Genomic DNA, 113883 nt, shown 5'->3' with positions numbered 1-113883 from the left:
CCCTCATCACCAACTTCCACCTGCCCCGCAGTACGCCCCTTGTGCTCGTGAGCGCGTTCGCGGGGCGGGAGCGGGTGTTGGAAGCCTACCGGGTGGCTCTGGGGGAGGGTTACCGGTTCGGGAGCTTCGGGGACGCCATGCTCCTCCTGTAGTCAATCCAGCCGGGCACGCACCCACCCGCGGGTCAGGGGATCCCACTCGTCCAGGGGCCGGCCCATAAAGTCCCTCTGCTCGATCTTGTACCCCGCGGCCTCCAGCCGCTTTTTTGCCTCCCTCCAGTACCGGTAGTCCAGCTGGAAGCGGTTTTGCCGCAGCGGGTTCGGGTAGGCCCCAAGACCTCCCAGGAGCTTGCGGAGGTTTTGCTCCTCGGTGGGATCCGCCTCGATCTCGATGGCCTGGTTGATGGTGCCAAAGGCCCGAAGCGCGGGGTTCTGCGGGGGCAGGAGGGGAGAGGCACTCGGGTTCTGGCTCGCCACGAACACCTCGACCGTGGGCGTCGGGGTTGGCTGTGCCCGCGGGGCCCGGGCGGTCTCTGTCCGGGCTTTGGTCGCGGTCGCGCGTTCCTCCCGGCCCGGCTCCACCTGAGGTCTGGGAGCCGTCTGGCCCTCCGCGGCGGCCTTCTTGGCCGCCCACCGGGCCTTCGCCTCCTCGATGAGCTGCCGGCGGCGGGCCGCGGCCTCGTCGTCCTGGGGTGGCGTACGGGGCCTGCGTTCCTCCTCTGCCATGGGACCCTCCTTGGTTGCGCTCCCCGCCCGTCATTATACGCGGTATACTCCTGCGCGGCGTGCACCTTCTCCGGGCTCAACCGTTCCGGTTTGAGATCCTCGCGCAGGACGGCGCGGCGCGGGCCGGGGTTCTGTATACTCCTCATGGCCCCATCCGTACACCCTGTTTTGCGCCCGTGGCCACGAACGCCGCGGTGCGGGGCATGACCGTATGGGATCTTTGCTCCCTCGGGGCGGACCTGTTGCTCGCGAACACCTTCCACCTGTACCTCCGGCCCGGACCGGAGCTCATCGCACAGGCGGGGGGTCTTCATGCCTTCATGGGTTGGGGCGGCCCCATCCTCACGGACAGCGGCGGATTCCAGGTGTTGAGCCTGGCGCACCTGCGGCGGGTGACGGACCGGGGGGTGGTGTTCCGCTCCCCGATTGACGGAAGCCTGCATGAGCTCACCCCCGAGCGGGTGGTGGAGATCCAGGAAGTTCTGGGCTCCGACATCATCACGCCCCTGGACGTGTGCAGTGGATATCCCGTGGACGAGGGAGAGGCGAGGGAAGCGCTGCACCGCACCATGCACTGGCTGGAGCGCTCGCTGGCTGCCAGACGCCGCACGGATCAGGCCCTCTTCGGCATCCTCCAGGGTGCTTTCAGTCCCTCCCTGCGGGCCCAGGCCGCCGCTCACGCGGTGCGCCTCGATCTGCCGGGATACGCCATCGGCGGGCTCTCCGTGGGCGAGCCTCTCTCCGTGACGTACGAGATCCTGGAGTGCACCATCCGGCACCTGCCCCCGGAGCGTCCCCGCTACCTCATGGGGGTAGGTTCTCCGCCGGGCATCGTGGAGGCCATCGCGCGGGGTGTGGATCTCTTCGACTGCGTACTCCCCACCCGGGTGGGCCGCACGGGGGTGGTGTTCACCCGGAAGGGCCGGGTGAACCTCCGCAACAGCCCTTTCTGCACGGATCTCAGGCCCTTGGATCCGGAGTGTACCTGCCGGGTGTGTGCGCGGCACACCCGCGCCTACGTGCGCCACCTCTTCAAGTCGGGCGAGCTGCTGGGCCCCATCCTGGCCACCTACCACAACGTAGCCTTCCTCCTACGGTGGGTGGAGGAGGCCCGGAGGGCCATCCTGGAAGGGACCTTCTCCGCGTGGCGGGAGCGGGTCCTGGCCCAATACGCAACCCGGTGGTAGGAGGGTGGTACCATGGTGGAGGAAGGTCGGGCACAAGGGAGGGAGTATGTTTCTGCAGGCCCCGCAGGGCCAGCCGAATGTCCTCTATACCCTGATCCTCTGGGCGCTGCTCCTGGTGGTCTTCTACCTCCTCCTCATCCGGCCCCAACAGCAGCAGCAGAGGCGCCGGCGGGAGATGTTGGCCAAGCTCAAGAAAGGGGACCGCGTGGTCACGGTGGGGGGATTGCACGGGACCATCGTGGATGTCCACGGGGACGAGATCACCCTGGAGCTTGCACCCAACGTGCGGGTCCGGGCGGATCGCTCCGCGGTGGGAGCCGTACGCGGCCGTAGATCGGAGGCCCAGGACAAGGAGCGGGAGCGGGCGGGAGAACGCAGGGGGTGAGGGATGGGGCTGGCGATCCGAGCCCAGAAGCCGGAGAATCCCTTCGAGGCCGTCTGTCGATGGATTGACCGGGCCGCCCACCTGTTGGGCTATGATGAGTCCACCACCAAGCCCATCAAGCATCCACGCCGGTGCGTCATCGTCTCCCTCCCTGTGGAGATGGACGACGGGCGGGTGGAGGTGTTTGTGGGCTACCGGGTGCAGTACGACACCGCCCGAGGTCCCTGCAAGGGCGGGTTGCGCTACCACCCCAACGTCACCCTGGAGGAGATGATGGCCCTCGCGGCCCTCATGTCCCTGAAGTGCGCGGTGGTGGATGTGCCCTTCGGAGGTGGAAAGGGCGGGGTGGCGTGCGATCCCACCCGCTTGAGCCACCGGGAGCTGGAGCGCCTTACCCGCCGGTACACCGCGGAGATCTTCGACATCATCGGGCCAGACAAGGACATCCCGGCTCCGGACGTGGGCACCAATCCCCAGGTCATGGCCTGGGTGATGGACACCATCTGCATGAAGCGGGGCTACCTGGAGCCTGGCACCGTGACCGGAAAACCCATCCCCCTGGGGGGCTCCCGGGGGCGCGAGGAGGCCGCGGGCCGTGGGGTCCTGGTGGTGGCACGGGAGGCCTGTGCCCACCGCGGCCTGCGGCTGGAGGGAGCCCGGGTGGTGGTCCAGGGATTCGGGAATGTGGGCTACCACGCGGCTCGGCTCCTGCACGAGGAGGCGGGTGCCCGGGTGGTGGCGGTGAGCGACGTGCGGGGCGGGATCTATCATCCGGAAGGGTTGGTCCCGCGGCAGGTGAAGGAATATGCCCGCAACACGGGCAGCGTGGTGGGTTACCCAGGAGCCCGCACCGTCTCCAACCGGGAGCTGTTGGAGCTCCCCTGCGACCTTTTGATCCCGGCCGCCATTGAGCACCAGATCACCGCGGAGAACGCAGAGCGCATCCGGGCCTCCGTGATCGTGGAGGGGGCGAACGAGCCCACCACCCCGGAGGCGGACGAGATCCTGCGGCGCCGAGGGGTCTTGATCGTCCCGGATCTGCTGGCAAACGGTGGTGGGGTGGTGGTGAGCTACTTTGAGTGGGTACAGGATCGGTACGGATACTTCTGGCCGGAGGAGGAGGTCCGGGCCCGGCTGGAGCTGTTCATGATGCGCGCCTTCCAGGCTGTGCTCACCACCGCGGAGCGGTTCGGGGTAGATCTGCGGACCGCGGCGTACTGTCTTGGGGTGGAGCGCATCGTGGAGGCCCGCCGGCTGCGCGGGCTGTATGCGTGAACCCGTGGAGCGTCCCCGGGACCAGCAGGCCCCTGTGGCTTTCCCCTCCCGGGTCACCCTGGAAGCGGTGAAGGCGGACCCGGAGGTGGAGGCGTACGTGGGCAAGGCCAACGAAGCCCTGGGGGTCCTGGGATACACGGAGCATGGCTTCCGGCACGCGAACCTCACCGCCCGCATAGCCTACAACATCCTCAAGCGGCTGGGGCATCCGGAGCGGGATGCGGAGCTGGCCGCCATCGCAGGTTACCTCCACGACATCGGGAACCTCGTGAGCCGCCAGAACCACGAGCAGGTCGGGGCGATGCTGGCAGACCGCATCCTCGCCCGGTTGGGGATGGGACCGGAGGAGCGGGCGGTGGTGATGAGCGCCATCGGTAACCACGAGGAGTCCCACGGGCAGCCCGTGAGCAATGTGGGGGCCGCGGTGATCCTGGCGGACAAGTCCGATGTGCACCGCACCCGGGTGCGTAATCCGGATCCCACCACCTTCGACATCCACGACCGGGTGAACTACGCGGTGGAGCACTCCTTTTTGCGGGTGGACGAAAAGAACCGGGAGATCACCCTGGAGCTCGTCATCAACACGGAGGCGGCCCCGGTGATGGAGTACTTCGAGATCTTCCTCTCCCGCATGATCCTCTGCCGCCGGGCCGCGGAGTTCCTGGGCTGCCAGTTTAAGCTCCAGATCAACGGAGTCAAACTGCTCTAGCGTTTGACGGTCCGATCTCTCCGGGCTATGCTCGCACCTGGAGCCATGGATCTCCTCGCGGTGGGACTCAGCCACCACACGGCCCCCGTGGAGGTGCGGGAGCGGGTGGTGTGCCTGCCCACAAAGCTCGCCTCCGCGGTCGCCCTCCTGCGCCAGCGGAAGGGCATCCAGGAGGCTGCCCTGCTCTCCACCTGCAACCGTACGGAGGCCTACGTGGTCGCGGTGGAAGGGGGAGCGGGCCCGGAGTCCGTGCTGGCCTTCTGGTCCGCCTACCACGGAGTCCCCCAGGAGGTCTTCGCACCCTACGTATACGTCTACCGCGGGGTGGAAGCAGCCCGTCACCTCTTCCGGGTGGCGGGAGGGTTGGATTCCATGATCGTGGGGGAAGCACAGATCCTCGGCCAGGTGCGGGAAGCCTTCCATCAGGCCCAGGAGGGAGGCGGGATCGGCCCCGTGCTGAGCCGACTCTTCCGGCAGGCCATCGCCGCGGGCCGGAGGGTGCGGCGGGAGACGGGGATCGGCCGGGGTGCGGTGTCCGTGCCCGGCGCCGCGCTCGCGGTGGCCCGGGAGGTGTGCGGGGAGCTCCGGGGGCGGCAGGTGCTCGTCCTGGGAAGCGGGGAGATGGCGCGCCTTTTGGTGCGCAACCTGGTGGAGGCGGGGTGCACCGCGGTGGTGGTCTGCAGCCGCACCCTGGAGCACGCGGAGGCCCTGGCCGCAGCCTTCGGGGCACGAACCGTGCGGTTCGATGAGCTGGGTTCTGCCCTCCAGCGAGCCGACATCCTCGTGACCTCCACGGGCGCCCCGCACGTGGTGGTCGAGGCGTCCCTGGTGGCGGAGGTGATGCAAAAGCGCACCACGTCCCTGTTGATCCTGGACATCGCGGTCCCACGGGACGTGGATCCCGCGGTGCGCCTCCTCCCCGGCGTGCACCTCGTGGACATCGACGACCTGCAGGCCGCGGGGCAGCGGGTGCTCCAGGAGCGGAGAGGGGACGTGGAGCGGGCGGAGGCCATCCTGGCGGAGGAGACGGGGAAGTTCGAGGCTTGGTACCGTTCCCTGGACGTGGTGCCCCTCATCCGGGCCCTCCGCCACCGGGCGGAGGCCGTTTTGGAGGAGGAGTGGGCCCGGCTCCGCCCCCAGCTGGCGCACCTTCCGGTAGGGCATCAGGAGGCGGTGCGTCAGGCGCTCCGGACTGCCATCAACCGGCTGCTGCACCGCTCCATCGTGCGCCTGAAGGCGATGGCTACGGAGCGGGATCCCGCACTGGTGGATGCAGCCCGGGCCCTGCTGGATCTGGAGGACGTGGCGAGCTCTTGAGCACCGTCCGCGTGGGAACCCGGGGAAGCGCGCTCAGCCGTCGGCAGACGGAGGCGGTCCTAGCTGTCCTGCGCCGCCTGCACCCTGGAATCCGGTTCGAGGTAGTGGTGATCCAGACGCACGGCGACCGGTGGGCGGGACCCCTCTCTCCGGCATCGCGCCCAGGGCTGTTCGTGGCAGAGCTGGAGCGGGCGCTGCAGGAGGGCTCCATCGATCTCGCGGTGCACAGCCTCAAGGATCTCCCCACCACCCCTACCCCGGGCCTTGCCCTCGCCGCCATTCCGCCCCGGGAGGATCCCCGGGATGCGCTTGTGGCCAACGCTCCTTCCCTCGCACACCTTCCCTATGGGGCCCGGGTGGGCACCAGCAGCCCCCGGCGGGCGGCGCAACTCCGGGCCTACCGGAAGGACCTGGAGGTGGTGCCGCTCCGTGGCAACGTGGATACCCGGATCCGGAAGGTGCGCTCAGGCGTGGTGGACGCGGCCATCCTGGCCGCCGCGGGATTGGTCCGGGGCGGGTGGGAGCAGGAGATCACGGAGCGCCTGGATCCGGAGGTGATGCTCCCAGCCCCGGGCCAGGGAGCCCTTGCCCTCCAGGTGCGGGAGGAGGACATAAGGATGCGATCGCTCGTGGAAGTCCTCGACGATCCCCTGACCCGCGCGGCGGTGAGCGCGGAGCGGGCCTTCCTCCGGGGATTGGGAGGTGGATGCGTCGTCCCGGCCGCGGCGCTGGCCACCTGCGACGCGGGCGCGAGCACCCTACGGCTCAGGGGCCTTGTGGCGGCCCCCGATGGGAGCCGTGTGGTGCGCGTGGAGCGCGCGGGGCCCATGGTGTGCGCGGAGGAAATCGGGCGGCAGGCCGCGGAGGCCGTGTGCGGGCTCGTGCCCACCCTCGCGTCCTAGTCACGCGTCCCGCGCTCCAGGGCTCAGAGCTGGCGGAGCACCTGGGGAGGCTGGGGGTGGAGGTGGTGCACGTCCCCCTCCTTCGAATCCTCCCTCCCGTCTCCTACGCTCCCCTGGACCAGGCCCTGCGACGGCTCGAGAGCTACGCCTGGGTGGTGTTCACGAGCCAGAACGGAGTACGGGCCGTAGAGCGCCGGCTTCGCGACCTGGGGATTCCTGTAGAGGCCCTACGGGGCGTGCACACCGCCGCCATCGGCCCTGCCACCGCCCGCCTGCTGGCACGGCTGGGTGTCCCTCCCGTGCTCCAGCCCTCCGAGTACCGGGCGGAGGGTCTGGTGGAAGCGTTTGCCGCCTACGAACTGCGGGGCGTGCGGATCCTGATCCCCCGGGCGGAGGGGGCCCGGGACGTGCTGCCCCAAGGACTGCGGGAACGGGGCGCAGAGGTGGCGGTGGTGGCCGCCTACCGGGTGGAGACGGCCTGGGAGGAGGCTCCCCGGCTGCGGAGGGCGATCCAGGAAGGGGTGGATGCGGTGACGCTCACGAGCCCCTCCGCGGCCAGAGCCCTGGTATCCTTGCTGGAAGGACGTCTTCCGGAGGAAACCCGGGTGGTGTGCATCGGCCCCGTGACGGCACAGGCGGCGAGGGAGCTGGGGATCCGGGTGGACGGGGTGGCGGAGGTGTACACTTCCGAGGGGATGGTACAGATCCTGCAATCGCTCCTTGAGGGGGGGCGGTAGGATGGGATTCCCGGTCCACCGGGGAAGGCGGTTGCGCCGCACGGAGGCCCTGCGGCAGCTGGTGGCCGAGCACGCCCTGCGGGCTGAGCAGCTGGTGGCCCCCCTCTTCGTCAAGGAGAATCTCCCGTACCCCGCGGAGATTTCCTCCCTTCCGGGCCACTACCAGCACACCGTACCGAGCCTCGTGCGGGAGGTGGCAGAACTGCTGGAAGCAGGGGTTCGGGCGGTAATCCTCTTCGGGATTCCCGCCCGAAAGGATCCCACGGGGAGCGAGGCCTACCACCCGGAGGGGATCGTCCAGCGAGCCCTGCGGAAGCTGCGGGCGGAGTTCGGGGACCAGGTAGTCCTCATCGCGGACCTGTGCCTATGCGAGTACACAGACCACGGCCACTGCGGGGTCCTGGCCGGACCGGAGGGGCCCGTGGACAATGAGGCCACCCTGGAGGTTTACGGCCGCATCGCGGTGGCGCAGGCGGAGGCGGGCGCGGACCTCGTAGCACCCTCCGGCATGATGGACGGACAGGTCCAGGCGATCCGCCGCAGCCTGGACCAAGCGGGCTTCCAGGACGTGGGAATCCTGGCGTACGCGGCGAAGTACGCCAGCTGCTTCTATGGTCCGTTCCGGGAGGCCGCGGAGAGCGCCCCGCGGTTCGGGGACCGGAGAAGCTACCAGATGGATCCCCCTAACGTACGGGAAGCCCTGCGGGAGGTAGCCCGGGACGTCGAGGAGGGTGCGGACGTGGTGATGGTCAAGCCCGCGCTCCCCTACCTCGACGTGATCCGGGCGGTGAAGGAGCACTTCGGGCTTCCCACCGCAGCCTATCAGGTGAGCGGGGAGTACGCCGTGATCTGGGCGGCGGCCCAGAGGGAATGGGTGGATCTGGAGCTGGCCATGTGGGAGACCCTGCTCGCCATCCGGCGAGCGGGGGCGGACGTGATCCTCACGTACTTCGCGAAGGAGGCCGCCCGAAAGCTGCGGGCATGAGGCAGGGTGGTTCCCAGCAGCTCTACGCACGTGCCCAGGCCCTCATGCCGGGGGGTGTGAACAGCCCGGTACGGGCCTTTCGGGCGGTGGGGGGAACTCCGTCCTTCCTCGTGCGGGGAGCGGGAGCCTACGTGGAGGACGTGGACGGGAACCGGTACGTGGACTACGTGGGGAGCTGGGGAGCCCTCATCTGCGGACATGCGGATCCGGAGGTGGTGCGGGCCGCGGTGGAGGCCGTGGAGGGCGGGAGTTCCTTCGGCGCCTGTACCCCGTATGAGGTGGCCTTCGCGGAAGTATTGTGCGAGGCCGTTCCCTCCCTGGAGATGGTGCGGTTGGTCAGTAGCGGTACGGAGGCGGTGATGAGCGCCTTGCGGGTTGCCCGGGCCGCCACGGGTCGCGACCGCATCGTGAAGTTCGACGGCGGTTACCACGGGCACGCGGATGCGCTCCTCGTGCGGGCCGGAAGCGGGGTGGTCACCCTGGAGCTCCCGGACAGTCCCGGCGTTCCCGCGGCCGCGGTTCAGCACACCCTCTCCCTCCCGTACAACGACGAAAAGGCCGTGGAGGAGGCCTTTGCGCGGTTCGGGCCGGAGATCGCCGCGGTGGTGGTGGAACCCGTGGCGGGCAACATGGGCGTGGTACCCGCGGACCGCGCGTTCCTGGAGGTCCTGCGGGACCTCACCGCAGCATACGGGGCCCTGCTGGTCTTCGACGAGGTCATCACGGGATTCCGGGTGGGGTGGGGGGGAGCCCAGGCGGTTCTCGGCATCCGGCCGGACCTCACCTGTCTAGGAAAGGTGATCGGCGGGGGGTTTCCGCTCGCGGCCTACGGGGGGCGTCGGGATGCGATGTCGCTTGTGGCCCCCGCGGGCCCCGTGTACCAGGCGGGCACGCTTTCCGGTAACCCCGTGGCGGTGCGGGCGGGGCTGGCGACCCTGGAGCGGCTGCGGCAGCCCGGCACTTACGGACGGTTGGAAGAGGTGAGCGCGCAGCTGGAGCGAGGGCTCCTGGACGCGGCCCGGATCGCGGGCGTACCCGTGCAGCTGAACCGGGTGGGGAGCATGCTGACCCTGTTCTTCTCGGAACAGCCCGTGCGGGACTACGAGAGCGCCCGGAGGGCGGACGTGGTCCGATACGCGCAGTTCTTCTGGGGGATGCTGCGCCGGGGGGTCTATCTGCCCCCCAGCCAGTTCGAGGCCATGTTCGTCTCCCTGGCCCACGGGCCGGAGGAGATTGAGCGCACGGTCCAGGCAGCCTACGAGGCCCTGCGGGAGCTGCGATGAGGGTCCTCATCGTCATGCCCTTGTACAATGAGGAGCAGACCCTGGAGGGGGTACTGCGGGCGGTGCGGGAGTATGCGCCCGCCGCGGACATCCTGGTGGTGGACGACGGAAGCACGGATGGCTCCCCGGGGATCCTGGCCCGGTTCCCGGAGGTGCGGGTGATCCGCCATGCGGAAAACCGCGGATACGGGGCCTCCCTCATCACAGGGTTCCACTACGCCCTGGAGCACGGCTGCGACGTGGTGGTGACCATGGACTGCGACGAGCAGCATGAGCCCTATCTTATTCCGGATCTGGTGAGCGCCCTGGAGGGGGTGGACATCGTCTCCGGGAGCCGCTACCTTCCCGGCTCCTCCCGGGGTCAGGATCCGCCGCCGGATCGGCGGCGCATCAACCGGGAGATCACAGAGGAGGTGAACCGGCTCACGGGGCTTGGGATTACGGATGCCTTCTGCGGGTTTAAGGCGTACCGGGCGGAGGCCATCCGGAAACTGGAACTGGACGAGCCCTCCTACGGGATGCCCCTGCAGATCTGGGTGCAGGCCGCGGCGTTGGGGCTGCGGGTCCGGGAGATCCCCATCGGCCGGATCTACAGGAATCCCGCGCGCCGGTTTTTGGGGGGGCTCGAGGACCCGGAGGTGCGGCTGCGGTACTACCGGGAGGTGCTGCACCGCGCCGTGCAGCGGTGGCTGCACCGGGTAGAATCCGCGGTCTGCGCGGGAGAGGAGCGCAGGAGATGAACCGCCGGGCCCTGGTGCTGAGCCCGCACCCGGACGACGCGGAGATCGGGATGGGGGGAACCGTGGCCCTCCTGGTTCGCCAGGGGTGGACGGTGGTGGTCTGCGACCTCACCAACGGTGAGCCCACGCCCCGGGGCACGCCTGAGCGGCGGCTCCGGGAGGCGGCGGTGGCCGCGGACATCCTAGGAGTACGCCGCATCCTTCTGGATCTCCCCAACCGGTTCCTCCTGGACACCGTGGAGGCCCGCAAACAGGTGGCGGCGGTGATCCGGGAGGTGCGGCCGGAATTGCTGTTCGTACCGTACTGGGAGGATGCGCATCCAGACCACGTCCAGGCGGCGCAGCTCGGGGAGGCCGCCCGGTTCTACGCCAAACTCACCAAGTCCGACATTCCCGGAGAGCCCTATTACCCGCGCCGGGTGATCCACTACTTCTCCACCCACTACCGGATGGTGCGGCGCCCCTCGTTCCTCGTGGACGTGACGGAGACCTTCGAGCGTAAGCTGGAGAGCGTGGCCGCCTACCGCAGCCAGTTCGAGGACGAACGGGGAACCCTCTGGATCCTGGATCCCCTCCGTACCTCTGCCGCCTACTTCGGCGCCCTGGTGGGGGTGGCGTATGCGGAGCCCTTCGTGATGCGGGAGGAGGTGGGCCTACGAACCCTGGATGCCCTGCTGTGAGGATGGACCGTCCGCAGGCGGAGATTCCCACACCCGGCATTCCCCGGGGCTCTGGGGAGGTGGTGTGTATTCCCCCCCTTCCCTGCTGGCAGGCGGTGGCGGAGGAGAACGCGGCGAATCTGAACCGCAGCTCCGCCCTCCTCGACGGGGAACCCCTGGGCGCATTCCGTCGGGCGGTCCGGGAGGAGGTCCTCATGGCCGCAGCCCATTTCGGCCGCCGGTGGGGCCTTCGTCCGGGGGGGGAGTTGGGACCGCTCGTGGTCACCGGCCACCAGCCCGTCTTCTATCACCCGGGGATCTGGGTGAAGAACCTAGTGCTGGACCTGTGCCCGGGAGTTCGAACCCTGAACCTCATCGTAGACAGCGACGCGGTGGAAGTGCTGGATGTGGCGGTGCCCCGACGGAACGGGGAGCTGCGAACCGTGCACCGCGTCCTCGTGCGGTGTCCATCCGATGTCCCCTTCGAGGCGACACCGCCGCCCACCCAGGGGCAGTGGCGGAAGTGGATCGAGGCGATTGGGGAGGATCTCGCGACCCTGGACCGTCCGGAGCTCCTCAGGGGTCTGGAGCGGTTGAGCGCGCTCGGCGAGCGGGAACGGGAGGCGTGCGAGAACCTGGGGGAGTTCGTGGCACGCCTCCGGCGTGCCTTCGAGCCGGCTCCCGCATACCCGGAGCTCCCCGTCTCGTGGCTGTGCCGGACCCGGGGGTTCCTGCGGTTCGTTCGATGGATGGCGGATTCCTGCGAATCCTTCTGGGCCGCGTACAACGAGGCCCTGGAGGCCCACCGCAGGGCCGAGGGGATCCGGTCTTCGGCCCAGCCGTTCCCCAACCTGCGGCGGCAGTCGGGCTGCTACGAGCTCCCCCTGTGGACCGTGCGGGCGGGAAGGCGACGGCCGGTGTTCGCACGCCGGACCAGGGGAGGGGTGGTCCTCTCCACGGAAGAGGAGCTCGTACGGATCAGCCCCCACACGCCCCCCGAGGCCCTCGCGGAGGAAGCCTTCCGACCGCGGGGCATGGCCCTCACCCTGTTCGTGCGGGTGTGCGTGGCGGACCTCTTCGTCCACGGGGTCGGGGGTGCCCTCTACGACCGTGCCACGGACCAGCTGATCCGTAACCTGTTTGCCCTGGACCCTCCCTCCTTTGCCGTGGTCACCGCCACCTTCCACCTGCCGCTGCCAAGCCCGGAGGATCCGGGCTCGCAGCGAGCCCGCCTCCAACAGCGGCTGTATGAACTCCTGCACAATCCCGACCGGTTCCTGGAACCCCAGGACCCCCACCTCCAGTGCCTGGTGGAGGAGAAATGGGGGATTATCCGACGACTGCAGGAAGGTTCCCTGACCCGCCGGGAGCGCCGCGCGCTTACCCACCGGATCCGGGCCATCAATCAGGAGCTCAGCGCTCCGCTCGCGGAGGAGATCCAACGGGTTCGGGAGGCCCTGGCTCGGTTGGAGCCGCAGGAGACCGCGTACGCGGCGGCCACCTATCGCGGGTACCCCTTTTTCCTCTTCGACGGGGAAGCGCTGCGGCGGGTCCTCCAGGACCGGCTGATTTCCCCCTCCTAGACCCGTGTCTCCCGTTCTCCGCGCGGAAGGGATCCGTAAAGTCCTGGGAGCGCACCTGGTGCTGCGGGGGGTGGACCTGAAGGTGCATCCCGGGGAGGCGGTGGCCATCGTAGGGCCCAACGGCTCGGGCAAGACCACGCTGCTGCGCATCCTCGCCACCCTCCTGCGGCCGGACGCGGGGCGCTTGCGGCTGTTCGACATGGACCCGCGGCGTGCGCCCCAGGCCGTTCGGGCCCGATTAGGGGTGGTCGGGCACGAGAGCTTCCTGTACGGGGGCCTCACCGTGGAGGAGAACCTGCGCCTGTTCGCCACCCTCTCCGGAGCGGCCCCCCAGCGGGTGGAGGAGCTCCTGCACACAAGCGGCCTCTGGCCGAGGCGACGGGAGCTCGTGCGGCACCTCTCCCGGGGCTGGCAGCAGCGTGCAGGCCTCGTCCGGGCCCTCCTGCCCCGCCCCGCGCTTCTCCTCCTGGACGAACCCTTCACGGGCCTGGACGCGGAGGGGACGTACTGGCTACACCGCGTGCTGCTCGACCACCTCGCTGGTGGGGGGGCCGTGGTCCTCACCACCCACCGTCCCCAGGAGACGGCGGGCCTCTGCCATCGGATCCTGCGCCTGCAGGAAGGGCGCCTGGTGCCGGAGACGGAATCCGCCCGTCCCCCGGCCACCGCACCTCCCCCGGGCCACGGCCGCATGCCCGGATTCTGGACCGCCTACCGGGCGCTGGTGGCGAAGGACCTCCGGATCGAGCTCCGGGCTCGGGAGATCCTCCTCTCCATGGCGACGATGGCCCTCGTGGCCATGGTGCTCTTCAGCGTGGCCGTGGGGCTGGATCCCCAGGTGGTGGCCTCCGCGGGGCCGGGGATCCTGTGGACCACCTTCACCTTCACCGCCCTCTTGGGGATGGGGCGGGCGTACGAGCTGGAGCAGGAGCAGCGGGCGGGGTGGGCGGTGCTGGTCAGCCCCGTGGATCGGGCCGCCATTCTCAGTGCCAAGGCTACCAGCACCCTCCTGTGGCTGCTCCTGGTGGAGCTCCTGAGCCTTGGCGGGTTTGCCGTGCTGCTGAACGTGGACCTGGGCTCCCGTGTGGGATCCCTGGGGGTGGTCCTCCTGCTGGGCAGTGTGGGTCTGGGACTCCCGGGAACCCTGCTCAGCGCGGTGGCCGCGCACACCCGGCTGCGACAGATGATGCTCCCACTCCTGCTCGTGCCCCTGGCCTTTCCCCTCCTCATCGGAAGCGTGGGGGCGACCGCAAAAGTCCTGCAGGGATCGCCCTTGGGTGAAGCCGGGCCCGAATTGCGGGTGATGGGCGCCTTTGCTATCATCCTGGGGGCCGCGAGCCTGCTGCTTTTCGAAGCCGTGGTGGAGGACGGGCCTTGAGGCGTCTGGAGGCGGGGGCGCTGGTGGGGGCGGTGTCCCTCGCGTGGTACGGAAGTTTTCTCTACGCTCCCACCGAACGGATCATGGGCCAGGTGCAGCGGATCTTCTACGTGCATCTCGGCCTGTGGGGGGCGGCCGTGCTGGCCTTCCTCGTGACCTTCCTGAGCGGGATCCAGTATCTTCGGGTGCGTACAGCCTGGTGGGATGAACTCGCGGGAGCATCCGCGGAGGTGGGGGTGCTGTTCAACGGGCTTGTGATCCTCACGGGGGCCATATGGGCGAAGCCCACCTGGGGTGTGTGGTGGACGTGGGAGCCCCAGCTCACCAGCACCCTCCTGACGCAGCTGGTGTATTTCGCTTATCTCGTGCTCCGCGCGGTCTCCGAAGGAGACCGGGTCCGCCGCTTCGCGGCGGTGGTGGGCATCCTGGCTTTTTTGAACCTGCCGCTTGTGTTCCTGAGCGTGCGCCTGCTGCGTGGCGTGCACCCCGTGGTGCTCGGAGCGGATCCCGCAGGCCGGCCCACGGGGCTAGAGCCCGCCATGGTCCACGCCCTGGGGATCACGTTCGTCGCCCTGGTTCTCCTGTACTCCGCCCTGGTGCGCCTGCGCCTTCGCATCGGAGTCCTGGAAGGAGCTGTCCGCACGCTGCGCATGGAGTTGCAGGAATAGCATGGTCTACCTGTTCTGGGCGTACTGGCTTGTGTGGGTGGGCCTGGTGATGTACCTCGTGTGGCTGCACCACCGGGCGAGGCGCCTGGAGCAGGAGATTACCCGGCTGGAGGTGGAGCTACGGAAGGAGAAGCGGATCGAGCCGTATAGGGCAGCGGAGGATCGCCCATGAGGAGGCGAGCTCTCCTGCTTGTGGGACTCATCCTCGGGTGCCTAGGGGGGCTCGTCTACAGCGGGGTGCGGAGTGCGGCGGTCTACTACATCACCGTCTCGGAGCTGCGGGCCCGCGGGAAGGACGCGTACGGGATCCCGGTGCGGGTGGCGGGGAACGTGGTCCCCGGGAGTATCCGTCGGGAGGATTCTCAGGTGTTTTTCGTGCTCTCGGAGGGCAACGCGCAGCTCCCCGTGACCTACCGCGGAGCGGTGACGGATCTGTTCAGGGACGGAGCGCCCGTGGTGGTGGAGGGGACGTGGAGCCCAGAGGGCGTATTCCGGGCACGGGTCCTGCTCACCAAGTGTCCCACGAAGTACGAGGGAGGGGAGGACGCGCCTTGACGGATCCCCAGAAAGGTTGGACAATGCCGGTGGCCTTGAGGGCGGGGCCGCGCCGGTCCTGCCCTTTTGCGTCTTCCCGGAAGGAGACCGCGGGCAAGAGCGGGAATCTGAGACGATGAACCGACCGGTCGCTGTGCGCGTCCTCCTCCTCGGTCTCGCCACGGTGCTGCTCGTGGGCTGCCAGCCGTTCGTGCGGATGGCAGGGCCCCGGGGACCCGCGTACGAACCCCTTCCCCGCTATGTGGTCCGGATGGGCTTCATGCCCCGCAAGCCCAACGCGGACGCGGGGAAGCGGGTCTACGATGCCCGATGCGCGGTCTGCCACGGGCCCCAGGGCCGGGGAGACGGGCCCATGGCGAGGACCCTCACCGCACCCGAGAAGAACCTCTACACCGACTTCCTGAGCTTTTTCCGGATCCGTCCCCGGGCAGAGCCTCTGCCCTCCCGGCCCGCCAATTTCCATAACCTCGACCAGATGCGGCTGAATACCCCCTTCTCCATGTTCGAGACCGTGGCCCGGGGCCGCCCGCACACCGCCATGCCTGGGTTCCAGCACCCCGCGTACGGGGCCGTGGACGGCGGGACCCCGAGGCTATCGGATCAGGAGATCTGGAACGTGGTGTTCTGGGGGTGGAGCCGGACCACCACCCGGCAGCAGCTGCAGCTGGGCCGGCGTATCTACCAACAGCGGTGCGCGGAGTGCCACGGGGTCCTGGGGGATGGGAAAGGCCCCCGGGCGGAGGAGTTCCGGGGACTGGTATGGACCTGGGCGCGGGGCGTAGGGCCCGGGATCTTCACGGATCGGGAGTGGATGGCCTACCGGAAACCCACGGAGCTCTACCAGCGCATCGCGGAGGGCGTGGAACGCCGGGGATTGCGCCTCATGCCCGCGTTCCGGGACGAGCTCCGCCCACATGAGATCTGGGCCGTGGTAGATTACCTGTGGACCTTCGTGTACGACCTGCCCGCGGATCTCCGGTGAGGAGGAGTGGGGAGCATGGCGGAGGAGCAGAAGGCAAAGGATGTCAACCGGCGGACCTTCCTGCAGGTGGTGGCCTCCATTCCCGCCCTCGGAGCCCTCGCGGCCTTCGCGGCACCGCTCCTGCGCTACCTCAAGCCAAATCTGGATCCTGGTCTCGGCGTGCCGCAGGGGAGGTTTCCGCCGGATCTGATCGAAGGGGACCTGCCGAGGGGGGAACCGCTCCCGATTGCCCGGGTGGAGGAGCTCTCAGAACCCTGGTCCAGCAAGTTCTTCGTGTTCACCCAGAAATACCCCCAGTACACCCCGGAGCAGGCGCGGGCCTTCACGGTACCGGGTGTGGCCATCAAGCTCCCGTGGAAGGTGCGCTTCCCAGGCTACCGGGAGGGGAAGGAACCCACGGACATCGTGGTCTTCTCCCGCATCTGTCCGCACCTGGGTTGCATCTTCAACTACGTGCCGGACTGGCGGGAGATCACGGCGGGGTACGGTGGCTACATGCCTCCTCCGGAGCGCCGGCACGGGCTGCTGGGCTGCCCGTGCCATCTCTCCATCTACGACCCCGCGGACCGGGACCTCCCGGGGCGGGTGCTCTCCGGACCCGCGCCGCGGCCTCCCCGCTACTTCGTCTATGAGGTCCGCAACGAGGTGATCGTGGTGACCGCGGTGGAGCCGGGAGGGATCGCCTAGCCATGTGGGAGCGCCTGCGGGAGTGGTTCAGCGAGCGCAAGCAGAAGCTGGATCTCTTCGACGAGACCAACGTGGAGCGCTACGACAATCCCCTCTACCTGCTGGGCCAGATCGTGTACTTCTCCTGGATCGTGGTGATCGCAAGCGGCGTCCTCCTCATGATCTGGTATGAGCCCACCACCCACGGCGCCTACAACTCCATTCTCCGCATCCAGCACGAGATCCCCTTGGGCTGGCTCATCCGCGGAATGCACAAGTACGGCGCGGACATGCTCATCATCGCCATCACCCTCCGCATCTACCGCATGTACTTCCTGGGGGAGTACAAGCGGCCCAATGAGCTCAGCTGGATGATCCTGTTCGGCTCCCTGGTACTGGCCATGATCTCCGGGCTCACGGGGTACCTGCTGATCTGGAACCAGCGGGCCTTCTGGGCCGCGAAGGTGGTCCTCACCGTAGCTGTCTACCTGGATCAGCTTCCCCTCATCGGGCAGACCCGGTTCGGCAGCGCCATCGCCTTCGCGTTCCTGGGCGGGCCCGCGGAGGGACAGGGGACCCTCACCCGTTTCTACGCCATCCACTTCGGGATCTCCGTGCTGCTGCTCATCCTGGTGGAGCTGTACTTCCTCTTCACTCGCCGCAAGCGCTTCAACCTCTCGCCCACCGCTTTGGTGATCCTGCTGGTGATGCTGGTGGTCACCAGCTGGATCTTTCCCGCGGAGATGGGGCGGCGGGCAGACCCCAACCGCACGCCGCTTCCCATCCTCTCGGACTGGTACTTCCTGGCCCTGTACCAGTACGTGAAGTACACCCCGCCTCTGTGGGCGGGGCTGGGCCCGGGGCTGCTCATCGCCTATGGGATGCTGGTGCCCTTCCTGGATCGCAGCAAGGGACGGCGCCCCAGCGAGCGGCCCTTCTTCACCGTGGTGGGGATCATGGCCCTCACCTACTTCCTGGTTTTCACCGCCCTCATCCTGTTCAACATCGCGGTGATCGGTCGGGATCCCCACATCGTGCTCGTCCTCACCGCCCTCACCCTCACGTTGGGGTTTGTGCTGGAGGTCCGGTACCGCCGGAAGGTGCGGGCCGCGGAGGCAGCCATGCCCAGGCCCGCGCCCAGGGCGGCGGTGGCGGCGCGGCCCGCACCGAGTTCGGGAGCGTAGCGGTGCAGCGGCTCGTGTTCCTCCTGGCTTTCGTCGCCGCGGTCCTGGCCCTCCCGGAGGCGTGGTCGGGGTGGCGGGTGGCGATCCGCCAGACGGATCCGGGTTCCTGGATCCGGGCGGTGGGCTGGAGTGCCCTGGTGGTGGGGGCTTTCCTGGGTGCGGGGCTCGTGATGTATGCCGCGGACCGGCGGGCGGGTCGGGTGCGGCGTCGGATCGGGCTCTACGAGCGCATCCTGTCCCGGGGGGCGGGACAGCGGGGCTCTGCCCGCGGCATCACCCTCTTGAGCCTCGCCTCCCTCGCCTCTGTGGGGGCCATGGTGTACGGAGAACTCACGGATCACCGGCTCGTGAGCGCCGGGGCCATGGGGGTGCTGCTCATGCTGTACTCCTTCCTGGTGCTGCTGTTCCGGAGATCCAGCATGACCGCACGGGAGGAGTGAGGCGGTGTACCGGAGGGCGATCCTGAAGCTGCAGGACTGGACCCTGCGGCTGGACCGGTGGATCCAGCGGATCTACCCGCAGGACTTCAACCCCCTGTACTACACGGGAGGGCTCGCGAACCTTTTCCTGACCGTTCTCGTGATCTCCGGCATCCTGATCTTCCTGTACTACGAGCCGAGCCTGGAGGGTGCGTACGCCTCCGTGCAGTTCCTCACGGATCAGGTGCCGTACGGGGTGATCTTCCGGGGAATTCACCGGTACGCGGCGGATGCCTTCATGGTGGCCATCCTGCTGCACCTCTTCCGGAACTGGTTCACGGAGCGCTACCGCAAGGCCCGGGACTCCGCTTGGATCTCCGGGATGTTCCTCCTGATCGTCAGCGGGCTGGCGGGCTTTACGGGGTATCTGCTGGTGTGGGACGAGCGCAGCCAGCTCCTGGCGAGCCTGACCGTCCAGGCCCTTCGGGACGTCCCCCTGGTGGGGGACCACCTGGTGCGGTTGTTCCTGGGCGGTCCGGGGGTGAGCGATACCACCCTCCCCCGGTTCCTCTTCCTCCACGTGGGCCCCGCCCTGACCTTGTACATCCTCTTGTGGTGGCACTACGTCCGCATCCGTCACCCCAAGGTGTGGCCACCGGCCCTGTGGGTCCTCTTCAGCGTGGGGCTGCTGTTCTTCCTCGCCGCGGTTCTCCCAGCCACCAGCGGCCGGCCCGCGGCCCCAGGCGCGCAGCCGGAGGGGTTCGCGGTGGATTGGTTCTACCTCTGGCCCTACGTGCTGGCCCGCTGGGTGGCACCGGGGTGGGCATTTCTGCTGGTCATGGCGCTCCTCGTGTACGGCCTGTGGATCCCGTACTCCCTTCCCGATGACCCCCATCGGGTCCCCCGGTCCCCCGGGGTTGCGGTGGTGGTGGAGGACAACTGCACGGGGTGCGAGCTGTGCTACTACGATTGCCCGTACAACGCCATCTACATGGTGCCCAGTCCCTATCCCGGGAAGACCCGGGCCGCGGCAAACCGGAAACTGCTGGCGGTGGTGGTGGACTCCCGGTGCGTGGAGTGCGGGATCTGCATCGGGGCGTGCCCCTTCCAGGCCCTCGAGCTTCCGCGGGTGCTGGAACGGGATATCCAGGAGCGGATCCGACAGGCCGCGGGAGCCCCGGTCCCCGCAGGATGAAGGGATGAAGGAGGAGCCATGGCGCAGCCGCAGGTGACGGACCGTACGGAACCGGAGCGTGCCCTCCGGGTGGTGGGGTTCCTGTGCGACTGGGCGGTATCCGGTGATGGGCTGTTGAATCCGGACGGCACCATGCGGGACTGCCCGGAAGTGACCCTCATCGCGGTGCCGTGTTCCGGATTTGTGCGGCCCGCCTGGCTGGAGCTGGCGCTGCGCAGCGGGGCCGCGGGGACCTTCGTGTGCGGGTGCCCCATGGGCGACTGTCTGAACCGGGAGGGGAACTGGATCATGGAGGGTCGCATTGACCAGCTGCGCAAGCGGCTGCAGCGCCAGCGGGTAGACCCCCAGAGGGTGGCCTTCTTCGCCTACGGCCTCCACGATCGGGAGGCGTTCGTGGCCGCGGTCCGGGATTTCGTGGAGAAGCTCCGGAGCCTCCTCCCCGCAGGAGGGAAGCGATGATCGGTCGGTTCAATCCGCGGACGCTGCGCAGCTATCTGTGGTACACCCTCTTCTGGATCGCCTTCTTCCTGCTGTTGCTGTTCGTGGCATCCTTCGGTTTGGTGGCGGAGACGTAGATGCTGAGCTGGATGTTCCCGGACGAACCCTGGAGTCCCTCTCGCCGCTTCCTGTACTTGGGAACCGCCTGGGGCGCTCTGGCCGCGCTGCACGAGCTCGCCGCAAGCCTCCACCTGGTGTTCCCCGGAATCTTCGAGGGCGTTTCGTGGCTCTCCTACGGTCGGTTGAAGGCGGCGGCGGTAGACCTCTGGATCTTCGGGTTCTGCACCAACCTCCTGCTGGGTGCCCTGCTGGCCATCGTCCCATCCGTGGTTCGGGAGCCCCTGTGGGGCGTACGCCTGGCGAATCTGGCGTTCTGGCTGTGGAACCTGGCGGAGCTCCTGGCGGAGTGGGCCCTCCTGCGGGGGGCTTCCCGGGGTCGGCTGTGGGGGGAGGCGCCTCCGGGTGCAGACCTCCTGCGCCTTGCCGCCGCGCTTCTTGTCCTGTTGAGTCTTGTGCGGACCGTGCGGGTGGGGAAACGCGGGGAGCCCGCCGTATGGCTCGGAGTGGGCGCGTTGACCTGGCTCGTGGTGGTCCTGGTGCTCGGCAAGGGGCTCTTCACGCCGGGGGGGAACCCCTACTGGGGGGTGGTTGACGCCTTAAGCCAGGCGTTCCTGCGGCAGGGGCTGGGGTGGATGTGGCTGTTTGCTGCAGCCTCCGCGGTGGCCTTGACCCTCGTGGGCGGTCGGCCGAACCCGGGGGAGGGGAACTCGCCCCTGGCCCTGGTGGTTCTCCTCACCACCGCGGCGTTCGCCCCCTTCAGTGCCGGCTCGGAGCTCATCTGGGGACCGGTTCCCTTCTGGGTCCAGACCCTGGGCGCGGTGGCTACCTTCCTCCTGCTGATCCCCGCGGCCAGCACCGCCGCGGGGATATGGCAGGCCCTGGAAGGGCGATGGATCAGGCTCGTGGAGTCCCCCGGGCTGGCCTTCTTCCCCGTGGGCTGCGCCGGGTTCCTCTTCGGAGCCCTCGCTGCGGGCTTGAACGCCCTGCTCGGCCCCGCCTGGGTGGCGGGCCTCACCCTATGGTCCGAAGCCCGGACAGCGCTGCTGTTGGGCGCGGGCGCGGGGTCCGTGGCCCTGGGGGCCGCCTACACTGTGATCCCCGCCGCCGTCGGCCGGATGCTGGTGAGCCCCCGGCTTGCGTGGTGGCACTTCTGGATGTGGACGGTGGGGTGGTTTCTCGCGGTGGTGTCCCTCTCCACGGCGGGCCTCGTGCAGGGTGCGGTGTGGGCCACGGGCACCGTGCCCTTCAGCCACGGTGTGAACGCGGTGGTTCCGTATCTGGTGGCCCGGTCCCTGGCTTGCGGGCTCGTGGCCTGCGGGCAGGTGGTGTTCTGCTGGAACGTCTTCCTCACCGTAGACTCCGGAGCGGAGGTTCCCGCGGCGGAGCGGGACTTGGTGCTTGCGGTGTAGAGGATTTCAGGATGCAGAGGCGCGCCGCTTCCCTCCCCCTACTGTGTTTGGTTACGGCCCTGGCCGGATTCGTGGCCACGGTGCTGCTCCCGGCCACCCCCCCTGCAAGGGCGACCCGGACGCTGACGAGTGCCCAGCTGCTGGGCTACGCGGTATACCTCCGGGAGGGGTGCGCCCAGTGCCACACCCAGCAGGTGCGGACCCCGGAGGCCAGATTCGGGGTGGTGGCCCGAAGCGGAGACCTCGGGGAGGTCTCCCGGGCAGGGGATTACGCTCACCTGAACCCCACGGCTCTGGGGACGGTGCGGATCGGTCCGGATCTCGCGCGGGTTGCGAGCCGGATCAGGGATCCGGAGGAGCTCCTACGCCTGCTGCGGGAACCACGACGGCGATCGCCGGGGAGCCGTATGCCTGCCTACGCGTACCTTTCGGAGGCGGAGCTACAGGCCCTGGTGGCGTATCTTCTAAGCCTGAGGTGAAGGAAGGATGGCCGAGCAAGCGTCCAGGCCAGAACGCCCGGGGCGAGGGGAGCGGCTTCCCACACCCCTGCTCCTGCTCTATGCCCTCCTCCCCATCTGGGCGGTCCTTTACCTGTTCGTGACGGGAGGTCTTGTGGCACCGGAGGTGCGGCCCGTGGCCCGCACGATCCCGGGCGTGGCCGGCATCGCCGCGGGTCCGGTGGAGGACGGACGCGAGCAGGTGGAGGGGATCCTCGCGGTGGTCCCTCCGGATGCCCGGGACAACCGTATGCCTTCCGTGAGTCCCGCGGCCCTGGAGTCTGCGCGGCAGCAGTACGCGACCCTGTGCGCCGTCTGCCACGGTCCGGAGGGCCGGGGAGACGGCCCCGCGGGCGCTACCCTGAACCCCAAGCCCATAAACTTCCACGCCCGCGCGTTTCAGGAACGGATGCCTCCGGGCGCCACCTTCTGGGTCATCAAGCACGGATTGGCAGAGACCCCCCGGCGCAGCGGGATGCCGGCCTTCGGGGCTCTCAGGGACGAACAGATCTGGGCGCTGGTGGCGTACATCCGGCAGCTGGGAGCCCCTTCATCCCGATGACCACACGTTCTCTGGAAACCCTTTACCAACCGGTCCGGGAGGACCTGGAGGCCCTCCTGCAGCTGCTCTCTGAGGAGCTGCGGGCGGACGATCCCTTCATCCAGGAGCTGGTGACCCATGTCCTCCAGACCCGGGGCAAGCTCCTCCGTCCCGCCCTCACCTTCCTCAGTGCCCGGGCCGTGGGAGAGCCTCCCGCGGAGAGCCTGGCGCTGGCGGCGGCGGTGGAGCTCATCCACGTGGCGAGCCTGATCCATGACGACATCATCGACGAATCCCCCCTGCGTCGGGGGGAGCCCACCGCGAACGCCCGGTGGGGCAACCAGGTGGCGGTGCTGCTGGGGGATTACCTGTTCGCCAAGTCCTTCCACCTGCTCTCCCGCATCGGCCGGGCGGCGGTGGCAAACCGCATGTCCCTCGCCACGGTTTCCATGAGCCAGGCGGAGATCCTCCAGATCCGGTACGGGAACACCCCGCACACGGAGGAGGGGATCTACTTCCGCATTGTGGAGGGGAAGACCGCGCGGCTCATCGCCTCCGCCTGTGCCTGCGGAGCCCTCCTGGCGGGGGCGGAGGACGCGGTGGCAGAGCGGCTGGACCGGTTCGGCCTCCACTGGGGGATCGCCTTCCAGATCACGGACGATGCCCTAGACCTGTTGAGCGATCCCAAGACTCTGGGAAAGCCCATCGGCAGCGACATCCGGTCGGGGAAGATGACCCTCCCCCTCATCCACGCCCTCCGACACGCCCGGGACGGCGACCGGGCGCGTCTTGTGCACCTCATCCAGGAGGGGGACGTGGAGGAATTGCGCCAGGAGCTGGTGCGGTACGGCTCCTTCGCCTACGCCCGGGAAGCGGCTCGTCGGCACGCGGAACGGGCCCTGGAGGCGCTCCAGGCACTTCCAGCCGCGCCCGCGCGCGAAAGCCTCATCGGCCTCACGGAGTTCGTCCTCGTCCGGGACCGCTAGCAGGGGTCAGGCCCACGGCTGGTACACTATCCGTGGGGATGGTGTGGTCCTTCAGGGGTTTCCTGCATCGGGTGGCTGCGCCCTTCCGGCATCTCCGGGAGGGCATGGTGCGGTTTGCGGTTCGCACCACCGCGGCCCACCTGGAACATGCCAATCCGGGCATCCTGCGGCGGTGGACGCAGGATCTCCATCGGCGGGTCCCACGATATGCCTGCTTCCCCGACCTCGCGGAGGAGTGGGGGAACCAGACCCTGCGGCTCCTGGTCCGGGTTCTGCGGGCGGAAGGGGAGGAGGAGAAGCGGGTCCTCCGGGAGCAGGTCCACGAGCACGCCCATCGGGTGGCGGCCCAGCAGCTGCAGTCAAACTTCAGCCTGGAGGAGATCCTCCAGGCCATGAGCCTGCTGCGGAGCAGCGTGGACGCGCAGGTACAGGCCATGCTGAGCCAGCGGCTATGGGTGGCGTTCCCTCCGGACGTGCTCTTCGCCATGGAACGCATCCACCGGGCCGTGGATGTGCAGATGCTGGCCGTAGGACAAGCGTACCTGGAGGCCCGGGATCGGGTCATCCGGCAGCGGGAGCAGGAGCTGGAGCAGACCAACCGCCAGCTGCGGACCCTGCTCCAGGAGATGCACCACCGCATCAAGAACAACCTGCAGACCCTGGCGGATCTCCTGTACCTGGAGGCCCTCTCCGCTCCGGAGGAGGCCCGTCGGAGCCTTCGCCACAGCATGGGGCGGGTGAAGAGCATTGCGGCCGTACACCAGATGCTGAGCGTGGAGCACATCGAGGAGGTGGACATCTACCGGCTCGCGGAGCGCATCGGGGAGACCATCGTACAGGACCTCTCCGGACCCGGACACCAGGTGTCCATCCAGGTGGAGGGGGAGCACCTGCTCCTGCCCAGCAAGCAGGCCACCAGCCTGGCCCTGGTCCTGAGCGAGCTCGTGACCAACGCGGTGCAGCACGCCTTCAACGGCCAGGGAGGGCACGTGCGCATCACCCTACACGCTCGGGGCCCGGAGGTGGTGGTCTCCGTGGAGGACGACGGCCGGGGGCTGCCTCCGGGGTTCGACCCGGAGCGGGATGCCCACCTGGGGCTCCGGATCGTTCGGGATCTGGTCTATCGGGATCTGCGGGGAGATTTCCGGATGGAGAGCCAAAAGGGGACGAGGGTGGAGGTGCGGTTTTGGCGATGAGCGAGCGGTTGCGGATCCTCATCGCGGACGACGAGGCCATCCGCCTCATGACCCTGCGGACCCAGCTGCGCTCCCTGGGGTTCGAGGTGGTGGCGGAGGCCACGGACGGGGAGGAGGCGGTGCGGCTGGCCCAGGAGCGGGAGCCGGACCTCGCCATTCTGGACATCAAGATGCCGGGTCTGGACGGCATCTCCGCAGCCCAGCGGATCCTCCAACACCGTCCCATCCCCATCGTCCTCCTCACCGCCTACAGTGAAGTGGAGCTGGTGGAACGGGCCCTGGAGACGGGGGTGTTCGCTTACCTGGTGAAGCCCGTGACGGAGGAGGACCTTCTCCCCGCCATCCTGCTGGCCCGGAAACGGTTCGAGGAATTCCGGGTGCTGCAGAACGAGGTGCAGGATTTGCGGGAGGCCCTGGAGGCCCGGAAGCTCATCGAGCGGGCCAAGGGGATTCTCATGAAACGGCTCGGCATCAGCGAGCAGGAGGCCTTCCGCCGGATGCAGGTGCAGAGCCAGAAGGAGAACCGGAAGTTGGTGGAGATCGCCCGCGCCATCATCACCGCGCACGGAGTGATGTGAGGGTGACGTACCGTTTCCAGGACGAGGTCCGGGCCCTCCTGCACGACCTGGCGCAGTTGGCAGAGCAGCATGCGGTCCTTGTGCGATCCGAGCTGCAGGTGGTCCTGCGGCGGGCCGTGAGCGGTCTAGCGCTCCTGGTGGTAGCGGGCGCGTTGCTGGCGGGGGCGGTTCTGTTCGCCCCCGTGGTGGTGACCCTGATCCTCGCCCTCTGGCTTCCCGTGTGGGCCGCGGCCCTCACCGTGTTCCTCCTCGCGGTGCTGGGCGTGGCGGGGATCGCATGGTCGGGTGTCCGCCGGCTCCGCGCGGCGAGATTCGTAGAACTCCGTGCGGTGCTCCGGGAGGATCTTCAATGGATCCGCGACCTGCTGAGCGCGCTTCGGGAATCCGGTCCCTCCGCACGGTGATCCTCGACCGGGTGCGCCGCATGCGGGCAGAGGCGTCGGCGACGGTGGGAAGCGTGTGCGCGGCCAGCAACCCCCTGCGCGTCCTGGTCGGCCGACGATGGAGGGCCCTGGCGGCGGGGATGCTCCTCCTGATCGTCCTCCGGGCCCGCGGGCGGCGGTCGAGGGGGAGCGGACCTGACCGGCTGCTATAATGGGCCTGGAGGTGCGGGATGCCCTTTGGGATCGGGACCACCGAGCTCGTCGTCATCCTGCTTATCGCCCTCTTGATCTTCGGACCTTCGCGGCTGGCGGGGATCGGCAGTTCCCTGGGTCGGGCGATCCGGGACTTCCGTCGGACCATGCGGGAGGAAGACGAGGGGGACCAGGGCAAGACCTAGTGCCACGTCATGGCGCGACGGGGCCGTCGGGCGTGGGGGGCACTGTTCCTGGTGTTCCTCCTGGGGGGTGTTGTGGGGCAGGTGTTGGCAGAATCCGTGCGCAACTTCCCGGGCCTTTCCTTCCTCGCCCGCACCGTGGAGATCGGGCTTGAGCCTCCCCTACGTCTGGACCTTTCCCTCCTCTCCCTGACCTTCGGGATCACCCTCCGGCTGAACCTCGCCATCCTCCTGGGAGTGATCCTGGCCCTTTGGGTATGGCGCTTGGTTTAGGCCCGCGAAATCCCTGTCCCTCAGGCGTTCACTGGATGGGAGGACCATGGCGGGACTGCGTGCGCTTCCTCCCGAAGCCCGGCCCCGGGAACGGCTCCAGAGTGAGGGGCCAGAGGGAGTGGGGATTCGGGAGCTCCTCGCCGTGGTGCTGTGCACGGGCACCCGGGGGGTCTCCGCGCTTCAGCTCGCGGATCGACTGCTGGCGCGGTTTGGAGGGCTCCAGGGGCTTTCACGGGCCCGGGTGGAGGAGCTGTGCAGGGTGGAGGGGATGGGCCCTGCGAAGGCTGCGGTGCTGGTGGCGGCCCTGGAGTTGGGCAGACGGGCAAGGCTGGTGGATCCCTCAGAGCGCCCCGTGATCCGTTGCGCCCAGGACGCGGCCCGGGTGGTACGCATGAAGCTGGAGGGTCGGGAGCAGGAGCATTTCTGCGTGCTCCTCCTGAACACCCGGCACGAAGTGGTGGGGGTCGTGGAGACTGCCCGGGGAGGGCTTAACGGGGCATCCGTGTGCGCCCGGGAGGTATTCCGGGAAGCGGTGCGACGGGGAGCCCACGCGGTGATCCTCGCCCACAACCATCCTTCCGGGAACCCCGAGCCGAGCCCTGAGGATATCCGCCTCACGGAGCGTCTCCGGGAAGCAGGGGCGCTGTTGGGCATTGCTGTCCTCGATCACCTGGTGATCGGCGACGACCGGTATACGAGCCTGCGGGAACGGGGCCTGGGGTTCTAGTCCGCTTTCCCCAAACCGCGTACACTCAGAGAGAGACTCCCAAGCAGGCCCGCGCACCGAGTTTCGATACCGCCCAGGAGGTCGTGGATGTGGTGGGACGGGTTCCTCAGCCGGTATCTCTCCCGGGACATGGGGATTGACCTAGGGACCGCCAACACCCTGGTCTACGTGCGAGGGGAGGGGATCGTGGTCCGGGAGCCCTCCGTGGTCGCCCGCCGGGTGGACGATGGGCAGGTGCTCGCGGTGGGGGAGGAGGCCAAGCGCATGATCGGCCGTACCCCCGCGGACGTACAGGCGGTGCGGCCACTTCGGGACGGGGTGATCGCGGATTTCGACACCACCTCCGCCATGCTGGCATACTTCATCCGCCGGGGACTGCGGGGCCGATCCTTTCTGAAGCCGCGGGTGATCGTGGGGATCCCCTCAGGGGTGACGGAGGTGGAAAAGCGGGCGGTGATCGATGCCACTCTACAGGCGGGGGCCCGGGAAGCGTACCTCATCGAGGAGCCCATGGCCGCGGCCATCGGGGCGGGGTTGCCCGTAAGCGAGCCCGTGGGCAGCATGATCGTGGATGTGGGGGGCGGTACCACAGAGGTGGCGGTGATCGCCCTGGGCGGCATCGTGACGAGCAAGTCCATCCGCATTGGCGGGGATGAGATGGACGAGGCCATCATCCAGTACGCCCGGAAGGCCTACAACCTTCTCATCGGAGAGCGCACCGCGGAGGAGATCAAGATTGCCGTCGGGTCTGCCTATCCGCTCCGGGAGGAGCAGGCAGTGGACGTCCGAGGTCGGGACCTGCTCACGGGGCTTCCCCGCACCGTGCGCATGACCAGCGCGGAGATCCGGGAGGCCCTCAGCGAGCCTGTAGCCGCCATCGTGGAGGCGGTGCGGCAGACCCTGGAGCGGACTCCTCCAGAACTCGCCGCGGACATCGTGGAACGGGGCATCGTGCTGGTGGGGGGAGGAGCTCTGCTGCGGGGGTTGGATCGGTTGCTGGCCCAGGAGACGGGAATGCCCGTAACCCTCACGGACGACCCCCTCTCCGCGGTAGCCCTGGGCACCGGCCGTGCCCTGGAGGAGATCGACCATCTAAAGAAGGTGCTTATCACCACGAAGAGGCTATGAGGAGGGTCCGGATCGCAATCCTGCCCCGCGGAGCGTCCCCATGATCTGGGTTCCCTCCCGGCGCCGCGCGGGCCTCCTGGTCCTTCTGCTCACGGGCGTCCTGGTGCTCCTCACCGGGCAGCTCCGCGCTCCGGACCGCCGGGCGGTGGGCTGGCTGGGGCATGCGATCCTCGCGGTGCTCACGCCCCTCCAGGGGGCCCTGGACGAGGCCGCGGAAACCGGGGAGCGGTGGTGGCGTGCCCTCGCGGAGATCCGGGCGCTACGGGTGGAGAATGCGCGGCTGCGCGCGGAGGTGGAGCACCTGCGCCGCAGGTTGGCAGACCTGGAGGAGGCGCGATCCGAGGTGGTCCGGTTGCGCCGGCTGCTGGACCTTCGGGCGGAGCTGCCGACCGCTACCCTCGCGGCCCGGGTGGTGGCCCGAGATCCCGATACGTGGTTTGCCACCGTGCTCATCAACCGTGGAGGGAGGCACGGGGTGCGGCGTCACGACGTGGTGGTGACCGCGGAAGGGCTGGTTGGACGGGTGCTGGAGGTCTACCCCACCGCTTCTCGGGTCCTTCTCGTGAGCGACCCCCGGAGCGCGGTAGGGGTCCTGGTGCAGCGGACCCGTGATCCGGCCATCGTGGAGGGTCAGGCGGGCCCCTTGCTACGGCTTCGGTACCTTCCCCGGGACGCCACGGCCCGCCCGGGAGACGTGCTCGTCACCTCAGGGCTAGGGGGAGTATTCCCCCGGGGCTTGCGGGTGGGGATCATCCGCTCCGTCCTCAAGGGCGGCCTCTTCCTGGAGGCTGAGGTGGTCCCAGCCGCGGATTTGAGCCGTCTCGAGGAGGTCCTGCTCCTGGTGGGTACCGGACAGGAGCCGTGAGATGGGCCGGTTGCGGGAAGCGGGTTGGCTAGGGGTCTGCCTGGTGGGGGCGGTGGTGGTGGAGCCTGTCCTCGCCCGGCGGCTCCCTTTGGTTCGGCTCGACCTCGTCCTCCTTGTGGTGGTGGCGTGGGCTCTGTGCCGCGGCCCGGAGGCGGGTGCGGGAGCCGGCTTGCTGGGCGGACTCCTTCAGGATCTCCTGAGCGGCCATGCCCTCGGACTGGAGATGGGCCCGAAGGTCCTGGTGGGGCTCCTGAGCGGCCTGTGGAGGGATGTGGCCCATCCCGGGAGCGTGGGAGTGCAGGTCCTCGCGGTCCTGGGGGGCGCCGGGATCGACACCTTAGCCTCGTGGGGAGTGCGCGCCCTGGTAGGGTGGCCGACGGTGGGCGGGCGACCGGGAGAGATCCTTCTCTTTGCATTCTCCCATGCGGCGATGGCGCCGCTCGTCTATTGGGCGGTACGGAGGGGATCCGAGGGTGGGAGGCCCAGTCGTGCGACTTCCCGGTGAGGAGCAGCTCGAGGGCTCGGCCCGCATGGCCGCTCTCGCGGCCGTGCTCACGGGAGCGCTGGGGCTCCTGGGGTTACGGCTCTGGCAGCTCCAGGTCCTCCAGGGTGCTTACTACGATCAGCTGGCCCAGGGAAACCGGCTTCGGATCAACCGCCTGGCGGCTCCCCGGGGATTGATTCTGGACCGCCGGGGGACTCCCCTGGTCACCAACCGCCCCTCCTTCTCCGTGGCCTTGCTCCCTATGGCACTCCGGGATCGCGGAGGAGTCTTGGAGGTTCTGAGTCGGGTGCTGGGGACTCCCACGGGGGAGCTCCGGGAGAAGCTGCGTGGGGCACCTCCCTTCGCCCTCGTGCGGATCCAACGGGATGTCGGGATCCGCATCCTCACCACCCTGGAGGAGCGACGTACAGATCTCCAGGGGGTGGCGGTGATCGCGGATCCCCTCCGGTCCTATCCCCATGGCCCTCTCGCGGCCCATGTCCTGGGCTACCTGGGGGAGATCAGCGGATCGGAACTGCAGCATCTGCGGTGGTGGGGCTATGAGATGGGCGACCTGATCGGGAAGGCAGGGGTGGAACGACAGTACGACCGGCTGCTGCGGGGCGAGGACGGAGAGCAGGTGGTGGAAGTGGACGCCGCGGGGCGTCCCCTGCGGGTGCTCCGCCAGCGGGAGGGCCGACCCGGGAACACCGTGGTGCTGACCCTGGATCTCCGCCTGCAGGAGGCCGCGGAGCGGGCCCTGGGCGCGCGGCCGGGGGCGGTGGTGGCCATGGATCCCCGAACCGGGGAGATCCTGGCTATGGCCAGCTGGCCTTCGTACGACCCCAACCTGTTCGCGGTGGGGATCTCTCCCGAGGTGTGGCGGCGGATCGCGGACGATCCGCGGACCCCCCTCCTGAACCGTGCGATCGCCGCGGCGTACGAGCCGGGTTCCGTGTTCAAGGTGGTCACGGGACTCGCCGCGCTGCACACCTCGGCCGCGGACGCGCGCAGTACCTTTTTCTGCTCCGGGAGCTTCCTCCTCGGGGGGCGCGTTTTCCGGGACCTGCGGGCTCACGGAAGGGTGACCTTCCGCTCTGGGGTCGCCCAGTCCTGCAACGTGATGTTTTGGCAGCTGGGCCTTCGGGTAGGGGCCACCCACCTCGCCCGGATGGCCCGATCCCTTGGATTTGGGGAGCGCACGGGGGTGGATCTGCCTGGGGAGGTGGAGGGAATTGTTCCGACTCTGGAGTACAAACAGCAGGTGTTCGGGGAACCGTGGTACCCCGGGGATACCCTGAACATGGCCATCGGGCAGGGGTTCACCCTCGTCACCCCCCTGCAGGTGGCCCGGATGATGGCCGCGGTAGCCAACGGCGGGCAGGTCCTGCAGCCTCGACTCCTTCGGTCCGTCCTCTCCCCGGAGGGGCGGGTCCTGTACACCAGTGGACCCGTAGTGCGCCGTCGCCTCTCCCTCTCCCCCCAGGCCTGGGCCGCGATCCGGGAAGGGCTGGTGGCCGTGGTGGAGGAGGGAACCGGACGGGCCGCGGCGGTGGCGGGGCTCTCCGTAGCCGGGAAGACGGGGAGCGCGGAGACCCCCCGCGGCAGGCCGCACGCATGGTTTGCAGGGTATGCCCCGGCCGATGATCCCCGCCTCGTGGTGGTGGTGTCGGTGGAGCACGGGGCTCGAGGGGGGATCGCGGCTGCTCCCATCGCACGCCGGGTGATCCAGACGTGGCAACAGCTGTACGCACCAACGGATCGCACGGCCGGCCATCCTTGAAACGCCGACGCCTCTCGCGCCTGGGGGTCCTCCGCCGGTGGGTGGCGGGGATGGATCCCGTGCTCCTCGTGAGCGCCCTGGGGCTGTGCACCCTTGGAACCCTGGCCATCCTGAGCGCCACGCGTTCTCCGGAATCCCCTTCCGGGCTCCTTTCCGCGCGGCTCGCGCACCTCGCGGGGGGGATGGTGCTGCTGGGCGTGTGTGCCGCCTTGCCCCTTGAGACCTTCCGGCGTGTGGCGAAAGGACTGTACGGACTGAGTTTGGCGCTCCTCCTGCTGGTAGATCTGGCGGGCCACGAGCGACTCGGTGCCCAGCGCTGGCTGCAGTTGGGCCCTCTCAGCTTCCAACCCTCGGAGCTTGCGAAGCTCAGCGTGATCCTCCTTCTCTCGGACGCCCTGGCCCGCCAGACCACACCGCCCCGAACACTCGGGGCAGTAATGGGCCGGTGCCTGTGGGTGCTTCCAGCCCTGGTGCTGGTGTTCCTGCAGCCGGACCTCGGCACCACCCTCGTGTTCCTCGCCATCGTCCTGGGGATGCTGTTCGCGGTGGGCACCCCACTCCGCACCCTGGCGGGACTGGTGGGGATGGGCCTAGCCGTCATGCCCGTGGTGTGGCGGTGGCTGAAGCCGTATCAGCAGAAACGGCTCCTGGTGTTCCTGGACCCCAGCCTGGATCCCCTGGGGGCGGGCTACCACCTCATCCAGTCCAAGATCGCCATCGGGAGCGGGCAGGTGTGGGGCAAGGGTCTCTTTCAGGGAACCCAGAACACCCTGCAGTTTTTGCCCATGCAGCACACGGACTTCGTGTTCGCGGTGATCGGGGAGGAGTTGGGATTTGTGGGGGCTATAGGAGTCCTGGGGCTCTTCTGGGTATACCTGATCCGGGGGCTGCAGGCGGCCCAGCGGGCTCCGGATGCCTTCGGAAGGCTGGTGGGGGTGGGGATCGTTGCCATGGTGGGATTTCACGTCCTGGTCAACGTGGGGATGACGGTGGGGGTGATGCCGGTCACGGGGATCCCGCTGCCCTTCCTCTCCTACGGGGGAAGCGCGCTGCTCGCGAACCTAGCCGCCACCGGGATCCTCCTCAATCTGGGGAGACGTCGAGGCTGGAGTGGGCCATGAAGCGGGAGATCTTCGCGAACGTGGAGCCGTTCGAGGTTCGGGTGGCCGTACGGGAAGACGGGGAGCTCGTGAACCTCTTCATCGAGCGGGACGAACCTGTGGTGGGCAACATCTACAAGGGTCGGGTGGCCAACGTCCTACGGGGAATGGACGCGGCCTTCGTGGATATCGGACTGGCGCGGAACGCTTTCCTACACGTGAGCGACGTGCGGGCACAGCGCATCGGGGGGGAGGAACTGGAGGATGCTATCGGCCGGGGCGCCATCCAGCAGCGGTTGCGGCCGGGGCAGGAGATCATCGTGCAGGTCACCAAGGAGCCTACGGGCACCAAAGGGGCCCGGGTGACCACGTACGTGGCCCTGCCCGCCTACTACCTGGTCCTCATGCCCACGGTGAGCTACGTAGGGGTGTCCCGCAGGATCGAGAGCGAGGCGGAGCGCAGGCGGCTACGGGAGATCGCGGAGCGCATCCGGCCCGCGAAAATGGGCCTCATCGTGCGGACTGCGGCCCAGGGGGCGTCGGAGCGGGATCTGCAGAACGATCTCCGCTATCTCCTGAGCGTCTGGAACCGGGTACTGGAACGGGCCCGGCATCTCCGGGCGCCCGCCCTCCTGTACCAGGACCTCCGTCTCATCCGGCGCGTGGTGCGGGACCTGTTCACCGAGGAGGTGAGCCGGTTCGTGGTGGACTCCCCCCGGGAGTACGAGCAGATCATGGATCTGGTGAAGTCCTACGCCCCACACCTGCGCTCCCGGCTGGAGCTCTACCAGGGGGAGGAGCCTGTGTTCGAACACTTCGGGATCGAGCGGGAGATCCAGAACGCCCTGCGTCGGAAGGTATGGCTTCCGTCCGGGGGGTATCTGGTGATCGATCGGACGGAGGCCTTCACCGTGGTGGACGTGAACACGGGGAAGTACGTAGGGAAAATCGATCTGGAGACCACCATCCTCCACACCAACCTGGAGGCGGCCCGGGAGGTGGTACGCCAGATCCGGCTCCGGGACATCGGGGGCATCATCCTCGTGGATTTCATCGACATGGAGAATGAACAGCACCGCCGGCAGGTCCTCCGGGCCCTGGAGGAGGCCATCCGGACGGATCGGACCCGCACCCACCTCATCGACCTGACGCAGCTGGGGTTGGTGGAGCTCACCCGCAAGCGGGTCCACCAGGATCTGGAGCACGTCCTCCGCATCCCCTGTCCGTACTGCGAGGGGCGGGGCCGGGTGCTCTCCCCCCGAACGGTGGCCAACCGAATTCGTCGGGATCTCCCGCGCACGGTCCGGACCTCCCAAGCTCCCGGAGTAGCGGTTCACGTGCATCCGCTTGTCCATGCGGAGCTCTTCCGGGACGGGGATGCGTGGCTTCGGGCCCTGGAAGAGGCCACGGGCCGGCAGGTGCACTGCCTGGCCCGGGAGGGAATCCACCTCGAGGAGGTGGAAGTCCTCCCCCTGAAGGCCGAGGGGATCCCTGCAGGACCGGGCGAGGTCCGCCGCCTAGAGGTGGAGGAGCGGGTCTTGGACGTGGCAGAGGAGCGGGACGAGGTGCAGGAGCGGGCGGTGGCCCTCGCGTCCGCCCAGAACGGGTGGTGGGGCCGTCTGCGGGGACACCTGGAGCGGCTCCTCTTCCCGCGAAGGGCCCCGTCCACGACCCGCGGGGAGCGATAGTATATGGGAGAGAGGTGAACGCGTGGTGCGTTGGACGTCCAAGGAGATCCGGGAGTCCTTCCTCCGGTTTTTCGAGGAGCGGGGACATATGCGGGTCCCCAGCATGTCCCTGATTCCCGAAGATCCCACCCTGCTGTTCACGAACTCGGGCATGGTGCAGTTCAAGGATGTGTTCCTGGGCACGGGCACCCGTCCCTACCGGCGGGCCGTGGACGTGCAGAAGTGCATGCGGGTCTCGGGTAAGCACAACGACCTGGAGGACGTAGGTCGTGACGGGTACCATCACACCTTCTTCGAGATGCTGGGGAACTGGTCCTTCGGGGACTACTACAAGGCGGAGGCCATCGCGTGGGCGTGGGAGCTGCTGACGGAGGTGTGGGGGATCCCCCGGGAGCGGCTGTGGGCCACCTGCTTCGAGGACGAACTGGGGGAGATTCCCCGGGACGAGGAGGCCGCGGAGATCTGGCTGCGCCAGCCCGGATTCGATCCCGGTCATCTTCTCTTCTTCGGCCGGAAGGAGAACTTCTGGGAGATGGCGGAGGTCGGCCCCTGCGGTCCCGACAGTGAGATCCACATCGACCGGGGCCCGGAGTTCTGCGATAAGCGGAACGTGCCGGGCCATGTGTGCCGGGTGAACGGGGATTGCGAGCGGTTTTTGGAGCTGTGGAACCTGGTGTTCATCCAGTACAACCGGACGGGGCCTACCACCCTGGAGCCCCTGCCGTCCAAGCATGTGGATACGGGCATGGGGCTGGAGCGCATCGTGAGCGTCCTGCAGGGGGGGAGGGACAACTACGATACGGATCTCTTCCTGCCCCTCATCCGGAGAACACAGGAACTGGTAGGGCATTCAGACGCGGAGCGGGAGGCCCGCCTGGTGGCATACCGGGTCATCGCGGACCACGCCCGGGCGGCAGCCTTCCTCATCGCGGACGGGGTGGTGCCTGGCAACGAGGGCCGCAACTACGTGCTGCGCATGATTCTGCGACGGGCGGCCCGATTCGGCCGCACCCTGGGCTTGGACCGCCCCTTCCTCGCGGAGGTGGCGGAAGTGGTGGTGCGGGAGATGGGGGAGGTGTACCCGGAGCTGCGGACGCACGGGAGGTTCATCCGGGAGGTGATCACCCGCGAGGAGGAGCGGTTCGCCCAGACCCTGGATGCGGGGATGGCGCGGCTGGAGGAGATCCTGGCCCAGGCCAAGGCCGAGGGTCGGCGGATTCTCGCGGGAGAGGAGGTCTTCCGCCTCTACGACACCTACGGCTTCCCCCGGGAGATGACCCAGGACATCGCACGGGAGCACGGGCTCGAGATCGATTGGGCGGGTTTCGAGCTATCCATGGCGGAGCAACGGGAACGGGCCCGGGCCCAGGCTCCCTTCCGGGCCGTGGAGCATCCACTCGCGGGGCTGTCCCGCACAGGGGTGCGGACGGAGTTCGTGGGATATCGCCGGCTGCGGGCCCGGGGCCGGGTGGTGGCCCTCGTCCGGGACGGGAAGCCCGTGCAAGAGGTGCGGGAGGGTGAGGAAGCGGAGGTGGTCCTCGACCGGACCCCCTTCTACGCGGAGGCGGGAGGGCAGGTGGGAGATAGGGGACAGCTGCGGTGGCGGGACGGGTACTTCGAGGTCCGGGACACGCAGCGGCCCACGGAGGGCCTCACCGCGCACCGGGGCGTGGTGGTCCGGGGGACACTACGGATGGGTCAGCGGGTGGAGGCCGTGGTAGATGAGGAGCGACGCAGGGACACCATGCGCCACCACACCGCCACGCACCTCCTGCACAGGGCGCTGCGGGAGATCCTCGGGGAGCACGCCCGGCAGGCGGGTTCCCTGGTGGCTCCGGATCGCCTCCGGTTCGATTTCCTGCACCTTCAGCCCCTCAGCCGGGAGCAGCTGCGGGCCATCGAGGATCGGGTGAACGAGCACATCCTGAAGGCGATCCCGGTCCGTGTCCGCTACCTCCCGTACGAAGAGGCCATCCGGCGGGGTGCGGTGGCGCTCTTCGGAGAGAAGTACGGGGATGTGGTGCGCATGGTCTCCATCGGGGACTACAGCCGGGAGCTTTGCGGTGGAACCCATGTGCGGAATACCGGGGAGATCGGGACCTTCTGGATCACCCAGGAGGTGGGCGTGGCCGCGGGAGTCCGGCGCATCGAGGCGGTGTGCGGCCGCGCGGCCATGGCGTGGCAGCGGCGCAGACTGGAGGTTCTGGAAGACCTGGCCGCTCAGCTACGGGCTTCCCCGGAGGAGCTCCGGGCCCGCGTGGAGCGCCTGCAGGCGCGCGTCCGAGAGCTGGAGCGGACCCTGCAGACTTGGCAGCGGCAGCGGGTTGCCGAAGACCTGGATCGGATCGTAGCTTCCGCCCAGGAGGTGGAGGGGGTCCGGGTGGCCGTGGCCCGCCTGGATGGCCTCCCGCACGAGGCCCTGCGGGCGGTGGGGGATCGGTTACGGGAGCGCCTCCAAAGCGGGGTGATCGTACTCGGAGGTGTGGATGCGGATCGGGTGGTTCTGGTGGCCATGGTGACCCAGGACTTGGTGCACCGCGTGCGGGCTCCAGAGGTGATCCGTCCCGTGGCCGAGCGGGTGGGCGGTTCCGGAGGGGGTCGACCGGAACTCGCCCAGGCTGGGGGCCGGGATCCCTCGCGGCTGGATGAGGCGCTGGGGTGGGTTCCGGAAGTTGTCCGTGGCCTCCTTCGGGAAGCCACCCCCGTAGGGGATCCGTGAGGGGACGGGTGCTCGCTGTAGACCTCGGAGCCCGGAGGGTGGGGCTGGCGGTGAGTGACCCCACCGGAACCATCGCACAGCCCTTCCGGACCCTCCCGCGTCGGAGCACCCGAGAGATCCTGGACGCCATCGCGGAGGTGGTGGTGCGGTTGGGTGTTTCCCGCGTTGTGGTGGGGCTCCCCCGGAACATGGACGGGACAGAGGGAAGGATGGCGCGGGCCGCCCGCCGGTTCGGGGAAGCCCTGGCCCGTCGGACTCGGGTCCCGGTGGTGTTCTGGGACGAGCGGCTCACCACCGTGGCCGCGGAGCACGTGCTCCGCGGCCACGCTCCCACCCGCCGCCGGGAGCTGCGGGATGGGGTGGCCGCCGCCCTTATCCTGGAAGGGTATCTGCGTCGTTCCGGGTCAGGCCTTGCAACTCCCTAGTTAAGAAGGAGGGGATTTCCGTGCCGAAGCGGGAGGAATACGAGGTCATCACCCTCACGGATGAGGAAGGAAACGAGCAGGAATACACGGTGTTGGAGTACGTGGAGGTAGACGGGCAGGAATACGTGGTGGTGGCTCCCGCCGGGGAGGAGGACCATAGTCCTGCCCGCATCCTCCGCGTGGAGGACGACCAGACCCTCGTCCCTGTGGAGGACGAGGACGAGTTCAACCGGGTGGTGGAGCACCTGGAGGAGGACGTGGAGATCGAGTTCGAGGACTACGAGGAGGAGCCCGAGGAGGAAGAAGAGGACTTCCCCCTCGACGACGAGGAGGAAGAGGAGTTCGACTTCGAGGACGAGGACGAAGACGAAGAGTGATCAGAGCCGGACACGTGGTGCTGCTCCTCGGGCTGGCGGTGGCGGGTGGAGGGGGAGCCGCGTGGTGGGGCGGCCGTCCGGTGGGCACCGGACCCGCACAGCGGGTGGAAATTCCTGGGGGGGCGAGTGCTGGTGAGATCGCCCGGATCCTGAAGCGGCGAGGGCTGGTTCGCAGCGCGGTGGTGTTTTCCCTGTACAGTCGTGTGCTGGGCTTTCACCACCGTCTGCGGGCGGGCGAGTACGAGATCTCCCCGCGGGAGAGCGTGGAACAGATCCTCCGTCGGATGTGGATGGGGGACGTGGTGCGGCACCGGTTGACCCTCCCGGAGGGGGTCACCGCGCAGGAGATCGCCCGGCGGATCGAGCGGGCGGGGCTGGGGCGGGCGGACCGGTTCCTGGCCCTCGTCCAGCAGCCCGGACGGTTCTGGATCCCCCAAATGCGGGGGAATCGCTCGGGCTCCCTGGAAGGCTACCTGTTCCCGGACACCTACCTTCTCCCCCGCGGCCTTCCGGAGGAGGAGGTGGTGCGGATCCTGGTGGCACGGTTCGAGGAGGTTACCCGGACGCTTTTCGCTCGCCCTCTCCCCCTCAGGCTTTCCCCCCACGAGGTGGTTACCGTGGCCTCCATGGTGGAGCGTGAGGCCAGGGTCCCGTGGGAACGTGCACGGATCGCGGGCGTGATCTACAACCGGCTTCGGGCGGGAATGCCCCTTCAGATCGATGCCTCCGTGCTGTACGCCCTGGGCACGCACCGCCCGGTGGTCCGCACGCAGGATCTAGAGGTGGACTCGCCCTACAACACGTACCGGACGAAAGGACTCCCCCCTGGCCCCATCGCCAACCCGGGCCTGGCGGCCCTGCGGGCCGCGGTGGAGCCGGAGCACCACGGGTACTACTATTACGTGGCCCAAGGGGATGGGACACACCTCTTCAGCCGGACCTTCGCAGAGCACCTTCAGGCCATTCGGCGCGCGAGGAACGGCCGGTGATCCGATGGATCACACCGCGGCAGGTGGTGCGCCGGATTACGGAGGTCGAGCCCGCGGAGCTGGCTGCCCTGGGGATCCGGGGGCTGATCCTCGACCTAGATAACACCCTCCTTTCCCCCTCTGAGGAGGACCCCCCGGAGGAGGTGATGCGGTGGCTAGAGGACCTCCACCGGACGGGGCTCCGGGTCGTGCTGGTCTCCAACGCCCCTCCCTCCCGGGTCCGACGGATCTGCAAGCGGCTCGGATTTCCCGCGGTGGGCGGGTTCCCCAAGCCAAACCCCATCCGCCTGCGGAGGGCCATGGGGCTCCTGGGGACGACTCCCCCGCAGACCGCGGCCATCGGCGACCAGCTGTTCACGGATATCCTTCCCGCCAACCTCCTGGGCCTCTACACCATCCTGGTAGACCCCATCCACCCCCGGGAGTTCTTCACCACCCGCCTACTCCGATGGGTGGAGAGGGTCGTGGGGCGGGGTCGGATGGCCTCTGGGATGCAAGGCAGGAATCCTCCCCTGGAGGGCGAACAAGGAAAGAAACCCTCTCGGGGAGACCATGGCGCTGAGAGAGATCCTCCGGGAGATGGTGACCAACGTGGAGGGTGGTGCCTGCGCGGCGGTCATCCGCCTGGACGGGGAGGTCGTAGATCTTCACTCCGTGGACGGAACCCTGTCGGTGGGCCGTGCGGGTCCGGACCTCGGCGTTCTGACCAAATTGAGTGCCTACCTGGTGCGAAAGGTGAACGGAGGCCCCTTGGAGTACTGTGTGATTTCGGGGGAGAAGGCGGTGCTGGTGGTCAGCGCGGTGGAGATCGATTACGCCTTGGTCATCGTCCTTCGCCAGGGTGGGAACCTCGGCAAGGCTCGCCTTCTGATGAAGAAATACCTGGATCGGGTGGCCTCGCATCTCCGTTCCAGCGTTCCATGAGGGGTGTGGCCGTCCTCCTGGTTGGGGCAGTGGCAACGCACGCGCACGCCGCTGATCTCGAATGGGCCCGGGGGGTTTCCTGGTACCGGGCGGGCCGCTACGGGGATGCAGTAGGTGCCTTCTTCGGGGTGGTGCGGCGGCATCCCGGAGACGGACTCGCTTGGACGTGGCTCGGGGCGAGTGCCTACCAGGCGGGTAGGTTCCGGGTGGCCCAACGGGCCCTGGAACGGGCGGTTCGGCTGCGGCCCCGGGATCCCGTGGCCCTCCTGTGGCTCGGCTACGCCCGTGCGGCCTTGGGAGACCACAGGGGGGCGCAGGGCCTTTTCCAACGGGTGATCCAGTTGGCCCCCGCGAGCCCGGCGGTCCGGTATGCCCTCTGGGGGGTGCGGGCAGGTCGGGCGTGGGATCCATCCCGCTATGCCGCCGTGGATCCCCGCACGTATGCCTGGATGGCCCGGAGCTACAACCCCCGTCTTTCCCCGGAGGAGGCCCTTCGCATCGGGACGGCCCTTGTAGGGTATGCCCGCGGCTTCAACGTGGATCCCCGCCTGGTGGCCGCCGTGATCGCGGTGGAGTCGGGCTTCAATCCCAGGGCCGTCTCCCGGGCGGGGGCTCTGGGATTAGGGCAGCTGATGCCGGAAACCGCTCGCGCGGTGGGGGTCCTGCGTCCGTTCGATCCGGTGGAGAACGTGTACGGAACGGTACGGGTTCTGCGGGGCCATCTGGAGCGCTATGGGTACCACAACCTTCCGCTGGCCCTGGCCGCGTACAACGCGGGCCGGGGTGCGGTGGCCTTCCACGGAGGAATCCCCCCGTACAGCGAGACCCAGTGGTACGTCTATAACGTGCTCTCCCTGTACCGCCGCATCCTGGACGGAGCGCCGTGATGGCCATCCCACGGGCAACCTCCCGCTTCCTCTTCCTCTGGATTCCCCTGGTGGGGTTGCTGCTCGCCTGCCAGGGCGCCCAAGGCCCCGCGGGGGTGGAGGTCGCCGCCATCCTCCCCCTCACCAGCGGGGTGGCGGAGGCGGCCTTGAGCGCCCAACGCGGGGCGGCGCTCGCCGTGGAGGAGGTCAACGCGGAGGGCCGGATCCGGATAGAACTTCGCATCTCGGATGACCACGGCTCCTTCGAGCGGGCGGGGGCGCTCTTCGCGGAGGCGGCGGCATCGCCCCGGATCGCCGCGGTCATCGGGGGATTCACGGACACCGTGGCCATCGCCCTCTCTCCCGCCGCCATCCGTGCCCAGGTCCCCCTGATCAGCCCCGGCGCCACGGGCGAGATTCCCTTTGCGGGAAACTTCTTCTTCCGCACCGCTCTGCCCGCGGCCCTTCAGGGGCGGGCCCTGGCCGCCTTCGCCCGCCGCAGCGGGCTCCGACGGGTGGCCGTCCTGCACGACACCACCGAGTATGGCTCCTCCGTGGCCAATTCCTTCGTGGAGGCTTTCCTGGGCCCGGGAGGAGGCTCGGTGACGGGACAGCGGAGGTTCCAGGACGGCACCCGGGATTTCCGTCCCTTCCTTCAGGCCATCCGGTCGGAGAACGCGCAGGCGGTGCTCTTCGCGGGCTACCCGGACGAGGGGAGGGTCTTCCTCGCCCAGGTCGTGGAGACGGGCCCCAAACTCCCGGTGCTCTCTCCAGACGCCTTTGCGAACCCGGAGGTGGTAACCGCCCTGGGGAAGAACGCGGAAGGCCTCGTGGTTGCCTCCGCCTTCTTTCCGGAGAGCACCATTCCCGCGGTGCGGAGTTTCGTGCGGGCCTATCGGGAGAAGTATGGCGTAAACCCGGATGCCTTCGCCGCGCAGGCGTACGACGCGGTCAAGGTGCTCGCCTTCGCCCTCAAGCAGGTCCGGATCCCGCCTACGGGCCCGCTTGACCGAAGTAGGGTCCGCGATGCCCTGGCCCACGTACGGGACTACCCGGGGGTCACGGGCACGCTCCGCTTCGACCAGTCCGGGAATGCGGCCCGGGAGGCCATGGTCCTGCGGGTAGAGGGTTCCCGGTTTATGGTGGTGCCGTGAGATCCGGTTGGGGATTTGGGGATGTGGTATGGAAGACCCGTGAGGCCAAAGGGGGGATGCCCTTGCGCGGAATCCGGTTCGTCATGGTGCTGGTTTTCAGCGCAGTCCTCGGCATAACAGGGGCAGGTGCGCAGCCCCGCCGGTTGCTGAACATCGCCACGGGTGGGACCGCCGGCGTGTACTTTCCCCTCGGGAGCGCCCTGGCACGCATGTGGACAGAGCGGGTTCCAGGGGTTCAGGCCACGGCGCAGGCGACGGGGGCCTCCGTGGCCAACATCCGGCTCATCAGCCGGGGAGACGTGGAGGTGGCCTTCGCCCAGAACGACATCGTGTACTACGCCTACAACGGCATTGAGATGTTCAGCCGGGACCCGCAAACGCGCCTGCGGGGATTGGCCATGCTGTACCCGGAGACCATCCAAGTGGTCACCCTGCAGGGCAAGGGAATCCGCTCCATCGAGGATCTGGCGGGAAAGCGGGTAGCCGTCGGGGCTCCGGGCAGCGGGACAGAGGTGAATGCCCGCCAGATCCTCCGGGCCTACGACATCGGGTATGCCCAGACCCGCCACATCCACGGGCTGGTGAAAACCGTGACCGCGGAGTTCCTGAGCTTCGCGGAGGCCGCGGATCAGTTGAAGGACGGGGTGATCGATGCCGCCTTCCTCACCGCGGGAATCCCCACCGCGGCGGTCCAGGACATCGCCGCGGTCCGCGACATCCGGATCCTCCCCATCCCCGCCCCGGTCCTGGCCCGCCTCCGAGAGCGTTACCCGTACTACACGCCGCAGACCATTCCCCCCAACACATACCGGGGACATGCGGAAGCGGTTCCCACCGCGGCCGTGATGGCCATGCTCATCACCCGGGCGGATCTGCCCGAAGACCTCGTCTACGAGCTCACCAGGGCCCTGTGGGAGAACGTGGCGGTCCTTCATCAGGCCCACGCCCGGGGACGGGACATCCGACCGGAGACGGCTCGTCAGGGAATGCCCATCCCCATGCATGCGGGAGCCCTGCGGTACTACCGAGAGCGGGGGATCCGGTAGACTCCGGGGTCCGGGAGAGGGGGCCATGATCTCCGACGATGTACGGCAGGGGGAAGAACAGCTGGGGAACCTCTTGGTCGAGGGATTGGAGGCCCCGCCCCTCTACCGCGATCTCGCCACTGCGTACACGGACCTGGAAGGCCTGTTGCGGTTTCTGCGGCACCGGTCCTTCAGTGGGGTGGTGGCGGTCCGGTGGCCACAGGGGGCCTATTACCTGCTTGTGTTCCGGGGTACGGTTCGCTATGCCCGGACGCCCTTGGGAGCGCACACGGATCCGGAGCAGGCTACAGCCCTCCTCGCTCGGGAGGCGGAACACCCGGACGGCGTCATCTCCGTGCATCCCCTCCCGGAAGAGCTCTTTCCCGAGGCGTGGATCGAATCCCAGCCGGTGCCTTCGGAACCTGTACCAGAAGCCTCCCCGCAGCTCGAACGGAGAGCGCCGGAGGTGGAGGCTTCCGAAGCCGAGCCACCTTTGCCCGAGCCCACTCCCGGCCCGGATGCGGAAGATGTCCGTGTCTGGACGAAGATGCTGGAAGGCTTATACCAGCGCTATCAGAGGCTTGTGGGCCCCGGCCCAGCCCGCCAGCTGGAGAGGGAGATCCAGGCGGTTCTCGCGGGCTGCGGAGGGGTCTTTGTGGAGGGCCGGCTGCAGGGCCCCGTGGAGGTTCAGGTCCTGAAGGCTGCGGTCGCACGCTGCGCGGAGATCGTCCGGAAAGTGGCCGGCCAGGCGTTCCTGGTACGGACGGCGCAGGGCCTGCTCCGGGAGCTGGGAGTGGCCGAAGTGGATCTACTCGGGCAGCTCATGGGATCCTGAGGGGCCATGCGTCGGTTCTACTCCCTGGCGGCAGCCATCGCGGTCCTGTTCCTGCTCGCCGCGTGGGCCGTGCTGGAGCGTCCCGTGGGAACCGCGGCCCGGGAATGGCAGGCCCTTCGGGTCCACGTGGCCCTCGTGCTGTTTCCTTTTCTCGCAGCCCTCTCGGCCCTCGGGGTCGCCCGGGCCTACCGCCCCCAGGAGCGGGAACGGCGGGTCTGGCTGGGGCTTAGTGGCGCCTTCCTTCTCTGGACCCTGGGACGCGCGGCCTTTGCCTTCCATCACTACCGGGGGACGGGAGGGCCGACCCCCGAGGTCGATGCGTTCACCGGGGCGTTTTTCCTCGTGGTCCTGGCTGCGGTGGGGGAGGAGGTGCGGAGGATCCGGGAACTGGGTCTGCTGAGGGGGTCGCAGCTCGCTTTCCTGGCCGTGGTGGGATTTGCGGTGCTCGCCCTGGGGAGCGCTGCCTTTCTCCGGCCCGTGCTGAGCCACAGCCCGCTGACGGCGCGGGATCTTCTGGGCCTCCTCTTTACATTCCTTGCCGTCCTCCTCGTGCCCCTCGGCCTTGCGCCCGCGGTCGCCTTCCTGGGAGGGATGTGGGGTTATGCCTGGGTCCTCTTCTCCGGTGGGATGTTGTGTCTCGCGGTGGGCCTCATGTGGCTGGTGAACGCGGTGTTCTACGGGACCTGGTTCGAGGGACACCCCGGCAACCTCCTGGAGATGGCGGGGTTCGCCCTCGTGGCGACCGGGGGAATCTGGCACAAGACCACCCTGCGGGCGGAAGGGTGAACCATGCTGGAGCGAATCCCCGCGGGCCGGACGGTGGAACGGCGGCTCCTTCCGTCGGCCCTGGAGCTGCAGGAGCTGCTCGCGACCCTGCGCGCACAAGCCTTCCACGGAGTGGTGCGCCTGCGGGGACCGGATTGGGAGGCGGCCCTCCCGGTGGAGGCGGGGGATTCCTCCTCGGCTCTGTTCGAGGGGGGAAGCACCCTGGTGCAGGGGCAGGAGGCCACCCGGAAGATCCTCCGGCTTCTGGAGGAGGGAAGCGCGGAAGCGGAGGTGGGAGAACTCCCTCCGTCCGTGGTCTCCATCCTCCGACGGGTGGCGGAGGCCCGCCTCATCCACCGGGACCTCTCCACGGAGTTCATCCGGCTGGCCTCCCTGCGGGATCGCCTCCTGCAGGAGGGATTCCGGGGGGTGGTGACGGTACGAGGGACAGGGTGGTGGGTGTTTCTGCTCCTTCCCGCTTCCCAGGCCCTGTACTACGACCGGGAGGCGACGAGCGAGCGGGACCAGGCCGGGCTGATCTCCGAGATCGCGCATCTGCCCGCGGAAATAGACGTCTGGCAAGCTTCCGAGGAGAGCGGCCGCACGTGGACCTCCTTCCGGGGAGATGAGGTGTTCATCGCGGCTCCTGGCCTTCCCCCCGCACAGGTCTTGGAGGCCCTGGGCCCCCTGGCGGTGCGGATCCTCGAACACCTGGACGGAACCCGGGATCTCCACCGATTGGCTCAGGAATTGGCCGAGCCCCCGAACGAGGTGGAACGAATCTTGCTCCAGCTCCAGCGGCGGAAGTGGGTGTACCGGTTCATCCGGCGCAAGCGGACGGGGGCATGAAGGAGGAAGAGGTCGAGGCGCTGCTGCGGGAGTACCTGCGGTCCCGGGATCCCATGGTCCAGGCCCGGCTGAGCGCGTGGTTCGGGCCCATGGTGCGCCGCATCGCGTCCCAGTTCCGCGGGCAAGGGGAGCCCTTGGAGGACCTGGTGCAGGTGGGATACCTGGGGCTCCTGCAGGCCCTGAATCGGTACGATCCGGAAAGAGGGGTTCCTTTCAAGACGTACGCCGCGGCCCTGGTGGCCGGGGAGATTCGGCACTACCTTCGGGATCACGGCCGCCTCATCCGGCTCCCCCGATGGCTGGGCGCGGTGCTCCGGGAGGTGGATCGGGCCGTGGACGCCTTCTGGACCACCCACAGCCGGGCCCCCACCGTGGAGGAGCTGGCGCGGAGTCTAAACGTGACTCCGGAAGGGGTGGATCGGATCCTGCGCCTGCGGGCCATGCGAACGCCGATTCCCCTGGAGCCGGAGGAGATCCAGCGGTTGCGGGCCTCCCTACGCCATCAGTGGTACGAGAGCTTCCAGCTGCCCATCGAGGATCGCATCACGGTACTGGCAGCCCTGGAGCGGCTGCGGGAAGTGGAGCGGAAGGTGATCTATGCCCTGTTCTACCTGGACCTGACGGAGACGGAGACCGCCCGGTGGCTTCAGATGTCCCAGCGGCGGATCTCCCGGATCCTGCACCGGGCCCTCGATCGGCTGAGCGCGCTCGTGCGCTCGGAGATGCCTAGCGAGGACAAATCCTAGGGAGGGGGAAGATGACGGATCTGCGCAACATTCTGGCCGAGCTTGCCCGGGTGGACGGTGTGGCCGCCGCCCTGGTGGTGGGAAGGGATGGGTTCCTGATCGGAGGGGTGAGCGCGGAGGAAGATCTGGATCTGGAGGCGGTGGGGGCGGTGACCGCGAGTGCGCTCGGGGCCTCGGAGATCCTGTCCGCGGACCTCCGGCGGGGGCAGCTGGTAAGCCTGATGCTGGAGTACGAGGGAGGGGTTATCGTGGTGGCGCCCGTGGGAGGGGAGGCGATGCTGGTAGTGGTCACCACCGGTTCAGCCACCCTGGGGCGGGTTCGGCTGGAACTCCGGAAGCGCCGCCCGGCTGTGATCGAGGCGCTGTAGCCCTACACCTCCGTGCTGTACACCACCCGGAGGATCTCCTCCACGGTGCTGAGCCCCTCCAGCACCTTCTGGAGGCCGTCTTCCCGCATGGCGCGCATGCCCTCTGCGCGGGCCGCCTCCCGGACCTCCGTGGAAGGAGCACGGGTCAGGACCAGGGACCGGATCCGGTCACTCACCACCAATAGCTCGAACACCCCCACCCGCCCCTTGTACCCCGTGTGGCGGCATGCCTCACAGCCCGCTCCCCGGTACAGGACCACCTCCTCCTCCACCTCCGCCAGGTCCTCGCTCAAACGGCGGATGGCTTCCCCGGGAGCCCGGTAGGCCTCCTTACACCGGGAGCAGATCTTCCGGGCCAGCCGCTGCGCCATCACCCCGATGACGGAGGAGGCCACCAGGTACGGCTCGATGCCCATGTCCAGCAGGCGCGTAAAGGCGCTGGCCGCGTCGTTGGTGTGGAGGGTGCTGAACACGAGATGGCCCGTGAGGGCCGCCTGCACCGCCAGCTCCGCGGTCTCCCGGTCCCGGATCTCTCCCACCATGATGATGTCCGGGTCCTGGCGGAGGATGGATCGGAGGGCGGTGGCGAAGGTGAGCCCGGCTTTGGGATTCACCTGTACTTGGTTGATGCGGGGGAGCTGGTACTCCACCGGATCCTCAATGGTGACGATGTTCTTCTCCAGGGTGTTGATCTTCGTGAGGGTGGCGTAGAGGGTGGTGGTCTTCCCGCTCCCGGTGGGGCCCGTGATGAGGAGCATGCCGTAGGGCTTGGTGGCCAGGCGCTCCCAGGTCTCCTGCACGTCGCTGGCCATGCCCAGCTGCCCCAACTGGATGAGGGTGCTGGATTGATCCAGGATCCGCATCACCACCTTCTCCCCGAACATGGTGGGGAGCGTGGAGACCCGCAGGTCGATCTCCCGACCGTCTACCCGCAGGTGGATGCGGCCGTCCTGTGGTCGGCGCCGTTCCGCGATGTCCAGATTGGCCATGATCTTGATCCGGGAGACCAGGGCGGCTTTGAGATTCTTGGGGGGGCTCAGGACATCGTGGAGGACTCCGTCGATCCGGTAGCGCACGTGGATCCCATGCCGGTAGGGCTCAATGTGGATGTCCGAAGCGCCCTCCCGGATGGCTTGGTCGAGGATGAGGTTGACCAGCTTCACCACGGGCGCTTCGTCCACCATCTGGCGGAGCCGGTCCAGGCTGATCTCCTCCTCGACCGGTGCTTCCGGGCCTACCTCCACGTGCGCGGTCTGCTCCAGAAGCGAACCCAGCTGGTGGTGCTTGTGGATGGCCTGGAGCAGTTCCTCCTCCGTGGTGATCCGAGGCTCCACATCGAGCCCGGTGATGAGCCGCACGTCGTCCAAGGCCAGGAGGTTCAAGGGATCCACCAGGGCCACCAGCAGTTTGTCCCCGTTCCGGGCGTAGGGCAGCACCTTGTGCCGGATGCAGAGGTGGTGCGGAACCATCCGCGCCACCTCCGGGTCGATCCCCGCGGAGGAGAGGGCGACGTACGGGTAGTTCCACTGGATCCCGATGGCCTTCGCCAGGTCCTGTTCCGTGATGGCCCCCATGGAGATCAGGATGCGCCCCAGCTTCTCCCGGGTACGCTCGTGGATCGCCAGGGCCTGCTCCAGCTGCTCCTCCGTCACCAGCCCCATGCGGAGGAGGATGCGCCCCAGGGGTTCCCGTTTCCCCAGGGCAGGTCCCCCAGGGCGCGTGGGGGGGCGGTCCGCGGGACGGGTGGGACTGGGAGGGGTTGCAGAGAGCCGGGCCGGCAGAGCGGTCTCCAGCTCCTCTGCGGAGGCCGGGGAAGGGGCAGTGTCCTCGGCCCTCACCGCCTGGGCCTCTGGAGTGAAAGCGGGAGCCGGTCCCTCCGCCGGCTCCATGGCCGAAGCCAGCCCGCTCGCCCGCGGCACCACGCCATTCCCGTTCCCCTCCAGGGCCAGGGCCCGGGTCTCCACCTCCTGGGCGGCCTGCTCCATTCCCTCCCTTCGGTACAGTGCCCCAAGCGCCCGGAGGACACCCGCGGCCTCCCTCGTGGTTCCCGTCTTCAGATACAGCTCCGCGAGTTCCAGGTACACGGAAGGATCCTGGGGATCCAGCTCCAGCAGGTGCTTGTAGTCCCGGATGGCATCCAAAAGCCGGCCGTTCCGGAGATGCCGCGTGGCCTGGTGATACTGGAAGGCACACTCCAGTGTCCGGTTCCCCGGTGGGAGCCGGAGGAGGGTTTTGTAGGTCTGGATGGTAGGGCTCTCCCAGGCTTCCGGTCCGTCCCTTCGGGTGAGCGCGTCCTCCACCTTGGCCATATCGGTCTACCTTACCTGACTACTATAGCAAGATCCATGCCAGGATCCCAGGGCGTGCGCCTCCCGGGGTGTCCTCCCCAGGTTTCCCACGGACCCTCCTCAGTTTTGCCCACAGGGGGATTGCCGACAAGGAGGGGTCCAGTGGGGTATGCAGAACCCTTTGAGGGGGAAAAGCGAGCGGGAGTGGAACGGAATTTGCTTAACCCTCCAGGGGGACCCAGAGGGAGGGAACATGGACTTCGAAGCGGCGGAACTGGTTGTCCTGAGCGGGATGGTGGCGGATCGCCACCTCCTGACCCTGGCCCTCAACGAAGGGTTCAGTCCGGAGCTGCTGCGCCACCCCGTGATGCAGCGGTTGGCCCGCTCGCTCCTGGAGCTCTCCCTAACCCGTAGGGAGGCGCTGGATGCGGTCACCCTGACGGCGTACCTGCAGGACCGGGGGATGCTCACCCCGGAGGTGGAGAGGGCGGTGCAGGCCCTCTCCCAGACCCGTCCCCCCACCGCGGCCCAGCTGGTGGCCTATCTGGAGCTGCTGAAGAGCCAGGAGAGCCGCAGACGGTTGGAAGCTGTAGGACGGCGTATCCAGGAGTTCCTCGTGCGAAGTCCCGGGGCGGGGACTCACGAGGTCCTGCAGTTCACGGGGCAGGTGATCACAGAGCTCTTCGAGCTCCAAAAGCGGAGGCTGCGCAAGCGCCTGGTGCCCGTCAGCGAGCTGTTGCAGGACCTCGTGGAGCGCGTGCGGGATCCCCAGCGGGTAGGGATTCTGGGCTACTCCATCTCCCCCTTCGATCGGCTCAACCAGGTGCTGTCCGGCCTGCGCCCGGGGTTCTACTACGGACTGGCGGGTGCGCCTCGCCGGGGCAAGACGAACCTGGTGCTGCAATTGGCCAGTTACGTGGCCCGGAACCACCGGATCCCTGTCCTCTACTACAGCTGGGAGCAGACGGCCCAGGTGCTGGCCGCCCGCTTGCTGGCCAAGGAGCTCCTCGTGAACCCCACAGATCTCCTGAGCGGCAACCTGGACCGCACCCCCGCGCTCCTGACGTCTCTACGACGAGCAGAGGAGAACGTCTTCCAGTACGCCCCGTACTTCTACCTCATCGAGGCGGGCCGGAAGGATACCCTGGACCGGATCAAGATCCACGCCTACAACGTCATGCAGGAGCACGGCACGGACCAGGTTCTCATCTGCCTCGATTACCTCCAGAAGATCCCTCTTCCGCAGCCCATCGAAGACGACAAGGCCCGCACGGACCTCATCAGCAGCCAGCTGGCGGAGCTCAGCCTGGAGCTGCGGGCGCCCATCGTGGCCATCTCCCCCCTCGACAAGGAGGGATGCCGGCTCGATGAGAAGCCCGCGGAGGAGGAGGAACTCAGCAGCCCTTATGAGCGGCCCACCATGCACCACAGCGTGGGCTCCGGGGATCTGGAGTACGATCTGGATGTGGCCATGGTGCTGGTGAAGGACTGGAAGGCCACGCGGGAGCTGCGGGAGTACCTGGAATCCAAGGCGCGACAGGAGGGGATCGATCCGGACACCCTTCCGAAGATCGATATCCTCAACCTCTTCATCGACAAGAACCGGGATGCTCCGGAGGCGGAGGTGAACATCGTGCAGTTCGCCTTCTTCGTGACTCTGAACCGGTTCGTGGAGCTGGGCTTCAAGTTGGAGAAGGAGTACCGGGGCGACTACCGAGCCTTCTCCAAAATCGTGGAGATGTACAACGTGCTGCGAGAGGCAGGGCTCCTGCAGCCTCAGCCGGCCACTTTCTGATCCGGGAGGTAAGGAGATGGAGATCCACGAGCTGCTGCGGCACGCGGTGGACAACCAGGCTTCAGATCTCCACCTCACCGCGGGGGTTCCCCCCACCCTTCGCGTCTGGGGACGGCTGGTGCCCCTGGCGCACTACCCCGTTCTCACCCCGGAGGACACGTACCAGCTCGCCTACAGCATGATGAACGCGTTCCAGAAGCAGAAGTTCGAGCGGACCTGGGAGCTGGACCTCTCCTACGGGGTGAGCGGGTTGGGACGGTTCCGGGTCAACGTGTACCGGCAACGGGGAGCGGTGGGGGTGGCCATCCGGGTGATTCCCCACCAGATCCCCCGGATCGAGGACCTCAACCTACCCCCCGTCCTGGTGGAGCTCACCCGCCGGCCCAGGGGGCTCATCCTGGTCACAGGTCCCACGGGCCAGGGGAAGTCCACCACCCTGGCAGCGATGATCGACCGGATCAACGAGGAGCGTAGCTGCCACATCGTCACCATCGAGGATCCCATCGAGTACCTGCACGAGCACAAGCGGAGCATCGTGAACCAGCGGGAGCTTGGATTCGACACCCAATCCTTCCCGAACGCCCTGCGGGCCGTCCTCCGGGAGGACCCCAACGTGATCATGGTGGGGGAGATGCGGGATCTGGAGACCATCGCCCTTGCCCTCACCGCCGCGGAGACCGGGCACTTGGTGCTGGCCACTCTGCACACGGGAACCGCGGCGCAGTCCGTGGACCGGATCGTTGACGTCTTCCCCCCTCACCAACAACAGCAGATCCGGGTGCAGCTGGCAAATGTCCTAGAAGCCGTGATCAGCCAGCAGCTCCTGCCCAACCAGATGTTCCTGCGCCGGTACGGGAGTCCGGAGCGGCTCGCGGCGGCCCGGAGGGGGAGCGGGGTGCATACCGTGCCGCGGACGTGGCCCACCCTGGAGGAGGTAGGTCGGGTCCCCGCGGTGGAGGTGATGATCGCCACCCCCGCCATCCGCAACCTCATCCGGGAGGGCAAGACCCACCAGATCGACGCGGCCATCCAGACGGGACACCAGCATGGCATGCAGACCATGGACCAATCCCTGCGGGACCTGTACGAGCGGGGCCTCATCTCGTTCGAGGATGCCATCAGCCGGGCCATCCGACCCGATGAGCTGCGGAAGATGATCGTGGGGCATCGCTAGGAGGGAGGTGCGGCGGTGGCGGTCTTTCAGTACACGGCTCGGGATCAAATGGGCCGGGTGATCCAAGGAGTCCTGGAGGCGGAGAACGGAGCGCAAGTGGCGAGCCGGCTGCGGGAGATGGGCCTGTTCATCACCGCCATCGAGCCCGTGCGGGCGGGCCCCGGGGAGGCCCGTAGCCTGTGGGACCTCCTCCGGGGGATCAGCCTGCGGGAGCTGGCCCTTATGAGCCGGCAGTTCGCCACCATGGTGAACTCCGGCCTCTCCCTGGTGCGGGCCTTGGGGATTCTCGAGCAGCAGACCACCAATCCCAAGTTGCGGCGGATCCTGGCGCAGGTGCGGGCGGACGTAGAGCAGGGACGGGCCCTGGCGGACTCCCTGGCGAAGCACCCGCAGGCCTTCAGCTCCCTGTACGTGAACATGGTGCGGGCCGGGGAGGCGGGAGGGGTGCTGGACGACGTGCTGCAGCGCTTGTCCACCTTCCTGGAGAAGGAGTACGCCCTCCGACAGAAGATCAAGTCTGCCATGGTGTATCCCGCAATCCTGGCGGTGGTGGCCACCCTGGCCCTCCTCCTCATGACGGTGTTCATCATCCCGCAGTTCGTGGTGTTCTACCGGGAGCTGGACGTGGGAGACCTCCCCGTGCCCACCCAGATCCTCATGTGGGTGAGCCTGGTGATCCGCTCCTTCTGGTACGTCTGGATCCCCGCCCTGGCCGTGGCCATCTACGGATTCCTCCGGTGGATCCGGACCCCGGCGGGCAAGGCGTGGTGGGACCGGACGAAACTGCGTCTGCCCTTGTTCGGGCCCCTCGTGCAGAAGACCATCCTCGCCCGGTTTGCCCGGACCCTGGGAACCCTCCTGGGCGCGGGGGTTCCCCTGCTGCAGGCCTTCGAGGTGACGGGAAAGGCGGTGGACAACGCGGTGGTGGAGGAAGGCATCCAGAAGGTGCGGAGCAGCATCCGGGAAGGGGAGAGCATCGCGGTCCCCCTGTCCTCCATTCCGCTGTTCCCCCCCATGGTGGTACAGATGGTGCGGGTGGGAGAGGAGGCGGGAAATCTCGACGAGATGCTGGTGAAGGTGGCGGACTTCTACGACACGGAGGTGGAGGCCACGGTGGGAGCGTTGGCCAGTACCCTGGAGCCCGCCATGATCGTGTTCATGGGGGTCGTGGTGGGCGCCATGGTGGTTTCCCTGTACCTTCCCATCTTCAAGCTGGTGGCCCAGGCGGGTTAGCGGGAGGGACGGGGAAGCGTTGGGGGCGACGAACTCGGACGGGTGGGGGTCGGCTGCTGGAGAAGAACTTGCTGAAGCCAGGCGCGGTCCACGGCCACGATGACCCACCGACCGTGGGCATAATCGAGGAGGAGCTGAAGGGGAGGGGAGGAATCCACCACGGACATCCGGACCTTTCCCTCGGGGAGCGCCTCGAATCGCACGAAAGCGAGAACCGCGGCCGCGGCAACGGGAAGGCCGCCCCACCGGGGCAGGTGCACGGGGGCATCCGGGGCACCGAGGGCCACCCTGCGCACCAGTTCCCGGATCTCCTCCTCCACCCGTTTCTGGGCGAGAGGTCGGGCAAGGCCGAAGGCGGCCTGGAAGAACGGGCGGAGCAAGGGGGAAAGGGGATAGTGGGCAGGATCTCCCATGCGGCCGGCAACCCAGGTCTCCTCGAGCACGTCCACCACGGAGGCGGCGAGGGAGGGGAGATGGATCCATCGGAGCGCCGCCTCAGGATCCCCTGACCGGAGGGCGTGGGCGAGGCCGATCATATCGGGGTAGGGGCTCCTGCGCAGAGAGCCCATGCCCGCGAGGAGCACCAGGGCGATTCCTGCTAGGGCGATGGTACGCACCACCCGCATGCTGCAGCCTCCATGATATAATCCTCCTAGCCGCATCGGGCCGTGGCGCAGCCTGGGAGCGCACCTGAATGGGGTTCAGGAGGTCGCCGGTTCAAATCCGGCCGGCCCGACCAGATGCGGTCCTCTTCGTGCTCAGACCGCTTGCCCCCAGGAGCTGGGAAGACCATGCGGGCTATGGTTCTGCCGGATCTCCGCTCCCCCCTCCAGCTGGTGGAGCGGGAGATCCTCCTCCCTCTTAGGGGCCAGGTGCTCCTCCGGGTGCATGCGTGCGGAGTCTGTCGCACGGACCTTCACATCCTGCAGGGGGAACTCGCAAATCCCAGGCTCCCCCTCGTACTTGGACACCAGATCGTGGGGACCGTGGTGCAGGTAGGAGAAGGCGTGGGAGGGATTCAGGAGGGAGACCGGGTCGGGGTCCCCTGGCTGGGTTGGACCTGCGGGGAGTGCCGGTACTGCCGGCGGGGACAGGAGAACCTGTGCCCCCACGCGCGCTTCACCGGGTATCACCTGGACGGAGGGTATGCGGAGTACGTGGTGGCGGACGCCCGCTACTGCTTCCCGATTCCCGGGGCGTACCCGGATCTGGAGGCCGCCCCGCTGCTGTGCGCGGGGCTCATCGGCTACCGATGCCTCCGCATGACCGGGGACGCGGAGCGCCTGGGGATTTACGGGTTCGGAGCCGCCGCCCACATCCTGACCCAGGTGGCCCGATACCAGGGACGGCGGGTGTTCGCCTTCACGAGGCCTGGGGACCTCGATGCCCAGCGGTTTGCCTTGGAGCTGGGCGCGGTCTGGGCCGGGGATAGCACGCAGTCACCTCCGGAAGAGCTGGATGCCGCCATCCTCTTTGCCCCCGCAGGGGAGCTGGTGCCCCTGGCCCTCCGGGCCGTGGCTCCGGGCGGGGTGGTGGTGTGCGGCGGGATCCACATGACAGCTATCCCCTCGTTCCCCTATGAGCTCTTGTGGCGCGAGCGGGTGCTCCGGAGTGTGGCCAACCTCACCCGGCGTGACGGAGAGGAGTTCCTGCGCTTGGCCCCTCAGGTGCCCGTACGCACGGAGGTGCAGCCGTATCCCCTGGAGGAGGCCAACCGGGCCCTGGAGGATCTCCGCCTTGGCCGCATTCGCCGCGGGGCCGCGGTCCTCGTGGTGCGGACCTGAACGCTCTTGCGCACGGAGGGAACAGTGAAGATACTGTTCCGAGGCATGGTACGGCTTCGGAGGTGAGACATGCTCGAGGCTGGGGATCTGGAGAACCTCGTGAGCCTGTCCCGGCGGGACGTGCTCTCCATCTGCCTGGATGTGGATCCCACCAAGCCTGAAAACCAGCGGCCTGAGCCCGCCTGGCGCATCTGGGCGCGGCACGCCCTGCACGAGGTGGTGGAGCAGCTCCCCAGGGAGGAACGGCGGTCGGCCAAGGAGGTGGCCGACCGGATCGTCCAGTACCTTCGGGACAGCCGGCTGCAGGGACGAGGCCTCGCCCTCTTCGCGGCCTCGGATCTCTGGCGGGAGTACGTGCTTCCCGTGCCGCTTCTGAACCGGGTCCGCTACGGCCGGCCGGACGTGTGGCCCCTCCTGTGGGCCATGGACGAGTACGAGCCCCACGCCATCCTCATCGTGCACCGGGACCACGCACGGCTGCTCGTGGCCTACCTCGGATCCGCGAGCCTGATCGAGGAGGAGACCCTGGAACTGGATACCACCAGCTGGCGGTTCACCGCGGGGCGCCCCCCCACCTTTACCGGACGCCTAGGGACAGGGGCCACCCGGGGCGCCCAGCGGGACACCTTCGAGGCCCGGGTGGACGACCATCTGCGCCGGTTCTGGACGGGGGTGGCGGACGCGGCCGCGCGGTTCGTGGAGGAGCGGCGAATCGAACGGCTCCTCCTCGGTGGACCGGAGGAGGCGGCCTTCGCCGTCCGGGATCAGCTCCCCGAATCCGCAGCCCGGAAGGTGGTGGCGGTCGTGCCTCTCCCCTCGCCCCTTGAGGAATGGCCGCAGATCCGGGAGCGGGTCCTGGAGGTGGCGCGGCAGGCGGAGCGTCAGCGCGAGGCGGAGCGGGTTCAGGAGCTGGTGGATCGGAGCGGCCAGGGGAGAGGGGTTCTGGGACTGGCCTCCACCCTGGAGGCCCTCGTACGGCGGCAGGTGCAGCTGCTGGTGGTGGACCGGGAACTGGAGGCGGAGGTGGTGGAGTGCCCGGGCTGCGGATACGTAAGCGCCCGGCCCGCCGAGATCTGTCCCGTGTGTGGGGCGGTGATGATGCGCACCTGGCTCACGCAGGTGTTGCCCCTTCTTGCGCATCGCAACCACGCGGGAATCGAGCTCGTCAACCCGCAACCCATCCTGCGGTTGCACGGCGGCATCGGCGCCCTGCTCCGCTACCTCGCCTGAGATCCCGCCTCTGCCAGCAGGAGCTCCAGGCCGGCCGGAGTCTGCCGGAGGTGGGTGCCGAAGGCGGCGGAGAGGACCTTCATGCGCTGGCAGATGGCGGCGAACTCCTCCCCTTGGGCGAGCGTCACCCGGGCGTAGTGTAGCCGCACGGGAACGAGCTGCAGACGGCGGAGGGTGGTGGCATCGAATTCCACGAGGAACACAAAGGACCAGTCGTTGCGCAGTTCCGGGTCTACCGCGTAGTCGTCCAGGAAGTCCCCCGTGTCGTAGAGCACGAGCCGGCGGCCGAACCGTTCCACCCCCTGGAAGACGTGGGCGGAGTGCCCGTGCACCAGGTCCACACCCCGGCGGGTCACCTCCCGGGCGAAGGCCCGGAAGGGGGAGGGGGGGACGAGAACCATGTTGGGACCCCAGTGGAGGGAGAGCACCACGAGCTGCGCACCGGCCTGGCGGGCCCGGGCGATCCAGCCCTCCACGCGGCCCAGGGTGTCGGGGTCCGTCCGGATCTCCAGGTAGTTGGTGCCCGGCTCGTCCGGTCCTGCGGCGAAGGGGGGCTCGTTGTCCGTGGCGGAGAGAACGCCCACCCGGATCCCTCCCACCTCCATCAGGGCCGGGGCTTCCGCCTCCTCCCGGTTGCGGCCCGCGCCCGCATGCGCGATGCCCGCCTCGTCCAGGTACCGGAGGGTGTCCAGCAGACCCGGGACGTCGTAGTCCAGCACATGGTTGTTCGCGAGGCTCACGCACCGGATTCCCCCGGCCCGGAGGACCTCTACCGCCGCGGGATCTGCGCGGAAGTGGAAGACCTTGGGGGTCTTCCTCCACGGGCGGCGGTGCGTGGTGAGGGCACACTCCAGATTTGCAAGCACCGCATCCGCCGCCCGAAGCACGGGCAGCACATCTCCCCAAAACCACTCGGGGGACCGACGCGGGATCAGGACGTTGACCCCGCGGCCCAGCATCACGTCTCCCACGAGGGCCAGGGTCGGCATGGCCTGAAATTTTCCATTCGCCGTGGGATGCGCAATCCCCTGGGAGACGTGTAGGCTTTAGGAGGGAACAACCGTGTGGGGGTGCGGAATGGGCAGGAAGTGGGTTTACCGGTTTGAGGAAGGAGGCGAAGCCCTTCGGGATCTGCTGGGCGGTAAGGGCGCGGGCCTTGCGGAGATGACCCGAGCGGGTGTTCCGGTCCCTCCCGGGTTCGTGATCACCACGGAGGCCTGCAACGCATACTACGAGGCGGGCCGTCGGCTGCCGGAGGGACTGTGGGAACAGGTGCTGGAGGCCCTACGGGAGGTGGAGGCGCGCACGGGCAAACGTTTCGGGGATCCCAGCCAGCCGCTTTTGGTCTCCGTGCGCTCGGGAGCCAAGTTCAGCATGCCCGGGATGATGGACACGGTGCTGAACCTGGGCATGAACGACGAGGTGGCAGAGGGTCTCGGCCGTATCTCCGGGAATCCCCGCTTCGCCTACGACGCGTACCGGCGGTTTTTGCAGATGTTCGGCCGCATCGTCCTGGACGTGCCCGGCGAGGTCTTCGAGCGGGTGCTGGAGGCGTACAAGCACCGGGGGGAGGAGCCGCGTCAGGACACGGACCTCACCGCGGAGGAGCTCAGGGAGCTCTGCAGGCGGTTTCAGGAGCTCATCCGGGAGCACACGGGTCGGGAGGTGCCGCGGGATCCTTATGAGCAGCTGCGGCTCGCCATCGCCGCGGTGTTCGACTCCTGGATGGGCAAGCGTGCCGTGGACTACCGGCGGGTGCACCGGATCCCGGACACCCTGGGGACCGCGGTGAACGTACAGGCCATGGTGTTCGGGAATCTGGGCCCGCGGTCCGCTACGGGCGTGGCCTTCACCCGCAACCCCGTGACGGGGGAGAAGCATCTGTACGGGGAGTACCTCCCGCAGGCCCAGGGGGAGGATGTGGTGGCAGGCATCCGCACCCCGAAACCCATCGCGCAGCTGGCGGAGGAGATGCCGGAGGTGTACCGGGAGTTCGTGCGGGTGGCGGAACTCCTGGAGCGGCACTACCGGGACATGCAGGACGTGGAGTTCACCATCGAGAACGGCCGGCTGTGGATGCTGCAGACCCGGTCCGGCAAACGCACGGGAGCGGCCGCGGTGCGCATCGCGGTGGACATGGTCCGGGAGGGGCTCATCGACCGGAGAACCGCGGTTCTCCGGGTGGATCCGGAGCAGCTCGCCCAGCTCCTACACCCCACGGTGGACGAAGCCGCGCGCGCGATGGCCCATCGGGACGGGCGCTTCCTCGCCCGCGGACTTCCCGCCTCTCCAGGAGCCGCGAGCGGGCAGGTGGTGTTCGACCCAGACGAGGCGGAGCAGCGGGCGGCCCGGGGAGAGAAGGTGATCCTGGTGCGCACGGAGACCTCCCCAGAGGACTTCCACGGCATGGTGGCGGCGCGCGCGGTGCTTACCGCCCGGGGCGGAATGACCTCCCACGCCGCGGTGGTGGCCCGGGGCATGGGCAAGCCCTGCGTGGTGGGCGCGGAGGCCTTGGTGATCCATCCGGAAACCCGCGAGATGCGGGTCAACGGGAGGGTGGTCCGGGCCGGGGAGTGGATCACCGTGGACGGAGGAACGGGCGAGGTGTTCCTAGGGGAGCTCCCTACCCGGGAACCGGCCCTGACGGAGGAGTTCCGCACCTTCATGCAGTGGGTGGATGAGTTCCGCACCATGGGCGTCCGGGCCAACGCGGACACCCCCCAGGACGCCCGCCGGGCCCGGCAGTTCGGGGCGGAGGGAATCGGGCTGTGCCGCACGGAACACATGTTCTTCACCGGCGACCGCATCTACGCCATGCGGGAGATGATCATGGCCACCACCCCGGAGGAACGGCAGAGGGCCCTCGCGAAGATCGAGCCCCTTCAGCGGCAGGATTTCGTGGAGATCTTCCGGGCCATGGACGGATACCCGGTGGTGATCCGCACCCTGGACCCCCCCCTCCACGAGTTCCTGCCCCAGGAGGAGGAGGCCATCCGGGAGACCGCGGAGCGCATCGGGGTGTCCGTGGAGGCCCTTCGGCAGAAGGTCGCCGCCCTTCGGGAGTTCAACCCCATGATGGGCCTGCGGGGGTGCCGGCTGGGGATCCTCTATCCGGAGATCACGGAGATGCAGGCCCGGGCCATCTTCGAAGCCGCCGCCCTCTGCCAGGCGGAAGGGGTGCACGTGGAGCCGGAGGTGATGATTCCCCTCGTCTCGGACCTCAACGAGCTACGAGCCCAGGCGGAGATCGTGCACCGGGTGGCCCGGGAGGTGATGGAGCGTACGGGGCAGCAGATCCCCTACCGGGTGGGGACCATGATCGAGGTGCCCCGGGCGGCCTTGGTGGCGGACCAGATCGCGGAGGTGGCGGAGTTCTTCAGCTTCGGCACCAACGACCTCACCCAGTTCACCTTCGGGATGAGTCGGGACGACGCGGGCAGATTTCTGCCCCGCTATCTCGACCAGAAGATCCTCCCTGAGGATCCCTTCCAGGTGCTGGACCGGGAGGGAGTAGGGCAGCTGGTACAGATGGGGACCGAGCGGGGGCGTGGGGCCAGGCCGGATCTCGTGGTGGGGATCTGCGGGGAGCATGGGGGAGAGCCCAGCAGCGTCCGGTTCTGCTACACGGTGGGACTGGACTACGTCTCCTGCTCCCCCTACCGGGTACCCGTGGCCCGGCTCGCGGCGGCCCAGGCGGCCTTGGGGGAAGGGGTCCGGGACGTGTAACGCTGGCCCCTCAGGCCCGGAGGAGGGCCTGGAAAGCTACCATGGCCAGGGCCGTGAGGGTCACGGTGGTGGCCACGAGCCTCTGGGAGGCGTCCAGCAAGGCGTCCGGCAGGATCTCCGAGAGCACCATCCAGATCATGGCCCCTGCCGCGAACCCAAGCCCCGTGGGCAGGTGGGCCCGGAAGACCTCCACGAAGAGGTAGGCGGGAGGGGCAAGGAGGGGCTGGGGGAGGCTGCTGAAGATGCTCCACCCCGCGGCCTGCCAGACGGAAACCCCCCGGGGCACCAGCACCAGGCTGATGGCGAGGCCTTCCGGGATGTTGTGCACGGCGATGGCGAGGGCGATGAAGAGACCGAGTTCCTCCCCACCGCTGAAGGAGACGCCGATCCCGATCCCCTCCGTGAAGGAGTGCAGGGTCATCACGCCCACCACGAGGAGCGCCTTGCGGGCTTCCCCGCCGGACAGATTCCCCAGACGCAGGTCTTCCCGCCGCCGCAGGGCGTTCGAGCTCCAGGCGATGAAGCCGATGCCCACCAGGGCCCCCAAGAGCGTGCGCCCCAGGTGGTAGTGCGAACCTTCCTGGAGGAGCCCGAAGCTGGCGGCCAGCATGACCCCTGCAGCCGCCGCGTTGAAGGCCCCAAGCCAGGTGCGCGTGGCGTTCCGATAGACCAGGAAGGGGACGGCCCCGAACCCCGTGCACACCGCGGTTCCCAGGGCATACAGGAAGACCGATCCAAGGCCGCTGTGGGGCACGCTTCCCCGCTCCCGCACTAGGATAGGCGCGGGGTAGCGGTTTCGTCGATTCTGAAGAACGTCGGTAAGGGGATCCGTGCGATCCGTATTCGGCGGGCCAAGGGTTACTCCGGCTCCACAACGGAGCTCCAGCGTTCCGGAGAGCGCCACAGGCTGCTGCGCAGAAGCTCCCGGATGAAGAGGAACTCCTTTGGGAGGCGATCGTACAGGAGGGTGAGGAGCTCCTCATGCGCGCGGATCTCCTGCATCCACTCGGTCCGGTCCACCCGCATGAGACGCCCGAACTGCTCCCGGCTGAACCCCAGTCCCTCCCAGTCCAGATCCTCGTAACGGGGCATCCAGCCGATGGGGCTCTCCACCGCGTACGCGCGGCCCCGCACCCGCTCCACGATCCACCGCAGGACCCGCATGTTCTCCCCGTAGCCCGGCCAGAGGTACCTCCCGTCGGGTCCCCTCCGGAACCAGTTCACGAAGAAGATGCGGGGCGGGTTCGGGAGCTCCCGGCCGAACTGGAGCCAATGGTGGAAGTAATCTCCCATGTGGTAACCGCAGAAGGGCAACATGGCAAACGGATCCCGGCGTACCCGCCCCACCTCGCCCGCGGCTGCCGCGGTGGTCTCCGCCCCCATGGTGGCCGCCAGGTACACGCCGAAGTACCAGTTCACCGCCTGATACACGAGGGGAACCGTATCGCCGCGCCGGGAGCCGAAGATGAACCCGCTCACCGGTACCCCTTCGGGATCCTCCCACGCGGGATCCATGGAGGGACACTGGTGGGCGGGAGCGGTGAACCGGGCGTTGGGGTGAGCCGCGGGCTGTCCGCGCTCCGGATCGTATGGCTGCCGCCGCCAGTCCAAGAGCCCCGGGGGCGGGGCTTCCGTGAGCCCCTCCCACCACACATCTCCATCCGGAGTGAGGGCCACGTTGGTGAAGATGGTGTCACGCTCCACGGTGGCCATGGCGTTGGGGTTGGTCTCCCAGTTGGTGCCAGGGGCAACCCCAAAGAACCCGGTCTCCGGATTGATGGCCCGGAGGGTACCGTCCGGTTGTGGAAAGATCCATGCGATATCATCCCCCACGGTGGTGACCGTCCAGCCCCGGCGCCGGAAGCTCGGGGGCGGCACCAGCATGGCGAAGTTCGTCTTGCCGCTGGCGCTGGGGAACGCGGCGCCCAGGTACGTCTTCTCCCCCTCCGGGGAGCGAACGCCCAGGATCAGCATGTGCTCCGCCAACCACCCCTCCTCCCGAGCCATCCAACTGGCCAGGCGAAGGGCGAGGGACTTCTTACCCAGCAGCGCGTTTCCGCCGTAACCGCTGCCGAAGGAGACTATGAGGCGTTCCTCTGGGAAGTGCACGATGTATTTGGTGGCGTTGCAGGGCCAGGGGACGTCCCGTTCTCCGGGCCGGAGGGGAACGCCCACGGAGTGCAGGCACCGGACGAACTCCCCCGTCCCTAGGGCTTCCAGTACCCTGCGTCCCATGCGGGTCATGATCCGCATGTTCACCACTACGTACTCGGAGTCCGTGATCTGAACCCCGAACCGGGCATAGGGCGAGCCCAGGGGACCCATGCTGAAGGGGATCACGTAGAGCGTGCGGCCCCGCATGCATCCCCGGAGGAGGTGCTTCAGGGTGCGCTTCATCTCCTGGGGATCCACCCAGAGATTGGTGGGGCCCGCGTCTTCCCGCCGCCGGGTGCACACGAAGGTGCGTTCCTCCACCCGGGCGGTGTCCGAGGGGTCGGAAAAAGCCGCGTAGCATCCCGGCCGCCTCTTCGGGTTCAATGGAACGAAGGTCCCCCTGTGGACCAGAATATGGCACAGCTGTTCGTACTCCTCCCGGGACCCGTCGCACCAATGGATCCGTTCCGGCCGGGTGAGCTCAGCCACCTCCTCCACCCACCGCACGAGAGCCCGATTCCGGGGCCATTCTGGCACCATGGGAGCTCCTCTCCGGGAGTATACCGTTAGGGCCCCTTGGAGGCACGAAGGCAGTCGTTCCGCCTCCCCGGACCAGCCCTTTCTCGGGAGCGATCAGCCCGTGAGATCGCGCAGGTAGGCCAGCCAAGCGCTTCGGCGCAGCTTCGCGAGCGCTCTCCGCTCCGCCTGCCGGACCCCTTCCGCGGTGAGCCCGAGCCGTCGGCCCACCTCCCGCATGGTCTGGGGGGGCTCGCCGTCGAGCCCGTAGCGCAGCCGGATGACCGCGCGCTCGCGCTCCGGGAGCCGGTCCAGCAGCTGCTGAAGGGCCTCCCGCCGTATACCGGGGGCAAGGGCCTCCTCTGGATCAGGGGCTTCCAGAGCAGGGATGAGTTTTTCAAAGTCGTCGTCGGGCACCAAGGCCTCCAGGGACACGGGAGCCTCCAGTAGGGGAAGGTCCTGCAGAACCCGATCCAGGGGCCATCCCAGGCAGCGGGCGATTTCCTGGGGTGTGGGCTCCCGTCCCAGGCGCTGCGCTAGGATCCGCTGCTCCCTCCGGAGGCTGGCGAGCTCCCGCCGCCGGTAGGTGGGAAGGTGCAGCCCCCGGTGCTGCTCCAGCAGGGCCCGCTGAAGGGCATGGCGGACCCACCACGCGGCGTAGGTACTGAAGCGTTGCCCCCTTCGCCCGTCGAACCGGGCCGCGGCCTCCACCAGAGCCAAGTTGCCCTCCTGGATCAGGTCCGCCAGGGATCCTCCGAGGCGGGCGAATCGTCTGGCCAGGGAGATCACCAGGTAGAGATGCGCTTCCACCAGGACACGCAGGGCACCCTTGTCCCCGCTCTGGATCTGCCGGCTGAGGCGCTCTTCCTCCTCCCGTGTCAGGCGCGGGCTCCGCGGGACTTGGTTCAGGTAAGACCAAAGCCACGGATCCCGGCGCTGCGATCCCGAGCGCATCCCGTTTTTTCCAGAAGCCGGAGTTCCCGCGGGGTTTAATCCCCGTTCCCCAGGAGAGAGTATTCGATTCCCTCCTTCCTTCCCCTTCTCCGCCGTTTATGAATTCCCCTGAATCGGCGGGGCGTTCCGGTTCACCTTCCCCGCGCGGTATGCTGGTTCTGAGCATGCCAGCCACCGCTCGGATCCGAAGGAACCTCGACGCCCTCAGCAGCCGGGTATGGCTGCGGACCATGATCCGCCGCCTCCGGTCCGTGGCCCGGGCTTCCCGAGAGGAGTTCCACTCAGGGCTCACCCAGGTGGCGGCCCACCGGGTGGCTACCCTGGTGCGGGAAGCCTTCGAGGTGGACGCGGTTTCCCTGGTGGGCCGCGCGAAAGTCCTGGCCTTCGTGGGTGCGGGGAGCGACCACCATCGGCCGGGGGAGCCCGTGACCACGGAGTTCACCAAGCGGGTGCTGTCCACGGGGGAGCCCGCGGTGGCCCGGGATCGGGCCGCCATCGGGTGTCCCGATCCCGCCTGCCCCCTGACCGCGGCCATCGTGGTCCCCATGCGGGTGAAGGGCATGGTGCCTGCGGCTCTCAAGCTCTACCGGACCGACGGCCGCCCCTTCCGGCCGGAGGCGGTGGAGGGAGCGGTCCTGTTGGGGGAGCTGCTGGGTGCCCAGCTGGAGCTGAGCCTCCTGGAGGCGGAGGTTCGGCGGCTGGAGCGGGAGGAGCTGCGGGCCCTCCGGGCGGAGATCTCCCCTCACTTCGTCTTCAACACCCTCCATGCGGTGGCCGCCACCTGCGGCAACGACCCCGAGCGGGCAAGGCGGCTCGTGTTGGACTTTGCGGAGTTCCTGCGGCACGCCCTCCGGGCCCACGGGGAGTTCTGCACCCTGGAGGAGGAGCTGTGGTACGTCCAGCACTACCTGAACTTCGAACGGATGCGGCTAGGGGAACGGCTGCGGGTTGAGGTGGAGGTTCCCCGTTCCCTGTGGAACCTCTTGGTTCCCGTACTGACCCTGCAACCTCTTGTGGAGAACGCGGTGGTGCACGGGGTGGAGCCCAAGCCGGGACCCGGTACGGTCCGCGTGCGGGGGTGGGAGGAGGATGGGGTTGCGGTCTTTACCGTGGAGGACGACGGAGTGGGGATTCCGGAGGAGCTGGTGGAACACGTCACCCGGCGGGGGGTCGGGTCCGGACTGGGCGTAGGCCTTTTTAACGTGCACCGCCGTCTGGAGACCATCTATGGGCCCGGGTTCGGCCTGCGCATCGAGAGCGAGGAGGGCAAGGGGACCCGGGTGGTGGTCCGCATCCCCCGCGGGTTCCCCCCCGATCGCCCATGAGGCCGTTCCGGATCCTGATTGTGGACGACGATCCCACGGCCCGGGCGCACCTGGAGCGACTGCTTCAGGCTCTGGGTCAGGACCAGGTGGAAACCGCGGAGAACGCCTATGCCCTTCTGGACCGGATCCGGGACTCCCCACCGGAGGTGGTGTTCCTAGACATCCGGATGCCGGGGTTGAGCGGACTCGATGCTCTCCGTGCTCTCAACGCCCTCCCGCAGCGCCCTCGTGTGGTGCTGGTCAGTGCCTTCGACGAGCACGCCCTGGAGGCTTTCGAGGCCGCGGCCTTCGATTACCTCCTCAAGCCCGTGGACCCAGATCGCCTCCGGAGAACCCTGGAACGGCTAGCGGCTGAACCCGCTCAGGGGCTCCCCTCGCGCCTGGCCCTCCCCACCGCGGACCGGGTGGTGCTGCTGGATCCCGACCAGATCCTCTACGTGCAGGCCCAGGGCGATCTGATCCGGGTGGTGACCCGGGATGGCACCTACGAGGCCCGCACGACTCTTCGGGAGGTGGCCCGGCGCCTTCCTCCCACCCGTTTCCTCCGGGTTCACCGGAGCTACCTTGTGAACCTCGACCACGTGGTGGAGCTGCACCCGTTCTTCTCCGGGACCATGCTCCTCCGTCTGGACGACCCCCACCGCACGGAGATTCCGGTGAGCCGCTCCGCGGCTAGGTTCCTGAAAGCCCTCCTCCAGCTGTAGCCGCTGCCTCAACCTTCCCTCATTTCCGTCCTCGCCGTACCCTTTAGGATGCAGCCCTCGGGTGGAGGAGGTGAGCGGATGGGAGGAAGCACACCCCGTGTGGTGGATCGCGGGGAAGCCCGCAGGCGTCTGCAGGCAGTCCTCGAACGGGTGGGGGAACGGGTGCCCGTGGTGGTGAGCCGGCGCGATGCGGAGCGAGCCCTGGGAGCCCTTCAGGTCGCAGACGACCTGTGGGAGGTCTTCCGGCTGAGCCGGGCCCCCATCCGCTTCCTCTGCGCCTTCCTGCAGGAACTGATCACCCAAGGTCTGGTGCATCTAGAGGGCGTTCACCTGCGCCTCAGCCTGGAGGGGCTGGGGTGGGTCGGGTCCCTCGGAATCCCTCCGACCCAGGAGGCCGCCTGTTCCCGCTGTGGAGGACGGGGGGTGGAACTCGGAGTCCTCGGGGAGGAGGTCACGGAGCGCTTCCGGGCCATCGCCCGCCACCGACCACCCGCCCTCCAGGCCTTCGATCAGGGCTACGTTACGGAGGAGACCACCCTGGCCAGGGTGGCCTTTGCCCTGGATCGGGGGGACGTGCAGGGCAAGGAGATCTTCGTCCTGGGGGACGACGACCTGGTAAGCATCGCCCTGGCGCTCACCCACCAGCCCCGGCGGGTGGTGGCGGTGGACGTGGACGAGCGCATCGTGGGGTTCATCCGGGAGGTGGCGCGCCAGGAGGACCTGGGCATGGTGGAGGCCCACGTCTACGACGTGCGCTCTCCCCTCCCGGAGGCATGGCGGGCGCGCTTCGACACCTTCTTTACGGATCCCACGGAGAGCCTGCGGGGCTTCCGGACCTTCCTGGAGCGGGGTGTGGCCGCCCTCCATGGGGCGGGAGCCGCGGGGTACTTCGGCCTCACCCACGGGGAGTCCAGCCTCGAGAAGTGGGCCCGCATCCAGCGGATTCTGCTGGACCTGGGCGCGGTGATCACGGACATCCGGGACGGGTTCAACGCCTACGACAACTGGGACTACGTGGAAACCATGCGGGCTTGGCGGTGGCTTCCCGTGCGCACCCGGCCGGCACACCTGTGGTACTTCTCCGCCCTCTTCCGGATCGAGCTCCTCCATACGCCGTCGCTGGAGAACCTGCCTGTGGAGGGGAATCTCTTCGACGATGAGGAGGCGGCCACCACCTGAGGAATCGAAAACGCCCCGCGGAACCCACCACTAACCCTGGAAATTCAACCGTTCGTCGCCCGGGAGTGGAGCCTACCCGGGATCTGCCGCCATACTGGAGGCGGAGGTGTGTACCATGGTGGGGAAGTGCACGTGTGGCCGTGTGGTGCGGTGGATGGACGCTTGGACGTGCCAGGCCTGCGGTGCGCCGTGCTGTCCAGACTGTGCGTACCGCCCGGAAGCGACCATCTACTGTCAGGACTGCGCGGACCGCACTCCGTGGGCGGAGCCAGTGCTCGCGACCCACGCCAGCCTCCACGTTCCCGGATGGAGGATGCAGATGGAGGGGATTCGATGAGCCAAACGGTGGATCATCTCCGCAGGGAGGCGGAAGAGCTCGAACGTCGCTGGCGGACGGATCCCCGATGGCAGGGGATCCAGCGAAGCTACACCGCGGAGGACGTGGTACGGCTACGGGGATCCATCCGGGTGGAGTACACCCTGGCCCGCCGGGGAGCGGAGCGCCTGTGGGAGCTGCTGGAGAAGGAGGCGTTCGTGGCAGCCCTGGGGGCCCTCACGGGGATGCAGGCGGTCCAGATGGTGCGGGCGGGACTGCGGGCCATCTACGTGAGCGGGTGGCAGGTGGCCGCGGATGCCAATCTGGCCGGACAGGTCTACCCGGACCTGAGCCTGTATCCCGCCAACAGCGTGCCTGCCCTCGTGCGCCGCATCCAAAACGCCCTGCTGCGGGCGGACCAGATCGAATGGTCAGAAGGGCACTTGACCCGGGACTGGCTTGTGCCCATCGTGGCGGATGCGGAGGCGGGATTCGGAGGCCCCCTCCACGCCTTTGAACTCACCAAGGCCCTCATCGAGGCGGGCGCTGCGGGCGTCCACCTGGAGGATCAGCTGAGCGCTGAGAAGAAGTGCGGGCATCTGGGCGGAAAGGTCCTGGTCCCCACCCGGCAGTTCCTCCGAACCCTCACCGCGGCCCGCCTCGCCGCGGATGTCCTGGACGTGCCGACGGTGCTCATCGCCCGGACGGATGCCCTCTCCGCCCCCTTCCTGCTCAGCGACGCGGACCCCTACGACCACCCCTTCTTACTGGGCGAGCGGACGCCGGAAGGGTACTACCGGGTGCGGGGAGGGCTGGAGGCGGCCATCGCCCGGGGGCTGGCGTATGCGCCGTACGCGGACCTGCTGTGGTTCGAGACCTCTCGACCCGACCTGGAGGAGGCCCGGCGGTTCGCGGAGGCCATTCACGCCCGCTACCCGGGGAAACTCCTCGCGTACAACTGCTCTCCCAGCTTCAACTGGCGACGCCACCTGGATCCCGACACCATTGCACGCTTCCAGCGGGAGCTCGCAGCCATGGGCTACAGATTCCAGTTCGTCACCCTTGCAGGATTCCACGCCCTCTGTGCCAGCACCTTCGAGCTCGCCCGGGGGTACGCGGAGGAGGGCATGTCCGCCTACGTGCGGCTGCAGGAACGGGAGTTCGAGCTGGAGCGGCAGGGATACACCGCGGTGCGCCACCAGCGGGAGGCGGGCACCGGGTACTTCGATCTCGTGGCCCAGGTGATCGCCGGCGGGGAAGCCTCCACCCTGGCCTTACAGGGCTCCACGGAGGCGGAGCAGTTCGCGGGGGCTCCCCTACGGGTACGCCCCTGATCGGTCCCACCAAACAAAGGGCCGGGGATCCTTGGGATCCCCGGCCCTGCGGTTTAGCCCCGCGCGGCTAGAACTCCTCCTCCTGCATCCCCGGGGTGGGCGGCTTCTCCTTCTTCTTCTCCCGCTTCTCCACCACTAGGGCCTCCGTGGTGAGCAGGAGCCCTGCTACGGATGCAGCGTTCTGGAGCGCGAGCCGCACCACCTTGGTGGCGTCCACCACCCCGGCCTTCACCAGGTCCGTGAACTCTCCGGTGCGTACATCCAGGCCGAAGTTGCGGTCCGGGGTCTCCTTCACCCGCTCCACCACCAGGGACCCCTCCAACCCCGCATTCTCCGCGATCTGCCGGAGGGGTTCCTCCAGCGCCCGACGGACGATCTGGACGCCCACCGCCTCATCCCCCTCCAGCTGCAGCCGCTCCAGGGCCGGTAGGCACCGGATGAGGGCCACCCCACCGCCGGGCACGATGCCCTCCTCCACCGCGGCCTTGGTGGTGTTCACCGCGTCCTCGAAGCGCATTTTGCGCTCCTTCATCTCCGTCTCCGTGGCAGCCCCCACCCGGATCTGGGCCACCCCGCCCGACAGCTTCGCCAGCCGCTCCTGAAGCTTCTCCCGGTCGTAGTCCGAGGTGGTCTCCTCGATCTCCTTCTTGATCTGGGCGATGCGGCCCTTGATGTCCTCGGGCTTGCCCTTACCGCCGATGATGGTGGTGTCGTCCTTGGTGACCCGGACCTTCTCCGCCCGACCCAGCATGTCCACTTCCACACTCTCCAGCTTGACGCCGATGTCGTCCGAGATCACCCGGCCGCCCGTGAGGATGGCCATGTCCTGCAGCATGGCCTTCCGACGGTCCCCGTAGCCCGGAGCCTTCACCGCCACGCTGGGCAGCACCCCCCGCAGCTTATTGACCACCAGGGTGGCCAGGGCCTCTCCCTCCACGTCCTCCGCGATCACCACGAGGGGCTTGCCGAACCGGATGACCTTCTCCATCACGGGCACGATGTCCCGGGCGGCGCTGATCTTCTTCTCCGTGAGCAACAGGAAGGGCTCCTCCAGCACACATTCCATCTTGTCCGGATCCGTGATGAAGTAGGGGGAGATGTAGCCGCGGTCGAACTGCATCCCCTCCACCACTTCCACGGTGGTCTCTATGCCCTTGGACTCCTCGATGGTGATGACCCCATCCCTCCCCACTTTCTCCATGGCGTCCGCGATGATCTCCCCGATGCTGGGGTCATTGGCCGCGATCCCCGCCACGTGCGCGATGTCCTCTCGGTTCGTCACGGGCTGACTGAGGTTCTTGAGCTCCTGCACGCACACCTCTACCGCGGCGTCGATCCCCCGCTTGATGAGCATGGGGTTCCGACCCGCGGCCACGTTCTTCAATCCCTCCCGCACCATGGCCCATGCGAGCACCGTGGCCGTGGTGGTGCCGTCCCCGGCCTGGTCGTTGGTCCGGCTGGCCACCTCCTTCACCAGCTGTGCCCCCATGTTCTCGTAGGGGTCCTCCAGCTCGATCTCCTTCGCCACCGTCACCCCGTCCTTGGTGATGGTGGGGGACCCCCACTTCTTCTCCAGCACCACATTGCGCCCCTTAGGCCCCAGGGTCACTCGGACCGCGTTCGCCACCTTCTCCACCCCCCGCTCCAGGGCCCTCCGGGCCGTCTCCTCGTACAGCAAGAGCTTGGCCGGCATGCTCTCCCTCCTTTCCCCTGAGATCTCGGAACTCCAGGTTAGCACTCGCACCTGGAGAGTGCTAACCCCCCGGTTCTCCATTTTTGGGAGGCCGTGCGGGCGTTGCAAGTCGTTCTGTTAGAATTACCCGGGTGGGCAAGCCTGTGGGTGGGCCGCATCGGTTCCGGGAAGTGTGGGCCGCCCTGGGAGGGGTCGGTTTCCTCCTGGGGGTTCTGGTGGTGCTCCAGGTCCGCAGCGTCCGGGAGATCCGGCAGCAACGGGAGCTTCCCTCCCGCCGGGTGGAGGAACTGGCGGCGCTGGTAGCCCAGGCGGAGACCGCGCGAAAGGCCCTGGAGGCAGAGGTGGCTGACCTGCAGCGGCGGCTGCAGAACCACGAGACCCTGGTGGCAGAGGGAAGGGCCCTGGGAGCCGCGTTGGCACAGGAGTTGGAGCGGCAGCGGATGGTGCTGGGGCTCGTACCCGTACGGGGGCCCGGAATTGAGGTGCGCTTGGAGGCTGGGGCGCGTCCCCTCGTGGGCCTCCCGGGCGGGCAGGTGCAGGCAACGGAACTGGCAGGACTCGTGAACGAGCTGTGGGCCTCCGGGGCGGAGGCCGTGGCGGTGGGCGGGCGGCGGGTCCTGGCCCGGTCCGGGTTCCGGCAGTCGGGTCCGAGGATCCTGATAGACGGGGTTCCGCTCTCCCCTCCCTACGTGATTCAGGCGATCGGAGATGCCGCGCTCATGGAGGCGGCCCTCCGGACCCCCGGGGGGGTGGTGGAGGGCCTGCGGTCCGTGGGGATCGTGGTCCGGATCCGCCGGGTTCTCTTCCTGCGTCTTCCGGCCTATACGGGACCTCTGGGGACCCGGTGGGCCAAACCCGTGCCGTAGCCTGGACAGGGCGGAGGTCCGTTGCTACCATGGGGGTGGGCCGTTAGCTCAACTGGTAGAGCAGGGGACTCTTAATCCCAAGGTTGCAGGTTCGAGTCCTGCACGGCCCACCAGGGTTGGGATTTTCGGCCCCGCAGGGGTGAGGTTGGCCTGCGGGGCTTTGGTTTCGAGCTGGAGTCCAGAAAGCCGCGGGCGTGGCGGAACTGGCAGACGCGCCGGACTTAGGATCCGGTGGGATCTCCCGTGGGGGTTCGAGTCCCTCCGCCCGCACCACACAGGAGGAGCCGATGTTGAGGGTTGAGGTGCACCGCGAACCGGGAAGCCGGGCCGTGCTGGAGGTGGAAATCCCCCCGGAGCGGGTGGGGCGCGCCCTGGAGCGGGCGTTTGCCCGCCTGGGACGCTCCACTACGGTGCCAGGCTTCCGGCGGGGCAGGGCCCCTCGTTTCCTCCTGGAGCGGTATCTCGGGAAGCAGGTGGTGCAGGAAACGGCATTGGAGGAGCTGGTGCCGGAAGTCCTCCAGGAGGCGGTAACCCAGACCGGGATTCGGCCTATCACCCGCCCCCAGGTGGATGTGGAGGATCTGGTGGAAGGCCAGCCGCTCCGGCTGCGGGCTACGGTGGAGGTGGTCCCTGAGGTCCGGCCCATGGACTACCGATCCCTCCGGATTCCCCGACCGGAGTCCCAGGTGACGGAGGAAGAGGTGGACCGGACCTTGGAAACCATGCGGGCCCAGCTGGCGCAGCTGGTGGCGAAGGAGGGCCCCGCGGAGGTGGGGGACTTCGTCCTGGTCCGGGTGGAGGAGGCACCGGAAAGGGAGGCCCGGTTCGGACCAGGGAAGGAGTTGCTGGTGGAGGTGGGGGGGCAGGAGACCCCACAGGTCTTGGCGGAGGCCCTCCGGGGAGTCCAGGAAGGGCAGGTGGTAGAGGTCCCCTGGGATGGAGAGGGCGTCCTGAAGGTTGTAGTGGTTGGCGTGCGCCGCCGGGACCTCCCGCCCCTGGACGATGCCTTCGCGCGCCAGGTGAGCGACCACCAGACCCTGGAGGCCCTCCGGGAAGAGGTGCGTAAGAGGCTGGTGGAGGAAGCGGCCCGACGCGCGGCGGAGGAGTATGAGACAGAGGTCCTCCGGAGGGTGGTGGAGGGATCCGAGGTGGACCTTCCCAGCAGCCTTGTGCACGCGGAGGTCCACGCCCTCCTGGAGGAGTTGGTCGACCGGCTGCGGGCGAGGGGTCTGACCCTAGAGCGGTATCTGGCCCTCTCGGGGAAGACCCTGGAGCAGCTGCACGAGGAATACCGGCCGGTGGCGGAGCGGCGGGTGCGCGCCCGGCTCGTACTGGACCGGATCGCGGAACTCGAGCGTCTGGAGCCAACGGAGGAGGAGGTTCAGCGGGAGGTCGAGAACCTAGCGCAGGAGCTGGGTCAGGAGGTGGCGGAGGTGCGGAGATGGCTGGAGGCGGAGGGACGGGAATCCTCCCTCCGGTCCCGGCTGCGCCGGCGCAAGACCCTGGCCTTCCTCGTGGCCGTGGCGAGTGGAGCAGAGGAGAGTCCGTCCGGGGAGGAATCCGTATGACCCTGGTCCCCATTGTGGTGGAGCAGAGCGCGCGGGGGGAGCGCGCCTACGATATCTACTCGCGCCTGCTGAAGGACCGCATCGTGTTCGTGGGGGGAGCCATCGACGACGAGACCGCGAACCTGGTGATCGCACAGCTGCTGTTTTTGGCCTACGAGGACCCGCAGAAGGACATCCAGCTCTACATCAACAGCCCCGGGGGGTCCATCACCGCCGGGTTGGCCATCTACGACACCATGCAGCACATCCAGCCGGACGTGGCCACCATCTGCGTGGGGCTCGCGGCCTCCGCCGCGGCCCTGCTCCTGGCTGGGGGCACGAAGGGAAAGCGGGGGGCCCTGCCGTACTCCCGCATCATGATCCACCAGCCATGGGGGGGCGCCCAGGGCCAGGTCACGGACATCGAGATCCAGGCCCGGGAGTTTTTGGAGATGCGCCGGATCGTGAACGAGATCCTGAGCCGGCACACGGGCCAGCCGCTGGAGCGTATCGAGCGAGACACGGATCGGAACTTCTGGATGAGCGCTCAGAAGGCGAAAGAGTACGGGCTCATCGATCAGGTCATCGAACCACGACCGGAGAAGGTGGCGGCGTACGCGCGGGTGAACCAAACCGGCTGAAGACCGGAGGAGACCATGGCGAAGGGCTTCGGGGGCGGACGCATGTTCCGGTTCGGGGATGAACACGACCGGGTGAAGTGCTCCTTCTGTGGGAAGCCCCAGGAGCAGGTGCGCAAGCTGGTGGCGGGGCCCGGGGTGTACATCTGCGATGAGTGCATCGAGCTGTGCAACGAGATCCTGGAGGAGGAGCTGTACGGGGAGCCCGACGAGGTGGTCCCCCGCAGTCTTCCCAAACCCCAGGAGATCTACGAGGTCCTCTGCCAGTACGTGGTGGGACAGGAGCGGGCGAAGAAGGTGCTGGCGGTGGCCGTCTACAACCACTACAAACGCATCGGCCATCGCCGTCCCAACGATGTGGAGCTGCAGAAGAGCAACATCCTCCTCATCGGGCCCACGGGGTGCGGCAAGACCTACCTGGCCCAAACCCTGGCGAAGATCCTGGACGTCCCCTTCGCCATCGCGGATGCCACGAGCCTCACGGAGGCCGGATATGTGGGGGAGGACGTGGAGAACATCCTCCTCCGCCTTATCCAGGCCGCGGACTACGACGTGAAGCGCGCGGAGCGTGGAATCGTCTACATCGACGAGGTGGACAAGATCGCCCGCAAGTCCGAGAACCCCTCCATCACCCGGGATGTGAGCGGGGAGGGGGTTCAGCAGGCCCTCCTGAAGATCCTGGAAGGAACCGTAGCGAACGTCCCTCCGCAGGGTGGCCGCAAACACCCGCACCAGGAGTTCATCCAGATCGACACCACCAACATCCTCTTCATCTGCGGGGGGGCCTTCGAGGGCCTTGATAAGATCGTGGAGAGCCGGGTGCGTCGGGCCAGCATCGGCTTCGGGGCCAGAAGCGAGGCCCGGGCCCGGGATACCGGGGAGCTGCTGCGCCAGGTGATGCCACAGGATCTCCTGCGGTACGGCCTCATCCCGGAATTCATCGGTCGGCTCCCCATCGTGGTCACCCTGGACCCCCTCACGGAGGAGCAGCTGGTGCGCATCCTGGTGGAACCCAAAAACGCCTTGGTGCGTCAGTACCAGCGGATCCTGGAGATGGACGGGGTGGATCTGGTGTTCACGGAGGAGGCCCTGCGGGCCATCGCCCGGGAGGCCATGGCCCGCAATACGGGCGCCCGGGGGCTACGGACCATCATCGAGGACATCATGCTGGACGTGATGTACGAGATCCCCTCCCGTCCGGACGTGAAGCGGTGTCTGGTGACCCTAGAGGCGGTGGAGCGCCGGGTCCCACCGATCCTGATCACCGCGGCGGAGGCGAAGCGGTTGCCGAAGGAACGGCCTGCCTCCTAGCCGCGCGGTGGAATCTTCCCGCCCTCCCCTGCGTATACAGGGGTGAAGGCTCGAATCCGGTGGAGGGATCATGAGCGAGACACAGACGGTCTATCCGGCAGTCCTTCCCCTGCTCGCCCTGAAGGGGGTGGTGGTCCTCCCGCATGCATCCCTGGCCCTGGGCGTGGGACGGCCCAAGTCCATCCGGGCCCTGGAGCATGCCATGGAGGGCGAACGGCTGTTGCTGCTCGTGGCCCAGCGGGACGAGAACCTCGAGGATCCCAAGCCCGAGGACCTCTTCACCTGGGGGACCATCGCCCGGATCATCAACGTGGGCCGCCAGCCCGACGGCGTCCTGCAGGTGATGGTGGAGGGGCTGGTGCGGGCGAAGATCCTGGAGTTCGTCCGTACGGATCCCTACTTCGCCGTCCGGGCGGAGGCGGTGGAGGACGCCGCGGAGCGCACCGTGGAGATCGAGGCCCTCATGCGGGGGGTATCGGCGCAGTTCGAGCGGTACGCGCGGCTAAGCCGGTCCGTGCCCCCGGAGGCCTTCATGGCCATCATGGGGACGGAGGAGCCTGGGAAGCTCGCGGACCTGGTGGCTCAGCACCTCCCTCTCAAAGTGGAGGAGCGTCAGGGGCTCCTGGAGCTGGATCCCGCGGGTCGGCTTGACCTGCTCGCCCAGATCCTCCACCGGGAACTGGAGATCCTGGAGCTGGAGCGCAAGATTCAGAACCGGGTCCGCAAGTCCATGGAGCGCTCCCAGCGGGAGTACTACCTCAAAGAGCAGCTCAAGGCCATCCAGCAGGAGCTGGGGGAGCGGGACGAGCGGCAGGCGGAGGTCGAGGAGTACCGGAAGAAGATCGAGGCTGCAAACCTCCCCGACCACGTCCGGGAGAAGGCCCTGGAGGAGCTGAGCCGCCTGGAGAAGATGCCGCCCATGGTGGCGGAGGCGGTGGTGGTGCGCACCTACCTGGACTGGATCCTGGCCCTGCCCTGGAGCGTACGCACCGAAGACCGCCTGGACATCCAGGAGGCCCGCCGGATCCTGGACGAGGACCACTACGGACTGCGCAAGGCCAAGGACCGGATCGTGGAGTACCTGGCGGTGCGCAAGCTAAGCCCCGGAACCCGGGGGCCCATCCTCTGCTTCGTGGGCCCCCCTGGGGTCGGCAAGACCTCCCTGGGCAAGTCCATCGCCCGGGCCCTGGGCCGGAAGTTCGTGCGGGTGTCGTTGGGCGGGGTGCGGGACGAGGCGGAGATCCGGGGCCATCGCCGTACCTACGTGGGAGCGCTCCCGGGCCGGATCATCCAGGGCATGAAGATGGCGGGCAGCAAGAACCCCGTGTTCATGCTGGACGAGATCGACAAGCTGGGCCTGGACTTCCGGGGAGATCCGTCCGCGGCCCTCCTGGAAGCCCTGGACCCGGAGCAGAACCACGCCTTCAGCGACCACTACCTGGAGTTGCCCTTTGACCTCAGCGAAGTCATGTTCATCTGCACCGCGAACATCCTGGACACCATCCCGCCTGCCCTCCGGGACCGGATGGAGGTGATCCGCTTCCCCGGGTACATCGAGGAGGAGAAGCTGGCCATCGCCAAGCACTTCCTGGTGCCCAAGCAGTTGCGCGAGAACGGGCTTGCGGATCGGGGCCTGCGCTTCAGCGACGAGGCCATCCTGCGCATCATCCGGGAGTACACCCGGGAGGCCGGGGTCCGGAACCTGGAGCGGGAGATCGGCACCATCTGCCGGAAGGTGGCCACCCGGGTGGCCAGCGGGGACCCGAGGGCGCCCCGGCGCATCACCCACAAGGTCCTGCACCGCTACCTGGGTCCGCCTCGATTCCGCTACGGCGTGGCCGAGAAGCAGGACGAGGTGGGCGCGGCCACGGGATTGGTGTGGACGGAGGTGGGTGGGGACATCGTGACCGTGGAAGTAGTCCTGGTCAAGGGAAGTGGCAAACTGGTGCTCACCGGGCAGCTGGGGGACGTGATGAAGGAATCCGCCCAGGCCGCGGTGAGCTACGTACGGAGCAGGACCCGCTGGCTGGGAGCGGAGGAGGACTGGTACAGCAAGTACGACGTGCACATCCACGTGCCCGCGGGAGCCCAGCCCAAAGACGGCCCCTCCGCGGGCATCACCATGGCCACGGCCCTCGCCAGTGCCCTCACGGGCCGGCCCGTGCGCAAGGATGTGGCCATGACGGGGGAGATCACCCTCCGGGGGAAGGTCCTGCCCATCGGGGGGGTGAAGGAGAAGGTAATCGCCGCCCACCGGGCAGGGATCGAGACCGTGATCCTACCGAAGGAGAACGAGCGGGACCTCGTGGAGATCCCGGAGAACGTGCGGCGCCGGCTGCGCTTCAAGCTCGTGGAGCACATGGACGAGGTCCTCGAGACGGCGCTCCTGCCTGCCAAGGAGCGGATGGCGGTGCCGGAGGCTGCCCCGCCGCAGCCCGTGCGGGAAGTGCCCCGCATTCCCGCAGAGGCCCCTGCCCAGGTTCCCCCACCCCCGCCCCAGGCGTAGCCCGGGAGGCGGCCGTGCTTCGGGTCCTCTCCGGGGAGGATCTGCGGCGGGCCGTCTCTATGGCGGAGGCCATCGCCGCGGTACGGGAGGCCTTCGTGGCCCTGTGGAAGGGCCAGGTCCACGCCCCGCCGAGGATCCACCTGTCCACCCCATTCGGCGCTGCCCTGTACATGCCCGGGTTCGCGGAGGGAATCGGGCTTGGACTGAAGGCGGTCACCGTCTACCCGCAAAACCCCGGAGTGGGCCTTCCCACCCTTCACGCCGCCGTCCTCCTCCAGGACGTCTCCACCGGCCGACCCCTGGCGTTGCTGGAGGGTGCCACCCTCACTGCTCTCCGCACGGGGGCGGCCACAGGGGTTGCCACCGAACTCCTGGCGCGGCGGGAGCCCTCCGTGGTGGGCTTGATCGGGGCCGGGGTACAGGCCCGGACGCAGCTGGAGGCGGTGTGCGCGGTGCGGGAGATCACCCAGGTCCGGGTGTACGCCAGGGCTCCGGAGCATCGGGAGGTGTTCGCGGCCTGGGCGAGATCGCAGCCCTGGGTCCAGGGGGCCTCCGTGTTTCCGGCTGCGAGCGCGGAGGTTGCCGTGCGGGGCGCGGACATCGTGATCACCGCCACCACGAGCACCACCCCGGTCCTCCGAGCCGAAGACGTGGCCCCGGGTACCCACCTGAACGCCATCGGTACGTTCACCCCACAGGCCCGGGAGATCCCCGCAGAGCTCGTCGCCCGCAGCCGGGTGTTCGTGGAGAGCTTGGAGGTCGCCCGAGCCGAGGCGGGAGACCTCATCCTCGCCGCAGGGGAGACAAAGCTCGATTGGAGCACCGTCACGGAGCTCGGGGCGGTGGCCGCGGGAGCCCGGCCCGGGCGCAGAAAGCCGGAGGAGATCACCCTCTTTAAATCCGTGGGGCACGCGGTCCAGGACCTCGCAGTGGGGATGCTGGCCCTGCGCCGAGCGGAGGAGCGGGGGCTAGGTACGCTCCTCTCGTGGTGAGTTGCAGGCGAGCGGGGGGCTACCGCATAATCGAAGCCGGCGGACGCCGCCTCACCCGTGCGGGTGGGGCGGCGCTTTGCGCTGCGGAGGGAAGGATGGCCATCCAGGAGCTCCCGAAGGTCTACGAGCCCGGTCCCGTGGAGACGCGGCTGTACGCGGCGTGGAAGGCTGCCGGGTACTTCCGGGCCAGACCCGATCCCACCAGACCTCCCTGGGCGGTCATGATGCCGCTCCCGAACGTCACGGGGGAGCTGCACATCGGGCACGCCCTCAACAACACCCTGCAGGACATCCTCACCCGATTTCAGCGTATGCGGGGCCGCTGCGCCCTCTATCAGCCCGGTACAGACCACGCGGGGATCGCCACCCAGAACGTGGTGGAGCGGGAACTGGCCAAGGAGGGTCTGCGGCGGGAGGATCTGGGCCGGGAGGGGTTTGAGGAGCGGGTGTGGGCATGGGTCCGGAAATACGGGAGCATCATCTACGCGCAGCTGGAGCGGCTGGGCGTCTCCTGCGACTGGGATCGCAGGGTCTTCACCCTCGACCCGCCCTACTACGACGCGGTGCTGGAGGCCTTCGTGCGCCTCTACCGCAAGGGCCTCATCTACCGGGGCAAGCACATGGTGAACTGGTGCCCCCGCTGCCGCACCGCCATCTCCGACCTGGAGGTGGAGTATGAGGAGGTAGAAAGCCACCTCTGGTACGTGCGCTACCGGTCCGTACATAACGCTCCGGACGTGGTGGTGGCCACCCAGCGACCCGAGACCATCTTCGCGGACGTGGCGGTGGCGGTCCACCCGGATGATGAGCGGTACCGGGATCTGGTGGGGAAGGAGGTACTGGTACCCCTCGTGAACCGTCCGGTGCCCGTCATCGCAGATCGCCGGGTGGATCCCGCCCTTGGGACGGGCGCGGTGAAGATCACCCCGGGCCACGATCCCCTCGACTACGAGATCGGTCGGGACCACGGGCTTGCGGTCCTCGTGGCCCTGGACGAGGGCGGCCGCATGAACGAGCTGGCTCCGAAGTTCGTAGGGCTGGACCGGTTCGAGGCCCGCGGCCGGGTGGTCCGGGCCCTGGAGATGCAGGGATTGCTGGTGCGGACGGAGCCTTACCGAACCCGGGTAGGGAAGTGCGACCGGTGCCACACGGTGATCGAGCCCTACATCACGGATCAGTGGTTCCTGGATGTCCGGGACATGGCCCGGCGTACTGCGGAGGCCATCCAGGCGGGACGGGTGCGGTTCCACCCGGAACGGTGGACCCGGGTGGCCCTGGACTGGCTGGAGGGGATCCGTCCGTGGGTCATCAGCCGGCAGCTGTGGTGGGGCCACCGGATCCCCGTGTGGAACTGCACGGGCTGCGGAGACCAGGTGGCCTCGAAGGTGGAGCCGTTCGCGTGCGGGCAATGTGGCGGGAGGGCCTGGCAGCAGGATCCGGACGTGCTGGACACCTGGTTCAGCTCCGCCCTCTGGCCGCTCGCAACCCTGGGTTGGCCGCGGGAGACGGAGGACCTGCGCTACTTTTATCCCACGAGCGTCCTCATCACGGACCGGGGGATCATCTTCCTGTGGGTATGCCGCATGATCATGTTTGGGCTGGAGTTCCTGGATGAGGTGCCCTTCCGGGACGTGTACATCCACCCTACGGTGCACGACATCCACGGCCGCCGCATGAGCAAATCCTTGGGTACGGGCATCGATCCCATGGTGGTGATCGAGAAGTACGGCGCCGATGCCCTCCGGTTTGCCCTCACCTCCCGGTGTTCTGCGGCCCAGCAGGACATGCGCTTTGACGAGAAGATGATCGCGGACGTGCGCACCTTTGCGAACAAGATCTGGAACGCGGCCCGGTTCGTGCACCGGAACCTCGCCTCGGAGGACCCCACCCAGGTGGACCCTGCCTCCCTGCGCTACGGGATGCCGGAGGTATGGATCCTCAGCCGGATGGAGCGCACGATCCAGGCCGTGACCCGGGCCTACGAGACCTATGCGTTCGATGAGGCCGCCCGCACCCTCTACCGGTTCGTGTGGGACGAGTACTGCGACTGGTATCTGGAGATGAGCAAGGTGGATTTGGCGGCGGGGGGGGAAGCGGCGCGCACCGCCCGTTATGTGCTGTGGCACGTCCTCCTGGAGACCATGCGGCTGCTGCACCCCATTATGCCCTTCCTCACGGAGGAGGTGTTCCGGAGCCTGCCGCACCGGGGCGAGACCTTGATGCTGGGACCCTGGCCTCGCAGCGACCCGCGTCGCGTGCGGGAGGAGGTGGAGCGGAACATGGGGCTCTTTCAGGAGGCTGTGCGGGAGATCCGGAGCCTGCGGACGGACCTCGGCTTAGGGCCGCACCAGGGGGTGCATGTGCAGGTGTTTGCTCCCAGGGCGGAGCGGGAGCTGTTCGCCCAGCTGCAACCCTACCTCCAGTCCTTGGCCCGGGTGGAGCGTCTGGAGCTTCTGCCCGCTGACGCACCCCGGCCGCACCCCGCGGCCCTGGGCCTTGCGGGAGCCGTGGAGCTGTACATCCCCCTGGAGGCCCCGCAGAGTCAGGCCCTCTGGGATCGGGTGCACCGGGAACTGGACGTCCTCGTCCGGGAGCAGGAGCGGCTGGCCCGCAAGCTCCAGAACCCCGAGTTCCAGCAGAAGGCCCCCCCGGAGGTGGTGCGGGCGGAGGAGGAGAAACTGTGGGAGGCCCGCACCCGGGAGCAGAAGCTGCGCCGGTACCTGGATGCCCTACGGAAGGTGTGAGGAGGCGCGCATGTCCCGTGGGAGCGTGCAGTACGAGGTTCGAGAAGGGGTCGCCACCCTGACCCTGAACCGGCCCGAGGTCCACAACGCCCTCAACCGGCAGATGCTCGCAGACCTCCGGGCGGCCCTCCGTGCGGCGGAGCAGGATGCCCAGGTGCGCTGTCTGGTGCTGACGGGGGCTGGGAAGGCCTTCTGCGCGGGCCAGGACCTGGGAGAGCTGCAGGAACAGGATGTGCTGGACTACCTCCGGGAGCACGTCAACCCCCTGGTCCTGCACCTGCGGCGGATGGAAAAGCCGGTGCTGGCGGCGGTGAACGGGGTGGCCGCGGGGGCGGGGTGGAGCCTGGCTCTGGCGTGTGACCTCCGGATGGCCTCCGAGGACGCCCGATTCCTCACCGCCTTTGTCCAAGTGGGCCTGGTACCGGATGCGGGGACCACGTATTTCCTCCCCCGCCTGGTAGGTCTGGGCAGAACCTTTGAACTGTGCGCCCTCCCCGAGTCCCTCCGTGCAGAGGAGGCCTTGCGGTGGGGACTGGTGAACTGGGTGGTGCCCGCGGACGAGCTCCAGGATCGGGCAGGTGAAGTGGCACGCCGGCTCGCACGGGGTCCCACCCGTGCCTACGGTCTGCTGAAGCGGGCCCTGCTGCGCTCCCTCGATGGGGATCTCACCTCCGTTCTGGACTACGAGGCCATGCTGCAGAAGGTGGCCAGCCGAACGGAGGACTACCGGGAGGGCCTTCGGGCATTTTGGGAGAAGCGATCGCCGCACTTCACGGGCCGCTAGGAGCTGCGCATGCGGGATGTGGTGATCGTGGACGCGGTGCGCACCCCCATCGGGCGATACGGGGGCGCCCTGCGGGACGTACGGCCGGACGATCTCGCCGCGGTGGTGATCTCCGCCCTCCTCCAGCGGACGGGCGTGGATCCCGGTCGCGTGGACGACGTGATCCTGGGATGCGCCAATCAGGCGGGTGAAGACGGTCGGAACGTGGCCCGGATGGCCTTGCTGCAGGCGGGGCTTCCCCCAGAGGTTCCGGGCCAGACGGTAAACCGGTTGTGTGGGAGCGGGCTGCAGGCGGTGGTGAGTGCGTTTCACGCCATCCGGTGCGGGGAAGCGGATGTGGTCATCGCGGGCGGGGTGGAAAGTATGACCCGCGCGCCCTTCGTGGTGGCGAAATCCCAGGAGCCGTGGAGTCGTCGGTTCGAGGTCTACGACACCACCCTAGGACCTCGCTTCTCCAACCCGCGGCTGGTGGAGAAGTGGCCGGGCGTGGCCATGGCCCTGGGGGAGACCGCGGAGATCGTGGCGGAGCGGTACGGGATTACCCGGGAGGAGCAGGACCGATACGCGCTGGAGAGCCAGCGGCGGACAGCCCGTGCCCTTGCGGAGGGCCGATTCCGGGACGAGCTGGTGCCCGTGATCCTCCCCGGCAAGCAAGAGCCGGTGGTGGTGGACCAGGACGAGCACCCTCGCCCGGATGTCACCCTGGAGCGGCTCGCCGCCCTCCGTCCCGCCTTCCGCCGGGATGGAACCGTGACCGCGGGCAACAGCTCCGGGCTCAACGACGGAGCCGCGGCCCTGTTGCTCGTGGACGCCCGCACCTGCGCGAGGCTCCGGCCCATGGCCCGGATCGTGGCCAGCGCGGTAGCCGGTGTGGACCCCGCGGTCATGGGGCTCGGCCCCGTGCCCGCGGTACGCAAGGCCCTCCGGCGGGCGGGGCTGCGGCTGGAGGATGTGGATCTCGTGGAGCTCAACGAGGCGTTCGCCGCACAGGTGCTGGCGTGTGTGCGGGAGCTGGGATTGGATCTCGAACGGGTGAACTCCAACGGCGGGGCCATCGCCCTGGGACATCCGCTCGGATGTAGCGGGGCCCGCATCCTCACCACCCTGGTGTGGGAGCTGCGCCGCCGGCAGGCCCGATACGGGCTTGCCACCATGTGCATCGGGGTGGGGCAGGGGATCGCGGTGATTGTGGAACGGGTGGATGGAGTATAATGGGCGCGACTTGATCCGAAGGAGCGAGACCGTTGCGAGGATATCCCCTGCGCGTGTTGATCCTCCTGGCCCTCGTCCTCGGGGCATTTCAGGTGACCTTCCAACCCCTGGCGTGGGATGGGTGGAGACCCGTGCTCCATCCCCCGCGGCCCCACCTCCGGTTGGGCTTGGACCTGCAGGGCGGCACCCGCATCGTGCTGGAGGCCCAGCCACGTCCGGGTGTGCAGGTTACCCCGGACAAGGTGGACGCCGCCATGCGGGTCATCGAGCGCCGCATCGACGCCCTGGGGATCGCGGAGCCGCTCCTGCAGCGCCAGGGCGCGGACCGCATCATCGTGGAGTTCCCAGGGCTTCAGGACCCACAGCGGGCCAAGGAGCTCATCGGCCGCACGGCCCTGCTGGAGTTCGTGGACACGGACCACCAGAGCCTTCCGGAGGGCGCGGAGTGGCTTCCGGGCAACCGCCGGGTGCGGCTTCCCGATGGCCGCGTGGTCTCCCTCCCCAAGAAGGTGGTGGTGACGGGTGCGGACCTGCGGGACGCGCGGGCGGAGCTGGATCCGCAGGGATTGAACTGGGTGGTGCGCTTCCGGTTCGGAGGGGAGGGTGCAAAGAAGTTTGAGGAGCATACGGGCCGCAGCATCGGCGAGTACCTCACCATCGTCCTCGACAACCGGGTGATCAGTTCGCCCGTCATCCGGGCCCGGATCCCCGGGGAGGGGGTGATCGAGGGGAACTTCACCTCGGACCAGGCCCGGGACCTCGCCATCCTGCTGCGGGGGGGAGCCCTCCCCGTCCCCGTCCAGCCTGTGGAGGAGCGTACGGTGGGACCTACCCTGGGGCGGGACTCCATTGAGCGCAGCCTGCGGGCGGGATGGATCGCCGCGGCCATGGTGGTCCTCCTCCTGGTCTCCTACTACGGCCTTGGAGGGCTGCTGGCCTCCGTGGCTCTGGGGATCTACGCCCTCTCGGTCCTCGGCGTATTCACCGCACTGAGCGCCACCCTGACCCTGCCCGGCATCGCCGGCCTCATCCTGAGCCTGGGGATGGCGGTGGACGGCAACGTGATCATCTTCGAGAAGGTCAAAGAGGAGCTCCGGATGGGTAAGCCGTTGCGGACGGCCATCGCCACGGGCTGGCGGCGCGCCCTCGCAACCATCGTCGACAGCAACGCCACCACCTTGATCGGCGCCGCCGTGCTGCTGTGGCTGGGAAGCGGACCCATCCGGGGCTTCGCGGTCACCCTGGTGATCGGGGTTCTGGTGAGTGTGTTCACCGCGGTCTTCGTGACCCGCTGGCTGGTGGAGCTGTGCGTGGACACGGGGCTTGCAGGGTGGTTTGTGCGCATGGCGCGGTTGCCCCGCGTGGAGGCGGCGGCATGAAACGCTGGGATCTCATCGGACACCGCCGCTACCTGTACCTGGCCTCCCTGCTCGTCGTCCTCCTCGCGGGAGCGGCCCTGGCCGGCAACATGGCTGTGGGACGTCCGCCCCTCAACTGGGGTGTGGACTTCACGGGAGGAACCCTGCTCCTCCTGCGGTTCGAGGATCGCACCGTGACCACCGGCAGGGTGCGCTCCGTCCTAACCCCGCTCCGGCTTGGGGAGGCGATGATCCAGCAGACGCCGGGGACCGGCGATGTCTCGATTCGAACCAGATACCTGAGTGCCGCGGAGCGCAACCAGGTGCTGGGGGCCCTACGTCGTGGAGTGGGCCCGTTCATGGTGCTCAGCGTGGACGACGTGGGGCCCAAGATCGGCCGGGAGCTGCGCAACATCGCCATCCTCGGGGTGGTGATCGGCCTGATCCTCCAGGTGGTCTACGTGACGATCCGGTTCCGCTCCTGGCACTACGCCCTCGCCGCGGACGTGGCCCTGGTGCATGACGTACTGGTGGTCCTGGGGGCGTTTGCCCTCACCCGGGCCACGGTGGACAGCGCTTTTGTGGCGGTCCTCCTCACGGTGGTGGGCTACAGCATCAACGATACCATCGTGGTCTTCGACCGCATCCGGGAGAACCTCAACCTGCGCACCCGGGAGCCCTTCCCGGAACTCGTGAACCGCAGCATCCTGGAGTCCCTGGTGCGGTCCCTGGGGACCAGCGCCACCACCCTGCTTGCCATCGGAGCCGTGTACGTGTTCGGAGGGCCCACCATCCGAGACTTCGCCTTCGGCCTGTGCGTGGCGGTCCTCACGGGCGCCTACTCCTCCATCGGGGTTGCAAGCCCCCTTCTCGTGGACCTCGCGGTGCGGGGGGAGCGCATGGCCTTGGTCGCACCCGGGGCTCCGTCCAGCGCCCGGGCAGAGACGGTGGAGGCGGGATCCCGCCGTGGCCGCCGCACCTCTCGCGTTTGACCCGTTGCGCGGCCCGTGCTAGCATCCAAAGCACCGGATGCGGGTGTTCCTGGTGGCCCTCTCCGTGCTTGCCCTCCTCGCGGTGGGCGTGGTCCTTAGCAACCTGCAGACTACGGAGACGGTGTCCGTGCGGTGGGGCCCGTGGGTGGCCTTCCAGGGCCCCATCCCCAGCGCCATCGTGGCAGCCCTGTTCGTCGGGGCGGGCATCCTCGGCGTCCCCCTGTTGGTGAGCAACCTCCTGCTTCACGGCCGGGTGGGACGTCTGGAACGCCTGAGGCGAACCCCCACGGCCCTCTCAACGGAGCCTCTCCCAGGAGGCGATGCGGAGCCTACGCGCAAGCTCTGAGGGCTCCCCGCCTCCCTCCCGGTGGCGCCTCCCGGACCCGGATTCCCTCTGCCAGGTCCTCGCCCATCGGCTCGATTTGCCCCCCGTTCTCGTGCAGGTCCTCCTGCGACGGGGCTGCCGCACGGAGGAGGAGATCCGGGCTTTCCTGCGGGCGGATCTCCGGGACCTTCCCGATCCAGAACACATCCCCGGTATGGCGGAGGCGGCCTCCCTGGTGGAGGAGGCGACGGTGCGCAAGGACCCCATTGTGGTTTACGGGGACTATGACGCGGATGGGGTGTGTGCCTGTGCCGTCCTCGTGCGTGGCCTGCGGGCCATGGGCGCACGGGTGGCCCCGTATATCCCCCACCGCCTCCAGGAGGGGTACGGCCTCTCCGTCCAGGCCGTGGATCGCATCGTCGCAGGCGGTGCCCGCCTGCTCGTAGCGGTGGATTGCGGGATCACCGCGGTGGAGGAAGTCGCCCTCGCCCGCCGCCGGGGGATGCGGGTAGTGGTGTTGGATCACCACGAGCCTCCCCCCATCCTCCCCGCCGCGGATGCCCTGGTGGATCCCAAGCTGGGCACCGGATCCTTTCGGGAGTACTGCGCCGCCGGGCTCGCGTGGCTGCTCGTGCGACTCCTGGAATCCCGTGGGGGAACGGGAGGGGGAGAAGCCCTGGTGGAGCTCGCGGCCATCGGTACCCTGGCGGATATGGTTCCCCTGGTGGGCCCCAACCGGATGCTCGCCAAGGCGGGCCTCGCCCGGATGTCCACCACCTCCCTTCCGGGATTGCAGGCCCTCCTGCGGGCCGCGGGCTTAGCGGACCGCCTGACCGCGGACGACGTGGTGTGGCGCCTGGCGCCCCGGCTCAACGCGAGCGGCCGGCTGGAATCCGCCCAGCTCTCCCTGGATCTCCTCCTCACGGAGGATCCGGAAGAGGCAGCACGGCTGAGCGCGGAGCTGGAGGCCCTCAACCAGAGGCGCCAGCGGGTGCAGGACGAGGTGGTGGAGGATGCGGTGAAAGCCGCCCAGGCCTTGGATCCCCCGAACCGTGCCACACTGGTCCTGTGGGGACCCTGGCACCCGGGGGTGCTGGGGATCGCCGCGGGCAAGGTCCGGGAGACCTTCTACCGACCTACCATCCTGCTGAGCGTGGGGGAGAGGATCGCCCGGGGAAGCGGCCGCAGCATCCCGGAGGTGAACCTCGTGGAGGCCCTGCGGGCCTGTGCACCCTTGCTGGAGGCGTTCGGAGGGCACGCCCAGGCCGCGGGTGTAAGCCTTCTGACCGACCGCCTGGAGGCCTTCCGGGATCGGTTCGAGGAGGCGGTGCGGGCTTGGGTTCAGCCTCAGGACCTCCTCCCCACCGTGGACCTGGACGCGGAGCTCACGCTTGCGGAGCTCGACGACCGCTTCCTGGAGGCCCTCCGAATCCTAGAACCCCACGGGGTGGGGAACCCCCGTCCGGTGTTCGCCCTGCGCGGCCTCCGGGTACTGGAAAGCCGCCCTGTGGGGGCCAATGCCAGCCACCTGCGCCTTTGGCTTTCCGACGGCACCCGCCGCGTGGTGGGCATCGCCTTCGGGCTCGGGGACCGGGCGGAACGTCTTGCCCTTTCGGCCCCGCAGGTGGACGTGGCGGCCTCCGTGGAGCCGTCTTCCGGGCCAGATCGGAGTGCGGTCCAGCTGGTGGTTCAGGACCTGCGGCCCGCGCGGACCTCCTCGGTTCCCCCGGATACAGAGCGGATTCTGACGCGCCTGTTCGAGCGGGCCAGCGAGTACTGGGAACCCGACTGGGCAGGGGTGGAGCGGGCCTGCTCGTTCCAGCTGGAGCTCCGCGATGAGGCGGGGACGCCTAACCTGGTTGCCGGGCACATCCTCCGCTTCGTCCGAGAGCCGGACCATCCCACGGACCCGTACGCCGTCCGGGTGGAAACGGAGGATGGACGCTTCCTCGGTCGCCTTCCCTCGGAGGTGGCGGGCCGGATCGCCCCGGGCCTCGATCGAGGGGAATCCTATCGGGCCGTCGTGCTGGAGACGGGGTTGAATGGCGTGCGGATTCGGGTGGAGCGGGAGATCTGGGAATCCGGCCTTCGAGGGGAGGGGATGCTGGAGCTCCGGCTCCTGGAGGGGGAGCAACTCCCGGACCCGCTCCGGGGATGGCTGGACGCGACCCGGGAAGGAAGGGGAGTGCTGGTGGGAGGTCCGGGGCGAGGCCTGTGGAGGGCGCTGTTGGTGGGGGTGGCGGAGGAGGCGCGTGGGGGGAGGAGGGTAGTGTGTGCGTGGCCCACCCATGACCTCGCGGATATCCGGTGGGCGCAGTGGGAGCCGAAGCTTCGGGCCTGCGGGGTGCCCGCGGAATGCTGGCACGGGATACGTCCGCACCCCGCCGCGGCCCACGCGCCCGTGCTCTTCACCACCTTCTCCTACCTCCGCCGCCACCCGGGTCTGTTGAAGCCGCAGGACCTCCTGGTGGGAGAATCCGTGGTCCTGCCGGAGATGGTGCTCCGACACCCCGGTCCGGTGCGATGGAACCTGTGGTCCGCCCGGACAGATCCGCCTGCCGGATGGGTCCTGGAGTACTGGGGCGGGATGCGCTGGGAGGTGATCCTCGATGACTGCCGGGGTCGAGGGGGGCTGGAGCACTTGGTGGACCTCGTGCGCTCCGGAGAGCGGGTGGTGATCTTCGAGGCGGGTCCCCAGGAGGCGGTACGCACCGCGGAGATCCTGCAGGCCCATTTTCCGGAGGTGCGCGTCGCCTACGACCACCCGTTCCTCCCGCAGCCCCTCCGGAGGAGCCTGCACGCCCTGCTCTCCCTGGGCCGTCTGCAGGTCCTGGTGTGCTCGGGTCCCCCACCGGAGGAAGGGGGGACGCGGGTCGATCACGTGGTGTGGCGTGCCCCGCAGCCTCGGGCCCTCTTCCTGCTCCAGGCGGCGTGTGCCGCACCGGGCCGGGAGCGTGTTACACTGCACCTAGCCTTCGATGCCGAAGATGGAAGGCGGATCCGGGAGGCGTGGGAGGAGGTATACCCCTCGCGGAGAACCCTGGTGGAGGTGTACCGGCGGCTCCGGGCGGGGAAGCGGCCCGTGTCCTCCGCGCAGGGGCTCCCCACGGCGCTTGCCATCCTGCGGGAGCTTGGGGTGGTGGAGGAGCAAGGAGGAGAGTGGTCCATCCGTCCGGGACGGCAGCGGGCAGAGCTGGCGGTGTCCGCACGGTTTCTAGAGGGGGAGGAGATCCGACGGGCCCTGGAGCAGGGGATCCGGTGGATGCGGCGGGCGGGTGCCGTGGAGATCCTGGAAGGAGTGGCCGGTCCCGCCGCTCCTCCCGCGGGGTGAAGCGGAATGGCGCTTGAGGAGCTGAAGACGGAGCCCTCGCTGCCGCCGGAGATGCAGCGGGTTGTGGAGCGGGTTCGGGAAGCGAACCCACGGGCGGACCTCGCGCTGCTGCGGCGGGCCTACGCATTCGCCGTGGAGGCCCACGAGGGACAGTTCCGGCGGAGCGGCGAGCCCTACATCTACCACGCCCTCGCGGTGGCGGAGATTCTGGCCGGTTTGCGTCTGGACCCCGTGACCGTAGCCGCCGGGCTGTTGCACGACGTACCGGAGGATACCCGGCATACCCTGGAGGAGATCCGGCAGGAGTTCGGGGAGGAAATCGCTGCCCTGGTGGACGGAGTGACCAAGCTGGGCCGGATCCAGTGGAAGAGCCGGGAGGAGCGTCAGGCGGAGAACCTCCGGAAGATGCTCCTCGCCATGGCGAAGGATATCCGCATCATCCTCATCAAGTTGGCGGACCGGCTCCACAACCTGCGCACCATCGCCGCCATGCCCCCGGACCACCAGCGCCGTAAAGCCCAGGAGACCCTGGAGATCTACGCGCCGCTGGCGAAGCGTCTGGGGATCGGACAGGTACAGAACGAGCTGGAGGATCTCGCCTTCGCCATCCTGGAGCCGGAGGCGTACCGGGAGATCACGGAAGCCCTGCGGGAGGCTCAGACGCAGCAGGAGGAGATCCTGCGGAGCGTCCAGGAGGAGCTGTACCAGGAGCTGAACCGGGCGGGGATCCGGGTGGATCGCGCGAACATCACCGCGCGTCCCAAGCACGCCTACAGCATCTACCGGAAGCTGCAGCGGCCCGAGTACCAGGGGAAGGGCCTGAGCCGGATCTACGACCGTCTGGGAGTGCGGGTGATCGTGGACGAGGTGAAGGACTGCTATGCGGCCCTCGGGATCATCCATTCCCTGTGGCGGCCCATTCCCGGCGAGTTCGACGACTACATCGCAAACCCAAAGCCCAGCGGCTACCGGTCTCTGCACACCACCGTGCTCTACCGAGGCATGCCCCTGGAGGTGCAGATCCGTACCCATCAGATGCACCAGGAGGCGGAGTATGGGATCGCGGCCCACTGGCGGTACAAGGAGGGCCGCACGGTTCCCCGGGACCGCGCCTTTGAGGAGAAGCTGAGCTGGTTGCGGCAGCTCCTGGAGTGGCACCAGGAGATGCAGGACGCCCGGGAGTTCATGCGGTCCGTGAAGCTGGACCTCTTCCAGAACGAGGTCTTCGTCTTCACCCCAAAGGGCGATGTGATCGATCTGCCCAGGGGAGCCACTCCCGTGGACTTCGCATACCGCATCCACACGGACATCGGCCACCGCTGCGTGGGCGCCAAGGTGAACGGGCGCCTGGTTCCCCTGAGCTATCGGCTGCAGAGCGGGGACATCGTAGAGATCCTCACCTCGAAAACCTCTTCGGGGCCAAGCCGGGACTGGCTGGGGTTCGTGGTCACCAGCAATGCCCGCACCAAGATCCGGCAGTGGTTCCGCAAGCAGCAGCGGGAGGAGAACATCGCTCGAGGCCGGGAGCTGCTGGAGCGGGAGCTGCGCCGGCTGGGACTGCACGGGCAGCTGCTGAAAACAGAGCGGCTGCGCCAGGCCGTGGAGCGACTCCAGCTGCAGAGCGAGGAGGACATCTACGCGGCGCTGGGAACCGGTGACCTCACCCTGTTGCAGGTGGTGCAGGCCCTCCAGGGACCCGGGGTGCCGCCTACGGAGGTGCTTCCCGCGCCTGCCCCGACCGCCCCCCCGCCTGCACCGGCAGCCCGGGGGCTGCGGGTGCGGGGTGTGGACAACGTGCTCACCACCCTGGCCCGGTGCTGCATGCCCCTGCCGGGCGATGCGGTGGTGGGGTACATCACCCGGGGGAGAGGAGTGACCATCCACCGCCGCGACTGCCCCAACCTCCACCACCTCCGCCGGCAGCCCGAGCGGCTGCTGGAGGTGGAGTGGGAGCCGTCCGAGGACGGGACGTATCCCGTGGAACTCCAGATCGAGGCCCTGGATCGGGTGGGCCTTCTCAAGGACGTTCTGAGCGCGGTGGCGGACACCCGGACGAACGTCCGGAGCGTGAACGCCCGGGTGCGCCGGGACAAGGTGGGTGTCATCGACCTCGTCCTGGACATCCGCAACGTGGGCCAGCTCACCACGGTGATGCAGCGCATCAGCAAGGTGCCGGACGTCTACCGCGTGGAGCGGGTCCCCAGCTAACACCGCAGACGGAGGGAGGCATCGTGTCGGGGTTGCTTGCGGGGAAAAATGCCCTCGTGATGGGGGTGGCAAACCGGTGGAGCATCGCATGGGGAATCGCCCGCGCCCTCCATCGGGAGGGCGCCCGTTGCTTTCTCACCTATCTCGGAGAGCGGGAGGCGGACACGGTCCGCAGGCTTGCGGAGGAACTGGGAGGGGCGCGGGCCCTGGCGTGTGACGTCTCCCGGGAGGAGGACCTGGCCCGGCTGCAACAGACCCTGCGGGAGGATCCTGGGGAGCTCCACGTCCTCGTACACAGCATCGCCTACGCCCGCACCGAGGATCTGCGGGGCAGCTTCCTGGACACGAGCCGGGAGGGGTACCTGGTGGCCCAGGAGGTGAGTGCCTACTCGCTCGTGGCGTGCACCAGGGCCCTGGCACCGTTGATGCCCTCGGGCAGTAGTGTCCTGACCCTCACCTTTGCCGCCAGCTCCCGGGTGTACCCCAACTACAACGTGATGGCGCCCGCGAAAGCTGCCCTGGAGTGCATCGTGCGGTACCTGGCCTACGAGCTGGGGCCGCGGGGGATCCGGGTGAACGCCATCTCCGCGGGTCCCATCAGGACCGCTTCCGCCCGGGCCGTGGCAGGGTTCGCGGAGTTCCTTCGATCGTACGCGGAGCGCGCTCCCCTCCGCCGGGCCGTGGAGGCGGAGGACGTGGGGGACGTGGCGGTGTTCCTGGCCAGCGACCTGAGCCGGGTGGTTACGGGTCAGGTGCTGTTCGCGGACGCGGGCTACCACGTCCTGGGCATCTAGCCGGACCATGCGGGCGGTGGTACAGAGGGTTCTGAGGGGCGCGGTCCAGGTCCGGGAGGAACGCATTGCGGAGATCGGCCGAGGTCTGGTGGTGCTCGTGGGCGTGCACGTCCAGGACACAGAGGAGGACGCCCGGCGACTGGCCCGAAAGGTGGCGCAGCTGCGCATCTTCCCGGACGAAGCCGGGAAGCTGAACCGGTCCGTGCTGGAAGTGGGGGGCTCCGTGCTCTCCATCTCCCAGTTCACCCTGTACGGAGACGTGCGCAAGGGAAACCGCCCCAGCTTCGTGCTGGCGGCCCCACCGGATGTCGCACGACGACTGTACGATGCCTTCAACGAGGCCCTGCGGGCACTCGGTGTACCCGTGCGGACGGGCATGTTCGGCGCCGTAATGCAGGTGGAGATCTTCAACGACGGCCCCGTCACCATCCTGGTGGATACCGCGGAGCTGCGATCATGACGGAGGCACACCTGGTGCGCGAAACCCTGCGCCGGTACGGCCTGGAGGTCTCCCCCGAGGACGAAGCCCGGGCCGCGGAGCAGCTGCATGCGGTGCTGCGTCGCCTGGAACCCCTCGAGCGGATGGAGATCGTCGAGCCGCCCGCGGACCTGAAGTGGGCGGAGTTCGCCTGCGCGCCCCCCTCCGGGCTTGGGAGCACCGTGGAGTGGCTGGTGAACGCTCCTCCGCAACCTCCACAGGACCCCCTGCGGCTCTCCCTGGTGCAGGTGGCCCGGGCCGTCCGCCACCGGAGGATCTCCCCGCGGGAGGTTGTGGAGGCTGCCCTCCGGCGCATCGGGGAGATCAACCCGGCGCTGCGGGCCTTTCTCTCCGTGGACGCGGAAGGTGCCCTGCGGCGGGCCCAGGAGGCGGAGGAGGCGGCCGCGCGGGGGGCTTGGTGGGGGCCCCTGCACGGGATTCCCGTCGCCCTCAAGGACCTCATCGCGCAGGAGGGCGCCCCCTGGACCTGCGGCTCTCCGCTCCGCAGGGAAGTGGTGGCCTCGGAGGACGCCCCGGTCACGGCCCGGCTGCGGGAGGCGGGAGCCGTGTTCATGGGGAAGACCCACCTGCACGAGTGGGCTTATGGGGTGTCCAACGACAACCCCCACTTCGGCCCGGCCCGAAACCCCTGGGACCCCTCGCGCTCGCCCGGTGGTTCGAGCGGAGGAAGCGGGGTGGCGCTCGCCACCGGGTGCATCTACGGATCCCTGGGAACGGATACCGGAGGGTCCATCCGGATCCCCGCGGCTCTGTGTGGCGTCGTGGGGCTCAAGCCCACCTACGGGCTTCTGCCCACGCAGGGCGTCTACCCTCTCTCGTGGTCCCTGGACCACGTGGGACCTATGGCCCGCACCGTGGAGGACGTGGCCCTCCTCCTCGAGGTGCTGACCGGAATCCCCTGGGGGCGCAGCGCAAGGGTTCGTGGCCTCCGGGTGGGAATACTCCGGAGCTTCCTCGAGGAAGCGGTGGATACGGACGTGGCCCGCACGGTCGTGGCCGCCACGGAAACCCTCCGGCACCTGGGGGCGGAGGTGGCGGAGGTGCAGGTGGAGGGGTTGGAGGTGGCCTCCGCGGTGGCCACGGCCCTACTGATGGTGGAGGCGAGCACCGTCCATGTGCGGGCCCTGCGGGAAACCCCCTATGCCTACGGCCGGGACGTGCGGGAGCGGCTGCTGGTGGGGTTGGCCCTCGGGGGCGAGCGCTACGTGCGGGCGAGATCCGTACGCCGCGTCCTGATCCGCCGCTTCCTGCAGGAGGTGTTCTCCCGGGTGGACGTGCTCCTCGCTCCCACGGTCCCCGTACCCGCCCCACCCCTCGAGGAGGAGACCACCTTCCTCGCCGGGAAGCCGTACAACACCCGGGCCCTCCTCACCCGGTTCACCAATCCCTTCAACGCCTTGGGGTTCCCCGCCCTCTCCCTCCCGTGTGGGTTCGTGGCCGGTCTTCCGGTGGGGCTGCAGGTGGTGGCCCGTCCGTTCGGGGAGGCGATCCTCCTCCGGGTGGCCCGGGCCTATGAGCGGGCCCGCGGCCCAGCTCCCCTTCCCGCCTGGGCTTAAGGAAGCAACTAGGAGGCGGCTCTGCTGGAGCCCGTGGATCGGACGGGCGGGAGCTCGAGGATGGTGCGAAGCCCGGGAGGCGCCTGGACCACGAGGGGGATGGTGTTCACCGCGAGGGCGCAGGTGGCCACGTCCCCGTGGAGGCCCCCGGGGATCTCCACCTCCAGGGAAGGCTCACCCTGAATCACGATCCGATCCCCAGGGGTCAGACCCAGGGCGAGGGTGAGCTCCAGCCGGATGCGCTCCTCCCCGCCCACCAGTCCCCTAGCCACCTGGTGCACGCCCGCCACCCCCGGAACGCCGGAAAGACGTATGGGCTCCACGTGGTCCGCGATGAGCTCCAGAGGCCAGCCCAATGCCGCACCGATGAGGGCTACGGATTCCGCCAGACCCACGTGTCCCACCTTCCCCTCCGCGAGGGCGCTCCAGAACTCCTCCTCCGAAAGCCCAACCCCGGCCTTGCGCCGGAGGGCTTCCCGTCGCCGGGATACGTCCACCCGCCGCTCCACCCGGATGGACCCGACCGCCGCGCAGGCCGCGGTGAGCACCAAGGGGAGGAGGTCCATGACGAACCCGGGGTTCACACCTACTCCGGTCACCGTGACGCCCCGGGCACGGGCGGCCTCATCCAGCCGCTCCGCCTCCTGCGCGTGGTGGAACCAGGGATACACGAGCTCCTCACAGGTGGAGATCACGTTGGCACCCGCCCGCACCGCCTCCAGGATCTGGGGCACCACCTGAGCGAGGTGGGAGTGGGTGGCGTGGAGCACCACATCGGCACGCTCCGCGATGGCACCCTCCGCGCTCACCCGCACGCCGAGTTCGTCCATGCCCAGGAGTTCCCCCAGATCCCGTCCCACCTTCTCAGGCGCCACGTCCACGGCGCCCACCAGCTCCACATCCGGGCGCTCGAGGAGGATCCGGGCGATGCCGAGCCCGATGGAACCCAGTCCGTACTGCACCACCCGGAGCCGATTGCGCACCCACGCCTCCCGTAGGGTCTCAGGCCAGTATACCGCGCCGGAGAGGGGATACGCCGCGGCGCGGAGAAGGAAAGGGTGTGGCAGGGTTCGCCTTGTTAGCCCTGGGTGGAAACGCCCTCCTGCGGGGTGAAGGGGACGTCTCCGTGGAAGCGGAGCGGCGCACCCTGCGGGAGACCGCGGAACAGATTGCGGCCCTCACCGCCCAGGGCTGGAAGCTCCTCCTCACGCACGGGAACGGGCCTCAAGTGGGCTTCAACCTCCTGAGGTCGGAGGTGGCGGCGCGGGCGGGATTGCTGCCGCGACTTCCCCTGGATGTGCTCGACGCGCAGACCCAGGGCAGCATCGGATACCTCATCGCGGAAGCGTTGGAGCGTGCCTTCCAACGCCCGGGGTCGCGGCGGCCCGTGGCCGTGGTGGTGACCCGGGTGGTGGTGGATCCCCGGGATCCCGCCTTCGCCCACCCCACCAAGCCCGTGGGACCCTACTACTCCGAGGAGGAGGCCCTCTCCCTCAGGGAGCAAGCGGGCTGGGTGCTGGTGCGGCAGGAGCGGGGGTGGCGTCGCGTGGTTCCTTCCCCCAGACCCCTCGAGGTGATGGAGCTGGATGCCATCCGGTTGCTGCTCCAGGAGGGGTACCTGGTGATCGCGGCAGGAGGAGGTGGCATCCCGGTGATCCGGGAGCTGTCCGGCTCCCTGCGGGGCGTGGAGGCGGTGGTGGACAAGGACCTCACCTCCGCGCTGCTGGCGAGCGCGCTCTCCTGCGACCTCTTCCTCATCTCCACGGATGTGCCCGGCGTGGCCCTCCACTACCGAAAGCCCGGGGAGCGCTGGCTTGACCGATTGACGGCCTCCGAGGCCCGCCGCTACCTCGCGGAGGGCCACTTTCCACCCGGGAGCATGGGGCCGAAGATCGAAGCAGCTCTCCGGTACCTGGAGGCGGGCGGGAAGGGAGTGGTGATTGCCGCCACGGAGTCGGTGGTGCGGGCGGTGCAAGGAGAGGCAGGAACCCGCATCGTTCCGGACCCTTGAGCGCAACCCGGAGGAGATCCATACGGCTTTCCGCGCCCTCGGCCCCTAAAAATCCCCTCCCGCCACGTTCACTCCGTCGGAAGGATCGCAGGAGGTGCGCATGCTGGCGCAGGTCCTCTCTGCATCCGTGTTCGGACTGGAGGCTTATCCCGTAACGGTGCAGGTGGACGTGGCCACGGGACTCCCAGGGTTTACCATCGTAGGGCTTCCGGACGCCGCGGTCCAGGAGGCCAGGGAGCGGGTGCGGGCCGCCCTCAAGAACGCAAACTATGAGGTCCCGACCCGCCGCATCACCGTAAACCTGGCGCCCGCGGACGTACGCAAGGAGGGCTGCGGGTTCGACCTCCCCATGGCGGTGGGGATCCTCGTGGCCACGGGGCAGCTGCCACCGGAGGCAAGCCACGGAACCGCGCTGCTGGGCGAGCTGGGCCTGGATGGGAGCGTGCGGCCGGTGACCGGGGTACTCTCCGCGGCCCTCGTCGCGGCCCAGATGGGCCTGCGGCGCCTCCTGGTGCCCGCGGACAATGCCCTGGAGGCCGCCGTCGTTCCCAGGCTGGAGGTGTACGGGGTGTCCCACCTCCTGGAAGCCGCGCGGTTCTTAGCCGGCGAGGTGTCGCTGCGGCCCGTCCAGGGGAACGGGATGGAGGCGGAGGACCCAACGGACGAGGTGGACTTCGCGGAGATCCGGGGCCAGGAGCACGCCCGCAGAGCCTTGGAGATCGCGGCCGCGGGCGGGCACAACGTGCTGCTGGTGGGACCTCCGGGGTCCGGCAAGACCATGCTGGCCCGTCGGCTCAGCACCATCCTCCCGCCTTTGAACTGGGAGGAGGCTGTGGAGGTGACGCGGATCTACAGCGTGGCGGGCGTCCTGCCCCGTCAGGGAACCCTCATCCGGCGGCCGCCCTTCCGGGCCCCCCACCACACCGCGAGCGCCGCGGCGCTCCTCGGCGGCGGGACGGTTCCGAAACCCGGAGAGGCGAGCCTGGCGCACCGGGGCGTGTTGTTCCTGGACGAACTCCCGGAGTTCCACCGGGATGTGCTGGAGGCTCTGCGTCAGCCCATCGAGGAAGGCCGGGTCACCCTGGCCCGGGCCGCGGCCACCGTGACCTTTCCCGCGGCCTTCCTGCTGGTCTGCGCCATGAATCCGTGTCCCTGTGGGCATCTGGGCGACCGGGTGCGGGAGTGTACCTGTACGCCAGGTCAGGTGCGTCGCTACCAGTCCAAGGTCTCCGGGCCGCTCGTGGACCGCATCGATCTGCACGTGGAGGTTCCGCGGCTTCCGCCGCACGCCCTGCTGGAAGAGCAGCCTGGGGAGCCCTCCGCGGTCATCCGGGAGCGGGTGGTGCGGGCCCGCCGCATCCAGCAGGAGCGATTCCGAGGGGCCCCGTACCGGACGAATGCCCAGATGCCTCCCCGGGTGGTACGGAAGGTGTGCGGACTGGATGAGGTCGGGAAAGCGCTGCTGCGGACGGCCATCGAGCGCCTGGGACTCACGGCACGCGCGTACGACCGGATCCTCCGGGTGGCTCGCACCATCGCGGATCTGGAGGCTTCTGAGCGCATTACGCCCGCCCACCTCGCGGAGGCCATCCAGTACCGGGTGCTGGACCGCCGGGCGCGCTAGGAGGGAGCGGTGACGGATCGAGAGGCCTGCATCCTGCTCAACGCCGTGCCTGGAATCCCGCCCCGCACCAAGCACCGCCTTCTCGAGTCCCTGGGCTCCCCGGCGGCGGTCGTCCGGGCTCCTCGGGATGTGCTGGCGGAATTGGTCACGGAGCATTCCGCGGAACGGATCGCGGCCTTCTGCGCCGTCCGGGACCCGCAGACGCTCCGCAGGGAGGCGGAGGCCATGAGGGCGCGGCTGGTTACCCTGGTGGATCCCGACTACCCTCCCCTCCTCCGGTCACTCCCGGATCCGCCCCTGGCCTTGTACATCCGGGGAAACCTCCCCGAAGTTCCCCACGTGGCCGTGGTGGGAACCCGCCGACCCTCCGCGGACGGCGTGGAGGTGGGCCGCCGGCTCGCGGCAGACCTCGCGGCGGCCGGGGTCTGCGTGGTGAGCGGGCTTGCCCGGGGGATCGATGCCGCCGCACACCGGGGAGCTCTGGAAGCGGGGGGCCTGACCGTGGCCGTCCTCGGGTGCGGGATGGACCGGGTCTGGCCCGCGGAGCACGGGGAGCTCCTGGAGCAGGTGGCGACGCACGGCGCGGTCCTCTCCGAGTATCCACCGGGTACTCCACCCCTCCGGCATCACTTCCCCGCCCGCAATCGGATCCTCGCGGCTCTCAGCCGGGCCGTGGTGGTGGTGGAAGCCCGCGAGCGCAGCGGGGCCCTCCTCACCGCGGAATTCGCCCTGGACCTGGGGCGGGAGGTGTTCGCGGTGCCGGGGTGCGTGCTGAACCCCCGCAGCCGAGGGCCGCATCAGCTGCTGCGGGAGGGGGCGTACCTCGCGGAGTCCGCGGAGGACGTGCTTTCCGTCCTGGGAATTCCCCCGCGCAAGGGCCGAACCGCGGCACCGCTTTCCGAGGCGGAGGCCCCCCTGGTAGCCCTCCTGGAGGAGCCCTGTCACCTCGATGAGCTGGTGCGGGCCACGGGCCATTCTCCGGCCGCGGTGGCCGCCATTCTGGTGGCCCTAGAGGTCCGGGGGATCGTGCGCCGGCTGGCGGGCGGCCGGTACGTACGGACCTGTTAGCACTCCCGGAACCCGCAGTGGGTGCAGACCGTGCATCCGCCCACGTTCACGAGCTCCCACCGCTGACACCGGGGGCAGAGGTTTGCGGACTCCTGTGCTTCCCCGGAGGGCGGCAGGACGGGTTCTTCCGTCGTCTGTCGCACCCCGCGATCCTGAAGGTACTTCTTGAGGGCCAGGGCAAACGCGTCCGGGATACTGCGGACCCGCTCCGCCCCGTAGCCCAGCCACCGGGATCCGCCGATCCCCTCCAGCTGATCCACGATGAGCTGCAGCCGCTGCAGCCCGCTGCCGGGGCCCCGCAGCCGGAGAAGGATGCTGCACAGCCGGCCGATGGCCTCCGCATCCGCCTCCGCATCGCTCCCCGCTTTTCCCAGCCGGCCGAAGACCTCAAAGGGCTCCCCCGCGTGCTCCGTGATGGTGACGAAGGCGGTGCCGAAGGGGGTGGGAATGCGGTAGGTGGGCCCTTCCAGCCGCTCGGGCCGTTCCCGCAACAGCCCTTCCCCCTCCGCAGGCGCTTCCCGCACCCGCTCCACCAGCGCCCGCACCACCGCCTCGATCTGCTCCTCCGGCCGGTCCCCGCCCGTGGGGAGATCCGGCAGGACCTGCTTGGCTAGGATCCGCACCCGCTCCCGCAGGAGCATCACACCATCGCGCCTCGCCTCCTCCGGGGTTACCAGGATCCCTTCCCGGGACCCTTCCCGGTAAACGCTGACCCCCTTGAGGCCCATGCGCCAAGCATGGAGGTAAATGCGGGCTACGGTCTGCGGGGGCGTATCCCGGGGAAGGTTTATGGTGCTGCTGATGCTCTGGTCGATGTGGCGCTGTAGGGCCGCCTGCATCTCCACCCGGCGTAGGGGATCGATGCGATGCGCGGTGACGAAGTACGGGGGCAGTCGGTCCATGAGGTAGCTTTCCGGATCCTCCACCTCCTCCAGCTCCTGGGGATCGAGGCGTTGTCCTGCGACCGCGAGGTATCGGGTCACCACGGGATGGAGCACCCGGAAGCTCGGCTGCGAGAGGGACTCGCTGCGCCGCACATAGCTGAGGGCGAAGACGGGCTCGAGCCCGTTGCTCACTCCGGCCATGGCGGAGCCGCTTCCCACGGGCGGGATGGTGAGGAGGCTCACGTTCCGTAGCCCGTGTTTGCGGATCCCCTCCAGGATGTCCTCCGGGAAATCGCGGAAGAAGGGAGAACGGAGGTGCCGGTCCGGATCGAGGGCGGGAAAGGGGCCTTTCTCCCGCGCGAGGGCGATGCTGGCCCGGTAGGCGTGTTCTTTAATAAATCGCATGATCCGCTCCGCGAAGGCGATGCCCTCGTCGCTGTCGTACCGGAGCCCCAACAGGATGAGGGCATCCGCAAGGCCCGTGATCCCGAGCCCGATGCGGCGGGCCCGGAGGGAGGCTTCTTCCTGGTGCGGGAGGGCGTGTCGGCCCCGGTTGTAGTCGTGCACGTTGTCGAGCAACCGCACCCCTACCTCCACCGCCTTTCCCAGCTGTTCGAAGTCCAGCCGGGCCTGCGGAGTGAAGGAATCGCGCACGAACTGGGCCAGGTTGAGGGAGCCCAGATCGCAGGACCCCCCGTGCTCTAAGGGTTCTTCGCCGCAGGGGTTCGTGGTCACGGGCTCCATCCCCCCGTAGCAGGAGGTGCTCAGGCGCAGGACCGTGTCCCAGAACAGCACTCCGGGCTCCGCCCAGTCCCGGGCTCCCTGCACCAGCTCCTGCCACAGGTGCCGGGCCGGGATCACCCGTTCCATCCGGCCCACCTCGGGCCCCTCGAACCACAGGCGCCAGGGCTCGTCGCGTTCCACGGCTTGCAGGAAGGCGTCGCTGAGCCGCACACTGATGTTCGCGAACCGGACGCTCGTGAGGTCGCGCTTCACCCTGCAGAACTCCAGCACATCCGGGTGGTGGTCCGCGATGGTGATCATGAGGGCCCCGCGCCGGCCCGCCTGCCCGATGATGCCCGTGGTGAGGGAGAACAGCTCCATGAAGCTCACGGCACCCGTGCTCACCCGGGCCGCGTTGTGCACGGGAGCCCCTCGGGGCCGCAGGGGGGAGATGTCCGTGCCCACCCCGCCCCCACGGCTGAAGGTGCGGGCGCAGTTCTGCACCGCGGCGAAGATGGCCTCCAGGCTGTCGCCCTGGATGGCCTCCACATAGCAGTTGATGAGGGTGACCTTGCGGGGGTTGCCGGCCCCGTGTAGGATGCGGCCCCCGGGGAGGAACTTGAAGTCCTCCAGTAGCCAGTAGAAGGCCCGCTCCCAGGAGGCCCTCCGCTCGGGGTCCGGTTCCACGCGCGCCAGCTCCCGGGCCACCCGGGCCCACATCTGCTCGGGACGGGTCTCCAGGACGCGGTCCTCCAAGTCCCGCAGGGCATACTTTTCATAGAACACCAGAGCCCGGAGGAGGTCTCCCCCGAAGGCTTCCAGGGTCTCGGGCGGGAGCGAGCTTTCCGCCATTCCAGATCCATTGTACGCCGCCTCGCGGGTTGACGGCTGTGCTACCATGAGGCGCGAGCAGGGCTCCCGGAGGGGAGGGGAGGATTTGGCGAAGGCAAAGAGCCTGATCGTGGTAGAGTCGCCCGCGAAGGCGCGCACCTTGAAGAGGATGCTGGACCGGCGGTACGAAGTCCTGGCCTCCATGGGGCACGTGCGGGACCTCCCCAAATCCCGGCTCGGCGTGGACATCGCGGACGGCTTCCGGCCGCACTACATCGTGATCAAGGGCAAGGGACCCATCCTCCGGGAGCTGCGGGAGTTCGCCAGGCGCGCCAAGGCCGTCTACCTCGCCCAGGACCCCGATCGGGAGGGGGAGGCCATCAGCTGGCACCTCCAGCAGCTGCTGGAGGACGCGAACCGCAACATCCGCCGGATCGAGTTCCACGAGGTCACCCCGGAAGCGGTGCGAAGGGCCCTGGAGAACCCCCGGGACATCAATCTGAACCTGGTGGCGGCGCAGCAGGCCCGTCGGATCCTGGACCGGCTGGTGGGCTACAATCTGAGCCCGCTGCTGTGGCGCAAGGTGCGCAGCGGGCTCAGCGCGGGAAGGGTGCAGTCCGTGGCCCTGCGCTTGGTATGCGAGCGGGAGGCGGAGATCGAGGCCTTCGTGCCTCAGGAGTACTGGACCCTCTCCGCCCTTCTCCGTAGACCGCAGGACGCGGCTTCCTTCGAGGCCCGGCTCCACAGCCGCGGAGAGGAACGGGTGGAGCTCCCCAACGAGGAGGCGGTGCGTGCCGTCCTGGCGGAGCTGGAGGGAGCCACGTATCGGGTGGCGGAGGTCCGGCGGCGCGATCAGCAGCGGCATCCTGCCCCCCCCTTTACCACCAGCACCCTCCAGCAGGAGGCGCACCGCCGGCTCGGATACACCGCCGCCCGCACCATGGCCATCGCGCAGCAGCTCTATGAGGGGCTGGACCTGGGGGAGGAGGGGACCGTAGGCCTCATCACCTACATGCGCACGGACTCCGTGCGGGTGGCCGCGAGCGCGGTGGCGGAGGCACGGGCGTACATCCAGGAGCGGTATGGGCCGGAGTACGTTCCCCCAACCCCCCGCCGCTATGCGGCCAAACAGTCCGCGCAGGACGCGCACGAGGCCATCCGCCCCACCTCCGTCCGCCGTACCCCGGAGCGGGTGCGGCCGTACCTGCGGCCCGACCAGTTCAGGTTGTACAAGCTCGTGTGGGACCGGTTCGTGGCGAGCCAGATGTGCTCCGCGGTCTTCGATACCCTCTCCGTGGACATCACGGCGGGTCCCTACGTCTTCCGGGCCACGGGACAGCGGCTCAAATTCCCCGGGTTTTTGGTGGTGTACCGGGAGGATCAGGAGGAGGATGAGGGGAGTTGGCTTCCTGCCCTGGCGGTGGGGGAGGAACTGGAGCTGTTGGCGCTCCGCTCCCAGCAGCACTTCACCACCCCGCCCCCGCGCTACACGGAGGCTACCCTGGTGAAGGCCCTGGAGGAGAAGGGCATCGGGCGACCCTCCACCTATGCCCCCACCCTGGAGATCCTTAAGAAGCGAGGGTACGTGCGCACGGAGCAGAAGCGGCTGGTGCCAACCTCCCTGGGCCGGCTCGTGAATCAGCTGCTCACCACCCACTTCCCCAACGTGGTGGATGTGGAGTTCACCGCACGCCTCGAGAGCAGCCTGGACCGCATCGAGGAGGGTAAGGCAGACTGGGTGGGCGTGGTTCGTGCGTTCTACGAGCCCTTTGAACAGGACCTCCGGCGCGCGGAGCAGCACATCGAGGAGGTGGAGCTCCGTCCCGAACCCACGGGCGAGAGCTGTCCGCAGTGCGCGGCTCCCCTGGTGCGCAAGCAGGGCCGTTTCGGGGAGTTCATCGCGTGCACCCGGTACCCTGCGTGCACCTACACCCGGCCGGTGGGAATCGGGGTCCGGTGTCCCCGGTGCGGGGGGGAGATCGTGGAGCGCCGCAGCCGCCGCGGCCGCCTGTTCTACGGATGCGGGAACTACCCTGCCTGCACCTTCACCTCCTGGGACCGGCCCCAGGACGTACGGTGCCCTGTGTGTGGGTATCCCATGGCGGAGAAGAGGACCAGACGTGGTGAGGTGGAGCTGCGATGCCTCAACCCCGAGTGCGCCACCAGCGAGATCCCGTCCCGGACCCAGGAAACCACGATGGTTCGCTCCTAGCGACGGACATCGCCCGCTTCCTGGAAGCGCTTCACTCGGAACGGGGGATCTCCCCCCACACCTACCGGGCCTATGCCCGGGATCTCATGGAGGTGGCACGCTTTTTGCAGGAGGAAGGGGTTTCCCGCTGGGAGGATCTCTCGCCGGCCCTGCTGCGCCGCTACCTGGCGCGCAGAAGCCAGCGGGTCGCCCCCACCACCCTAGCCCGCCAGCTCAGCGCCCTGCGAGGGCTGTGCCGGTTCCTCGTCCGGGCGGGACGTCTTCCCGCCAATCCCGTGCGGGCCCTCCGGACGCCCCGGAGGGCCCGCCGCCTGCCCCGCTCCCTCACCCATGAGCAGATGCGGGCCCTGCTTGCCTCGCCCCCGCGCGGGGATCCCGTGGGCCTCCGGGACCGGGCCCTGCTGGAGGTGCTGTACGGAAGCGGGCTACGCGCCTCCGAGGTGGTGGGCCTCCGGGTACGGGACGTCGAGGAGGGGCGGGAACTGAGGGTTGTAGGCAAGGGGGGCAAGGAACGGGTGGTGATCCTCACGGAGGCTGCCCGGAGGAGTCTGGAGGCCTATCTCCGGCGAGGCCGACCGCAGCTGGTGCGGGGGCGGGATGTGGAGGCTCTGTTCACCAGCGTTCGGGGCCGGCCCCTCTCCGTGCGGGGGTTGCAGTACCTGGTGCAGCGCCTGGGGGCGCGCTTGCCCGGGCTCCGCGCCACCCCGCACACCTTCCGCCACACCTTCGCCACGCACCTGCTGGAGGGCGGGGCCGACCTCCGGGTGGTCCAGGAGCTGTTGGGCCACGCGAACCTGGCGACCACCCAGATCTACACCCACCTCTCCCGGGCCCGGCTGAAGGAGGTGTACGACCGATCGCATCCCAGGGCCTGAGGTTCTATGGGACGACCATCCTCGGCATCTGCCGCGGGGGAGAGGCCGCGGTGGCGGGTGATGGGCAGGTCACCCTCGGCGAGACCGTGCTCAAACATCGGGCGGTGAAGGTGCGGCGCGTGGGGGACCGGGTGCTCGCGGGGTTCGCGGGGAGTGCCGCGGATGGGCTCACCCTGTTCGAGAAGTTCGAGGCGAAGCTCCAGGAATACCGGGGCAATCTCCCGAGGGCCGCGGTGGAGCTGGCGAAGGAGTGGCGCACGGATCGGATTCTGCGGCGGTTGGAGGCCCTGCTGGTGGTCTGCGACCGGGAGCACCTCTTCGTCCTCTCCGGGGATGGCAACGTGGTGGAGCCCGATGATGGGATCGCGGCGGTCGGAAGCGGTGGGCCGTATGCACTCGCCGCGGCCCGGGCTCTGGCCCGGCACACAGGCCTCTCCGTGGCGGAGATCGCCCGGGAGGCCATGAGGATCGCGGCAGAGATCTGCATCTTCACGAACGCGGAGATCACTGTGGAGACCCTGCCGTGAGATCGGAGGACACCCTCCTGGAGTCCATGCGGGAGCTCACGCCCCGGCGAATCGTGGAGGAGCTGGACAAGTACATCGTGGGACAGCAGGCTGCCAAGCGGGCCGTGGCCGTCGCGCTCCGCAACCGGTACCGCCGGGCCCTCCTGCCGGAGCCCCTGCGGCGTGAGGTGATCCCCAAGAACATCCTCATGATCGGGCCCACGGGGGTGGGCAAGACCGAGATCGCCCGACGGCTGGCGCACCTGGTGCGGGCCCCCTTCGTGAAGGTGGAGGCCACCAAGTTCACCGAGGTGGGGTACGTGGGCCGCGACGTGGACGCCATCATCCGGGACTTGGTGGAGGTCTCCGTGCAGATGGTGCGCTCTGAGCGCCTCTCGACCGTTCAGGAAGAGGCTTGGCGTCTTGCGCAGGAGCGGATGCTGCACGTGCTGGCTCCGGATCCGCCGCGCCCGGGACCGCAGAACCCCTTCGAGGCCCTCTTCGGCGGGCGGGCCAGTGCAGGCTTAAGCGAGTCCTACGACCGGGAGCTGGAGGCCGCAAGGTCTCGCCGGGAGGCGCTGCGGCCGCGCCTTCTGCGGGGGGAGCTGGACCGGGAGGTGGTGGAGATCGAGGTGGAAGAGAGCGGGCTGCCGGTGGTGGAGATCATCGGGGCCCAGGGGGTGGAGGAGATGGGCATCAACGTACAGGACCTGCTGGGGGGGCTCCTGCCGAAGCGGCGCAAGCGTCGGCGCGTTACGGTGGCAGAAGGGTTGCGGGTCTTCGCCCAGGAGGAGGCCGCTAAGCTCATCGACCAGGAGGAGGTACAGCGGGAGGGTGTGCGGCGGGCCGAGGAACTCGGAATCGTGTTCATCGACGAGATCGACAAGATCGCAGGCTCCGGCACCCCGGTGGGGCCCGATGTGTCCCGGGAGGGCGTGCAGCGGGACCTGTTGCCCATCATCGAGGGCTGCACGGTCACCACGAAGTACGGGCCCGTACGTACGGACCATATCCTCTTCATCTGCGCGGGAGCCTTCCACACCAGTAAGCCCTCGGACCTCATCCCGGAGCTGCAGGGCCGGTTGCCCATCCGGGTGGAACTGGACCGGCTCACGGAGGAGGACTTCGTACGCATCCTTACGGAGCCGGAAAACGCCCTCCTCAAGCAGTACGCGGCCCTCATGCGAACGGAAGGGGTGGAGGTGATCTTCACGCCCGATGCGGTACGGGAGATGGCCCACATCGCCGCATGGATCAACGAGCAGACGGAGGACATCGGTGCCCGGCGGCTGCACACCGTGCTGGAGAAGGTCACGGAGGAGATCTCCTTCGCGGGCCCCGAAGGCCCTCGGGAGGTGGTCATCGACGCCCCGTATGTCCGGGCCCGCCTCGCGGACGTGCTGCAGGATCGGGATTTGAGCCGCTACATTCTTTAACTTGTGGTAAAATTGGGACGGGGCCCCCGAGGGATGCTCCCCTGGAGGAGGCTTGAAGGACGTACTCCTGGAGAGCGCGAGGCGGATCGCCCAGGCGATCGGCAGGGAAATTGGGCGTACAAGCGCCCAGGAAGTTCTGGCCATCCTTGGCGATGCCACCCGAAGTGCCGCGGTGCTCCTGGACGCGGAGGGTAAGGTCGTTGCCACCTGGGGACCCCTACCCCGTCCCCTGGAGGTGGAGGCGGGTCTACCTCCTGCCGCGGTGCAGGCTCTAGAGAGGCTCACGGAGCCTGCCGCGAACCTCCGTTCCGGTCCCCTCCTGGAAGCTCTGGAAGGAGGAGGCAAGGCGTTGCTCGCTTTTCCCCTGCAGGCCTCCGGCCGTCGGGTGGGAAGCCTCCTGCTGCTTCGGAAAGAGGCCTTCCAGCCAGAGGAGGAAGGGCTCGTGCAGTACGGGGCCGCGGTGCTGGCCCTCCACATGCTGGTGATGGAAAGCCGTGCCCTCCTCGAACCCCAGGCCGCGGAGCAAGTCCGGACCGCCTTGGGAGCCCTCTCCTACTCGGAGCTGGAGGCCATCCGTCACATCCTCCAGGAGCTGGGGGATGCCGAGGGCATCGTGGTCGCGAGCCGGGTGGCGGATCGGGCGGGCATCACGCGGTCCGTGATCGTGAACGCCCTGCGCAAGCTGGAGAGCGCCCGGGTCATCCAATCCCGTTCCCTAGGGATGAAGGGAACCTACATCAAGATCCTCAATCCTCTTCTGCGGGAGGAGCTGGAGCGCGGCCGGACCGGCCGCTAGAGGGCCGTTCGGGGGTCGGTACCGGGGCTCGTGCTTCCGGACCGGGGAGCGGTCTGGTATACTACCGCGGGCGTGGGCCTGCCCAGGGCCTGTGGTGTCCTCGGACGGAGCCCAGGGAAACCGAAAAATCCCCCGTGCACGTACGGGCGGAGGAGGTAGGAAGGCGGGATGTCGGTGGTGACCATGAAGCAGCTGTTGGAGGCGGGGGTCCACTTTGGGCATCAGACCCGTCGATGGAACCCCAAGATGGCCCGCTTTATCTTCACGGAGCGCAACGGGATCCACATCATCGATCTCCAGAAGACCCTGCCGCTTCTGGAAGAGGCCTATCGGTTCGTGCGCAGCGTCACCGCAGCCGGGGATCAGGTGCTGTTCGTGGGCACGAAAAAGCAGGCCCAGGACGCCATCCGGGAGGAGGCCACGCGGGCAGGTCAGCCCTACGTAAACCAGCGGTGGCTAGGAGGGTTGTTGACGAACTTCCAGACCATCCGCCGCCGGGTGGATCGGCTGCGGGAACTGGAGATGCGCAGGCACCTGGGAGAACTCGAGCTTCTGCCCAAGAAGGAGCAGGTGCGGGTTCTGGAGGAGCTGGAGCGGCTGGAGAAGTACCTGGGTGGGATTAAGAATATGCCCAAGCTCCCCGGTGCGGTGTACGTGGTGGACACCCGGAAGGAGCACATCGCGGTGGCAGAGGCGCGGAAGCTGCGCATCCCCATCGTAGCCATCGTGGACACCAACGCGGATCCGGATGAGGTGGATTACCCCATCCCCGGGAACGATGACGCCATCCGGGCCGTACGGCTTGTGACCACCAAGATGGCGGACGCATGCCTGGAGGGCATCGAGGAACGGCGCAAGCTCCTCGGGGAGGAGGCGGTGGCGGTGCCACCCGCGGTACCCGCGCCCGCCGAGGAACCCGTGCCGGTCGAGGGCCTGGAGGAGGAGCTGGAGACCTTCGATCTGGAGTCGGAGATGGAGGAAGCCTTTGATCTCGAGGAGGATGAAGACCTGTGAGCGAGAAGGACCGGGAAGTACCCGTGGAGGCCATCCGGGAGCTTCGGGCCCGTACGGGGGCCGGCGTGCTGGACTGCCGCAGGGCGCTCGTGGAAGCGGCGGGGGACCTGGAACGGGCCATCGAGATCCTGCGGGCCCGGGGACTTGCGGCCGCCGCCAGGCGGGCAGGACGTACCGCGGCTCAGGGCGTGGTGGATGCCTACATCCACGGGAACGGTGTGTTGGGAGTGCTCATCGAGGTGAACTGCGAGACGGACTTCGTGGCGCGTACGGAGGAGTTCCGGCGCTTGGTGCGGGACCTGGCCATGCAGGTGGCAGCCACGGACCCGAAGTACATCTCCCGGGACCAGATTCCTCCCGAGGAGCTGGAGCGGGAGCGTGAGATCGCCCGCAGCCAGCTCCAGGAGGCCATGGCGGGGAAACCCCCTCAGGCCCTGGAGCGGGCGGTGGAAGGGAAGGTGGAGAAGTGGATCGAGGGCGTGGTGCTCCTGGAGCAGCCCTTCATCCGGGATGAAAAGCGAAAGGTCTCGGACGTGATCGCGGAGGTGGTGGCGAAGACCGGGGAGAACATCGTGGTGCGGCGCTTCTGCCGGTTCCGGGTGGGGGAGGGTTTGTAGGGGCGAGCCTGCCATGGCGAACCTCCGCTACCGCCGCATCGTCCTGAAGCTGAGCGGAGAGGAGCTGAGCGGGAACGGCCGGGAGATCCTGGATCCCCGGGTGTTGGAACTGGTGGCGCGGGAGGTGAAGGCCGTCTGGGAGCTGGGAGTCCAGGTGGCCCTGGTGGTGGGCGGTGGGAACATCGTGCGGGGAGGGGAGCTGAGCCGCCGGCTGGGCATCGAGAAGGTCACCGCGGATTACATGGGCATGCTGGCCACGGTCATCAACGCCCTCGCCCTTCAGGAGATCCTGGAAGGGGAAGGGCTTGCCACCCGGGTGCAGACCGCCATCGCCATGCACGAGATCGCGGAGCCCTACATCCGGCGCCGGGCGATCCGGCACCTTGAAAAGGGACGGGTGGTGCTGTTCGCGGCAGGTACAGGGAACCCCTACTTCACTACGGACACCGCCGCGGCCCTGCGGGCCATCGAGATTGAGGCGGGAGCCGTGCTCATGGCCAAGAAGGGAGTGGCAGGGGTCTACGATAAGGACCCGGCGCGCTACCCCGACGCGGTGCTGCTGGACCGTCTCACTTACCTGGAGTTCCTCAACCGGGGGATCCAACAGGTGGTGGACGCCACCGCGGTATCCTTGTGTATGGACAACAACATGGATATCTGGGTGTTCCGGCTGACGGAGCCGGGCAACGTGGAGCGCATCGTGCGGGGCGAGCATGTGGGGACCCTGATCGGAGGGATGCTGTGATCCAGGAGGTCCTGGCGGACGCCCGGCAGCGGATGCAGAAGTCGGTGGAAGCTACCCGTCGGGAGCTCGCGGGGCTGCGCACGGGCCGGGCGCATCCGGGGCTGGTGGAGCACATCCGGGTCGAGTACTACGGTACCCCCGTTCCCCTGAACCAGCTGGCCACCATCACCGCTCCGGAACCGCGCCTGCTGGTCATTCAGCCCTGGGACAAATCCGCCCTGCGCAGCATCGAGAAAGCCCTCCTGCAGAGCGACCTCGGCCTCCATCCCACCTCGGATGGGAACGTCCTGCGGGTTCCCATCCCGCCCCTCACGGAGGAGCGCCGGCAGGATCTCGTGAAGCTGGCCCGGAAGCTGGCGGAGGAGGGACGTGTGGCCATCCGGAACATCCGGAGGGAGGCCAAGGAGACCATCGAGGAGCTGGAGGACGAGGGAGAGATCTCGGAGGATGAGGCCCGTCGTGCTCAGGAGGAACTCCAGAAGCTCACGGATCGGTTCATCGAGGAGATCGACGCCCTCCTCCAGCGCAAGGAGGCGGAGATCCTGGAGGTTTAGGTGCGGGACGTCGTGGGCTATCCCCTGGAGGAAGCGCGGGCACAGCTGGAGGCGGAAGGGTGGCGGGTGGAAGTCCAGCAGACCGCTCCTCCCCGGGCAGGACGGGGGACGGGTTCCCAGCGGGTGGTTCGCCAGCGGCTCCGGGACGGCGTGGTGGAGCTCGTGGTGAGCTGGGAGTGGTATGAACGGCTTTCCCCCTCCCCGCAAGGCCGCTGAGGTGTCCACCGCATCTCGCCCCGATCCGACCTCTGCCCCAGAAGCCGGATCCGTTCTCCGGAGCCTGGGGCTCGATCCCCGCCGCATTCCCCACCACGTGGCCATCATCATGGACGGAAACGGCCGATGGGCCATGGCCCGGGGGCTTGACCGGATCGAGGGGCACCGGGCCGGTCGGGAGGCCATCCGTCGTACGGTTCGGGCGGCGCGGGAGCTGGGGCTCCGGGTGCTGACCCTGTACGCCTTCAGCACGGAGAACTGGCGGCGTCCCCGGGAGGAGATCGAAGCCCTGTGTGCGCTCTATGAGCAGGTCCTGTGGGAGGAAACCCCGGAACTCGCCGTGCAGGGAGTCCAGATCCGCATCATCGGCGATCGCACCCGGTTTCCCCAAAGCCTCCAGGAGGCCATCCGGTTTGCGGAGGAGACCACCCGGAACAACCACGCCTTCGTGCTGGTGGGGGCGTTGAACTACGGAGGCCGGGCGGAAATCACGGGGGCGGTCCGGGAGATCGCCATGGCCATCGCCTCGGGTCGGCTCCGGCCCGAGGAGGTGGACGAGGCGGTGGTGGCTCGGCACCTCCAGACCCATCCCCTTCCGGATCCCGACCTCATCATCCGAACCGCGGGGGAGCGGCGGCTGAGCAACTTCCTCATCTGGCAGTGCGCGTACACGGAGCTGTACTTCACCCCCGTCCTGTGGCCGGAGTTCGACCGGGAGACTCTCATCGCCGCCATCCGGGACTACCAGCGGCGGGTGCGTCGGTACGGTGGCCTCGTCCCCGCGGAGTTCGACGGCGCTCCCGGCTCGGGATGCTAGGCCGAAGGCTCCTTACCGCTCTCACCGGCATTCCCATCATCGTGGTGGGGGTTTGGCTCGGGGGGGAGGTCCTGTTGGTCCTGGTGGCAGCCCTCATCGTGTTGGGGCTGTGGGAGTTCTACACTCTCGCGGACCTCGCGGGGTATGCGCCGAGCCGGATGGTAGGAGTCCTGGCGGGGGTGGCGCTCGCGGTTCTCGCATATCTGGGGGAGCGGCGGGGGGTCCTTGCGGTTCTCGCGGGAGTGGTGCTGTACGTCCTCTCCACGCAGCTCAGTCCGAACCGTGGCCGGGCTTTGGCCAACGCCGCGGGTACGGTCCTTGGGGTCCTGTACGTGGGCTATTTCGCCACCCACCTGCTGCTGCTCCGGCAGCTCCGACACGGGATGGCCTTCACCTTCCTCGTATTCGGGACCGTGTGGGCCACGGAGACGGCCGCCTACTTCGTGGGCCGGTGGCTGGGCCGGCGCAAGCTCCTCCCGCGGGTGAGCCCGAACAAGACCGTGGAGGGAGCGACCGCAGGCGTGGCGTGCGGGGTGCTGGGAGCACTGGCGGTGGGTGCGGGATTTGGGATCCCGCTCGGCGTGGCCGCGGTGGCCGGAGCCCTCTGCAGCACCGCGGCTGTGGCGGGAGACCTGTGGGAATCCGCCTTGAAACGGGAGGCCCAGGTGAAGGACTCGGGCACCATCCTTCCGGGGCACGGGGGATTCCTGGATCGGTTTGATGGCGTGCTCTTTGCGGCCGTGGTGGGCTACTACGTCTTCGCCACCTGGACGGGGGCCCTGTGAGGGCAAGGCGGGTGGTGATCCTGGGTTCCACCGGCTCCATCGGCCGCCAGGCCTTGAAGGTGGCCGAGGCGATCCCGGGCCGGGTGCAGATCACGGGGCTGGGAGCCCGGCGGGACGTGGAGGCCCTCGCAGAGCAGGTGCGCCGGTTTCAACCGGAGGCTGTGGCCCTGAGCGACCCGGGGGCCGCCCAGACCTTCCGGGCCCATGTGCCGGAGTTCCGGGGCGCTTTCCGAGGAGGGGAAGGGGCCCTGGAGTGGCTCGCCCGGTGGCCGGAAGCGGACCTCGTGCTCGTGGCCCTCAGCGGCATCGCGGGCCTACGCCCCACCCTGAGCGCCGTCGAAGCTGGGCACGACGTGGCGCTCGCCAACAAGGAAACCTTGGTGGCCGCAGGTCACCTGGTCCGCCGGGCTGTGGCGGCCAGGGGAGTCCGCCTGATCCCCGTGGACGGGGAGCACAGCGCCATCTTCCAGGTCTTGGAGGGGCGGGACCCCGGCACCGTGGCCCGGGTGGTGCTCACCGCTTCCGGGGGGCCCTTCCTGCGGCGGCCCCTCTCCTCCCTCCACGCCGTTACCCCGGAGGAGGCCTTGCAGCATCCCACCTGGCGGATGGGGCCCAAGGTCACCGTAGACAGCGCCACCCTCATGAATAAGGGTCTGGAGGTCATCGAGGCCCGGTGGCTGTTCGACCTCCCGCCAGACCGGATCCAGGTGGTGATCCACCCCCAGAGCGTGGTGCATGGGATGGTGGAGCTGGTGGACGGGACGGTCCTAGCGCATCTCAGCCCCCCGGATATGCGGCTTTTCATCCAGTACGCCTTCACCTACCCCGATCGGGCGGAGGTGTCGTATGCTCGAATGGACTGGAGCCGTCCTCAGGCGCTCACCTTTGAGCCGCCGGACCCCCGACGGTTTCCGTGCCTGAACTACGCGTATGAGGCCCTGGGACGGGGGGGAACGGCGCCCGCGGTGCTAAATGCGGCGAACGAGGTGGCGGTGGAGCGGTTCCTGAGGCGGGAGATAACGTTTGTGGAAATCCCGAAAGCGGTGCGGATGGCCCTGGATCTGCACGATCCTGTCCCGGATCCCACCCTGGAAGAGGTCCTGGAGGCGGACCGCTGGGCCCGGGCGTTGGTGAGGGGGCTTTGATGCCGATCCTGCTCGCGGTGTTCGCATTCGGGCTTATGATCCTGGCCCATGAGCTGGGGCACTTCCTCGTGGCCCGATGGGTAGGGGTGACGGTGCAGGGGTTCGCCATCGGGTTCGGCCCTTCCCTGGTTCGGTTCCGCCGGGGGGAGACCACCTACCGGATCAACCTCTTCCCCTTTGGGGGCTACGTGCGGTTGGCGGGCGAGGACTTCGAGGAGGAGGCGGGATCGGGCTCCTTCCGCTCGAAACGGGTGGGGCAGCGGATGCTGGTGGTCGCGGCTGGGCCCTTGATGAACTTCCTGCTGGCCTTGCTCCTGCTGGGGTCGGTGGTCACCGTGTGGGGGCTGCCCGTGGGGGTGACGAACGAGATCGCGGAGATCCGACCCGGATGGCCCGCGGAGCAGGCGGGGCTGCGGGTGAGAGATCGGATCGTGGCCATCAACGGGGAGGAGATCCGGAGTGGGGAGCAGATGGTCCAGACCATCCACCGAAGCCCGGGGCGCCCCCTGCGGATCCGGGTGGATCGGGAGGGGCGGGTGTTTGAGGTGACCGTCACGCCGAAGCTCGAGCCCCGGCTGCGGGTGGGCGCCATCGGCATCACGCCCGGAGTCCTCCGGCAGCGCCAGGCTCCCTTCTCCGCCCTCGTTTGGGCCACCGCTCAGACCGCGCGGTTCGCGCGGGACATCGTGGTGGGAGTGGTGCATCTGCTGGCCACCGGGAGCTTCCTGGAGGGGCTCGCGGGTCCCGTGGGCGCGGTCCGCCTGCTGGGGGACGCGGCCCGAACAGGATTCGATTCCTACCTCTTCATGACCGCCTTCCTCAGTGTGATGGTAGGCTTCTTCAACCTGCTTCCGGTTCCCGCTCTCGACGGAGGGCGGCTTGCCTTCCTGCTCGTGGAGGCGGTACGGCGCCGGGCGGTGGATCCCCGGCGGGAGGGGTACGTACACCTCGTGGGGTTCGCCCTGCTCCTTCTGCTCATCCTTGTGCTGACCTACCGGGACATTCTACGATGGGCTGGCGGCACTGGGTTCTAGTGGCCGAGGGGAGATGTGATCGAGACCCTGGAGGTCATCCTACGCCTCGGACTCGCGGTCCTGCTGGGCGGCGTCGTGGGCCTGGAGCGGGAGGCCCTGGAGAAACCCGCGGGCTTTCGCACCCACATCCTGGTCGCTCTGGGAGCCACCCTGTTCACCCTCATCAGCGGCTACGGGTTCCGAGGAAGCGGGGCGGATCCCACCCGCATCGCGGCAAACGTGGTGGTGGGCATCGGCTTTTTGGGCGCCGGAACCATCTGGCGCCACGGCGTAGGGGTTGGAGGGCTCACGACCGCGGCAAGCCTATGGACCGTGGCCGCCATCGGGATGGCGGTGGGGACCGGGTTGTACCTTCCCGCGGCCCTCGGCACCCTGGCGGTGGTGGCCATCCTCCATCTCTTCCCGCGGATTGATGCCCGCCTGCTGCGCCGGGGGAACACCGGGGTGCTCCACCTGGCCGTGCAGGACCGGCCCGGCCGGTTGGCGGAGCTGTTCGGCCTTCTCATGCGGCACCGGGCAACGGTCCTCGGTGCCGAGGTGGCTCAAGGCACGGACGGCCTCGTGCACCTGACCTTCACCGTTCGGACCCCTCCGGAGGTGGATCGGGCTCAACTGCTGGCCGCCCTCCTCGAGGCGGACGGCGTCCGTCAGGCCCGCTGGGGGGCCTCCTCGGGGGAGTTCCGGTGATTCCGCTCCGCGATAGCCTCCCCAGTCGACGGACCCCGATCACGATGCTCACCCTGCTCGTGACGAAC

The 113883-nt window shown here is 68.5% G+C and carries 109 protein-coding genes, 3 tRNA genes and 2 pseudogenes (2 of these 114 running past the window's edge); 103 read left to right on the top strand and 11 right to left on the bottom strand.

Annotated features, from left to right (window positions below; translation table 11 throughout):
- Positions 1–152, top strand: the end of a protein-coding gene (queA, locus tag N0A24_02310; protein ID MCS7172238.1) for a tRNA preQ1(34) S-adenosylmethionine ribosyltransferase-isomerase QueA. It extends 871 nt beyond the left edge of the window; only the last 152 of its 1023 coding nucleotides appear in the window; its start codon lies off the left edge, out of view; the stop codon is at positions 150–152.
- On the opposite strand, the gene N0A24_02305 is transcribed toward queA, so the two are convergent.
- Complete coding sequence (locus N0A24_02305; protein ID MCS7172237.1) at positions 153–725, bottom strand: hypothetical protein; 573 nt, start codon at positions 723–725, stop codon at positions 153–155. It abuts the gene before it with no gap.
- Between the two features lie 59 nt (positions 726–784).
- Here N0A24_02305 and tgt point away from each other — a divergent pair, with 59 nt between their 5' ends.
- From tgt to N0A24_02040, 53 genes and pseudogenes are all read left to right on the top strand, one after another.
- Positions 785–1912: a tRNA guanosine(34) transglycosylase Tgt gene (tgt, locus tag N0A24_02300; protein ID MCS7172236.1), complete on the top strand. Its 1128-nt coding sequence runs from the start codon at positions 785–787 to the stop codon at positions 1910–1912.
- Positions 1913–1958: 46 nt separating this feature from the next.
- On the top strand, positions 1959–2297 hold the full coding sequence (yajC, locus tag N0A24_02295) for a preprotein translocase subunit YajC (GenBank protein ID MCS7172235.1): 339 nt from the start codon (positions 1959–1961) through the stop codon (positions 2295–2297).
- 3 nt (positions 2298–2300) lie between these two features.
- Positions 2301–3572 (top strand): Glu/Leu/Phe/Val dehydrogenase, encoded by a 1272-nt coding sequence (locus tag N0A24_02290; GenBank protein ID MCS7172234.1) that lies wholly within the window; start codon positions 2301–2303, stop codon positions 3570–3572.
- Positions 3565–4281, top strand: coding sequence for an HD domain-containing protein (locus N0A24_02285; GenBank protein ID MCS7172233.1), 717 nt, complete (start codon positions 3565–3567; stop codon positions 4279–4281). Before N0A24_02290 ends, N0A24_02285 begins: the two co-directional genes overlap by 8 nt.
- Positions 4282–4326: 45 nt before the next feature.
- Positions 4327–5598 carry a glutamyl-tRNA reductase gene (hemA, locus tag N0A24_02280; GenBank protein MCS7172232.1) on the top strand — a complete coding sequence of 424 codons (1272 nt, stop codon included), beginning with the start codon at positions 4327–4329 and terminating at the stop codon, positions 5596–5598.
- Entirely contained in the window at positions 5595–6500 is a 906-nt protein-coding gene (hemC, locus tag N0A24_02275; GenBank protein MCS7172231.1) for a hydroxymethylbilane synthase, read from the top strand. The genes hemA and hemC overlap by 4 nt, the downstream gene beginning before the upstream one ends.
- 56 nt (positions 6501–6556) lie before the next feature.
- Positions 6557–7237: a uroporphyrinogen-III synthase gene (locus N0A24_02270; GenBank protein MCS7172230.1), complete on the top strand. Its 681-nt coding sequence runs from the start codon at positions 6557–6559 to the stop codon at positions 7235–7237.
- A gap of 1 nt (position 7238) precedes the next feature.
- Positions 7239–8222, top strand: coding sequence for a porphobilinogen synthase (gene hemB / locus N0A24_02265; protein MCS7172229.1), 984 nt, complete (start codon positions 7239–7241; stop codon positions 8220–8222).
- A complete protein-coding gene (hemL, locus tag N0A24_02260; protein ID MCS7172228.1) occupies positions 8219–9505 on the top strand; it encodes a glutamate-1-semialdehyde 2,1-aminomutase in 1287 nt (428 codons plus the stop codon). Before hemB ends, hemL begins: the two co-directional genes overlap by 4 nt.
- Positions 9502–10245 (top strand): glycosyltransferase family 2 protein, encoded by a 744-nt coding sequence (locus tag N0A24_02255; GenBank protein MCS7172227.1) that lies wholly within the window; start codon positions 9502–9504, stop codon positions 10243–10245. Before hemL ends, N0A24_02255 begins: the two co-directional genes overlap by 4 nt.
- Entirely contained in the window at positions 10242–10925 is a 684-nt protein-coding gene (gene bshB1 / locus N0A24_02250; protein MCS7172226.1) for a bacillithiol biosynthesis deacetylase BshB1, read from the top strand. The genes N0A24_02255 and bshB1 overlap by 4 nt, the downstream gene beginning before the upstream one ends.
- A gap of 2 nt (positions 10926–10927) precedes the next feature.
- Positions 10928–12487, top strand: a complete 1560-nt coding sequence (locus N0A24_02245; protein MCS7172225.1) for a hypothetical protein — start codon at positions 10928–10930, stop codon at positions 12485–12487.
- 4 nt (positions 12488–12491) lie between these two features.
- Positions 12492–13865: a heme ABC exporter ATP-binding protein CcmA gene (gene ccmA, locus N0A24_02240; protein ID MCS7172224.1), complete on the top strand. Its 1374-nt coding sequence runs from the start codon at positions 12492–12494 to the stop codon at positions 13863–13865.
- Positions 13862–14533 (top strand): cytochrome c biogenesis protein, encoded by a 672-nt coding sequence (locus tag N0A24_02235; protein ID MCS7172223.1) that lies wholly within the window; start codon positions 13862–13864, stop codon positions 14531–14533. Before ccmA ends, N0A24_02235 begins: the two co-directional genes overlap by 4 nt.
- A 1-nt stretch (position 14534) precedes the next feature.
- Entirely contained in the window at positions 14535–14705 is a 171-nt protein-coding gene (locus tag N0A24_02230; protein ID MCS7172222.1) for a CcmD family protein, read from the top strand.
- Positions 14702–15088, top strand: a complete 387-nt coding sequence (locus N0A24_02225; protein ID MCS7172221.1) for a cytochrome c maturation protein CcmE — start codon at positions 14702–14704, stop codon at positions 15086–15088. Before N0A24_02230 ends, N0A24_02225 begins: the two co-directional genes overlap by 4 nt.
- Positions 15089–15203: 115 nt before the next feature.
- Entirely contained in the window at positions 15204–16070 is an 867-nt protein-coding gene (locus N0A24_02220; GenBank protein ID MCS7172220.1) for a c-type cytochrome, read from the top strand.
- A 15-nt stretch (positions 16071–16085) separates the two neighbouring features.
- Positions 16086–16757 (top strand): Rieske 2Fe-2S domain-containing protein, encoded by a 672-nt coding sequence (locus N0A24_02215; GenBank protein MCS7172219.1) that lies wholly within the window; start codon positions 16086–16088, stop codon positions 16755–16757.
- A 2-nt stretch (positions 16758–16759) separates the two neighbouring features.
- Positions 16760–17920: a cytochrome b N-terminal domain-containing protein gene (locus N0A24_02210; protein MCS7172218.1), complete on the top strand. Its 1161-nt coding sequence runs from the start codon at positions 16760–16762 to the stop codon at positions 17918–17920.
- Positions 17921–17922: 2 nt separating this feature from the next.
- On the top strand, positions 17923–18360 hold the full coding sequence (locus N0A24_02205) for a hypothetical protein (GenBank protein MCS7172217.1): 438 nt from the start codon (positions 17923–17925) through the stop codon (positions 18358–18360).
- 4 nt (positions 18361–18364) lie between these two features.
- On the top strand, positions 18365–19534 hold the full coding sequence (locus N0A24_02200; GenBank protein MCS7172216.1) for a cytochrome b N-terminal domain-containing protein: 1170 nt from the start codon (positions 18365–18367) through the stop codon (positions 19532–19534).
- A gap of 18 nt (positions 19535–19552) precedes the next feature.
- Positions 19553–19993 (top strand): hydrogenase iron-sulfur subunit, encoded by a 441-nt coding sequence (locus N0A24_02195; protein ID MCS7172215.1) that lies wholly within the window; start codon positions 19553–19555, stop codon positions 19991–19993.
- Between the two features lie 116 nt (positions 19994–20109).
- A complete protein-coding gene (locus N0A24_02190; GenBank protein MCS7172214.1) occupies positions 20110–21501 on the top strand; it encodes a cbb3-type cytochrome c oxidase subunit I in 1392 nt (463 codons plus the stop codon).
- A gap of 11 nt (positions 21502–21512) precedes the next feature.
- Entirely contained in the window at positions 21513–21980 is a 468-nt protein-coding gene (locus N0A24_02185) for a cbb3-type cytochrome c oxidase subunit II (GenBank protein ID MCS7172213.1), read from the top strand.
- Positions 21981–21987: 7 nt separating this feature from the next.
- Positions 21988–22560: a cytochrome c gene (locus N0A24_02180; protein ID MCS7172212.1), complete on the top strand. Its 573-nt coding sequence runs from the start codon at positions 21988–21990 to the stop codon at positions 22558–22560.
- Positions 22557–23525 carry a polyprenyl synthetase family protein gene (locus N0A24_02175; protein MCS7172211.1) on the top strand — a complete coding sequence of 323 codons (969 nt, stop codon included), beginning with the start codon at positions 22557–22559 and terminating at the stop codon, positions 23523–23525. Before N0A24_02180 ends, N0A24_02175 begins: the two co-directional genes overlap by 4 nt.
- Before the next feature lie 107 nt (positions 23526–23632).
- The gene (locus N0A24_02170; protein MCS7172210.1) at positions 23633–24721 is read left to right on the top strand and encodes a sensor histidine kinase; all 1089 of its coding nucleotides are present in this window, start codon (positions 23633–23635) and stop codon (positions 24719–24721) included.
- Entirely contained in the window at positions 24718–25299 is a 582-nt protein-coding gene (locus tag N0A24_02165) for a response regulator (protein MCS7172209.1), read from the top strand. Before N0A24_02170 ends, N0A24_02165 begins: the two co-directional genes overlap by 4 nt.
- A gap of 2 nt (positions 25300–25301) precedes the next feature.
- Positions 25302–25703, top strand: coding sequence for a phage holin family protein (locus tag N0A24_02160; GenBank protein ID MCS7172208.1), 402 nt, complete (start codon positions 25302–25304; stop codon positions 25701–25703).
- Positions 25649–25894 (top strand): hypothetical protein, encoded by a 246-nt coding sequence (locus tag N0A24_02155; protein MCS7172207.1) that lies wholly within the window; start codon positions 25649–25651, stop codon positions 25892–25894. Before N0A24_02160 ends, N0A24_02155 begins: the two co-directional genes overlap by 55 nt.
- 18 nt (positions 25895–25912) lie before the next feature.
- Positions 25913–26080, top strand: coding sequence for a twin-arginine translocase TatA/TatE family subunit (gene tatA / locus N0A24_02150; GenBank protein ID MCS7172206.1), 168 nt, complete (start codon positions 25913–25915; stop codon positions 26078–26080).
- A gap of 9 nt (positions 26081–26089) precedes the next feature.
- Positions 26090–26350 carry a DUF4321 domain-containing protein gene (locus N0A24_02145; protein MCS7172205.1) on the top strand — a complete coding sequence of 87 codons (261 nt, stop codon included), beginning with the start codon at positions 26090–26092 and terminating at the stop codon, positions 26348–26350.
- 46 nt (positions 26351–26396) lie between these two features.
- A complete protein-coding gene (radC, locus tag N0A24_02140) occupies positions 26397–27077 on the top strand; it encodes a DNA repair protein RadC (GenBank protein MCS7172204.1) in 681 nt (226 codons plus the stop codon).
- 87 nt (positions 27078–27164) lie between these two features.
- Complete coding sequence (locus N0A24_02135) at positions 27165–28205, top strand: rod shape-determining protein (GenBank protein ID MCS7172203.1); 1041 nt, start codon at positions 27165–27167, stop codon at positions 28203–28205.
- A 47-nt stretch (positions 28206–28252) separates the two neighbouring features.
- Positions 28253–28358: pseudogene (locus N0A24_02130) on the top strand (RDD family protein).
- A complete protein-coding gene (gene mreC / locus N0A24_02125) occupies positions 28309–29070 on the top strand; it encodes a rod shape-determining protein MreC (protein MCS7172202.1) in 762 nt (253 codons plus the stop codon). Before N0A24_02130 ends, mreC begins: the two are co-directional and overlap by 50 nt.
- A gap of 1 nt (position 29071) precedes the next feature.
- Entirely contained in the window at positions 29072–29575 is a 504-nt protein-coding gene (gene mreD / locus N0A24_02120; protein MCS7172201.1) for a rod shape-determining protein MreD, read from the top strand.
- Entirely contained in the window at positions 29559–31337 is a 1779-nt protein-coding gene (mrdA, locus tag N0A24_02115) for a penicillin-binding protein 2 (protein ID MCS7172200.1), read from the top strand. The genes mreD and mrdA overlap by 17 nt, the downstream gene beginning before the upstream one ends.
- A 50-nt stretch (positions 31338–31387) precedes the next feature.
- A complete protein-coding gene (rodA, locus tag N0A24_02110; protein MCS7172199.1) occupies positions 31388–32458 on the top strand; it encodes a rod shape-determining protein RodA in 1071 nt (356 codons plus the stop codon).
- A complete protein-coding gene (locus N0A24_02105; protein ID MCS7172198.1) occupies positions 32455–34125 on the top strand; it encodes an Rne/Rng family ribonuclease in 1671 nt (556 codons plus the stop codon). Before rodA ends, N0A24_02105 begins: the two co-directional genes overlap by 4 nt.
- A 22-nt stretch (positions 34126–34147) precedes the next feature.
- A complete protein-coding gene (gene alaS / locus N0A24_02100; GenBank protein ID MCS7172197.1) occupies positions 34148–36844 on the top strand; it encodes an alanine--tRNA ligase in 2697 nt (898 codons plus the stop codon).
- Positions 36841–37269 (top strand): Holliday junction resolvase RuvX, encoded by a 429-nt coding sequence (gene ruvX / locus N0A24_02095; GenBank protein MCS7172196.1) that lies wholly within the window; start codon positions 36841–36843, stop codon positions 37267–37269. The genes alaS and ruvX overlap by 4 nt, the downstream gene beginning before the upstream one ends.
- 20 nt (positions 37270–37289) lie before the next feature.
- Positions 37290–37646 carry a DUF1292 domain-containing protein gene (locus tag N0A24_02090; GenBank protein MCS7172195.1) on the top strand — a complete coding sequence of 119 codons (357 nt, stop codon included), beginning with the start codon at positions 37290–37292 and terminating at the stop codon, positions 37644–37646.
- A complete protein-coding gene (mltG, locus tag N0A24_02085) occupies positions 37643–38635 on the top strand; it encodes an endolytic transglycosylase MltG (GenBank protein MCS7172194.1) in 993 nt (330 codons plus the stop codon). Before N0A24_02090 ends, mltG begins: the two co-directional genes overlap by 4 nt.
- Before the next feature lie 552 nt (positions 38636–39187).
- Positions 39188–39559 (top strand): hypothetical protein, encoded by a 372-nt coding sequence (locus tag N0A24_02080; protein MCS7172193.1) that lies wholly within the window; start codon positions 39188–39190, stop codon positions 39557–39559.
- 5 nt (positions 39560–39564) lie between these two features.
- Positions 39565–40446: a lytic transglycosylase domain-containing protein gene (locus N0A24_02075; protein ID MCS7172192.1), complete on the top strand. Its 882-nt coding sequence runs from the start codon at positions 39565–39567 to the stop codon at positions 40444–40446.
- Positions 40446–41579, top strand: coding sequence for an ABC transporter substrate-binding protein (locus tag N0A24_02070; GenBank protein MCS7172191.1), 1134 nt, complete (start codon positions 40446–40448; stop codon positions 41577–41579). Before N0A24_02075 ends, N0A24_02070 begins: the two co-directional genes overlap by 1 nt.
- Positions 41576–42625, top strand: coding sequence for a TAXI family TRAP transporter solute-binding subunit (locus N0A24_02065; GenBank protein MCS7172190.1), 1050 nt, complete (start codon positions 41576–41578; stop codon positions 42623–42625). The genes N0A24_02070 and N0A24_02065 overlap by 4 nt, the downstream gene beginning before the upstream one ends.
- Positions 42626–42650: 25 nt before the next feature.
- Entirely contained in the window at positions 42651–43439 is a 789-nt protein-coding gene (locus tag N0A24_02060) for a hypothetical protein (GenBank protein ID MCS7172189.1), read from the top strand.
- Positions 43440–43445: 6 nt separating this feature from the next.
- Positions 43446–44225, top strand: a complete 780-nt coding sequence (locus N0A24_02055) for a hypothetical protein (GenBank protein ID MCS7172188.1) — start codon at positions 43446–43448, stop codon at positions 44223–44225.
- Between the two features lie 3 nt (positions 44226–44228).
- On the top strand, positions 44229–45053 hold the full coding sequence (locus N0A24_02050; GenBank protein MCS7172187.1) for a hypothetical protein: 825 nt from the start codon (positions 44229–44231) through the stop codon (positions 45051–45053).
- A complete protein-coding gene (locus tag N0A24_02045; protein MCS7172186.1) occupies positions 45050–45799 on the top strand; it encodes a sigma-70 family RNA polymerase sigma factor in 750 nt (249 codons plus the stop codon). Before N0A24_02050 ends, N0A24_02045 begins: the two co-directional genes overlap by 4 nt.
- Positions 45800–45810: 11 nt before the next feature.
- Positions 45811–46167: a roadblock/LC7 domain-containing protein gene (locus N0A24_02040; GenBank protein ID MCS7172185.1), complete on the top strand. Its 357-nt coding sequence runs from the start codon at positions 45811–45813 to the stop codon at positions 46165–46167.
- 2 nt (positions 46168–46169) lie between these two features.
- Here N0A24_02040 and gspE read toward each other — a convergent pair whose 3' ends face one another.
- Positions 46170–47828, bottom strand: coding sequence for a type II secretion system ATPase GspE (gspE, locus tag N0A24_02035; GenBank protein ID MCS7172184.1), 1659 nt, complete (start codon positions 47826–47828; stop codon positions 46170–46172).
- A 396-nt stretch (positions 47829–48224) separates the two neighbouring features.
- A pseudogene (locus N0A24_02030) lies at positions 48225–48476 on the bottom strand (tetratricopeptide repeat protein).
- A 232-nt stretch (positions 48477–48708) separates the two neighbouring features.
- On the opposite strand from N0A24_02030, the gene N0A24_02025 reads away from it, so the two are divergent.
- From N0A24_02025 to N0A24_02015, 3 genes are read left to right on the top strand one after another with little or no spacing between them, the layout of a single operon-like run.
- Positions 48709–50250: an AAA family ATPase gene (locus N0A24_02025; GenBank protein MCS7172183.1), complete on the top strand. Its 1542-nt coding sequence runs from the start codon at positions 48709–48711 to the stop codon at positions 50248–50250.
- Positions 50251–50266: 16 nt separating this feature from the next.
- Entirely contained in the window at positions 50267–51424 is a 1158-nt protein-coding gene (locus tag N0A24_02020; protein ID MCS7172182.1) for a type IV pilus twitching motility protein PilT, read from the top strand.
- A 15-nt stretch (positions 51425–51439) separates the two neighbouring features.
- Positions 51440–52657, top strand: a complete 1218-nt coding sequence (locus N0A24_02015; protein ID MCS7172181.1) for a type II secretion system F family protein — start codon at positions 51440–51442, stop codon at positions 52655–52657.
- Here N0A24_02015 and N0A24_02010 read toward each other — a convergent pair.
- Positions 52654–53283 carry a hypothetical protein gene (locus N0A24_02010; protein ID MCS7172180.1) on the bottom strand — a complete coding sequence of 210 codons (630 nt, stop codon included), beginning with the start codon at positions 53281–53283 and terminating at the stop codon, positions 52654–52656. The two genes, N0A24_02015 and N0A24_02010, sit on opposite strands and share 4 nt — an antisense overlap.
- Before the next feature lie 36 nt (positions 53284–53319).
- Here N0A24_02010 and N0A24_02005 point away from each other — a divergent pair.
- From N0A24_02005 to N0A24_01995, 3 genes are all read left to right on the top strand, one after another.
- Positions 53320–53396 (top strand) — tRNA-Pro (locus tag N0A24_02005).
- Positions 53397–53448: 52 nt separating this feature from the next.
- Positions 53449–54441 carry a zinc-dependent alcohol dehydrogenase family protein gene (locus N0A24_02000; protein ID MCS7172179.1) on the top strand — a complete coding sequence of 331 codons (993 nt, stop codon included), beginning with the start codon at positions 53449–53451 and terminating at the stop codon, positions 54439–54441.
- 69 nt (positions 54442–54510) lie between these two features.
- Positions 54511–55671: a VLRF1 family aeRF1-type release factor gene (locus tag N0A24_01995; GenBank protein MCS7172178.1), complete on the top strand. Its 1161-nt coding sequence runs from the start codon at positions 54511–54513 to the stop codon at positions 55669–55671.
- Here the strand turns inward: N0A24_01995 and N0A24_01990 are convergent.
- Complete coding sequence (locus tag N0A24_01990) at positions 55659–56660, bottom strand: CapA family protein (protein MCS7172177.1); 1002 nt, start codon at positions 56658–56660, stop codon at positions 55659–55661. The two genes, N0A24_01995 and N0A24_01990, sit on opposite strands and share 13 nt — an antisense overlap.
- 88 nt (positions 56661–56748) lie before the next feature.
- On the opposite strand from N0A24_01990, the gene ppdK reads away from it, so the two are divergent.
- The gene (gene ppdK, locus N0A24_01985) at positions 56749–59397 is read left to right on the top strand and encodes a pyruvate, phosphate dikinase (GenBank protein MCS7172176.1); all 2649 of its coding nucleotides are present in this window, start codon (positions 56749–56751) and stop codon (positions 59395–59397) included.
- 10 nt (positions 59398–59407) lie between these two features.
- On the opposite strand, the gene N0A24_01980 is transcribed toward ppdK, so the two are convergent.
- The 3 genes from N0A24_01980 to N0A24_01970 form a co-directional block, all read right to left on the bottom strand.
- Positions 59408–60169, bottom strand: a complete 762-nt coding sequence (locus tag N0A24_01980) for a ZIP family metal transporter (GenBank protein ID MCS7172175.1) — start codon at positions 60167–60169, stop codon at positions 59408–59410.
- Positions 60170–60255: 86 nt separating this feature from the next.
- A complete protein-coding gene (locus tag N0A24_01975) occupies positions 60256–62091 on the bottom strand; it encodes a phosphoenolpyruvate carboxykinase (GTP) (GenBank protein MCS7172174.1) in 1836 nt (611 codons plus the stop codon).
- Between the two features lie 93 nt (positions 62092–62184).
- Positions 62185–63021, bottom strand: coding sequence for an RNA polymerase sigma factor RpoD/SigA (locus N0A24_01970; GenBank protein MCS7172173.1), 837 nt, complete (start codon positions 63019–63021; stop codon positions 62185–62187).
- A 164-nt stretch (positions 63022–63185) separates the two neighbouring features.
- Between N0A24_01970 and N0A24_01965 the strand changes: the two genes are divergently transcribed.
- The 4 genes from N0A24_01965 to aceA all read left to right on the top strand — a co-directional run bounded on the left by N0A24_01965 (position 63186) and on the right by aceA (position 67879).
- Positions 63186–64346, top strand: coding sequence for a histidine kinase (locus N0A24_01965; protein MCS7172172.1), 1161 nt, complete (start codon positions 63186–63188; stop codon positions 64344–64346).
- Positions 64343–65050: a LytTR family DNA-binding domain-containing protein gene (locus N0A24_01960; protein MCS7172171.1), complete on the top strand. Its 708-nt coding sequence runs from the start codon at positions 64343–64345 to the stop codon at positions 65048–65050. The genes N0A24_01965 and N0A24_01960 overlap by 4 nt, the downstream gene beginning before the upstream one ends.
- 78 nt (positions 65051–65128) lie before the next feature.
- Complete coding sequence (locus tag N0A24_01955; protein MCS7172170.1) at positions 65129–66229, top strand: bis-aminopropyl spermidine synthase family protein; 1101 nt, start codon at positions 65129–65131, stop codon at positions 66227–66229.
- A gap of 333 nt (positions 66230–66562) precedes the next feature.
- Positions 66563–67879, top strand: coding sequence for an isocitrate lyase (gene aceA, locus N0A24_01950; GenBank protein MCS7172169.1), 1317 nt, complete (start codon positions 66563–66565; stop codon positions 67877–67879).
- A gap of 67 nt (positions 67880–67946) precedes the next feature.
- Here the strand turns inward: aceA and groL are convergent, their stop codons facing one another.
- Positions 67947–69572 carry a chaperonin GroEL gene (gene groL, locus N0A24_01945; protein MCS7172168.1) on the bottom strand — a complete coding sequence of 542 codons (1626 nt, stop codon included), beginning with the start codon at positions 69570–69572 and terminating at the stop codon, positions 67947–67949.
- Positions 69573–69715: 143 nt separating this feature from the next.
- Between groL and N0A24_01940 the strand changes: the two genes are divergently transcribed.
- The 19 genes from N0A24_01940 to N0A24_01850 all read left to right on the top strand — a co-directional run bounded on the left by N0A24_01940 (position 69716) and on the right by N0A24_01850 (position 93235).
- The gene (locus N0A24_01940; GenBank protein ID MCS7172167.1) at positions 69716–70438 is read left to right on the top strand and encodes a DUF881 domain-containing protein; all 723 of its coding nucleotides are present in this window, start codon (positions 69716–69718) and stop codon (positions 70436–70438) included.
- Positions 70439–70475: 37 nt separating this feature from the next.
- Positions 70476–70551 (top strand) — tRNA-Lys (locus N0A24_01935).
- Positions 70552–70626: 75 nt separating this feature from the next.
- Positions 70627–70711 (top strand) — tRNA-Leu (locus N0A24_01930).
- Between the two features lie 14 nt (positions 70712–70725).
- On the top strand, positions 70726–72006 hold the full coding sequence (gene tig / locus N0A24_01925) for a trigger factor (protein MCS7172166.1): 1281 nt from the start codon (positions 70726–70728) through the stop codon (positions 72004–72006).
- Positions 72003–72626, top strand: coding sequence for an ATP-dependent Clp endopeptidase proteolytic subunit ClpP (clpP, locus tag N0A24_01920; GenBank protein MCS7172165.1), 624 nt, complete (start codon positions 72003–72005; stop codon positions 72624–72626). The genes tig and clpP overlap by 4 nt, the downstream gene beginning before the upstream one ends.
- Positions 72627–72668: 42 nt before the next feature.
- Positions 72669–73934, top strand: coding sequence for an ATP-dependent Clp protease ATP-binding subunit ClpX (gene clpX, locus N0A24_01915; GenBank protein MCS7172164.1), 1266 nt, complete (start codon positions 72669–72671; stop codon positions 73932–73934).
- 70 nt (positions 73935–74004) lie between these two features.
- Positions 74005–76440 carry an endopeptidase La gene (gene lon, locus N0A24_01910; protein MCS7172163.1) on the top strand — a complete coding sequence of 812 codons (2436 nt, stop codon included), beginning with the start codon at positions 74005–74007 and terminating at the stop codon, positions 76438–76440.
- Positions 76441–76454: 14 nt separating this feature from the next.
- Positions 76455–77432 carry an ornithine cyclodeaminase family protein gene (locus N0A24_01905; GenBank protein MCS7172162.1) on the top strand — a complete coding sequence of 326 codons (978 nt, stop codon included), beginning with the start codon at positions 76455–76457 and terminating at the stop codon, positions 77430–77432.
- A 95-nt stretch (positions 77433–77527) separates the two neighbouring features.
- On the top strand, positions 77528–80176 hold the full coding sequence (locus N0A24_01900) for a valine--tRNA ligase (protein ID MCS7172161.1): 2649 nt from the start codon (positions 77528–77530) through the stop codon (positions 80174–80176).
- Positions 80177–80186: 10 nt separating this feature from the next.
- Positions 80187–80960 carry an enoyl-CoA hydratase-related protein gene (locus N0A24_01895; GenBank protein MCS7172160.1) on the top strand — a complete coding sequence of 258 codons (774 nt, stop codon included), beginning with the start codon at positions 80187–80189 and terminating at the stop codon, positions 80958–80960.
- A 9-nt stretch (positions 80961–80969) separates the two neighbouring features.
- The gene (locus tag N0A24_01890) at positions 80970–82172 is read left to right on the top strand and encodes a thiolase family protein (protein ID MCS7172159.1); all 1203 of its coding nucleotides are present in this window, start codon (positions 80970–80972) and stop codon (positions 82170–82172) included.
- A 32-nt stretch (positions 82173–82204) separates the two neighbouring features.
- Entirely contained in the window at positions 82205–83551 is a 1347-nt protein-coding gene (gene secD, locus N0A24_01885) for a protein translocase subunit SecD (protein ID MCS7172158.1), read from the top strand.
- Positions 83548–84522 carry a protein translocase subunit SecF gene (secF, locus tag N0A24_01880; protein ID MCS7172157.1) on the top strand — a complete coding sequence of 325 codons (975 nt, stop codon included), beginning with the start codon at positions 83548–83550 and terminating at the stop codon, positions 84520–84522. The genes secD and secF overlap by 4 nt, the downstream gene beginning before the upstream one ends.
- Before the next feature lie 37 nt (positions 84523–84559).
- The gene (locus N0A24_01875; GenBank protein ID MCS7172156.1) at positions 84560–84868 is read left to right on the top strand and encodes a hypothetical protein; all 309 of its coding nucleotides are present in this window, start codon (positions 84560–84562) and stop codon (positions 84866–84868) included.
- Complete coding sequence (recJ, locus tag N0A24_01870) at positions 84843–88178, top strand: single-stranded-DNA-specific exonuclease RecJ (protein MCS7172155.1); 3336 nt, start codon at positions 84843–84845, stop codon at positions 88176–88178. Before N0A24_01875 ends, recJ begins: the two co-directional genes overlap by 26 nt.
- Positions 88179–88229: 51 nt before the next feature.
- Positions 88230–90386, top strand: a complete 2157-nt coding sequence (locus tag N0A24_01865) for a bifunctional (p)ppGpp synthetase/guanosine-3',5'-bis(diphosphate) 3'-pyrophosphohydrolase (protein MCS7172154.1) — start codon at positions 88230–88232, stop codon at positions 90384–90386.
- A gap of 59 nt (positions 90387–90445) precedes the next feature.
- Positions 90446–91180: an enoyl-ACP reductase gene (locus tag N0A24_01860; GenBank protein ID MCS7172153.1), complete on the top strand. Its 735-nt coding sequence runs from the start codon at positions 90446–90448 to the stop codon at positions 91178–91180.
- Positions 91181–91187: 7 nt separating this feature from the next.
- Entirely contained in the window at positions 91188–91640 is a 453-nt protein-coding gene (gene dtd / locus N0A24_01855; GenBank protein MCS7172152.1) for a D-aminoacyl-tRNA deacylase, read from the top strand.
- Positions 91637–93235: an amidase gene (locus N0A24_01850; protein ID MCS7172151.1), complete on the top strand. Its 1599-nt coding sequence runs from the start codon at positions 91637–91639 to the stop codon at positions 93233–93235. Before dtd ends, N0A24_01850 begins: the two co-directional genes overlap by 4 nt.
- A gap of 8 nt (positions 93236–93243) precedes the next feature.
- Here the strand turns inward: N0A24_01850 and N0A24_01845 are convergent, their stop codons facing one another.
- Complete coding sequence (locus tag N0A24_01845; GenBank protein ID MCS7172150.1) at positions 93244–94218, bottom strand: dihydrodipicolinate reductase; 975 nt, start codon at positions 94216–94218, stop codon at positions 93244–93246.
- 77 nt (positions 94219–94295) lie between these two features.
- On the opposite strand from N0A24_01845, the gene N0A24_01840 reads away from it, so the two are divergent.
- From N0A24_01840 to dprA, 3 genes are all read left to right on the top strand, one after another.
- Entirely contained in the window at positions 94296–95246 is a 951-nt protein-coding gene (locus N0A24_01840; GenBank protein ID MCS7172149.1) for a carbamate kinase, read from the top strand.
- Positions 95247–95346: 100 nt separating this feature from the next.
- On the top strand, positions 95347–96870 hold the full coding sequence (locus N0A24_01835) for a YifB family Mg chelatase-like AAA ATPase (GenBank protein MCS7172148.1): 1524 nt from the start codon (positions 95347–95349) through the stop codon (positions 96868–96870).
- A gap of 9 nt (positions 96871–96879) precedes the next feature.
- Positions 96880–97938 (top strand): DNA-processing protein DprA, encoded by a 1059-nt coding sequence (gene dprA, locus N0A24_01830; protein ID MCS7172147.1) that lies wholly within the window; start codon positions 96880–96882, stop codon positions 97936–97938.
- Here the strand turns inward: dprA and N0A24_01825 are convergent.
- On the bottom strand, positions 97935–100397 hold the full coding sequence (locus tag N0A24_01825) for an adenosylcobalamin-dependent ribonucleoside-diphosphate reductase (protein MCS7172146.1): 2463 nt from the start codon (positions 100395–100397) through the stop codon (positions 97935–97937). The two genes, dprA and N0A24_01825, sit on opposite strands and share 4 nt — an antisense overlap.
- An 85-nt stretch (positions 100398–100482) precedes the next feature.
- Between N0A24_01825 and topA the strand changes: the two genes are divergently transcribed.
- The 16 genes from topA to N0A24_01745 all read left to right on the top strand — a co-directional run.
- A complete protein-coding gene (gene topA / locus N0A24_01820; GenBank protein ID MCS7172145.1) occupies positions 100483–102588 on the top strand; it encodes a type I DNA topoisomerase in 2106 nt (701 codons plus the stop codon).
- Complete coding sequence (locus N0A24_01815) at positions 102516–103463, top strand: tyrosine recombinase XerC (GenBank protein MCS7172144.1); 948 nt, start codon at positions 102516–102518, stop codon at positions 103461–103463. Before topA ends, N0A24_01815 begins: the two co-directional genes overlap by 73 nt.
- A complete protein-coding gene (hslV, locus tag N0A24_01810) occupies positions 103460–103990 on the top strand; it encodes an ATP-dependent protease subunit HslV (GenBank protein ID MCS7172143.1) in 531 nt (176 codons plus the stop codon). Before N0A24_01815 ends, hslV begins: the two co-directional genes overlap by 4 nt.
- Before the next feature lie 26 nt (positions 103991–104016).
- On the top strand, positions 104017–105405 hold the full coding sequence (hslU, locus tag N0A24_01805) for an ATP-dependent protease ATPase subunit HslU (protein MCS7172142.1): 1389 nt from the start codon (positions 104017–104019) through the stop codon (positions 105403–105405).
- 52 nt (positions 105406–105457) lie between these two features.
- Positions 105458–106201: a GTP-sensing pleiotropic transcriptional regulator CodY gene (locus N0A24_01800; protein ID MCS7172141.1), complete on the top strand. Its 744-nt coding sequence runs from the start codon at positions 105458–105460 to the stop codon at positions 106199–106201.
- 168 nt (positions 106202–106369) lie between these two features.
- Positions 106370–107215, top strand: coding sequence for a 30S ribosomal protein S2 (rpsB, locus tag N0A24_01795; GenBank protein ID MCS7172140.1), 846 nt, complete (start codon positions 106370–106372; stop codon positions 107213–107215).
- Complete coding sequence (tsf, locus tag N0A24_01790) at positions 107212–107832, top strand: translation elongation factor Ts (GenBank protein MCS7172139.1); 621 nt, start codon at positions 107212–107214, stop codon at positions 107830–107832. Before rpsB ends, tsf begins: the two co-directional genes overlap by 4 nt.
- A gap of 13 nt (positions 107833–107845) precedes the next feature.
- Complete coding sequence (gene pyrH, locus N0A24_01785; GenBank protein ID MCS7172138.1) at positions 107846–108577, top strand: UMP kinase; 732 nt, start codon at positions 107846–107848, stop codon at positions 108575–108577.
- On the top strand, positions 108574–109131 hold the full coding sequence (frr, locus tag N0A24_01780) for a ribosome recycling factor (GenBank protein ID MCS7172137.1): 558 nt from the start codon (positions 108574–108576) through the stop codon (positions 109129–109131). The genes pyrH and frr overlap by 4 nt, the downstream gene beginning before the upstream one ends.
- Positions 109132–109347 carry a PASTA domain-containing protein gene (locus N0A24_01775; protein MCS7172136.1) on the top strand — a complete coding sequence of 72 codons (216 nt, stop codon included), beginning with the start codon at positions 109132–109134 and terminating at the stop codon, positions 109345–109347. It begins immediately after the preceding gene.
- A 1-nt stretch (position 109348) separates the two neighbouring features.
- On the top strand, positions 109349–110164 hold the full coding sequence (locus tag N0A24_01770; protein ID MCS7172135.1) for an isoprenyl transferase: 816 nt from the start codon (positions 109349–109351) through the stop codon (positions 110162–110164).
- On the top strand, positions 110158–110949 hold the full coding sequence (locus tag N0A24_01765) for a phosphatidate cytidylyltransferase (protein MCS7172134.1): 792 nt from the start codon (positions 110158–110160) through the stop codon (positions 110947–110949). Before N0A24_01770 ends, N0A24_01765 begins: the two co-directional genes overlap by 7 nt.
- On the top strand, positions 110946–112094 hold the full coding sequence (locus tag N0A24_01760) for a 1-deoxy-D-xylulose-5-phosphate reductoisomerase (protein ID MCS7172133.1): 1149 nt from the start codon (positions 110946–110948) through the stop codon (positions 112092–112094). The genes N0A24_01765 and N0A24_01760 overlap by 4 nt, the downstream gene beginning before the upstream one ends.
- Positions 112094–113128, top strand: coding sequence for an RIP metalloprotease RseP (gene rseP / locus N0A24_01755; GenBank protein ID MCS7172132.1), 1035 nt, complete (start codon positions 112094–112096; stop codon positions 113126–113128). The genes N0A24_01760 and rseP overlap by 1 nt, the downstream gene beginning before the upstream one ends.
- A gap of 15 nt (positions 113129–113143) precedes the next feature.
- A complete protein-coding gene (locus N0A24_01750; GenBank protein MCS7172131.1) occupies positions 113144–113815 on the top strand; it encodes an MgtC/SapB family protein in 672 nt (223 codons plus the stop codon).
- Positions 113812–113883: the 5' end (the start) of a rhomboid family intramembrane serine protease gene (locus N0A24_01745; GenBank protein MCS7172130.1), read on the top strand. 597 nt of this gene lie beyond the right edge of the window; 72 of the gene's 669 nt are visible here — the first part of the coding sequence; its start codon is at positions 113812–113814; its stop codon lies beyond the right edge, outside the window. Before N0A24_01750 ends, N0A24_01745 begins: the two co-directional genes overlap by 4 nt.

This window comes from Armatimonadota bacterium, assembly GCA_025059775.1.
In the GTDB taxonomy this organism is placed as follows: domain Bacteria; phylum Sysuimicrobiota; class Sysuimicrobiia; order Sysuimicrobiales; family Sysuimicrobiaceae; genus Sysuimicrobium.
This window is presented reverse-complemented; position numbering and strand designations above follow the sequence as displayed.

What these genes read in the sequence shown, in the direction of transcription:
- N0A24_02145 (MCS7172205.1), top strand. Translation starts at nt 26,090, where the DNA reads ATGGCGCGACGGGGCCGTCGGGCGTGGGGGGCACTGTTCCTGGTGTTC.
- N0A24_01970 (MCS7172173.1), bottom strand. Translation starts at nt 63,021, where the DNA reads ATGCGCTCGGGATCGCAGCGCCGGGATCCGTGGCTTTGGTCTTACCTG.
- N0A24_02190 (MCS7172214.1), top strand. Translation starts at nt 20,110, where the DNA reads ATGCTGAGCTGGATGTTCCCGGACGAACCCTGGAGTCCCTCTCGCCGC.
- N0A24_02135 (MCS7172203.1), top strand. Translation starts at nt 27,165, where the DNA reads ATGTGGTGGGACGGGTTCCTCAGCCGGTATCTCTCCCGGGACATGGGG.
- tig (MCS7172166.1), top strand. Translation starts at nt 70,726, where the DNA reads ATGTTGAGGGTTGAGGTGCACCGCGAACCGGGAAGCCGGGCCGTGCTG.
- N0A24_01860 (MCS7172153.1), top strand. Translation starts at nt 90,446, where the DNA reads ATGGGGGTGGCAAACCGGTGGAGCATCGCATGGGGAATCGCCCGCGCC.
- lon (MCS7172163.1), top strand. Translation starts at nt 74,005, where the DNA reads ATGAGCGAGACACAGACGGTCTATCCGGCAGTCCTTCCCCTGCTCGCC.
- hemA (MCS7172232.1), top strand. Translation starts at nt 4,327, where the DNA reads ATGGATCTCCTCGCGGTGGGACTCAGCCACCACACGGCCCCCGTGGAG.
- clpX (MCS7172164.1), top strand. Translation starts at nt 72,669, where the DNA reads ATGTTCCGGTTCGGGGATGAACACGACCGGGTGAAGTGCTCCTTCTGT.
- pyrH (MCS7172138.1), top strand. Translation starts at nt 107,846, where the DNA reads ATGGCGAACCTCCGCTACCGCCGCATCGTCCTGAAGCTGAGCGGAGAG.
- hemL (MCS7172228.1), top strand. Translation starts at nt 8,219, where the DNA reads ATGAGGCAGGGTGGTTCCCAGCAGCTCTACGCACGTGCCCAGGCCCTC.
- N0A24_01995 (MCS7172178.1), top strand. Translation starts at nt 54,511, where the DNA reads ATGCTCGAGGCTGGGGATCTGGAGAACCTCGTGAGCCTGTCCCGGCGG.
- mreD (MCS7172201.1), top strand. Translation starts at nt 29,072, where the DNA reads ATGGGCCGGTTGCGGGAAGCGGGTTGGCTAGGGGTCTGCCTGGTGGGG.
- N0A24_02195 (MCS7172215.1), top strand. Translation starts at nt 19,553, where the DNA reads ATGGCGCAGCCGCAGGTGACGGACCGTACGGAACCGGAGCGTGCCCTC.
- groL (MCS7172168.1), bottom strand. Translation starts at nt 69,572, where the DNA reads ATGCCGGCCAAGCTCTTGCTGTACGAGGAGACGGCCCGGAGGGCCCTG.
- N0A24_02285 (MCS7172233.1), top strand. Translation starts at nt 3,565, where the DNA reads ATGCGTGAACCCGTGGAGCGTCCCCGGGACCAGCAGGCCCCTGTGGCT.
- N0A24_01975 (MCS7172174.1), bottom strand. Translation starts at nt 62,091, where the DNA reads ATGGTGCCAGAATGGCCCCGGAATCGGGCTCTCGTGCGGTGGGTGGAG.
- N0A24_02020 (MCS7172182.1), top strand. Translation starts at nt 50,267, where the DNA reads ATGGAGATCCACGAGCTGCTGCGGCACGCGGTGGACAACCAGGCTTCA.
- hemB (MCS7172229.1), top strand. Translation starts at nt 7,239, where the DNA reads ATGGGATTCCCGGTCCACCGGGGAAGGCGGTTGCGCCGCACGGAGGCC.
- N0A24_02010 (MCS7172180.1), bottom strand. Translation starts at nt 53,283, where the DNA reads ATGCGGGTGGTGCGTACCATCGCCCTAGCAGGAATCGCCCTGGTGCTC.
- N0A24_02185 (MCS7172213.1), top strand. Translation starts at nt 21,513, where the DNA reads ATGCAGAGGCGCGCCGCTTCCCTCCCCCTACTGTGTTTGGTTACGGCC.
- radC (MCS7172204.1), top strand. Translation starts at nt 26,397, where the DNA reads ATGGCGGGACTGCGTGCGCTTCCTCCCGAAGCCCGGCCCCGGGAACGG.
- clpP (MCS7172165.1), top strand. Translation starts at nt 72,003, where the DNA reads ATGACCCTGGTCCCCATTGTGGTGGAGCAGAGCGCGCGGGGGGAGCGC.
- N0A24_02105 (MCS7172198.1), top strand. Translation starts at nt 32,455, where the DNA reads ATGAAGCGGGAGATCTTCGCGAACGTGGAGCCGTTCGAGGTTCGGGTG.
- N0A24_02175 (MCS7172211.1), top strand. Translation starts at nt 22,557, where the DNA reads ATGACCACACGTTCTCTGGAAACCCTTTACCAACCGGTCCGGGAGGAC.
- rseP (MCS7172132.1), top strand. Translation starts at nt 112,094, where the DNA reads ATGCCGATCCTGCTCGCGGTGTTCGCATTCGGGCTTATGATCCTGGCC.
- N0A24_01955 (MCS7172170.1), top strand. Translation starts at nt 65,129, where the DNA reads ATGGGAGGAAGCACACCCCGTGTGGTGGATCGCGGGGAAGCCCGCAGG.
- N0A24_02225 (MCS7172221.1), top strand. Translation starts at nt 14,702, where the DNA reads ATGAGGAGGCGAGCTCTCCTGCTTGTGGGACTCATCCTCGGGTGCCTA.
- N0A24_02070 (MCS7172191.1), top strand. Translation starts at nt 40,446, where the DNA reads ATGGCCATCCCACGGGCAACCTCCCGCTTCCTCTTCCTCTGGATTCCC.
- N0A24_02220 (MCS7172220.1), top strand. Translation starts at nt 15,204, where the DNA reads ATGAACCGACCGGTCGCTGTGCGCGTCCTCCTCCTCGGTCTCGCCACG.
- N0A24_01850 (MCS7172151.1), top strand. Translation starts at nt 91,637, where the DNA reads ATGACGGAGGCACACCTGGTGCGCGAAACCCTGCGCCGGTACGGCCTG.
- aceA (MCS7172169.1), top strand. Translation starts at nt 66,563, where the DNA reads ATGAGCCAAACGGTGGATCATCTCCGCAGGGAGGCGGAAGAGCTCGAA.
- secF (MCS7172157.1), top strand. Translation starts at nt 83,548, where the DNA reads ATGAAACGCTGGGATCTCATCGGACACCGCCGCTACCTGTACCTGGCC.
- N0A24_02025 (MCS7172183.1), top strand. Translation starts at nt 48,709, where the DNA reads ATGGACTTCGAAGCGGCGGAACTGGTTGTCCTGAGCGGGATGGTGGCG.
- rpsB (MCS7172140.1), top strand. Translation starts at nt 106,370, where the DNA reads ATGTCGGTGGTGACCATGAAGCAGCTGTTGGAGGCGGGGGTCCACTTT.
- N0A24_02000 (MCS7172179.1), top strand. Translation starts at nt 53,449, where the DNA reads ATGCGGGCTATGGTTCTGCCGGATCTCCGCTCCCCCCTCCAGCTGGTG.
- yajC (MCS7172235.1), top strand. Translation starts at nt 1,959, where the DNA reads ATGTTTCTGCAGGCCCCGCAGGGCCAGCCGAATGTCCTCTATACCCTG.
- bshB1 (MCS7172226.1), top strand. Translation starts at nt 10,242, where the DNA reads ATGAACCGCCGGGCCCTGGTGCTGAGCCCGCACCCGGACGACGCGGAG.
- N0A24_02040 (MCS7172185.1), top strand. Translation starts at nt 45,811, where the DNA reads ATGACGGATCTGCGCAACATTCTGGCCGAGCTTGCCCGGGTGGACGGT.
- N0A24_01815 (MCS7172144.1), top strand. Translation starts at nt 102,516, where the DNA reads ATGCCTCAACCCCGAGTGCGCCACCAGCGAGATCCCGTCCCGGACCCA.
- rodA (MCS7172199.1), top strand. Translation starts at nt 31,388, where the DNA reads ATGGATCCCGTGCTCCTCGTGAGCGCCCTGGGGCTGTGCACCCTTGGA.
- recJ (MCS7172155.1), top strand. Translation starts at nt 84,843, where the DNA reads ATGCGGAGCCTACGCGCAAGCTCTGAGGGCTCCCCGCCTCCCTCCCGG.
- N0A24_02155 (MCS7172207.1), top strand. Translation starts at nt 25,649, where the DNA reads ATGGATCCGCGACCTGCTGAGCGCGCTTCGGGAATCCGGTCCCTCCGC.
- N0A24_02050 (MCS7172187.1), top strand. Translation starts at nt 44,229, where the DNA reads ATGCTGGAGCGAATCCCCGCGGGCCGGACGGTGGAACGGCGGCTCCTT.
- gspE (MCS7172184.1), bottom strand. Translation starts at nt 47,828, where the DNA reads ATGGGGCTGGTGACGGAGGAGCAGCTGGAGCAGGCCCTGGCGATCCAC.
- N0A24_02255 (MCS7172227.1), top strand. Translation starts at nt 9,502, where the DNA reads ATGAGGGTCCTCATCGTCATGCCCTTGTACAATGAGGAGCAGACCCTG.
- N0A24_02080 (MCS7172193.1), top strand. Translation starts at nt 39,188, where the DNA reads ATGGCGCTGAGAGAGATCCTCCGGGAGATGGTGACCAACGTGGAGGGT.
- N0A24_02290 (MCS7172234.1), top strand. Translation starts at nt 2,301, where the DNA reads ATGGGGCTGGCGATCCGAGCCCAGAAGCCGGAGAATCCCTTCGAGGCC.
- N0A24_02165 (MCS7172209.1), top strand. Translation starts at nt 24,718, where the DNA reads ATGAGCGAGCGGTTGCGGATCCTCATCGCGGACGACGAGGCCATCCGC.
- N0A24_01895 (MCS7172160.1), top strand. Translation starts at nt 80,187, where the DNA reads ATGTCCCGTGGGAGCGTGCAGTACGAGGTTCGAGAAGGGGTCGCCACC.
- N0A24_01865 (MCS7172154.1), top strand. Translation starts at nt 88,230, where the DNA reads ATGCAGCGGGTTGTGGAGCGGGTTCGGGAAGCGAACCCACGGGCGGAC.
- N0A24_02180 (MCS7172212.1), top strand. Translation starts at nt 21,988, where the DNA reads ATGGCCGAGCAAGCGTCCAGGCCAGAACGCCCGGGGCGAGGGGAGCGG.
- N0A24_01835 (MCS7172148.1), top strand. Translation starts at nt 95,347, where the DNA reads ATGCTGGCGCAGGTCCTCTCTGCATCCGTGTTCGGACTGGAGGCTTAT.
- N0A24_02305 (MCS7172237.1), bottom strand. Translation starts at nt 725, where the DNA reads ATGGCAGAGGAGGAACGCAGGCCCCGTACGCCACCCCAGGACGACGAG.
- dtd (MCS7172152.1), top strand. Translation starts at nt 91,188, where the DNA reads ATGCGGGCGGTGGTACAGAGGGTTCTGAGGGGCGCGGTCCAGGTCCGG.
- N0A24_01990 (MCS7172177.1), bottom strand. Translation starts at nt 56,660, where the DNA reads ATGCCGACCCTGGCCCTCGTGGGAGACGTGATGCTGGGCCGCGGGGTC.
- N0A24_01960 (MCS7172171.1), top strand. Translation starts at nt 64,343, where the DNA reads ATGAGGCCGTTCCGGATCCTGATTGTGGACGACGATCCCACGGCCCGG.
- N0A24_01875 (MCS7172156.1), top strand. Translation starts at nt 84,560, where the DNA reads ATGCGGGTGTTCCTGGTGGCCCTCTCCGTGCTTGCCCTCCTCGCGGTG.
- N0A24_01765 (MCS7172134.1), top strand. Translation starts at nt 110,158, where the DNA reads ATGCTAGGCCGAAGGCTCCTTACCGCTCTCACCGGCATTCCCATCATC.
- ppdK (MCS7172176.1), top strand. Translation starts at nt 56,749, where the DNA reads ATGGGCAGGAAGTGGGTTTACCGGTTTGAGGAAGGAGGCGAAGCCCTT.
- N0A24_01965 (MCS7172172.1), top strand. Translation starts at nt 63,186, where the DNA reads ATGCCAGCCACCGCTCGGATCCGAAGGAACCTCGACGCCCTCAGCAGC.
- N0A24_02245 (MCS7172225.1), top strand. Translation starts at nt 10,928, where the DNA reads ATGGACCGTCCGCAGGCGGAGATTCCCACACCCGGCATTCCCCGGGGC.
- N0A24_02045 (MCS7172186.1), top strand. Translation starts at nt 45,050, where the DNA reads ATGAAGGAGGAAGAGGTCGAGGCGCTGCTGCGGGAGTACCTGCGGTCC.
- N0A24_02060 (MCS7172189.1), top strand. Translation starts at nt 42,651, where the DNA reads ATGATCTCCGACGATGTACGGCAGGGGGAAGAACAGCTGGGGAACCTC.
- N0A24_02215 (MCS7172219.1), top strand. Translation starts at nt 16,086, where the DNA reads ATGGCGGAGGAGCAGAAGGCAAAGGATGTCAACCGGCGGACCTTCCTG.
- N0A24_02230 (MCS7172222.1), top strand. Translation starts at nt 14,535, where the DNA reads ATGGTCTACCTGTTCTGGGCGTACTGGCTTGTGTGGGTGGGCCTGGTG.
- N0A24_01825 (MCS7172146.1), bottom strand. Translation starts at nt 100,397, where the DNA reads ATGGCGGAAAGCTCGCTCCCGCCCGAGACCCTGGAAGCCTTCGGGGGA.
- N0A24_02055 (MCS7172188.1), top strand. Translation starts at nt 43,446, where the DNA reads ATGCGTCGGTTCTACTCCCTGGCGGCAGCCATCGCGGTCCTGTTCCTG.
- tatA (MCS7172206.1), top strand. Translation starts at nt 25,913, where the DNA reads ATGCCCTTTGGGATCGGGACCACCGAGCTCGTCGTCATCCTGCTTATC.
- hslU (MCS7172142.1), top strand. Translation starts at nt 104,017, where the DNA reads ATGCGGGAGCTCACGCCCCGGCGAATCGTGGAGGAGCTGGACAAGTAC.
- N0A24_01890 (MCS7172159.1), top strand. Translation starts at nt 80,970, where the DNA reads ATGCGGGATGTGGTGATCGTGGACGCGGTGCGCACCCCCATCGGGCGA.
- N0A24_01900 (MCS7172161.1), top strand. Translation starts at nt 77,528, where the DNA reads ATGGCCATCCAGGAGCTCCCGAAGGTCTACGAGCCCGGTCCCGTGGAG.
- N0A24_02210 (MCS7172218.1), top strand. Translation starts at nt 16,760, where the DNA reads ATGTGGGAGCGCCTGCGGGAGTGGTTCAGCGAGCGCAAGCAGAAGCTG.